This window comes from Variovorax sp. GW823-FHT04B03 (assembly GCF_058796495.1).
In genome coordinates this window covers 504186-599552 of the sequence record NZ_JBXAIT010000006.1, presented here as the reverse complement: position 1 = coordinate 599552, position 95367 = coordinate 504186, and the positions used below count along the sequence as shown (strand labels likewise).

Below are 95367 nucleotides of genomic sequence, written 5' to 3'. Positions count from 1 at the left end.
CATTCGAGCGGGGTGGCGCAGGCCTGGCAGAACTTGGGGTGGGGCATGGGAAGTCTCTGTTCTTTTTCTCGGGCGTGCGGCGCCCGGTGGGCGCCGCCGCGGTGTGAAGGGATCAGGCGGGGAAAACGCCCGTCGACAGGTAGCGGTCGCCGCGGTCGCAGACCACGAACACGATGGTGGCGTTCTCGACCTTCTTCGACACCTCGATGGCCGCCCACAGCGCGCCGGCCGCCGAGATGCCGCCGAAGATGCCCTCTTCGCGCGCCAGGCGCCGGCACATCTCCTCGGCGTCGTCCTGGCTCACGCTGATTTCCTCGTCGACGCGGCTCGGGTCGTAGATCTTCGGCAGGTACTCGACCGGCCACTTGCGGATGCCCGGAATGCGCGAGCCTTCGGCCGGCTGCGCGCCGACGATGCGCACCGCCGGGTTCTTTTCCTTCAGGTAGCGCGAGACGCCGGTGATGGTGCCCGTGGTGCCCATGGCGCTCACGAAGTGGGTGATCTTGCCGTGCGTGTCGGTCCAGATCTCGGGGCCCGTGGTCTCGTAGTGGATGCGCGGGTTGTCGGGGTTGGCGAACTGGTCGAGCACGCGGCCCTTGCCCTGGGCGACCATCTGCTCGGCCAGGTCGCGCGCGTATTCCATGCCGCCGCTCTTGGGCGTGAGCACCAGCTCGGCGCCGAAGGCCTTCATGGTCTGGGCGCGTTCCACCGAGAGGTCCTCCGGCATGATCAGCACCATGCGGTAGCCCTTGATGGCCGCGGCCATCGCCAGCGCGATGCCGGTGTTGCCCGAGGTGGCCTCGATCAGCGTGTCGCCGGGCTTGATTTCACCGCGCTCCTCGGCCCGCTTGATCATCGACAGCGCCGGTCGGTCCTTGACCGAACCCGCCGGGTTGTTGCCTTCGAGCTTGCCCAGGATCACGTTGCCGCGCTTGGCGTTTTCCGCGGCGTGGATGCGTTGCAGGGCAACCAGGGGGGTCTTGCCGATGGCGTCTTCGATCGTCGGATAATTCATGCCAGCCACTGTGCCATAATTTTGGGCTTCCTTCCGGATGTGCCCGGGTGGTGAAATTGGTAGACGCAGGGGACTCAAAATCCCCCACCGAAAGGTGTGCCGGTTCGATTCCGGCCCCGGGCACCACGAGACGACGCCGTCTCACCCCACATCAAGAAACCCGCTCGCTTCACTGGCGCAGCGGGTTTTTCTTTGCCTCGGGGCCTTCCAGACCGGGCATCGCCCCGCCCTAGCCAAGCACGTCGGCGAGCTTCACCTGCAGCGACAAGGCGGCCTGGTGCAGCAGCTCGAACTCGTCGTCCGGCAGCGGCACGGCCGTGAAGTTGAAGTGGCACAAGGTGCCGGCGACCGCGCCCGAGGGGTTCAACAGCGGAACGCCGTGGTAGCTGATGGTGTAGTCCCGCCCGGGATGCGTGGCAAAGCGCTCGTCGACGCTCGAGTCGTCGGTGCGGAACCATCCGTCACGCAGGACAAAGGGACAGATGCTCGCCTCGAAGGGCACGATGGCGATGTTCTCGGGGATCAGCTCGCCTTGCTTGTCGTGCAGGTAGAGGCTCGTGACCAGGTCGGCGCGAATCCTGTAGATCCCGGTGTACCGATGCGGCACGCGCGCGTTCAGGTAGGCGAGGACAGCCTGTGCGCCTTGATCGGCAAGCAACGCTTCAATCGTTTGGGGCATTCGTTTCGTCCGCTTCGCTTCGATCGGTTCGATCTGGAACCTGCCCTGCCATGGTACGCCCGGACCGATCTGTGAGAGCGGCCCCGGTCACCCGCTTCAGTCGAGCCGCCTGACAGGGCTGCGTCCTGGCGGTCCAATATGGCAGGACCACGCCCCCGACAATCCCTGCCCGTCCACGGCTTGAGTGAATCACCGTCGATCTTGCCTCTGTACAGCGCCTCTGAGCGCCACGGCGTGGAACATGACCATCGTGCCCGGCTCTTCCTTGCAGGCCTTGTCCAGATAGGCGTTGATCGTGTCAGCGGACAGCAGTCGGACCATGTCGTCCTTGTTGGTTGTTGTGTTCAAGCCTGTCAGAAAGCCCAGAACCCAGGAAGTCATCAGATGCGCCGCAATGGCATTTGGATCAGTTGGGGACGCTGCTCGAGCAGCGAGCCACAAACTGCAGCTGTCATCACGGACGCCGACACCTGCACCGTATGTGTCCGACGCATTGGCGGCAGGCGCCATCACGAAGGCAGCAACAAGGGCGAGGGCAGTCGCAGAAAGGCGGGCTTTGATGAAGATCATGGAGCGAATTAGGCCTCAAGAAAAACCGAACTACACCCTTGAGATCACCGGAACCAACACCGCGTCGCGTCTTCCCTTCGTTGTGTTTCGCTGGTGGCTAGCGCCACTCCCTCTCTCCTGTGCAAGCCCGCCTACACAGCCCTCAACGCCGCCACGGCGCGAATCTCCACCCGCAGCGCCGGCCGCGCCAGCGCCGCCACGCCAAGGATGGTCCATGCCGGAAAATCCTCGGTGATGTAGCGATCCTTCACCTCGCGAAAGCTCGCCAGTTCGCGCTCGACATCGACGTGGTAGCTCACGATCTCCACCAGGTCGGCAAAGCCGAGCCCCGCGCTCTCGAGCACCACGCCCAGCCGCCGGAAGGCCCAGTCGGCCTGTTCCGAAGCGCTCACGGGCACGCTGCCGTCGGCACGCAGGCCGACCTGCCCCGCCACGAACAGCAGGCCGCCGGCCTTGACGCCGGGCGCGTACTTGAAGGTGTCGAAGACGACGGTCGAGCCGAAGGTCGGATGGCCGTCGGGGATGCGGACGCTCTGTTTGCTCACGGGTTGCGTCCTGTCAAGCTTCTGCGGGCTGCAGGCCGGTATGCACCGTCGGATGCGCGAGCCGCACGCGCAGCTCGCGCTTGAGCCGCGTGTTGTCGAGGCGGCGCGATTCGCCCATGAAGCTCAGCAGTTGCAGCGGCAACTGCCGCTCGGCCTCGCCGCGCGCCACGCGCGGCGGGCGGGGCATGCCGTAGAGGTCGGCGGCCAGGTCGAAGTAGTCGCCCATGCGCAGCTCGGTGTCGTCGGACGCGTGCACCACGCGCTGGGGCTTGCCGCGGAACAGCGCCGCCACGCAGGCGCGCGCGAGGTCGTCGGCGTGGATGTGGCTGGTGTAGACGTCGTCCTCGCGGCGCAGCACGGGCGTGCCGCGCTCCAGGCGGCCGCGCGGCGTGCCGTTCTCGCGGTCGGGCGCGTAGATGCCCGGGATGCGCAGGATGCTGGTGCGCACGCCGGTGCTGCGGCCGAACCAGCGCACGGCGCGCTCGGCGTCGACGCGCCGGTGGGAGCGCGGGGTGTCGGGGCGCACGCCGCGCGTTTCGCTCACGCGCGCGCCGCCGCAGTCGCCGTACACGCCGCTGGTGGAGCCGTAGACCAGCGCCGAGGGCAGCGAGCGCAGCCGCAGCGCCTGCGCCAGCGACACGGTGCGCTGGTCGCGCCACCAGGCCGCGCCGCCTTCGCGCGCGGGCGGCGCCAGGTGCACCACGCGGGTGGCGATGCCTGCCAGGCGGCGCAGGGTGGCGCTGTCGTCCAGGTTGCCCACCAGCGGCCGGATGCCGGCCGCGCGCAGCGCCGCGACGCGGTCGGCCGAGGACGTGAGCGCCACCAGCTGCATGCGCCCGCGCAGGTTGCGCGCCACGCGCTGGCCGACGTCGCCGCAGCCGACGATCAGCAGGCGCTCGCGCCGGAACCGGGCCGGCAGTGCGCCGGAGGGACTATTGATTGAAGGCAAAATCCGGGTTTCCTGTCTCAATTCAGTTGTCCCGGCCGCACACAGCCGGGAAAGTTCACCCCCGAAGAATACCGATGACTGCTACAGCGCCGCACGAAGCGGGCTTTTCCATCACCGTCGAGCCCAGCGGGCGCCACTTCGTGGTCCAGGGCGACGAAACCATCCTCGCGGCCGGCATCCGCCAGGGCATCGGCCTCCCCTACGGCTGCAAGGACGGCGCCTGCGGTTCCTGCAAGTGCAAGAAGCTGTCGGGCGAGGTCACGCTCGGCCCGCACCAGAGCAAGGCGCTGAGCGCCGAGGAGCAGCTGGCCGGCTACGTGCTGACCTGCTGCGCCCACCCGACGAGCGACGTGGTGCTCGAGTCGCGCCAGGTCACCGAGGCCGGCGCGCTGCCGATCCGCAAGATGCCGGTGCGCGTGATGGCGCTCACGCGCCAGTCGCACGACGTGATGATGCTGCGCCTGCAGCTGCCGGCCGGCGAGCCGCTGCAGTTCTATGCGGGCCAGTACGTGGAGTTCATCCTGCGCGACGGTGCGCGCCGCAGCTACTCGATGGCCAACGCGCCGCACACGGTGGCCGTGCCGGGCACGGGCCTGGAGCTGCACCTGCGCCACCTGCCGGGCGGCAAGTTCACCGACCACGTCTTCGGCGCGATGAAGGAAAAAGAGATTCTGCGCATCGAAGGCCCGTTCGGCAGCTTCTTCCTGCGCGAAGACTCCGACAAGCCGATGATCCTGCTGGCCTCGGGCACGGGCTTCGCGCCCATCAAGGCGCTGCTCGAGCACATGAAGTTCAAGGGCATCGAGCGGCCCGCCGCGATCTACTGGGGCGGGCGCCGCCCCGAAGACCTCTACATGGACGCCTGGCTGCGCGAGCAGCTGGCCGCGATGCCGAACCTGCGCTACGTGCCTGTGGTGTCGAACGCCACGCCGGAAGACAACTGGACCGGCCGCACCGGCTTCGTCCACCAGGCGGTGCTGGAAGACTTCACGGACCTGTCGGGCCACCAGGTGTATGCCTGCGGCGCGCCGATCGTGGTCGACTCGGCCAAGCGCGACTACGTGGCGCTCGCGGGCCTGCCCGAAGAAGAATTCTTCGCCGACGCCTTCACCACCGAAGCCGACAAGGCCCTGCCCTGAGCCTTCGCGTTCCCCTTTTTCCTTTGCGCAGAACAACATGAAGACGAGACACTTCCTCCTGACCCTGATCGCCGGCGCCACGGTGCTTGCCGCCAGCCACGCGGTCGCACAACAACACCGCCCGATCCGCCTCGTCGTCCCCTACGCGGCCGGCGGCCCGATCGACAACACGGCGCGCATCCTGGCCGAGCAGGTGAAAGACACGCTGGGCGGCCCCGTCATCATCGACAACAAGCCCGGCGCGGGCGGCAACATCGGCGCCGACTTCGTCGCCAAGGCGCCGGCGGACGGCCTCACGATCGGCATCGCGGCCACGGCCACGAACGCGGTGAACCCGTGGCTGTACAGCAAGATGCCGTTCAACGCCGCGACCGACTTCGCGCCGATCACGCAGATGGTGCGCGTGCCCAACGTGCTGGTGATGAACGCCGAGACGGCCAACCGCCTGAACATCCGCACGCTGGCCGACCTGATCCGCTACGCCAAGGCCAACCCGGCCAAGCTCAACTACGCCAGCGGCGGCAACGGCAGCGCCGGCCACCTGGCGGGCGAGCTGTTCAAGAAGGAAGCGGGCATCTTCGCGGTACACATTCCGTACAACGGCGGGAACCCGGCGCAGCTCGCGCTGCTGTCGGGCCAGGTCGACTTCAACTTCGACAACCTCGCCACGGCCGCGCCGAACATCCGCTCGGGCAAGCTGAAGGCGATCGCGGTCACGACGCTCAAGCGCAGCAGCGCCCTGCCCGACGTGCCGCCCGTGGCCGACACGCTCAAGGGCTTCTCGATCGACACCTGGTGGGGCCTGGTCGCGCCGGCCGGCACGCCGCCCGAGGTGGTCGCGAAGCTGAATCAAGCCTTCGTCGCCGCGCTGAACGCGCCGGAAACGAAGACCCGCTTCGCCTCGATGCTGGCCGAGCCGGTCGGCAACTCGTCCGAGCAGTTCGGCAGCTTCATGAAGAGCGAACTCGCCAAGTACGAGAAGGTGGTCAAGGCCACCGGGGCGAAGGTGGACTGACGAGGTCGTCCAGGGGCGCTGCGGCCTGCGTGTCGGTGGCCGCAGCCACGGCCGCCGCCGCTTCGGCCGCCCCGCTCTGGTAGGTGCGCAGGCCTGCGAGGTCGAGCACTTCCACACCCCCGTGCTCGATACGCAACAGGCCGTCGCGCTGCAGCGCATGCAGCGCGCGGTTGGCACGCTGGCGCGACACCGCCGACAAGAGGCCGATCTCGTCCTGGCTCAGCCGCACGAAGCGGGTGGCACGCGGATAGAGGATGGGGTCGAACAGGCTGGCCAGGCAACGCGCCACGCGCGCGTCGGGGCCGAGCAACCGATCGAATTCCATGAGGCCGATGAACAGGCTCAGTCGCGCATTGATGTGTAACAACAGAAACCGATTGAAGTCGATGCTGGTGGACATCAGCCGCTCGAAGCTGTGCCGCGGCACGCAGGCCACGCGCGTGGGCCGCAGCGCCACGCCGTCGTAGCGCCAGCATCCGGGGGTGAGCAGCGAGCCTTCGCCACCCCAGCCGCCGGCGGTCACGCCGGTGAAGGTGGACACGCGGCCGTCGGGCAGCGACACCGACATCTTCATGAGGCCGTCGATCACGCCGATCCAGTGATCGGCCGGCTCGCCGCGCCGCACGACGAAGCCGCCGGCCGGCACCACGCGCTCGTGCGACTCCTGGACGACGCGGTCGAGTTCGTCGTCCGTGAGCGCGCGCGCCCACAGGCTCTCGCGAAGCATGTTCTCCAACGCGTTCGACATCGCGCCTCCTGCTGTCGTCCCTCGTGACATCGCATCGGCCGATCCGTCGCAGGCGCCGGTCGGCGGGGTCCGTAAGAAATGTCGTTGCAACGACATCTTCGGCGCGGCGATGGTGCCACAGTCATCCGCGTTCGCCAAACAACAAGGAGACAACGATGAAGCGTTCGAACAAGGACCCGCGCCCCGCGCGCGGGCCGGACGGCGGGGATGCGCACGGCCTGCGCCGACGCGACGTGCTCGGCTACGCCACGGCCGCGCCGCTGGCATCGGCGGCGGCCGGCATCGCGGGGCTCGGCGCCCTCACGGCGCCCGCCTCCGCGGTGGCCGCGCTGCTGCCCATGACCCCGCCCGACACCACCGACCTGATCGACATCGGCGACGCGGTCACGCTGACGTCGCTGCCGACCATGCCGCTGGTGAAGGTGACGAACACCGGCGACGGCCGCGTGCGCCTGGCGCTGCCGCGCCTCGAAGTGGGCCAGGGCATCGCCACGGCCAGCGCGATGATGCTGGCCGACAAGCTGCGCCTGCCGCTGAGCGCCATCGAGGTCACCTCGGCCGATGCGAGCCCCGAGCTGATCTGGAACCAGCTCACGGGCGGCTCGTCGAGCGTGCGCTCGATGCACGCCGGCATGCCAATGCTGGGCGGCCTCGGCGGCCTGCTCTCGGGTTCGACGCCCTCGGTGGTCGGCCAGCGCGTGACGCGGCTCGATGCGCTGGACATCGTCACCGGGCGCAAGAAGTTCACGCTCGATCAGGCGGTGCCCGGCGCCAAGCCGACGATGGTGCGACGCCCGCCGACCATCAACGGCAAGTTCGTCGGCATCAACAACCTGAACACGGTGATGGGCATGCCGGGCGTGATCGGCGTGGTGCCGATTCCCGCCACCAACGGCATCACGCCGACGCCGCCCGGCGTGGCGGTGATGGCCGAGACCTTCGGCCAGGCCTGGGCCGCGGTGAACGCGCTCGACGTGACCTGGGCCGCCGGCCCGCTCGACGGCGAGTCGAACGCCACCATCATGCGCAAGCTGAAGTCGTCGCTGCTGCCCTTTGCGCTGCCGCCGCTGGGCGCGCTGACGGTCGAGGCCGAGTTCGAGTTCGCGCCGGCCGCGCACTGCCCGATGGAAGTCGAATGTGCGATTGCCGACGTGCGAGCGGATCGCGCCGAGATCTGGGCCGGGCTGCAGAGCCCCATCGTCACCCAGCAGGCGGTGGCCGCCGAGCTGGGCCTGCCGCTGAACAAGGTCGTCGTGCATGCGGTGCCCTCGGGCGGCTCCTTCGGGCGGCGCCTGTTCTGGGACCCGGTGCTGCAGGCGATCCAGGTGTCGAAGGCGCTGGGGCGCCCCTGCCGCCTGATGTACCACCGCACCGACGACATGCGCCACACGCGCATCCGCCCGCCGATCTACCAGAAGGCGCGCGCCACGATGCTGCTGGGCCAGGTCATCGCCTTCGAGCAGCGCATCGCCAGCGTGCGCCTGGACACGCGCCACGGCTTCGGCAACATGCTCGAGGCCGCCGCCATCGCGCTGCCCAACGCCTTCCCGCAGACGGTGGGCAACTTCGCGATCGAGCAGGTGATGTTCAAGACCATGGTGACCTCGCCGTACAACTTCGGCGTCACGACCAAGCTGCTGACGCCGGTGCCGATGGACATGAACACCTGCTCCTACCGCTCGGTGCACATCCAGCCCGCGCGGCTGGTGGAAGAGATCCTGGTCGACGAGATGGCCCGTGCGGCGCGCAAGGACCCGATCGCCTTCCGGCTCGAGTACCTGCGCCTGCCGCGCGCCCGCGCGGTGCTGAAGGCCGTGGCGGAGGCCGCGCAGTGGGGCAAGGCGATGCCGGCGGGCTTTGCGCAGGGCGTGGCCGTGCACCAGGAGTCGAAGTCCTTCACGGCCTGCATCGTCGAGATCGACGCGCGCGTGCCGGCGCAGGCCCGCGTGGTGCGCGCGACCATCGCCATCGATGTCGGCACGCCGATCAACCCCTCGGGCATCGAGGCGCAACTGCAGGGCGGCCTGTGCGAGTCGATCGCACTCGTGCTGTCGGCGGGGCTGCACATCCAGAACGGCCTGCCGCTGGAAGGCAGCTACTCGCAGTACCACTTCTCGCGCATGAAGCACTACCCGAAGGACGTGAAGATCATCATCATGCCAGCCAATGGCGAGGCCATCGGCGGCCTGGGCGAGGTCGGCCTGTCGGCGAGCTCGGGCGCGATCGCCAACGCTTATGGGCGCGCCACCGGCATCAAGCCGCGCAGCTTCCCGCTGAACTTTCCGGTCGACTTCACGCCGATCCCGCCGGGCAAGCTGCCCACGCCCGTCAACGTTCCGATCCCCGCCTGAGGAGACCCACCATGCCTGTGCAATCTTTCAAGGTGAACGGCCAGAACGTCGACGTCGAGGCGCCCGACGACCTGGCGCTGCTGTGGGTGCTGCGTGACAAGCTCGGCATCACTGGCCCGAAGTACGGCTGCGGCATCAACGTCTGCAAGGCCTGCACCTGCCACGTCGACGGCAAGGCCGTGACGACCTGCTCGGTGCGCGTGTCCGACGTGCGCGGCCGCCAGGTGACAACCATCGAGGGCCTGGCCAACGGCAACACGCTGCACCCGGTGCAGCAGGCCTGGATGAACCTGGACGTGCCGCAGTGCGGCTTCTGCCAGCCGGGGCAGATCATGGCGGCGGTCGACCTGCTGCGGCGCACCCGCAATCCGACCGATGCCGACATCGATGCCATCGAGAACGTGTGCCGCTGCGGCACCTACGGCCGCATCCGCGAGGCGATCAAGGCCGCCGCCGCGATGATGGGATAGGGACAGACGGAAAAACGGCCAGCCACCGCGCTCTGCGGTGCTGGCCGGTTGGCGCTGGCGGTGCTTACTCGCCGAGGTAGGCGGCGCGCACGCGCGGGTCGCGCAGCAGTTCCTTGGCGTCGCCGTTCATCGTGATGAGGCCCGACTCCATGACGTAGCCACGGTCGGCCAGTTGCAGCGCACGGTTGGCGTTCTGCTCGACCAGCAGGATCGTGACGCCTTGCGCGGCTACGGTCTGCACCACCTCGAAGATCTTGTCGCACATGATCGGCGACAGGCCCATGGTGGGCTCGTCGAGCAGCAGCACCTTCGGACGCGCCATGAGCGCACGGCCCATGGCCAGCATCTGCTGTTCGCCGCCCGACATCGTGCCGGCCAGCTGGTCCTTGCGCTCGCGCAGGCGCGGGAAGGTCACGAACACGCGCTCCATGTCGCTGGCGATCTCGGCCTTGTCGTTGCGGATGTAGGCGCCGATCTGCAGGTTCTCGGTGATCGTCATGCGCGTGAACACGCCGCGGCCCTCGGGCACCATCACGAGGCCCTCGCCTACCAGGTCCCAGGCGCCGCGGCCCTTGATGCTGCGGCCCAGGAACTCGATGTCGCCCGCGCCGGCCGGCAGCGTGCCGGTGATGGCCTTCATGGTGGTGGTCTTGCCGGCGCCGTTGGAGCCGATGAGCGAGACCAGCTCGCCCTCGAACACGTCGAAGTCCACGCCCTTCACGGCCTGGATGCCGCCGTAGCCGACCTTCAGGCCGCGGACCTTGAGCAGGTTCTTGCCCGCTGCCTTGGTGGTGGCGGCCGGTGCCGTCGCGGTTGCCATCGTTGCTTCTGCGGTGCTCATCTCAGTGTCCTCCGGTGCCGAGGTAGGCCTCGATCACCTTTTCGTTCTTCTGTACCTCGACCGGGTTGCCCTCGGCAATCTGCTTGCCGTAGTCGAGCACGGTGACGCGGTCGCACAGGCCCATGATGAGCTTCACGTCGTGTTCGATGATCAGGATCGTGCGGTTGTCCTTGCGGATGCGGTCGATGAGCTCGCGCAGCAGGACCTTCTCGGTCGAGTTCATGCCGGCGGCCGGTTCGTCCAGCGCGATGAGCTGGGGATCGGTGGCCAGGGCGCGCGCGATCTCGAGGCGGCGCTGGTCGCCGTAGCTCAGCGTGCGCGCCTTGTAGTCGGCGAACTTGCCGATGCCCACGTAGTCGAGCAGTTCCTGCGCGCGCTTGGCGATGGCGGCCTCTTCGGCCTTGAAGCCCTTGGTGCGCAGCATGGCGCCGAACACACCCGAGTGCGTGCGGATGTGGCGCCCGACCATCACGTTCTCCAGTGCCGTCATTTCGGCGAAGAGGCGGATGTTCTGGAAGGTGCGCGCGATGCCGGCCTTGGCCACTTCGTGCACGGCCGTCGGCTGGTAGGGCTTGCCGGCCAGTTCGAAGGTGCCGCTGTCGGGCGTGTACAGCCCGGTGATCACGTTGAAGAAGGTCGTCTTGCCGGCGCCGTTGGGCCCGATCAGGCCGTAGACCTGGCCGCGCTTGATGGTGATGCCCACGTCCGAGAGGGCCTGCAGCCCGCCGAAGCGCTTGGAGATGCCGCGAACGTCGAGGATGGTGTCTGTCGTCATGTCTGTGTGTCCTTGGCTCACGGATTGATGGACATGGGACGCGATGCCGCACCCGGCACTTCGTCAGCGGGGCTGTCGATGCCCGGTGCATGGGTCTGCAGCGTTCCGGGCGCCACGGCCGCATGGGTCGGGTCGACGGGCGCGCCGTTCTTCTTCGTCAGCGTCTTGCCGTGTTCGGGCGACGGCCACAGGCCGCGCGGGCGCATCAGCATGATGACGATCATGGCCAGCGCGATGAACAGCTGGCGCAGGATGGACGCGTCGAGGCGGCCGTCGGTCATCGCCTGCAGCGGGCCGGCCACGTAGCGCAGCACTTCGGGCAGCGCGGCCAGCAGCACGGCACCCAGGATGACGCCGGGCAGGTGCCCGAGGCCGCCGAGCACGACCATGGCGACGATCATCACCGACTCCATCAGGCTGAAGGACTCGGGCGACACGAAGCCCTGGAAGGCCGCGAACATCGCGCCCGACACGCCGCCGAAGCTGGCGCCCATGCCGAAGGCCAGCAGCTTCATGTTGCGGGTGTTGATGCCCATCGCCTTGGCAGCGATTTCGTCTTCGCGGATGGCCATCCAGGCGCGGCCGATGCGCGAGATCTGCAGGCGGTGCGAGATGATGATGGTGGCCACCACCAGCGCCAGGAACAGGTAGTAGTACAGCGTGACCGAGGAGATCGTGAAGCCGTCGAACTTCCACGCCTTGCCCAGGTCGAGACCCCAGAACTTGATGGAGTCGATCGCCGTGATGCCCTTCGGCCCGTTGGTGATGTTGATCGGCTGGTCGAGGTTGTTCAGGAACACCCGGATGATTTCACCGAAGCCGAGCGTGACGATCGCCAGGTAGTCGCCGCGCAGCTTCAGCGTGGGCGCCCCCAGCATCGCGCCGAGCACCCCGGCCACCACCAGCGCGAGTGGAACCACGATCAAGAGCGAGGTGTGCAGCCCGTTCGGGAACATCGCCTTGAACCACGGAAAGGTGTCCGAGAGGTGCGACGAACCCATCAGCGCGTAGAGGTACGCGCCGACCGCAAAGAAGGCCACGTAGCCCAGGTCGAGCAGGCCGGCGTAGCCGACCACGATGTTCAGGCCGAGCGCGAGCATCACGTAGAGCAATGCGATGTCGGCGATGCGCACCCAGGCGTTGCCCTGGGTCTGCAACAGGATCGGCAGCGCCAGCACGGCGACCACGCCGAGGATGTAGAGCGCGAGGTTCTTGCTGTTCTTCATGGTGTGCTGCTCCTCAGGCCCGGTCCGCCACGCGCTCGCCGAGCAGACCCGAAGGCCGCAGCGTGAGCATCACGATCAGCACGATGAAAGCGAAGATGTCGCTGTAGTTGCTGCCCAGCACGCCACCCGTGAGGGTGCCGATGTAGCCGGAGCCGATGGCCTCGATAAGGCCGAGCAGAATGCCGCCGACCACCGCGCCGGCCAGGTTGCCGATGCCGCCGAACACGGCCGCGGTGAAGGCCTTCAGGCCGGGCAGGAAGCCCATCGCGTGTTGCGCGATGCCGTAGTTGGAGGCGTACATCACGCCGGCGATGGCCGCGAGCACGGCGCCAATGATGAAGGTGGCCGAGATGACCATGTCGGGCCGGATGCCCATGAGCGCCGCGACGCGCGGGTTCTCGGCGGTGGCGCGCATCGCGCGGCCGAGCTTGGTGTAGTTGACCAGCCACATCAGGATCACGAGCGAGAACGCCGTGACGCTGAGGATCATGACCTGCGTCGGCGAGATCACGGCGCCGCCCACGTGGATGGGGTCGGTCGGCAGCAGGTTGGGATACGCCTTGTTGGTGGGCTTCCAGATGATCATGGCCAGCGTCTGCAGCAGGATCGACACGCCGATGGCGGTGATGAGCGGTGCGAGCTTGGGGCTGTTGCGCAGCGGCCGGTAGGCCACTTTCTCGATCACGAAGTTGAGGCTTGCCGCGACGACGCAGGCAATGATCAGCGCAACGAAGAGGATCAGCCAGCCCGGTGTGTTGGGCATTCCGTCCTTCATGAGCCCGATGATGGTCCAGCTTGTGAGCGCCCCCACCATCAGCACTTCACCGTGCGCAAAATTGATCAGATTGATGATGCCGTACACCATGGTGTAGCCCAAGGCTATCAAGGCATACATGCTGCCGAGAACCAGACCGTTGATGATCTGCTGCAGCAATATTTCCATAACGCGATTCCCTATGTGTTGCACCTTGCGGGTGCCATTCACCTACCGAGGCACCGGTTTGGCGCCACTGGCTTGACAAGCAAAAAACCAGCCAACATGTGTCGCCGGCAGATTTGGTGGGCGGGATTGTAGACACGCCCCGGCGCTGTTTTGGGGCGGGATGACCGGGGTTTACCCGCTCACTTCATGCTGTATGCGCGTGAAGTCATGCAGATGCGCAAACCTGTATCAGCGATCTGAATTTGTGTTGAGGCGACGCAGTTCGCGCAGCTTTTCCGCGATGCGGATTTCGAGTCCACGCTCGACCGGTTCGTAGAACACCTGGCCTTCCAGGCCCTCGGGCAGGTAGCGCTCGCCGGCGGCGAAACCGCCCTCCTCGTCGTGCGCGTAGCGGTACCCTTTGCCGTAGTCGAGCTCCTTCATGAGCTTGGTCGGTGCATTGCGCAGGTGCATCGGGACCGGGCGCGTGCTGTCTTTCTTCACCAGCGCGCGCACCGCGTTGTAGGCCTTGTAGACCGCGTTCGACTTGGGCGCGATGGCCAGGTAGACCACGCATTCCGCCAGCGCCAGCTCGCCTTCGGGGGTACCCAGGCGCTCGTAGACCTCGGCCGCATCGAGCGCCAGGCGCAGCGCGCGCGGGTCGGCCAGGCCGATGTCTTCGCTGGCCATGCGCACCAGGCGGCGCGCCATGTAGCGCGGGTCGGCGCCACCGTCGAGCATGCGCACGAACCAGTAGAGTGCGGCGTCGGGGTCGCTGCCGCGCACCGATTTGTGCAGCGCGCTGATGGTGTCGTAGAACTGCTCGCCGCCCTTGTCGTAGCGGCGCATGCGCTCGCCGAGCACGCGCAGCAGCCACTCATCGGTGATGTTCGTGAGCTTCTCGGCGCCGGCCGCAACCGCCAGGGTCTCGAGCGTGTTGAGCAGGCGGCGTGCGTCGCCGTCCGCGTAGGCGACCAGGCGGTCGATGGCCGCCTCGTCGATGGCCGGAACCGCCTGGATCGATTGCGCCTTGGCAACGATCTGCTTCAGGTCGCCTTCGTTGAGCGACTGCAGCACGTACACCGCCGCCCGCGACAGCAAGGCCGAATTGACTTCGAACGACGGGTTCTCGGTGGTCGCGCCGATGAACGTGAACAGGCCCGACTCGACGTGCGGCAGGAACGCGTCCTGCTGGCTCTTGTTGAAGCGGTGCACCTCGTCGACGAAGACGATGGTGCGCTGCTGCGTGAGCCCGTCGCGCGCGGCCGTGGCCTGCTCGACCGCCTCGCGGATGTCCTTCACGCCGCCCAGCACCGCGCTGATGCTCAGGAACTGCGCGTCGAAGGCGTCGGCCATGAGCCGCGCGATGGTCGTCTTGCCGGTGCCCGGCGGGCCCCAGAGGATGCAGGAGTGCGGCTGACCCGACTCGAAGGCGATGCGCAGCGACATGCCCGGACCGAGCAGGTGCTGCTGGCCGATCACTTCGCCGAGCGTCTTGGGACGCAGGCGCTCGGCGAGGGGCTGGTGGGTGCGCGGGGCCAAACCGGGGACTGTCCTGCTGTGGGTGATTACTGCTTGAGCACGTCGGCGCCCGCGGGCGCCTTGAACTCGAAGGTGCTGGCGGGCAAGGCAGGGTTCACTTCCACCTTGCTGAACTTGAGCACCGAGCGCTGGCCGAAGCTGTCCAGGATCTCGAGGGCTGCGAGCGCGTCACCCTGGAAGCCGACCATCACGCTCTGCAGCTGGCCGTCCTTGTTCTTCGGCGTGGCCTTGACCCACTGCAGGCCGTCGCGCTCGGGCGCGGCTTCCAGCGCGAAGTCGGCCTGCAGGGCGCGCAGGTCGGCGGCGGAGGCAATCAGCGCGGCGGGCGTCGAACCCAGCGCCTGGGCCTGGGTGCGCTGCGTGACCTGGTTCAGGTCGGCGTCGTAGAGCCACAGCGTCTTGCCGTCAGCCACGATGCTCTGGGCAAAGGGCTTGCGATAGTCGAACTTGAATTTGCCGGGGCGATGGAATTCGAAGGTGCCGGTCGAGGTCTTCACGCGCCCCGGCTGGCCCTCGCGCGGCGGGGCCGTCACGGTCTGGGTGAACTCGGCGCGGCCGGACTTGACCGTCTTCACGAAGGCTTCGAGGCTTTCGAGCCCGTCGGCCCAGGCACTGCCGGCCACCGTGCAGATCAGGCCGGCCAACAGCCAGAGGCGGGTTTTCTTCATGGGAGGTTCCTCGGAAAAACGTTGCTGCGATGCCCATCGACACTACCCGCCGCAGGTGCCGGCTTCTGTAGGCTTTCATGAAGATTTGCAGCAGCGCCGGTGCGCGTTTGCAAATTGCCTCTCAGCACGTAACCAGTCCTGGCGCGGTGGTGATGGGGGTCGTCGTCGATGGTGCGCCGGCGGGTCACTCCGCCTGGCGCGCGGGCACGAGGATCTCGCGCTGGCCGCTGCCGCTCATGGCGCTCACGAGGCCGGCCTTTTCCATGTCCTCGACCAGGCGGGCGGCGCGGTTGTAGCCGATCTTCAGGTGGCGCTGCACCAGCGAGATGCTGGCCTTGCGGTTCTTGAGCACGACCTCGACCGCCTGGTCGTACATCGGGTCCTTTTCGCCGTCGCCACCGCCGAGCAGGTCGCCGTCACCGTCGCCATCGACCGTGCCGCCTTCGAGCACGCCTTCGATGTAGTCGGGCTCGCCCTGGCTCTTGAGGTAGGCCACCACGCGATGCACTTCCTCGTCGCTCACGAAGGCACCATGCACGCGGATCGGCAGACCGGTGCCGCTGGCCATGTAGAGCATGTCGCCCATGCCCAGCAGCGCCTCGGCGCCCATCTGGTCAAGGATGGTGCGGCTGTCGATCTTGGAGCCCACCGAGAACGCGATGCGCGTGGGGATGTTGGCCTTGATGAGGCCGGTGATCACGTCCACGCTGGGCCGCTGCGTGGCCAGGATCAGGTGGATGCCGGCGGCACGGGCCTTCTGCGCAAGGCGAGCAATGAGTTCTTCGATCTTCTTGCCAACGACCATCATCAGGTCGGCCAGCTCGTCGATGATGACCACGATGTGCGGCTCGCGCTTGAGCGGCTCGGGATCGTCGGGCGTGAGGCTGAAGGGGTTGTAGATGAACTCCTCGCGCGCCTTGGCTTCGTCGATCTTGGTGTTGTAACCGGCCAGGTTGCGCACGCCGAGCTTGCTCATGAGCTTGTAGCGGCGCTCCATCTCGGCCACGCACCAGTTCAGGCCGTGTGCGGCCTGGCGCATGTCGGTGACCACGGGCGCCAGCAGGTGCGGGATGCCTTCGTAGACCGACATTTCGAGCATCTTCGGGTCGATCATGAGCAGGCGGACGTCGCGTGCCTCGGCCTTGTAGAGCAGCGACAGAATCATCGCGTTGATACCGACCGACTTGCCCGAGCCGGTGGTACCGGCCACCAGCACGTGCGGCATCTTCGCGAGGTCGGCCACCACGGGGTTGCCGATGATGTCCTTGCCCAGGCCCATCGTGAGCATCGACTTGCCCTCGTTGTAGACCTGCGAGCCCAGGATTTCGCTGAGCTTGATCGACTGGCGCTTGGCGTTCGGCAGTTCGAGCGCCATGTAGTTCTTGCCGGGGATCGTTTCGACCACGCGGATCGACACCAGCGAGAGCGAACGCGCCAGGTCCTTGGCCAGGCCCAGGATCTGCGAGCCCTTGACGCCGGTGGCGGGCTCGATCTCGTAGCGCGTGATGACGGGGCCCGGCGAAGCGAGCACCACGCGCACCTCGACACCGAAGTCCTTGAGCTTCTTCTCGATCATGCGCGAGGTCATCTCGAGCGTGTCGGAGGACACCGTTTCCTGGCGCACCAGCGCGGCGTCGAGCAGGTCGACCTGCGGCAGCTTGCTGTCGGGCAGTTCCTTGAAGAGCGGCTTCTGGCGCTCCTTGACGACGCGGTCGCTGCGGGGGACCTCGGTCATCGCCGGTTCGATCTGCACCGGCGGCGATGCAGGTCGGCGCTTGGGCGCGACTTCTTCCTCTTCGTCGTCGAAGCTCGGCTCGAGAGGGCCGGCGTCGCCGAACGCGGCCTCCTTGCTGGGGCGCATTTTTTTGGCGCGCGGCGCGGGCGCCAGCTCTTCCTCGTCACCGGCGCGTTCGCGCGCGGCCTGCTTGCCCATGGCGATGTCGGCCGCCATTTCGCGCTTTTCACGGCGCGACTCGAACAGCGAGTACGCACGGGCACCGATGCGCTCCGCGATCAGGCTCCAGGAGAAACGGAACACCAGCGCCGAGCCGATCACGCCGCCGGCGATGGCGACCAGCGCCGAGCCCGTGAAGCCCAGCCAGCGCACGCTCGCCGGCCCCACGAGGTAGCCCAGGGCGCCACCGCCCGAACCCGGCAGGTGCGATTCGAGGCGGTACAGGCGCGACCATTCGAGCACTGCGCTCGCGCACAGCAGCAGGACCAGGCCGAACCAGAAAGCGAGGCGGCTGCGATTGAAGCGGCCGCGCGGGGGCTGTTCGACCGCCGGCGTCGGTTCGCCGCCGCGCAGCCAGCCGGCCAGCGACGAGAGCCACGCGCGCAAACCGGCCGCGAGGCACCACCAGACGGAATAGCCGGCAAGGAAGTAGCTGCCATCGGCCAGCCAGGCGCCGATGCGGCCGCCCCAGTTCTTGATCTCACCGCCCGTGCCCGAGGTCGACCAGGCGGCATCGGACGGGGTGAAGCTCAGCATCGCCAGCAGCCAGAACAGGAGGGCTGCGAACCCGGCGATCAAGGTGATTTCGTGGGCGAAGCGCAGGGCGCGCAGGCGCACGGGTTGCCCTTCGGCAGCGGAAGAAGAGGAGGACGATTGAAGCGTATGGAGCGAATAGGTCATGAAAAGCACGGCGCCCGGCCCGAAAAAACGCAGGCCGGCCGCCCCGAACACTACAACAAAAGGCCGTGGACGCCGAAAGCGCCCGGCCTATGGGCTCAGGTCAGCGTCAGGAGCCGGTCCTTGATGATCACCGAGCCGTCTTCCTGGGACTGGACGAAACCGCGCTCTTCCAGGTCCTTCATGACGCGGCTCACCATTTCGCGCGACGCGCCGACCATCTTGGCCAGGTCCTGGCGGGAGATCTTGTCGCGGACCTTGAGGTTCCCCATGCCGTCCTGGCTGGCGAACTCGAGCAGCGCACGGGCGACGCGGCCGTACACGTCCATCAGCGCCAGCGACTCGATCTTGCGGTCGGCATGGCGCAGGCGCTGCACCAGGCCGCGCATGATGTTGTAGGCCATCGAGGAGTTCTCGGGCAGGCAGCGCGCGAAGGCGTCGCGGCCCAGCATGAGCACGTCGCACTGGATTTCGGTGCGCACGGTGGCCGAGTGCGGCTCGTCGTCGATCAGGCTCATCTCGCCGAGGTAGTCGCCGGGGTGCAGCGTGGCCAGGATCACCTCGCGGCCACGGCTGTCGGCGCTCGTGACGCGGGCGCGGCCGGTCAGGATGATGTACAGCGCATCGGATTTCTTGCCCTGCTCCACGACGACCTCGGCGCGTTTGAAGCGCTTCTTGATGATCGCATCCGCAATGCTTGCGGACTGCGAGGCCGTCAACGACGCGAACAATGGAACGCGCCGAAGCAATTCAAGGTTGGACAGCATCGACATTAATCAATCCCTGAAACAGCGCGCGATGTGATCCTGATGCTGAGCCCATGGATTACTACAATCGCGCGCATTGAAAACACCGTGCACCCGGTGTTGAACCGGGCGGTGATACTCCCCACGTATCGCTACCACCCTGAAAATGTACACGCTGCCGCAGCGTCCATCCTAGGTTTTCTACTCATGTCCGCACCCCAACACGCCAAGGTTCTCATTCTGGGCTCCGGCCCGGCCGGCTACACCGCCGCCGTCTACGCCGCACGCGCCAACCTCCAGCCTTTGCTCATCACGGGCATCGCGCAAGGCGGTCAACTCATGACCACCACCGAGGTCGACAACTGGCCGGCCGACGTGCACGGCGTGCAAGGCCCCGAGCTGATGCAGCGCTTTCTCGAGCACGCCGAACGCTTCAAGACGCAGATCGTGTTCGACCACATCAACAAGGTCGACCTGAGCAAGCGCCCGTTCACGCTCAAGGGCGACAGCGGCACCTACACCTGCGACTCGCTGATCATCGCCACGGGCGCATCGGCCAAGTACCTGGGCCTGGATTCCGAAGAGAAGTTCATGGGCCGCGGCGTCTCCGCCTGCGCGACCTGCGACGGCTTCTTCTACCGTGAGCAAGAGGTCTGCGTGATCGGCGGCGGCAACACGGCCGTCGAAGAGGCGCTGTACCTCTCCAACATTGCAAACAAAGTCACACTCGTGCATCGCCGCGACAAGTTCCGCGCCGAGCCGATCCTGATCGACAAGGTCATGGAGAAGGTGGCCGAAGGCAAGATCGTGCTGAAGCTGCACAGCCAGCTCGACGAGGTGCTCGGTGACGGCACGGGCGTGACGGGCATCCGCATCAAGAACACGCAGACCGGCGCGACCGAAGAGATCACGCTCAAGGGCTGCTTCATCGCGATTGGCCACCACCCGAACACCGACATCTTCCAGGGCCAGCTGGAAATGAAGGACAACTACATCCTGACCCGCTCGGGCCTGAAGGGCTTCGCGACGATGACCAGCGTGCCCGGCGTGTTCGCGGCCGGCGACGTGCAGGACAACATCTACCGCCAGGCCATCACCAGCGCCGGCACGGGCTGCATGGCCGCCCTGGACGCGCAACGCTTCCTCGAAGAGCACTGAGGCCTATCCCCACGGGGAACGGGGCGCCGGCGACCGGCCAGCGCGACCGGATTTCCCGTATCTGCGACGGTCCCCGGCCTCGCTGAGCCCGAAAGGGCTATAATCCGAGGCTTTGCCGAAATAGGGCCTACCTCCCACCGGGAGTCGGTTGCGGCAAATCCGGGGTACCGCCACCCGTTTCTGGCGAGGTCAAGCTGTAAAACACCCTGCAATCGCCCTGATTGCGCCGGTGCCAGCTGTTCAAGAAAGAGTGTCCACATGGCACGCGTATGCGACGTAACGGGCAAAGGCCCGATGGTCGGAAACAACGTTTCCCACGCCAACAACAAAACCAAGCGCCGGTTCCTGCCGAACCTGCAATACCGCCGTTTCTGGGTCGAGACCGAAAACCGTTGGGTTCGCCTGCGCGTTTCGAGCGCTGCACTGCGCCTGATCGACAAGAACGGTATCGATGCCGTGCTCGCAGACCTGCGTGCCCGCGGCCAAGCTTAAGGAGCTGAATCATGGCAACGAGCAAAGGCGGACGCGAAAAGATCAAGCTGGAATCCACCGCGGGTACCGGCCACTTCTACACGACGAGCAAGAACAAGAAGACGATGCCTGAAAAGATGTCGATCATGAAGTTCGACCCCAAGGCACGCAAGCACGTCGAGTACAAGGAAATCAAGCTGAAGTAATTCAGCCTGCTCTTCCCAAAAAACCCGCTGCTCACCCAGCGGGTTTTTTATTGCCTGTCATTTTTGCGAAAGCAGAAAAAGGCGGACACAAAAAAGCCGACCCGCAGGTCGGCTTCTTCACTGAGCGAGGGCAACAGCGCGGGAGGCGCCGGCCCTTTGGCTCGTCAGGCGCGCGCAGCGCGCAGGCGGGTCGAGAACTCGCGCAGGCCGGCGATGCCACTGGCTTCCGCACGGTGACACCAGGCCGCCAGGTCGGCCGCCAGTTGCTCGCGCGATTGCGAGGTGTTCAGCCAGAGCTGGCGCAGCTCTTCGCGCATCGTGACCATCTTGTCGAGCACCGGGTGCGCGGCACGAGCCTGCACCAGATGGGTGCGCGCCGAGGCAGGCACCTTGTCGTCGTCGCGATGCAGCCAGCGCTTGGCCGCCTTGAGCACCGACAGGTCGGCGCCCTTGGCCTTCAGCACGTCGATTTCCTCGCTGGTCGCACGGCGCATTTCGCGGGCGTAGCCGGCCATCACTTCGTAGCGGTTGGCGATGACGGCCTCGAGCGTCTTCTCGTTGGCCACGGGTTGGATGTCGCCCATCTGCATCTTCGGCGGCACCTTCTTGACCTTGGCCCAGCCGAGCTTCTGGAACACCTGGATGTAGACCCAGCCGATGTCGAACTCGTACTTCTTGACCGAGAACTTGGCCGAGGTCGGGTAGGTGTGGTGGTTGTTGTGCAGCTCTTCGCCGCCGATGATCAGGCCCCAGGGCATGATGTTGCGGCTGGCGTCGGACGCCTCGAAGTTGCGGTAGCCCCAGTAGTGGCCGATGCCGTTGATGATGCCGGCGGCGGTGATCGGGATCCAGAGCATCTGGACCGCCCACACGGTCAGGCCGAGCGCGCCGAACAGCGCCAGGTTGATCACCAGCATCAGGCCCACGCCTTGCCAGCTGTAGCGCGTGTACAGGTTGCGCTCGATCCAGTCATCGGGCGTGCCGTGACCGTAGCGCTCCATCGTTTCCTTGTTCTTCGATTCCTTGCGGTACAGCTCAGCGCCGCGCCAGAAGACTTCGTCGATGCCCTTGACCTGCGGGCTGTGCGGGTCGTCGGCGGTTTCGCACTTCGCGTGGTGCTTGCGGTGAATGGCGACCCACTCCTTCGTCACCATGCCGGTGCCGAGCCAGAGCCAGAAACGGAAGAAGTGCGAGGGGATCGGACCGAGGTCCATCGCCTTGTGCGTCTGCGTGCGGTGCAGAAAGATCGTGACCGCTGCGATGGTGATGTGCGTGGTGACGAGCGTGTACAGCACGACTTGCCACCAGGCAATGTCCCACAGGCCGTGTCCGAGCCATTGGATGACCGCGTTCAGAACGGCGGAGTCAGGAAGCATCATTGAGTCAGGTACTCCATGGCCACACGAAGGTGCAGCCTTCAGGTAACCCGCGATTTTAGGATGTCAGGGCCAAAACGAGGCCTTTTGTCCTTCTGTCACACCGCAGATTTACCCTAGTTTGGAGCCCCGCGCCTATTTCCGGTTCCACACGGCGGCAAAAAAGCCGTCTGTGGCGTGGCGATGCGGCCACAGCCGCAGGTAGCGCCGGCCGTCTTTCCCGCCCGCGCACAGGGCCTCGGCGCCCTCCACCTTGAGCGCCTGGAGCAATTCCGCCGCATCCATGGGCACGAAATCGGGGTTCGCGGCGGCAAAAGCCTCGGCGATGGCCTCGTTTTCCTCCGGCAGCACGCTGCAGGTGGCGTACACCAGCCGGCCGCCCGACTTCACGAGCCGCGCCGCGCTTTGCAGGATGGCGGTCTGCTTGGCCGTCAGTTCGGCCACCGACTTGGCCGATTGCCGCCATTTGAGGTCCGGATTGCGGCGCAGCGTGCCGAGCCCCGAACAGGGCGCGTCGACCAGCACGCGGTCGATCTTGCCGGCCAGGCGCTTGATCCGGTCGTCACGCTCATGGGCGATCGCGGCCGGGTGCACGTTCGAGAGCTTGCTGCGCGCCAGCCGCGGCTTGAGCGCGTCCAGGCGGTGGGCCGAGGTGTCGAAGGCGTAGAGCCGGCCGGTGTTGCGCATGGTCGCGCCGATGGCCAGGGTCTTGCCGCCCGCGCCGGCGCAGAAATCGACCACCATCTCGCCGCGCTTGGCGTCCAGCAGCAGCGCGAGCAGCTGCGAGCCTTCGTCCTGCACCTCGATGGCGCCGCGCACGAACGCGTCGAGCTTGGTCAGCGCCGGCTTGCCGTCGATGCGCAAACCCCAGGGCGAGAAAGGCGTCACTTCCGATTTGATAGCAGCCTTCGCAAGCTCCGCCTTCACTTCCGCCCGCTTGTCGGTGAATGCATTGACGCGCAGGTCGAGCGGCGCCGGCTGCTGCAGGCTCTCGACCATCGGCCAGAAACCGTCGCCCAGCTGCGCCTTGAGCGGCGCGACCAGCCATTCGGGCAGGTTGTGGCGATGGCGTTCGAGCAGGTCGTCGGGCTTGACGGCGTCGCAGTTGTCGAGCCAGCGCTTTTCGGTGTCGTTGAGCGCGCTCTTCAGGAAGTCGCGCGGGCCGTGAAAGCCCAGGATCGCCATGCGGCGCTCCTTCGAACCGCTGCCCGAGGGCGACAGGTGATCGAACAGCAGCTTCTTGCGAAGCACGGTGTAGACGGTCTCGGCGAGCGTCGCGCGCTCGCGCGGGCCGAACTCGCGGTGGTCGCGGAAAAAGCGCGAAACGACCTGGTCGGCCGGGTGATCGAATTTCAGGACAAGGCCGACCAGATCGGCGGTGGCCTCCAACAGGGCTTTGGGATGCATAGCCCCGATTGTCTCAGCCGGCCGGCCTCGCGGCCGAAACGCCTCAGGCGCCGCGCACCCAGACGGTTCCGAAGGCCTGCCGCTCGATGTCTTCCAGCGTGGGCGAATGCCCCGCCCAGAGCACCAGCGCCGCCCCCGGCAGGGTCAGGGTCTGCTCGAGTTCGCGGCACAGGTGCCAGCGATCCTCGTCGTCGAGCCCCGGCACCTCGACGAACACGATGTACGCCCGCCGCCAGGCGAACTCGCGCAGGTTCTTGCGCACCACCCACAGCCGCGACACCGGCAGGCAGCGCGCGATGTCGGCGCGCAGTTCGCCCAGCTCGTGGTCGTTCAGGTCGTGGCGCGAAATCTGGCTGAAGAACGGCGTGTCGGTGATCTCTTCCCAGGCGCGCGCCTCGGCCTCCTCCGCCTCCTTGAGCCGCGCGCGCCACAGCTTGAGCCCCTGCTCGTCGTGCGGCCCGGCTTCGGAATCTTCGAGGGACGCGACGGCGTTCTTGGCCGCCCACCAGCGGCTGGCCACGCCCGACTGGTGCAGCCGCTCGAGCACCACCAGGCGCTCGGCGCGCTCGCGCACGGGCAGCATCTGGGCCAGCCCGCGCAGCGCGCCCGGGTGGTCCGGCGCGATCCGCAGCGCGCTTTCGTAGCGCGCACGCACCGGCGCCGCCGGGTCGAGCCGGCGCTCGGCGTCGGCCCATTCGACCATCTCGTCGGGCGTGTTGCGCTCACCGCGGGCCGCCAGCACCGCGATGCGCTCGCGGATGCGCGAGCGGTGCGCGTGGTGCTGCTTCCAGTCGGCCGCGTGGGCGCGGCGCCAGGCATTGTCGAAATGCGCGATCCACTTGTGCTTGTCAGCCAGCATGTCCAGCGCGGGCCGCTGCGACCAGGCCGGCAGCGCCGCCTTCTGGTTCAAGGCTTCCAGCCGGTCGCGCAGCACGGGATGGGTGTCGTCCAGGTCGCTCACGCGCCGCATCGCCTCGCGCAGCGCCTGGCGCGCGAACTCCTCGCTCGGCGGCGTGCGGGCGCGCTGCCGCAGGGCGGCGAACGGGCCGGGCGGCAGCGGCTCGCGCTCGGCGCGCGCCCAGTGCCAAGGCCAGAACTCGCTGGCATACCAGTTGCCCTTGATGGCCACTTCGGTGAGCGCGGCCGCGGCCACCGCGGTGCCGAGCAGCCGGCCCGAGATGCGGTCGGCCTCGTATTCGTCCTGGCGGGCCAGTGCGAAGGTCTTGGCGGCGAAGCGCGGAAAGTACCAGCGGAAGAAGGCCTGGGACACCAGCGCCATCACGCCCTCGTCGCGCTGCAGGCTGGCATCGAGCCGCAGCCACGACAGCCGCGTGCGGTAGATCCAGGCGCTCAACCGGCCGTGGTTGCCGCGCAGGTGCCCGTATTCGTGGGCCAGCACCGACAGCAAGCGCTGGCGGTCCAGCATCATCAGCAGCGGCAGGCCGATGCTCAGCGAGTTGAGCGCGCCGCCGAACAGGCCGAAGCGCGGCACCTGGCTGATGCTGGCGTTGAAGTTGTCGTCCAGGTAGACGCGGTGCACCGGCGGCCCCTTGATGCGCTCGCGGATGCGGTCCAGCGCCTCGAACAACCCGGGCGCGTCGGCGCGCGTGAGCGGCTCGCCGTCGGGCTCGTCGAAATGCACCCAGAGCGCACGCAGAGTCGCCCAGAACAGGCCCAGCGCGAACACGAGCAGCCAGCCGCGGGTGAAGTTGAAACGCCCCTCGGCCACCGAGACGACCACCCAGGCCACAATGCCCACCGCCAGCCCGAGGCAGGCCAGCACCCAGAGGTAGCCGAGCGCGGCGAACGCCGCGACGCCACGCCGGTAGCGCGCGCTGTCGTCCGCACTCGCGTGCTCGCTCAGGCGAACCAGGTGAACAAAATCCGCACGGTCCATCCGACTCCCGTCAAAGACTCATCCGACAGTTGTTACCGAAGAAAGAAGCCCCCGTTGAACGACGAAGACCTCCCTCCCCTGATCGAAACGCCCCCTGGCCGCTACCGCCACTACAAGGGCGGCGAGTACGACGTGATCGGCACCGTCCGCCACAGCGAGACGCTGGAGCCGATGACGCTGTACCGCGCCCTCTACGGTGCCCGCGGCCTGTGGGTCCGGCCGGCCGCGATGTTCGAGGAAACCATCGAGATCGACGGCCGCCCGCAGCCCCGCTTCACCCCGATCGACGCTCAGCCGCAGTGAACGTCCTTGACGCGGCCACGCGCGTCGACGCTGATGTTGAGCCGTCCGGGGTTGAGTTCCATGGTGACCGCCTGGTTGGGCTTGAGCACCCGCGCCGTGCCGGCGCCGGCGCGCGCACGTGCCGCGGCTTCGAGCTGGGGCGTCACCTGCTGGCCCACGGCAAAGCGGGCGCCTTCGGCGTTGCACTGGAAGACGGGTTCGGCCGGCGCGGCGGGTGCGGGCGCAGCGGCGCCCGGTGCGGGCGCGGGGGCCGGAGCGGCGCAGGCGGCCAGAAGGGCCGCGGTGGCCAACGTCAACAGCAGCGATTGGGTTTTCAAAGTTCTGTGCTCCCGAAAACCCAACAATATAAACAACTTTAAGCTTTGTGACTCAATGTATCCAACAGCCATCCAGCGATGGCGCGCGGGTACAGCAGGTGCTCCTGGGACAGCACCCGGGCGGCCAGCGTGGCGGCCGTGTCGTCCGGCAGCACCGGCACCACGGCCTGCGCCAGGATCGGCCCGTGGTCGAGCTCGGCCGTGACCTGGTGCACCGTCACCCCGGCCACCTTGCAGCCCGCCTCGATGGCGCGCTGGTGCGTGTGCAACCCCGGAAAAGCCGGCAGCAGCGAGGGGTGGATGTTCACCAGCCGCCCGGCGTAGCGGGCCACGAAGCCGGGCGTCAGGATGCGCATGAAGCCCGCCAGCACCACGAGCGCCGGCGCGTGGGCGTCGACCGCCTCGGCCAGCGCCGCGTCGAAGGCCTCCCGGCTGTCGAAGGCCTGATGCGGCACCACGGCGGTCGCGATGCCGTGCGATGCGGCCAGCGCCAGCCCGCCGGCCTCTGCCTTGTTGCTGATGACGGCGGCAATGCGCGCGCCGAAGCGCTCGGCCCAGCGGTCGCGCTCGGCGGCGCGCACGATGGCGGCCATGTTCGAGCCGCCGCCGGAGATCAGGATCACGATGTTCTTCATGGGAGGCCGGGATTATCCGTGCCCCGCCGACGCCTCCCGTCAACCCAGGCGCCGGCGGGCTTGTCGCGACGCGGACACCGGATCGCAGCACGACCGTGCTAAAACTCGCAGTTCCGGAGACACCCCGCGTCTGCGGTGGACCGATCAACACAGCGAGGCACGCATGGATTTGAGCTTCACACCCGAAGAACAGAAGTTCCGCGAAGAAGTTCGCGCATGGGTCAAGGACAACCTCCCCCAGGAGATTTCGCACAAGGTGCACAACGCGCTCGAACTGACGCGCGACGATCTGCAAGGCTGGGCCAAGATCCTCGGCAAGAAGGGCTGGCTGGGCTACGGCTGGCCCAAGGAATTCGGCGGCCCCGGCTGGACCGCCGTGCAGCGCCACCTGTTCGAGGAAGAAACCGCCCTGGCCGGCGCGCCGCGCATCATCCCCTTCGGCCCCGTCATGGTGGCCCCGGTGATCATGGCCTTCGGCAACGCCGAGCAGCAAAAGCGCTTCCTGCCCGGCATCGCCAGCGGCGAAGTCTGGTGGAGCCAGGGCTACAGCGAACCCGGCTCGGGCTCCGACCTGGCCTCGGTCAAGACCAAGGCCGAGCGCAAGGGCGACAAGTACATCGTCAACGGCCAGAAGACCTGGACCACGCTCGGCCAGCACGGCGACTGGATGTTCAACCTCGTGCGCACCAGCAACGAGGGCAAGCCGCAAACGGGCATCAGCTTCCTGCTGCTGGACATGAAGTCGCCCGGCGTCACCGTGCGCCCGATCAAGCTGATCGACGGCGGCGTCGAGGTGAACGAGGTGTTCTTCGACAACGTCGAAGTGCCCGCCGAGAACCTGATCGGCGAAGAGAACAAGGGCTGGACCTACGCCAAGCACCTGCTCTCGCACGAGCGCACCAACATCGCCGACGTGAACCGCGCCAAGCGCGAACTCGAGCGCCTGAAGCGCATCGCCAAGAGCGAAGGCGTGTACGACGACCTGCGCTTCCGCGACGAGATCGCCAAGCTCGAAGTCGACATCGTCGCCCTCGAGATGATGGTGCTGCGCGTGCTGTCGGCCGCCACCTCGGGCAAGAACTCGCTGGACGTGGCCGGCCTGCTCAAGATCCGCGGCAGCGAGATCCAGCAGCGCTACGCCGAGCTGATGATGCTGGCCGGCGGCCCCTACTCGCTGCCGCTGATCCGCGAAGCCATGGAAGCCGGCTGGCAAGGCAACTTCCCCGGCGGCAACCCGGCGCTGGCACCGCTGGCATCGACCTTCTTCAACATGCGCAAGACCACGATCTACGGCGGCTCGAACGAAGTCCAGCGCAACATCGTGGCGCAAACCGTCCTGGGCTGAGGAGACACCAACATGGATTTCAATTTTTCGGAAGACCAGGACCAGCTGCGCGACGCCGTTCGCAAGTGGGTCGACAAGGGCTATGACTTCGAACGCCGTCGCGGCATCGAGGCCAAGGGCGGCTTCTCGCGCGAGGCCTGGGACGAACTTGCCGAGCTCGGCCTGGGCGGCCTGTACATCAGCGAAGACGACGGCGGCCTGGGCATGGGCCCGGTGGCCGGCATGGTCGTGATGGAAGAACTGGGCCGCGGCATCGTGCTGGAGCCCTTCGCGCAGACGCTGATCGCCGGCGCCGTGCTCGGCGGCTACGCCGACGCGGCCACCAAGGAAAACTGGCTGCCGCGCATCGCCGGCGGCCAGGCCCTCGTGGTGCTGGCCTACCAGGAGCGCAAGGCGCGCTACCGCCTCGACGTGTGCGAGGCCACGGCCACCAAGTCGGGCAACGGCTACTCGCTGACCGGCGCCAAGAGCGTGGTGCCCGTGGGTGACGAGGCCGATGCCTTCATCGTGCCCGCCAAGGTCGACGGCAAGATCGCCCTCTTCCTGGTCGAGCGCAGCGCCAGCGGCGTCGAAGCCCGCGGCTACGGCACGCAGGACGGCGGCCGTGCGGCCGAAGTCGTGTTCGACAAGGCCGACGCCACGCTGGTCACGGCCGACGGCCTGGCCGCGCTCGAATACGCGGTGGATGTCGGCATTGCCGCCACCTGCGCCGAAGCGGTCGGCGTGCTCGACAAGACGCTCGACGTCACCATCGACTACATGAATCAGCGCAAGCAGTTCGGCGTGGTCATCTCCAGCTTCCAGGCGCTGCGCCACCGCGTCGCCGACATGAAGATGCAGCTGGAACTGGCACGCTCGATGAGCTACTACGCGACGCTCAAGCTCAACGCCCCGGCCGACGAGCGCCGCCAGGCGCTGGCCCGCGCCAAGTACCAGCTGGGCACGTCGATGCGCTACGTGGCCGCGAACTCGGTGCAGCTGCATGGCGGCATCGGCGTGACCGACGAATACATCGGCAGCCACTACTTCCGCAAGCTCACGCAGCTCGAGCTCACCTTCGGCGACACGCTGCACCACCTGGGTGAGGTTTCTGCCCGCATGCAGGACACGGCCGGCGTCTTCGCCTGACGACTGTTTGTCGATAGCATCCAACGCCCGCCCGCCTTGCGCCGGCGGGCGTTTTCACTTGCGGGGCCCCAGCCCCCTGCCAGGAGAGAGACAGACATGCCTTCCCGCCGCACCCTGCTTGCCTTGGCCCTTGCCGGAAGCACCGCCGTCACCTTGCTGACCGGCTGCGCCACCTCCGCGCCCTCTTCCACCGAGCGTCCGCCCATCGTCTTCATGCACGGCAACGGCGACTCGGCCGCGCTGTGGCAGACCACGATCTGGCGCTTCGAATCGAACGGCTGGCCGCGCGAGCGACTCTTCGCCATCGACCAGCCGAATCCCCTGGCCCGCGACGACGACGCCGTGGCCCAGCCGGGGCGCAGTTCCACCGCCGACTCGGCCGCGTTCCTGCGCGCCGAGGTCGAAAAAGTGCTGAAGGCCACGGGCGCGCCCAAGGTCGTGCTCATCGGCAATTCGCGCGGCGGCAACACCATCCGCAACTACGTGCAGAACGGCGGCGGCGCGGCCGTGGTGAGCCATGTGGTGCTGGGCGGCAACCCGGCGCACGGCATCTGGAAGGTGAAGGGCCTGCGCGAGAACAACGAGTTCTCGGGGCTCTCGGCCTTCATGCAGCAGCTCAATGCGCCCAAGGGACCCAACGGCGACGAGGTCACGCCCGGCGTGCAGTGGCTCACGCTGCGCTCGGACACCAACGACAAGTACGCCCAGCCCGACGGCCTGTGGATCGGCGCGCCGGGCCAGCCGACGAACATCGGCTTCGACGGGCCGGCCCTCAAGGGCGCCACCAACCTCGTGCTGCCGCGCGTGGACCACCGCGAGACCTCGTTTTCGCCCTCTGCCTTCGCGGCGACCTGGCGCTTCCTGACCGGCCAGGCGCCGGCCAGCACGGCGGTGGCGCCGGAATCGAAGGTCGTGCTCGACGGCCGCGCGACCGGCGCGGACAACCTGGCGCTGGCCGGCGCGCGCGTCACGGTCTTTGCGGTCGACCCGGCCTCGGGCACGCGGCGCGGCGAGGCGGCGCACCAGCAGACGGTCGGCGCCGACGGCCGCTGGGGTCCGTTCAGCGCGCAGCCCACGGCGCGCTACGAGTTCGTGCTCGACGTGCCCGGCCAGGGCACGACGCACATCTACCGCAGCCCGTTCGTGCGCAGCAGCGGCGTCGTCAACCTGCGGACCGAGCGCCTGGCGCCGGCCGAGAGCGGCGCGGGTGCGGTGGTCGTCTTCACGCGCCCGCGCGGCTACTTCGATGTGCAGCGCGACACGATGAACTTCGACGGCCAGAGCCCGCCGCCCGGCGTGCCGGCCCAGGGCGCGGGGCAGTCGAGCTCGCGGCTGCGCATCGCGGCCGGCGCGCCGCAGCGCACGGTCAGCGCCGAATTCAACGGCGAGCGCCTCACCGGCCAGAGCTGGCCCGCCGCGCAAGGGCACGCGACGGTGCTCGAGCTGACGTACTGAACGGCCATGAACGACACCGTCCCCTTTGTCCTGACGGCGCGTGACGCGCGCGGCGTGGTCACGCTCACGCTGAACCGCCCCGCCGCCTTCAATGCGCTGTCCGAGGGCATGCTGGGCGCGCTCGAGCAGGCGCTCGGCACCATCGCCGCCGATGACACGGTGCGCGCCGTCGTCATCGCCGCGGCGGGCAAGGCCTTCTGCGCGGGCCACGACCTGAAGGAGATGCGCGCCGAGCCGTCGCTCGGCTACTACCAGCAGCTGTTCGACCGGTGCGGCGCGATGATGCTGTCGATCCAGCGGCTGCCCGTACCGGTGATCGCGCGTGTCCACGGCATCGCGACCGCGGCGGGCTGCCAGCTGGTGGCGGTCTGCGATCTGGCGGTGGCCGCCAGCGACGCGCGCTTTGCGGTCAGCGGCGTCAACGTCGGCCTCTTTTGCGCCACGCCCGGCGTCACGCTGTCGCGCAACCTGGGACGCAAGGAAGCCTTCGAGATGCTGGTGACGGGCGAATTCATCGGCGCCGAGGAAGCGCGCGAAAAAGGCCTGGTCAACCGGGTCGCGCCGCCCGAAGCGCTCGATGCCGCCGTCGAGGCACTGGTCGCCAGCATCGTCGCCAAGCCCCGCACGGCGCTCGCGCTGGGCAAGGCGCTGTTCTATCGCCAGCTCGAGACCGGCATCGAGGCCGCGCTGGCCGACGCCAGCCGGACCATGGCCTGCAACATGATGGACGAGAGCGCGCTGGAAGGCGTGCAGGCCTTCATCGAGAAGCGGCCGCCGGCCTGGAAGGGCTGAAAGAAAAAAGGAGGCCGAGGCCTCCTTTTTTCTTGCGCGTCGGGTGTCAGATGTCGTGCAACCGGGACGACTGCGGCAGGTGCGCCATCAAAAACTCCATCTGGTCCGCCAGGATGCGGCGGTTGCGCAGGATGAAGTCTTCCCACAGGCTGGGCACATAGGGCGCGTACAGCAGCGGCATGTTCGCCTGCTCGGGCGTGCGGCTGCTCTTGCGGTGGTTGCAGGGCTTGCAGGCCGTGACCACGTTCATCCAGGTGTCGATGCCGCGCTGCGCGAACGGAATGATGTGCTCGCGCGTGAGTTCGTCTTCGTGGAAATGGCCGCCGCAATAGGCGCAGATGTTGCGGTCGCGCGAGAACAGCTTGCTGTTGGTCAGGCCCGGGCGCTGCGCGAAGGGATTGATGCGCGGCACGCCCTTGGTGCCGATGATGCTGTTGATCGCGATCTGCGACTGCTCGCCCGTGATCGCGTTGTGGCCGCCACGGAACACGGCCACCTGCGCGCCCACTTCCCAGCGGACTTCGTCCGCTGCGTAGTGGATCACCGCCTGTTCCAGCGATATCCATGACTGGGGCAGCCCTTGGGCCGACAGCTTCAAGACCTTCACACACGCCTCCTCGAAACGAGAAAAACACGCAGAGACCAGAGACTCGGAATGCGTTGGCGACTCACGCCAACCCACCCACTGCGTCACAATATACCGGCTTTGTGACAAATCGGCCTGATTTGCCCATACGACGGGCATCAGGCGCTATCAAAAAGATACTCTCCCATGCAGGTTTTCCGCGGCTTCCGACACCCGGGCGTAGCTCCGGCCTGCGCCCTCACGATCGGCAATTTCGACGGCGTCCACCGCGGCCACCAGGCCATGCTGGCGCTGTTGCAGACCGAGGCCCGCCATCGCGGGCTGCCCAGCTGCGTGCTGACCTTCGAGCCGCACCCGCGCGACTACTTCGCCGCCGTCACCAAGAAACCCGACCTGGCCCCGGCCCGCATCGGCACGCTGCGCGACAAGCTGACCGAACTGGCGGCCTGCGGCGTGGACCAGACCATCGTGCTGCCCTTCGATGGCCGGCTGGCGTCCCAGTCGCCCGAGGCCTTCATCCAGAACGTGCTGATCGACGGCCTGGGCGCGCGCTACGTGCTGGTGGGCGACGACTTCCGCTTCGGCGCCAAACGTGCCGGCGACTACGCCATGCTCGATGCGGCCGGTGAAACCCACGGTTTCGACGTCGCGCGCATGAACAGCTACGAGGTGCACGGCCTGCGGGTGTCCAGCTCGGCCGTGCGCGAGGCGCTGGCCGAAGGCCGCATGGCCGATGCCCACACGCTGCTGGGGCGCCCGTACACGATCTCGGGCCACGTGGTCCACGGCCGCAAGCTGGGCCGGGCGCTGGGCGCTTCGTCGCCGGGCAAGGACGACGGCTTTCGCACCCTCAACCTGCGCTTCAAGCACTGGAAACCGGCCGCCAGCGGCATCTTCGCGGTGCTGGTGCACGGCCTGGCCGACCAGCCGCTGCCGGGTGTCGCGAACCTCGGCGTGCGGCCCTCGCTGGACGCCAACGACGTCAACGCCGGGCGCGTGCTGCTGGAGACGCATTGCCTGGAGTGGCCCTCGCATCTGGGGGCCGAAGGGGCCTACGGTAAAATCGTGCGCGTGGAACTCCTGCACAAACTGCACGACGAATTGCGCTACACCAGCCTCGAAGCCCTCACTGCGGGCATCGCGAAGGATGGCCGCGACGCACGCGCGTTCTTCGCATCGACCCACGCCGAGACCCATCGCCAGACCACGCGCGATCGAATTTAGCCCTGCACGCCCCGTGCTGCCGCCCTTCGACAAGCTCAGGGCGAACGGCTATATCTTCCGCACCGACCGCTCAATGCAGTTCGGGCTGAGCCTGTCGAAGCCCCTCTGTTTCGCCGCACCCCACCATGTCTGACGCTGCTTCCCCCAAAGATTACCGTTCCACGCTGAACCTGCCCGACACCCCCTTCCCGATGCGCGGCGACCTGCCCAAGCGCGAACCGGGCTGGGTGAAGGAATGGAACGACGAAGGCCGCTACCACCGCCTGCGCGACGCCCGCCACGGCGCGCCCAAGTTCATCCTGCACGACGGCCCGCCGTACGCCAACGGCCAGATCCACATGGGCCACGCGGTGAACAAGATCCTCAAGGACATGATCACCAAGGCGCGCCAGCTCGAAGGCTTCGACGCGCTGTACGTGCCCGGCTGGGACTGCCACGGCCTGCCGATCGAAAACGCCATCGAAAAGCAGTTCGGCCGCAACCTGAGCCGCGACGAGATGCAGGCCAAGAGCCGCGCCTACGCCACCGAGCAGATCGCCCAGCAGATGGTCGACTTCCAGCGCCTGGGCGTGCTGGGCGAATGGGACCATCCCTACAAGACGATGGACTTCGCCAACGAAGCCGGCGAGCTGCGCGCGTTCAAGCGCGTGATCGAGCGCGGCTTCGTGTACCGGGGCCTCAAGCCCGTGTACTGGTGCTTCGACTGCGGTTCCTCGCTGGCCGAGTTCGAGATCGAGTACGCCGACAAGAAGAGCCAGACCATCGACGTGGCCTTCAAGGCGCACGAGCGCGAGAAGGTGCTCAAGGCCTTCGGCACCGACCACACGATCCTGGGCGACATCTTTGCCGTGATCTGGACCACCACCGCGTGGACCATCCCCGCCAACCAGGCGATCAACCTCAACCCCGAGCTCGAGTACTCGCTGGTCGATACCGAGCGCGGCCTGCTGATCCTGGCCAACTCGCTGGTCGAGATGTGCATGACGCGCTACGCGCTCGACGGCAAGGTGCTGGCCACGGTCAAGGGCGAGGCGCTCGGCGGGCTCGAGTTCGAGCACCCGCTGTACGACGTCGACGCGGGCTACCAGCGCCTGTCGCCCGTGTACCTGGCCGACTACGCCACCGCCACCGACGGCACCGGCCTCGTGCACTCGTCGCCTGCCTACGGCGTGGACGACTTCAACTCCTGCATCGCCCACGGCGTGGCGTACGACGACATCCTGAACCCGGTGCAGGGCAACGGCAGCTACGCGCCCGACTTCCCGCTCTTCGGCGGCCAGAACATCTGGAAGGCCGTGCCGGTCATCATCGCCGCGCTGCGCGACGCCAACCGGCTGCTGACCACCGAGACCATCACCCACAGCTACCCGCACTGCTGGCGCCACAAGACGCCGGTGATCTACCGCGCGGCGGCCCAGTGGTTCGTGCGCATGGACGAAGGCGAAGGCGTGTTCACCAAGGACAAGGCGCCCAAGACGCTGCGCCAGACCGCGCTCGACGCCATCGAACAGACCAGCTTCTACCCCGAGAACGGCAAGGCCCGCCTGCACGACATGATCGCCGGCCGGCCCGACTGGTGCATCAGCCGCCAGCGCAGCTGGGGCGTGCCGATCCCGTTCTTCCTGCACAAGGATTCGGGCGAGCTGCACCCGCGCACCATGGAAATCCTCGACCAGGCCGCCGACATCGTCGAGAAGGGCGGCATCGAGGCCTGGAGCCGCGTCACGGTCGAAGACATCCTGGGCGCCGCAGACGCACCGAGCTACACCAAGAGCACCGACATCCTCGAGGTGTGGTTCGACTCGGGCTCGACCTTCTCGCACGTGCTGCGCGGCACGCACCCCAACGTGCACCACGAGACCGGGCCCGAGGCCGACCTGTACCTCGAAGGCCACGACCAGCACCGCGGGTGGTTCCACTCGTCGCTGCTGATCGCCTGCATGCTGGAAGACCGCGCACCGTACAAGGGCCTGCTCACGCACGGCTTCACGGTGGATGCCAAGGGCATCAAGATGAGCAAGTCGCTCAAGAACGGCATCGACCCGCAGGAAATCAGCAACAAGCTGGGCTCGGAAATCATCCGCCTGTGGGTGGCCGCGAGCGACTACTCGGGCGACATCGCGGGCGACGACAAGATCCTCGCGCGCGTCGTCGACGCCTACCGCCGCATCCGCAACACGCTGCGCTTCCTGCTCGCGAACACCAGCGACTTCGACATCGCGAAAGACGCGGTGCCGCTCGACCAGCTGTTCGAGATCGACCGCTACGCGCTGTCGCGCGCGGCGCAGTTCCAGGCCGAGATCCTCGCGCACTACCAGGTGTACGAGTTCCATCCGGTGGTGGCCAAGCTGCAGATCTACTGCTCGGAAGACCTGGGCGGCTTCTACCTCGACATCCTGAAGGACCGCCTCTACACGACGGCCCCGGGCTCGCTCGCGCGCCGCAGCGCACAGACCGCGCTGTGGCACATCTCGCAAGCCATGCTGCGCTGGATGGCGCCGTTCCTGAGCTTCACGGCCGAAGAGGCCTGGAAGATCGTGGGCACCGGCAAGCCGGGCGAGTCGATCTTCACGCAGACCTACAGCCAGTTCGCCGCGCCCGACGAGGCACTGCTCGCCAAGTGGGGCCGCATCCGCGAGATCCGCGACGGCGTCAACAAGGACATCGAGGCGGTGCGCGCCGAAGGCAAGGTCGGCTCGTCGCTGCAGGCCAACCTGCAGCTGAACGCGCCGGCCGACGACCTCGCGCTGCTGGGCTCGCTGGGCGACGACCTGAAGTTCGTGTTCATCGCCTCGGCCGTGGCGCTGGCGGCGGGCGACACGCTGTCGACCGTGGTCACGCCCAGCACCGCACAGAAGTGCGAACGCTGCTGGCACTACCGCGAGGACGTGGGCCACGACCCGGCGCACCCGACCATCTGCGGCCGCTGCACGAGCAACCTGTTCGGCGCGGGCGAATCGCGCAGCGTGGCCTGATGGCGACCGCACGTTCCGCCTCGTCGGCCTCGCGTTCGCGCGGCGCCAGCATCTGGCCCTGGCTCGGGCTGGCGACGATCATCGTGATCATCGACCAGTTCACCAAGACGCTGATCCTGGGCTACTACAAGCTCGGTGACGCGACCTACGTGACGAGCTTCTTCAACGTCGTGCGCGCGCACAACACGGGCGCCGCCTTCTCGTTCCTCGCCGACCATTCGGGCTGGCAGCGCTGGTTCTTCACGGCCATCGGCGTGGCGGCGGCGATCTTCATCGTCTGGATGCTGCGGTCGCACGCGGGCCAGAAGCTCTTCTCGTTCGCGATGGCCTGCATTCTGGGCGGCGCCATCGGCAACGTGGTCGACCGCATGATGCACGGCTACGTGGTCGACTTCCTGAGCTTCCACTGGGGCAACTGGTACTTCCCGGCGTTCAACGCGGCGGACAGCGCCATCACGCTCGGGGCGATCTGCCTGATCGTCGACGAGATCCGGCGGGTGCGCCGGGGCAAGTAAGCCAGTTCTCGACCAAAGGGGCCCACGGGCCCCTTTTTCTTTGGGCCGCGTGCTGCGCCAGCGGCCCCGGGGTTCTCCCCACTTCCCTGTCCTGTCATCGCGAAGTCATACTGCGCCGGTCCAATGTAATCGATTACATGAACCCCACCACGGACCCCGCACGATGAGCATCCAAGCAGTAGCCGCCCAGGCCGGGGTCTCCGTGGCCACGGTCTCGCGCGCCTTCAATTTCCCCGACAAGGTGACGCCGGCCACGCGCGAGCTGGTGGAGCGGGTGGCGCGCGAGCTCAACTACCTGCCCAACGCCAGCGCCCGCACCTTGCGCACCCAGCGCAGCCGCACGCTCGGCGTGGTGCTGCCCACGCTGCTGAACCCGACCTTTGCCGAATGCCTGCAGGGCATCGCGCGCGCGGCCGTCGCGGGCGGCTACGCGATCCTGCCGGTCACCACGGGCTACCGGCTCGACGAGGAAGAGCGTGCCGTCCAGCTGCTGCTGGCGGGCAACGTCGACGGGCTGATCCTCGTGGTGTCGAACCCGTCCACCTCGGCCGCGCTGCAGCGCCTGCAGGCCGCCGGCGTGCCCTACGTGCTGGCCTACAACCGGCACGCCGACCATCCCTGCGTGTCGGTCGACAGCGAAGGCGCGGTGGCCGATGCGGTCACGCGGCTCGTGCTGCTGGGCCACCGGCGCATCGCGATGGTCAGCGGCACGCTGGCCGCGTCGGACCGCGCGCAGCAGCGCTACCGCGGCTACCAGCGCGGCATGGCCGAGGCCGGCCTCGCGGCGCCGCCGCTCGTCGAAGTGCCCTTCGTCGAGACCGCCGTCGATGCGCTGTGCGCCGAGTTGCGCCCGCACCGCCGCCCCACAGCGCTGGTCTGCTCGAACGACCTGCTCGCCATCCGCAGCATCCGCGCCGCGCATTTGAGCGGCCTGGTGGTGCCCGACGACCTCAGCGTGGTCGGCTTCGACGGCATCGCGCTCGGCGAAGACCTCACGCCCGCGCTCACCACCGTCGCGCAGCCCAACAGCGACATCGGCCGCCACAGCGTCGAGCTGCTGGCGCAGGCGATCGCCGGCGGCCGCGCGCTGCAGGCCGACGCGAGCCTGCTGCTGCCCCATGCCTTCCGAGACGGCGAGTCGTGCGCGAATGCGCGCGAAGACAACGACGCCGCACTGTCCTGACCTCACCACCCCTCCCAGGAGTTCTTCCATGTCCCTTCGCTTTCACCGCCTCGCCCGCCTCGGCGTGCTGGCCGCCGCCCTCGTCGCCGCTGGCGGCGCCATGGCCCAGACCGCCATCTGCTACAACTGCCCGACCGAATGGGCCGACTGGGGCACCCAGCTCAAGGCCATCAAGGCCAAGACCGGCATCACCGTGCCGGCCGACAACAAGAACTCGGGCCAGTCGCTCGCGCAGCTGGTCGCCGAAAAGGCCAGCCCCGTGGCCGACGTCACCTACCTCGGCGTGACCTTCGCGGTGCAGGCCGCGAAAGACGGCGTGGTCGAGCCCTACAAGCCGGCCGCCTGGAAAGACATTCCCGACGGCCTGAAGGACCCGGCCGGCAACTGGTTCACCATCCACTCGGGCACGCTCGGCTTCATGGTCAACGTCGACGCGCTCAAGGGCAAGCCGGTGCCCAAGTCGTGGGCCGACCTGCTCAAGCCCGAATACAAGGGCCTCATCGGTTATCTCGACCCCGCCTCGGCCTTCGTGGGCTACGTGGGCGCCGTGGCCGTGAACCAGGCACGCGGCGGCACGCTCGACAACTTCAAGCCGGCCATCGACTACTTCAAGGCGCTGCAGAAGAACGAGCCCATCGTGCCCAAGCAGACCTCGTACGCGCGCGTGCTGTCGGGCGAGATCGCGATCCTGCTCGACTACGACTTCAACGCCTACCGCGCCAAGTACAAGGACAAGGCCAACGTCGCCTTCGTCATCCCCAGCGAAGGCACGCTGGCCGTGCCCTACGTGATGAGCCTGGTCGCCAAGGCGCCGCACGCGGCCGATGCGAAGAAGGTGCTCGACTTCACGCTGTCCGACGAAGGCCAGGCGATCTGGGCCAAGGCCTACCTGCGCCCGGTGCGCGCCAGCGCCATGCCCAAGGAGATCGAGGCGCAGTTCCTGCCCGCCAGCGACTACGCGCGTGCAAAAACCGTCGACTACGCCCGCATGGCCGACGCGCAGCGCGCCTTCTCCGACCAGTACCTGAAGGAAGTGCGCTGATCCGGCGCCGCGCGCGATGACACGCAGCAGCACCACCTCCTCCAACGCCTGGAACCCGCGCTGGCGATTGCTGGCCTGCGTCGCGCCGGCGGCCGTCTTCTTCGCGGCCTTCTGGCTGCTGCCGGTGGTGCGCCTGCTCGCGCTGCCGGCCGACAAGGGCGCCGCCACCTACTTCGCGGTGCTGACCGATGCACGCTACCTGCAAAGCATGGCCAACACCGTCGCGCTGTCGGTGGCGGTGACGCTGGCCACGCTGGTGCTGGGCGCGGCGGTGGGCATCTACCTCGCGCGCCATGCCTTCCCGGGCAAGCGCATGCTGCTGTCGCTGCTCACGCTGCCGCTGTCGTTCCCGGGCGTGATCATCGGCTTCTTCGTGATCCTGCTGGGCGGGCGCCAGGGCGTGGTGGCCGACCTGAGCGACGCGCTGGTCGGCGAGCGCATCACCTTCGCCTACGGCCTGCTCGGCCTCTTCCTGGCGTACCTGTATTTCTCGCTGCCGCGCGCCATCGCCACCTATGCCGCGGCGGCCGAGTCGATGAACACGCAACTCGAGGAAGCCGCGCGCTCGCTCGGCGCCTCGAAGCTGCGCGTGGCGCGCGACGTGTGGATGCCCGAGCTCGCGCCCACCACGCTGGCCTGCGGCGCCATCCTGTTCGCCACCTCGATGGGCGCCTTCGGCACGGCCTTCACGCTGGCCAGCAAGTTCGAGGTGATCCCCATCACCATCTACAACGAGTTCACCAACTACGCCAACTTCGCGCTCGCCGCGTCGCTGTCGATCTCGCTGGGTGTCGTGACCTGGCTGGTGCTCTTCGTGGCGCGCCGCTTCGGCGCCAACCCGGTCGCCCGATGATGATGAAGACCCCTTCGCAACCCCGCGCCCCGTTCCTGCTCGCCATCACGGTGATCGTGAGCCTCTTCATGATCGCGCCGATGCTGCTGTCGGTGATGGCCGGCCTCGTCAACAACTACAGCGCGGGCCTCAAGAGCGGCCTCACGCTGCGCTGGCTGGGCGAGGTGTGGGAGAACTACGGCGGCACCGTCGGCTGGTCGCTCGCGCTGGCCGTGGCCTGCGTCGTGTGCACCGTGCTGATCGGCGTGCCCTGCGCCTACACGCTGGCGCGCAGCCGCTCGCGCGCGGCGCGCATCTTCGAGGAGCTGCTGACCTTGCCGGTCGCGGTGCCGGGCCTGGCGACGGCGCTCGCGCTCATCCTCGCCTACGGCCAGCTCACGGCCTTCCGCCAGAGCTTCGCCTTCATCCTCGTGGGCCACATCGTCTTCACGCTGCCCTTCATGGTGCGCACCGTGAGCTCGGCCTTCCAGCGCGACGACCTGCTCGCGCTCGAAGAGGCCGCGCGCTCGCTGGGCGCGAACTTCCGCCAGCGCTTCATGGGCATCCTGGTGCCGGCCGTGTTCCCCGCCATCGTGGCCGGCAGCCTGATGGTGTTCACGCTGTCGGTGGGCGAATTCAACCTCACCTGGATGCTGCACACGCCGCTCACGCGCACGCTGCCCGTGGGCCTGGCCGACAGCTACGCCTCGATGCGCATCGAGATCGGATCGGCCTACACGCTGGTCTTTTTCGCCGTCATTCTTCCGGTGCTGTGGGGCCTGCAGTACCTTGCCAACCTGATGCAGAAACGCCATGGAACTTGAACGCATCCCCGTCGACATTTCGAACTGCGCAAAGACGTATGCCGATGGCACGCGCGGCTTGCAGCCCACCAACCTCAAGGTCGAGGCCGGCGAAGTGCTCGCGCTGCTCGGCCCCTCGGGTTGCGGCAAGACCACGCTGCTGCGTCTCATCGCCGGGCTGGAAGCACCCGACGACGGCAGCCGCATCGTCTTCGGCGACCAGGACGTCACGCAGCGCCCGGTCGAGCACCGCGGCGTGGGCATGGTGTTCCAGAGCTACGCCCTCTTTCCGCAGATGACGGTGGCGGCCAACATCGGCTACGGCCTGCGCATCCGCGGCGTGTCGCCCGAGGAAGAGAAACGCGCCGTGGGCGAACTGGTCGACCTCGTGCGCCTGGGCGGCCTGGAGAACAAACGCCCCGCCGAACTCTCGGGCGGCCAGCGCCAGCGCGTGGCCCTGGCGCGCGCCGTGGCCGTGCGCCCGCGCGTGCTGCTGCTCGACGAGCCGCTGGCCGCGCTCGACGCCAAGCTCAAGGAATCGCTGCGCGACGAACTGGCCGAGCTGCTGCGCCGCCTGCACATCACGGCCATCCACGTCACGCACGACCAGCAGGAGGCGCTGGCCATCGCCGACCGGCTCGCGGTGATGCGCGCCGGGCGCATCGTGCAGGTGGGGCGCGGCGAAGACCTGTACCGCGCGCCCGCGCACCCCTTCGTGGCCGAGTTCCTGGGCCGGGTCAACCGGCTGGAGCGCGCGGCCGACGCCATCGCACAGGGCGTTGTCCGACTCGGAGGGTCGTCGCTGCCCTGCCCCGCACCCTGGCAGCAGCATGCGACGCTGCTGGTGCGGCCCGAAGACATCGAGGTCGGCGCGCCCCCGCCCGGCGAGGCGCCCGGCTGGGGCCGCGCCACGGTCGAACGCCGCACCTTCCTCGGCGACCGCGTGCAGCTGCACCTGCGCCTGCAGGACCAGCCCGTGCTGGTGGCCGACGTGGGCCGCGACAACCCCTTCGGACCGGGCGACGCGGTGGGCCTGCGCATCCCGGCCGACCGCCTGATGACCTCGCAGGAAACCCGCGCATGACCACGACGACAACGACCCCCAACACCTTCCTGGTCCAGCTGACCGACCTGCACATCCGCGAGCCCGGCCGGCTGGCCTATGGCCGCATCGACACCGCGCCCTACCTCGCGCGCGCCGTGCAGTCGGTGCTCGCGCTGCGCCAGCCGCCCGACGCGGTCGTGATCACCGGCGACCTGACCGACTTCGGCCGCGCCGCCGAGTACGAGCACCTGGCCGCCCTGCTCGCGCCGCTGACGATGCCCGTCTACCTGCTGCCCGGCAACCACGACGACCGCGACCAGCTGCGCCGCAGCTTCCCCGGCCACGCCTACCTGGGCACGGGCGCCGACACGCACGGCTTCGTCCAGTACTCGGTGCGCGTCGGCGACCTGCGGCTGCTCACGCTCGACACCTGCGTGCCCGGCGCCAGCCACGGCACGCTGTGCGACAAACGCCTGGCCTGGCTCGAAGCCCAGCTCGACGCCTGCCGCCACGAGCCCGTGGTGGTCGCCATGCACCACCCGCCCTTCGCGACGCTGATCGGCCACATGGACGAGATCGGCCTGCTCGAAGGCGCCGACGCGCTCGAGGCCCTGCTGCGCCGCTACACGAACGTCGAGCGCGTGATCTGCGGCCACCTGCACCGCGCCATCGACGTGCGCTTCGGCGGCACCATCGCCTCGACCTCGCCGGCGCAGGCGCACCAGGTCTGCCTCGACCTCGCGCCCGACGCTGCCTCGGCCTGGACGCTGGAGCCGCCTTCGTTCCGGGTGCACGCCTGGTCCGCGGCCGGGCGCCGGCTCGTCACCCACCTGGCGGCCTCCGGCAGCTTCGAAGGGCCTTATCCTTTCCACGAGAACGGAGCCCTGATCGACTGAAGCGTCTACTTGTGGAAAATGGGGCTGAAACGAATCAAAACGAAAACAAGAGAAAGGTCAGACCCCGCCCTCCATGAAGCACCTTCTGAATCTGCTTGCGGCCGTCGCCCTGCTGGTGTGGGGCACGCACCTCGTGCGCACCGGCGTGCTGCGCGTCTTCGGCGCCAACCTGCGCAAGATCCTCGTGCAGAGCATGCGCAACCGCTTCACGGCCGCGCTCTCGGGCATCGGCGTCACGGCGCTCGTGCAGTCGAGCACGGCCACCTCGCTCATGACCTCCTCCTTCGTGGGGCAGGGCCTGGTCACGCTGCCGGCCGCGCTGGCGGTGATGCGGGGCGCCGACGTGGGCACGGCGCTGATCTCGGTGCTCTTCTCGGCCGACCTCTCGTGGCTCTCGCCGATGTTCATCTTCGTGGGGGTGGTGCTGTTCATCACGCGCTCGGCCACCGTGGCGGGGCGCGTGGGGCGGGTGCTGATCGGGCTGGGGCTGATGCTGCTGGCGCTGCAGCTGGTGGTCGCGGCCACCGAGCCGCTGTTCTCGTCGCCGGCCGTGCGGGCGCTGCTGGCGTCCATCACCAGCGATGTGCTGCTGGAGATCACGCTCGGTGCCGCGCTGGCCATCGTGGCGTACTCGAGCCTGGCGGTGGTGCTGCTGGTGGCGGCCATGGCGAGCTCGAACGTGGTGCCGCTCGACGTGGCGTTGGGCCTGGTGCTCGGCGCCAACCTGGGCAGCGGCCTGCTGGCGGTGCTGACCACCGCGCGCTCGGCGGTGTCGGTGCGGCAGGTGACGGTGGGCAACCTGCTGTTCAAGGCGCTGGGCGTGGCGCTGGTCACGCCGTTCGTGGGGCTGTGGGTGCGCTACGTGCAGCCGCAGCTGCCGAACCAGACGCACGGCGTGGTGCTGTTCCACCTGGCCTTCAACATCGTGATCAGCATCGGCTTCATCGGTCTCACGCAGTGGGTCGCCAAGCTGGTGACGCGCATGCTGCCCGTGCCGCCGCAGCCCGTGGGCACGAGCCGGCCGCACCACCTCGATCCTTCGGCGCTGTCGACGCCTTCGCTGGCCATTTCGAACGCGGCGCGCGAGGCGCTGCACCAGGCGGACATCGTGGAGACGATGCTCATCGGCACGCTCGACGTGATCCGCAACAACGACCTGCGGCTGGCGCAGGAGCTGCGGCAACTCGATGACACGGTGGACGAGCTGTACTCGGCGATCAAGTACTACATGACGCGCATCTCGCGCGAGGCGCTGGGCGAGGAGGAAAGCCGGCGCTGGACGGACATCATCAGCTTCACGATCAACATGGAGCAGATCGGGGACATCATCGAGCGGGTGATCATTGATATCGAGGACAAGAAGATCAAGCCGCAGCGCAACTTTTCAGCTGCGGGGATGGCGGAGATCGTCGAGTTGCATCAGCGGCTGGTTGCCAATCTGCGGTTGAGCATGAGCGTGTTCCTGAACGGCAATGTTCGTGACGCGCAGAAGCTGCTTGAAGAGAAGGCGCGGTTCCGCGATCTGGAGCGGGCCTATGCAACAACCCATCTGGATCGGTTGTCGGATCGGACTACTTTGAGCATCGAGACGAGTTCGCTGCACATTGATCTGATCAGTGATTTGAAGCGGATCAATTCGCATATCTGTTCGATTGCTTATCCGATTCTTGAATCTGCCGGGGCCTTGGCGCCGAGCCGGCTTCGTGAATCTCGGCTCGGGAAAATCGAAGGCTGATCGTTTTGTTTCCCGAGGCCGGGTCTCGCCCCGGCGGGCGACTCACTTTCTTTTGCTTCGCCAAAAGAAAGTAAGCAAAGAAAAGGCGACCCTGCTGTCTGCGTCCCTCCGCTTCGCTGCGGGCAACCTGCGGTGCTCACGTTTCGCGGGGTCTCGCCCAAACTCGCTTCGCTCAAACAAGGGCGAGCCCTGATCCGCGAAACGCTGCGCTCCTCGGCGCATACAGAAGGGGTGGGGAACCTCACAGGCCTTTGCTTCGCTCGGCCTGGGGACGGTGGGGTGGTTTTGGCTATGGCCTCGTACCAGAAATCTCCTAAAAGGCCGGCAATGCTCGGGGCTTCGAAGGAGTTCGACATGACCATTGTTCTGCCGCAAAGCGCGGTCGCCGCGTCGCTCGGGGTGCAGCAACTCGCCACCGCGTTCAGCCCGGCGTTTTCGCATCTGCGCATTCTTCGCAACCTCATCATTCCGATGCCCTCCGGTTGCGCGGTGTCCACGGCGCGCATCGATGCGGTGATCGTGTGCGAGACGGGCGTCTACCTGTTCGAGATCAAGGCCTGGCGCAACGCGTTCGTCTATCGCAAGAAATCCGACGAGGCGCCGCCGCGCTGGTTTCTTCGACTGCATGGCTGCACGCGAGCGCGTGAGGTGAAAGACCCGGCCTGGCAGGGCGGGCGCAAGACGACGCAGCTGCGCAGCCTGCTGCCGGACGACCTGCGGCTGCAGTACTTCGTGCTGCTGCCCTGCGAAGGCGTGGAGCTGGAGGGCGTGATGCCTGCGGCCGTGATCACGCAGCAGGACCTGCCGTACATCGCGCGCCTGGTGCGCAACAACGGGCGCACGGCGCGCACGTACCCGCTGCTGGACGCGCAGGCGGTCGATCGCACGGTGCAGCGGCTGCTGGAGATCCAGGGCGACCTGTCGCTGGAGACGCATGCGCAGAACTGCCGCGAACGCATCGAACGGCCTGCGGTGGCGTGGCCGGCGGTGAACGCGATGGGGTTGCAGTAACGACTGCTCACCAACCAGCCCTGCGCGCGGGAGGGCGTCCCACATTCCTCCGACATTGGTGAAGACCATGCGGTGATGATGATTCCTCCCAAGTCCCTCGCGGCCCTTGCCGCGCTGTGCCTCGCGATGGTGGCCTGCCCGGCACAGGCCGCCGACCCGTTCACCGTGCAAGACATCCACCTCGAAGGCCTGCAGCGCGTCGAAGCGGGCACGGTGTTCGCAACCTTGGGCCTGAAGGCCGGCGACACGTACAGCGACGACCGCGGCAGCGCGGCCATCCGTGCGCTGTTCGACCTCGGACTGTTCAAGGACGTACGCATCGACGTGAACGGCCGGGTGCTCGTGGTCATCGTCGAAGAGCGCCCCACCGTGGCCGATGTCGACTTCGCGGGCACCAAGGAGTTCGACAAGGCGGCACTGCAGAAGGCGCTGCGCGACATCGGGCTGGCCGAAGGCCGGCCGTTCGACAAGGCGCTGGCCGACCGCGCGGAGCAGGAGCTCAAGCGGCAGTACATCGGCCGCAGCCTCTACAACGCGCAGGTGGTCACCACCGTCACGCCGCTGGAGCGCAACCGCGTCAACCTGACGTTCAGCGTGACCGAGGGCGAGCCGGCGCGCATCACGCGGGTGCGCGTGGTCGGGCAGCAGGCTTTCGACGAACGCACGCTGCTCGACCTGTTCGACCAGGACAGCGGCGGCTGGCTGGCCTGGTACACGAAGTCGAACCAGTACGCGCGCAGCAAGTTCGACGCCGACCTGGAAACGCTGCGCTCGTTCTACCTGACGCGCGGCTACCTCGAGTTCCGCATCGAGTCGACGCAGGTCGCGATCTCGCCCGACCGGCAGACGCTGGAGCTCACGGTGAACATCAGCGAGGGCGAGAAGTTCGCGGTGGCCGGCGTGAAGCTGGCGGGCAACTACCTGGGGCGCGAGGACGAGTTCAAGTCGCTCGTCACCGTGCGCTCCGGTGCGCCCTACAACGGCGAGGACGTGGCGGCCACCACCAAGGCCTTCGCTGACCACTTCGGCACCTTCGGCTACGCCTTCGCGCGCGTGAAAGCCGAGCCCGAGATCGACCGGGCCCAACGCCGCGTCGTGATGGTGCTGAACGCCGAGCCCGGGCGGCGCGCCTATGTGCGGCGGCTGAACATCGGCGGCAACGCGCGCACGCGCGACGAGGTGATCCGGCGCGAGTTCCGCCAGTACGAAGGCGCCTGGTACGACGGCACGAAGATCAGGCTCTCGCGCGACCGCGTCGACCGGCTGGGCTTCTTCACCGACGTGAACGTCGAGACCGCCGAAGTGCCGGGCAGCAACGACCAGGTCGACCTGAACGTCACCGTGGCCGAGAAGCCCACGGGCTCGCTGCAGCTGGGCGCGGGCTACTCGTCGACCGACAAGATCTCGCTGAGCTTCGGCATCACGCAGGAGAACGTGTTCGGCTCGGGCAACTACCTCGGGCTGCAGGTCAACACCAGCTCGTACAACCGCTCGGTGTCGCTCACGGCGACCGACCCGTACTTCACGAAGGACGGCATCTCGCGCACCTTCAACCTCTTTCACACCACCACGCGGCCCTACTACGAGGCCGACGGCAACTACAAGCTCGCGAGCGACGGCGGCTCGGTGCGCTTCGGGCTGCCGGTGAACGAGCTGGACACGGTGTACCTGGGCATCGGCGTGGAGCGTTACTCGTTCACGCCGGGCACCAACGGTTCGTACACGCTGGTCAACGGCTCGTACGTCTACACGGCCACGCCGCAGGCCTACCTCGACTACTTCCAGTGCACGGGCACCGCGCCGAGCGTGGTGTGCGCGGGCAGGAACGTGGTGGGCATCCCGGCGACCGTGGGCTGGTCGCGCGACGACCGCGACAGCGCCCTGGTGCCCACGCGCGGGCGCCTGCAGAGCGCCAACCTCGAGCTGGGCGTGGGCAGCGAGTTGCGCTACCTGAAGACCAACTACCAGTACCAGCAGTACGTGCCGCTGTCCAAGCAGTACACGCTGGCCTTCAACGGCCAGCTCGGCTATGCGAAGGCGCTGGGCGGCAGCAGCTTCCCGATCTTCAAGAACTTCTATGCGGGCGGGTTGGGCTCGATCCGCGGCTTCGAGCAGAACTCGCTGGGCCCGACCGACGCGGTCACCGGCGGTTCGCTGGGCGGCACGCGCAAGGCGATCTTCAACATGGAGCTGACCACGCCCTTCCCCGGCGCAGGCAACGACAAGTCGCTGCGCCTGTACACCTTCTTCGACGCGGGCAATGTGTTCGCCGAACGCACGGCCAGCATGACCGACGCGCAGTGGAAGGCGCAGAACCGCCTGCGCGCCTCGGCCGGCCTGGGCATCAGCTGGATCTCGCCGCTGGGCCCGCTGCGCCTGGCGTATGCGGTGCCGATCGTCTACCAGAAGGAAGACACGGCCAACGGCATCGCGGCCGACCGCACGCAGCGCTTCCAGTTCCAGATCGGCACGTCCTTCTGAACCGGCCCGCACGCGCCATGAGCCGCATCCTGCTGGTGGAAGACGGACGCGACATTGCGTCGCTGCTGCTGGGCCCGCTGCAACGCGCGGGCCACGAGGTGGAGCAGTTGGGCGACGGCGCCGCCGCGCTCGAGCGCATCCTGCACGCACCGCCGGCGCTCACGCTGCTCGACGTGGTGCTGCCGCGCATCGACGGGTTGCAGGTGATCGCGCAGGTGCGCGCGCGCAGCGACCACCCGATCATCGTGCTGACGGCGCGCGCGCACGAGGCCGACCGGCTGCGCGGCTTCGACCTGGGCGCCGACGACTATGTCTGCAAGCCCTTCTCGCCGCGCGAGGTGGTGGCGCGCGTGCACACGGTGCTGCGCCGGCGCGCGCCGCCCGACCTGAGCGTGGGCATGGCCTCGCCGGCCGTGGCCTTCGACAGCGCGCTGGGCCATGCCTGGCTGGAGGGGCGGGCCCTGGCGCTCACGCGCCGCGAGCTGCTGTTGCTGCGTGCGCTGTCGCGCGAACCGGGCCGGGTGTTCACGCGCGCCAGGCTGCTCGAAGCGGCCTTCCCCGAGGCGCTCGACGTGAACGAGCGCGCGGTCGACGGGCACATCAAGAACCTGCGGCGCAAGCTCGCGGCCGTGTCGCCCTCGCACGGCTGGATCCGCTCGGTCTACGGCGTGGGGTTCAGCTTCGCGCAGCGACCGGGCTGAGGGCGGGCCCGGCCTTGCACGCGCCGTGGCCGCGCGGCCCGCGGCCTTCGCTGCCCCTTTGCATGATCGGCGCCAGCGTCGACAGGCTGGCGTGGCGCACGGCCGCCTGCCGTGCCTCCGCGCAGGCGCCGCGTGCCGCGACGCCGATGCCCAGCGCCAGGCTGCACAAGGCCAGGCCGCCCGCGCAGGCGTGGGCCAGCGCGCGCACCGCGGCGCGCGGCGTCATCCGCCAATCGGCAGGCGCAGCGGACGCGGCGGGCGGGATCGGCATGCGCAACACCGCTCAGCCTTCCGTGCGCGGCGGCACCAGCGCGCGGATGCGGGCAAGGCCCTCGGGCGTGCGCGGCCGCATCGGCCGCACGCCGCCCGCCGGCATGGGGCCGCTGCCGGGCGGCGGCGGGCGTTCGGTCAGCGGGCGTGCGGCGGGGTCGACCACCAGCGTGAGCAGCGCGACATAGCGCCGGCCCTCCTCGCGCACTGCGCCCAGCACCGTGTCGCCGGCCCGCAGCGCGATGCCGTCGGCGCTGTTGAGCGTGTCGCGCAGCCGCGCGCGCTGGTAGCTGGGGACCTGCGTGTAGAGGAACTCGCTGAGCGCATCGGGCAAGAAGAACTGCGTCGTGAGCACGGCGCGCTCGCGGTGGTGCACCTTGACGTGGATGTGGGTGGTGCGCCCCGCGTACCAGCCCGGGTACAGCGTGGCGAACACGGCCTGGCCGTCGCGGTCGGTGCGCTGGCTGCCGCGCAGGAAAGCCTGGCCTTCGAAGCCGCGCGTGCGGTCGTCACCCTGCCCGCCGAAGCCCGAGTAGTTGCCCTGCGCGTCGCAGTGCCACAGGTCGGTGCGCAGGCCGCGCAGCGGACGCCCGGCGGCATCGAGCACGCGCAGGCGCACGTCGAGCGGCACGCCCTCGCGGCCGTCGGTCAGGTCGGTGCGGAAGTTCGCGAGGTCCAGGTAGTACGGGCCCTCGGTGGTCTGGGCGGTCAGCGGGAGCTTCTGCGCTGCTGCAGCGGCCCCGGGGGCGGACGCGGCCAGGCCCGCCGCACCGATCGCAGCCAGCAGGCCCCGGCGCCCGATCGCTTCACCGGCCATGGGCAGCCTCCTTTCTGGCAGGTGCGCGCACGCCGGAGGCCCGCGCCTCGGCCCAGACCACGAGCAGCGTCCACACATGCGCGACGCCCCAGAACAGCGCCGCCAGCAGGAACAGCAGCAGGTCGATGTCGGTGTCGCCCGGGGGCGTGGACGGCGGCGCGGCGTGCCCCGGCGGGGCCCAGGCGAGCGCGGCGGCGGCCAGTGCGCGGAAGGCGGAAGTGGAAGAGGCGCGATGCGTGTCCGGTGTCATGCCGGGCATCGTGCGATCCGAATCGGGAGAAATGTGGGAGAGGCACGCAAGGACGCGTCTCCCAGATTCCTCCCCAATCGGGCGCCATGATCGGCGGCTTGCCCATGCCATCCCCGCCCCCGAAACGCATGTCGCAGAATGCGGCCATGCCTCCGCTGCCGAGCCCATGCCGCGCCTGACCCTCTCCCGCAAGATCTTCCTGGCCCTGGCCGCCCTGCTGATCGTGCTGCTGCTGAGCTTCGTGGGCTTTTCGATCGTCGCGCTGCAACGGGGCCTGGGCGCCTATGTGGCCGAGATCGAGATCCGCCGCATGGACTGGCTCTCGCAGCTCCTGCTGAAGCACTACACCGCCAACGGCGACTGGAAGAAACTGCGCGACAACGACGACGCCTGGCACCGCCTGCAGCTGGGCCAGTCGGCCATGGTGATCGACGGCGCCGCCACGCCCGACGACCGGCGGCTGCCGCCCTGGTACGAGCGCCGTGCGCCCGGCACACAGGGCGACGGTGCGCCGCAGGCGGAGCCGTCCAGCGGGCTCTCACCCACCGCCTCGCCCCCGCCGCCGCAGCTCGACCTGCTGCCCCGCCGCTTCCTGATGCCGCCCCCGGGCTTCTTTCCCGGCCTGGCCGGCCCGCCCGACTCGATCTTCCGCCGCCTCGCCGTGCTCGACGCCCACGGCGCGCTCGTGGTCGGCGCGACCATCGACCCGGAGAACGCCGCGCGCCGGCCGATCCGCCACGGGCGCACCGTCGTCGGCTACCTCGCGCTCGCGCCGATGCAGGGCCTGGAGAGCGAGGCCGACCGCGCCTTCCTCGCCCGGCAGTCCGGCGTGATCGCGCTCACCGGGCTGTGCGGCCTGGCCTTTGCGCTCGTGCTGTCGTGGCTGCTGGCGCGCCGCTGGTTCCAGCCGATCGACGCGCTCACGCAGGCCGCGCAGGACGTGGCGCGCGGGCGGCTCTCGACGCGCGTCGCAGTCCACGGCTCGGACGAGCTCGCGCTGCTGGGCAAGACCTTCAACGACATGGCGCAGCGCCTGGACACGGCCGAGGCCTCGCGCCGCGCCTGGCTGGCCGATGCGGCGCACGAGCTGCGCACGCCGCTGGCCGCCATGCGCGCGGAGATCGAGGCGCTGCAGGACGGCGTGCGCAGCTTCGACGAACGCACCGCGCTGCGCATGCACCGGCAGGTGATCCGCCTCGGCCAGCTGGTCGACGACCTGCGCAGCAGCATGCGCGAGCCCCAGAGCGACCTGCTGAAGGCACCGGTGTACCCGCTGTCGCTGCTGAAGGAGGCGCTCGACCACACGCGCGACCGCTTCGCGCAGCGCGGCATCGTGCTCGACCGCGACGCCCTCGACCGCATCGCCGCTTCGGCCCAGCCGGTGATCGACGGCGACGCGCACCGGCTGCACCAGGTCTTCATGAACCTGCTGGAGAACACGCTGGCCTATACCGACGCCGGCGGCCTGCTGCGCATCGGCGTGACCGTCGAAGGCGCATGGACCGGCAATTGCCTCACGCTGGTGTTCGACGACAGCGCACCGGGCGTGCCCGAGGAAGAGATTCCGCGCCTCTTCGACCGCCTGTTCCGCGGCGAGACCTCGCGCAGCCGCGCGCTGGGCGGCTCCGGCCTGGGCCTGTCGATCTGCCGCGCGACCCTCGAGGCGCACGGCGGCAGCATCGAGGCGGCGCCCTCGCCGCTGGGCGGGCTGCGCATGACCATCACCCTTCCGCTGGCGGCTTCCGCATGACACGCATCGTGATCGTCGAGGACGAACTCGACATCGCCTCCGTGGTGCAGGACTACCTGCGCCACGCCGGCTACGACACCGAACATTTCGCCGACGGGCAGAGCGCGCTCGAGCGCATCGTCGCCGCGCCGCCCGACCTGACGCTGCTCGACATCATGCTGCCGCGCCTCGATGGCATCGAGGTGCTGCGCCGCGCGCGGGAGCACACCGCCCATCCGATCATCATGCTCACCGCGCGCATCGAGGAGGTCGACCGCCTGCTCGGTCTGGAGCTGGGCGCCGACGACTACGTGTGCAAGCCCTTCTCACCGCGCGAGCTGGTGGCACGCGTGCGCGCCGTGCTGCGCCGCACCGCGCCGGCCGTGGCGGCGCAGGCCACGCCGGGCGACGCACCGGGCCTCGTGCTCGACGACGTGCACTGGCGCGCCTCGCTCGACGGCACGCCGCTGAACCTCACGCGCCGCGAGTTCGGGCTGCTGCAGGTGCTGTCGCGGCACCCGGGCCGCATCTTCTCGCGCGCCCGACTGCTGGAGCTGGCCTACGACGACACGGTGGACGTGACCGAACGCGCCATCGACAGCCACGTGAAGAACCTGCGCCGCAAGCTCGGCGCGGTGACGCCCGCGCACGACTGGATTCGGTCGGTGTATGGCGTGGGCTTCGCGTGGGAAGCGCCGCCGCCGGCCTGAGCGGCCAGGCTAGTTTTGTCGAGGGGCTGCCGCGCGAATTTGCGTCGCCGTCTTCGCCCAGGTCTTCTCCAGCATCCGCGAAAGATAGGACGCCGACTCCCAGCCGACCTGCAGCGCGATGGACAGCACCGAGTCCCGCGTGGTCTGCAACAGGTACACGGCCCGTTCGATGCGCTGGCGCTGCAGGAACTCCAGCGGCGAGATGCCGTGCTTCGCGCGGAAGACCCGCTCCACCTGCCGGCGCGACAGCCGGTGCTGTTGCGCGAAGGCGTCGAGCGACAGGGGTTGCGCCAGATCGCGCAGCATCGTTTCGGCCAGCAGCTCGGCGACCCACAACGCCGGCGAGGCGTCGCCCTCCGACAACGGGTTGGCGCTCAGGCGCGCGGCCTCCATCACGAGCGCGCCGCACAGCACGTAGTTCTCGCTGTCGCCCGCGCGGGTCGATTCGAACATCCGCTGCGACAGGGCGCCCAGCGCGGTGCTGCCCGCGCGCATGCCTTGCGGGGGCCGCACGACGCCCTGCGCCTGCAAGGCCGTGGCCCACAGCGCCGGATCGACGTAGACCGCGACATGGCTCTGGCCGGCGGTGAGCGTGGTCGTCGAATGCGCGCTGCCCGCCGCGAACCAGACGAAGTGGCCGGGCCCGAGGCGCTGCGCCTCACCCTGCGCATCGCCCACGCTGAAGCGGCCTGCGATGGGCACGAACAGCATGTCGCAATCGTGCACGTGCGCGTCGGTGGCGTAGCGGTCGCGGGTGTTGGCGACCATCGTCGCCTGGTGAGACAGCCGTTCGACGAACAGCGATTGGCGGGGCGGCGGGTGGCTGGAAGTCAGTGGCATGGCCGTTCCTTGTCGCATTCGAAGCCGCGCATGTCGCAATCGGGCGCACGCGTTGGCGCGCGCTCCACAGAATCGGAAGGACCACTCCTGCAAGAAGACCCCATGACTACTCAACCTCTGCGCCGCGCGCTCCTGGGCCTGGCCGCCGCCGGTGCCCTGTACGGGCCGACCGCCTCGTGGCCGGCCTCCGATCCGGCCTACCCGGTGAAGCCGATCACCATCATCGTACCCTTCCCCGCCGGCGGCGGAACGGACGTGATCTTCCGTTCGGTGCAGCTGCGGCTGCAGGCCGCGCTCGGTGTGTCGGTCATCATCGACAACCGCTCGGGCGCGGGCGGCACCGTGGGCACCGGCTTCGGCGCGAAGGCGAGCCCCGACGGCTACACGCTGGTGGCCAGTACCACGACCACCATCGCCTCGGCCGATGCGGTGTACCCCAAGCTCCCGTACGACCCCCTCAAGGACCTGGTGCCGATCGGCACCATCGGCACCACGCCTTTCGTGCTGGTGGTCACGCCCGCGCTGGCGGCGCGCACGGTGAGGGACTTCGTCGGCTACGCCAAGGCCAACCCGCAGGCGCTCAACTACGGCAGCATCGGCAACGGCAGCCTGAGCCACCTGGCGGGCGAACTGTTCAAGCAGCGCACCGGCATCGAGATGACGCACGTGCCCTACCGCGGCGCCGCGCCCGCGCAGGCCGACCTGATGGCAGGCCAGATCCAGGCGCTGTTCGACAACCCGCCCGCGCTGCTCGCGCAGGTGCGCGGCGGCCGCATGCGGGCGCTGGCCATCAGTGAACCGTCAGCGGGTTTCGCCGACCTGCCGACTTTCGAGGCAGCCGGCATCAAGGACTTCAAGCCGCAGCTCTGGTATGGCCTGATGGCACCGGCCGCCACGCCGCAGCCGGTGGTGCAGCGCCTGCGCGCCGCGCTCGACACCGCGATGAAAGACCCGGCACTGCGCGCCGACATGCTGGCCAAGGGCGTGACGCCGTGGAACGTGCGGCCCGAGGTGTTCGAGGAGCACATCCGCGGCGACATCAAGCTCTGGGGCGGCATTGCGCGCTCGGTCAACGCGAGGGCTGATTGACGATGACTGCGATTTTTTCTGCGCCCGGTTGCCGGAACATCCGCGTGTTCGTCGGCCCCGATCCATCCGTCGGCGGCAACCCCGCGCCCGTTTGGCTCGATGCCGACGCGCTCTCCACCGCACAGATGCAGGAGCACACCCGGCTCAGCGGCCATGAGTCCGTCTTCGTGCTGAAGCCGAGCACACCGGCGCACCGGCTGCGCATGCGCTACTTCGTGCCGAAGCACGAGATGGAAATGTGCGGCCACGCCACGGTCGGCGCGCTGTGGCTGCTGCACCGGCGCGGCGAATGGGACGGTGCGCCCGTCGCGATCGAAACGCTCAGCGGCACCGTCACGGGCCGGCGCGTCGATGGCACGGTGCAGATCAGCCAGCCGCGCGCCACGGTGGAAGAGGTGACGCAACAGCGGCTGGTCGAAGACATCGCGCAGTGCCTGGGCATCGAGGTCGGGCAGATCGTGGGGCCGGTGCTCAACGCCGCCACCAGCCGGGTCAAGACGCTGGTTCGCCTGGCCGACACCGCGCAGCTGCACGCCTTGCGCGTCGACTTCGCACGCGTCGAATCGCTGTGCGAACGCCTCGGGTCCACCGGGCTGTATCCCTATGCGATGTCGCAGAACGAGGCCGAAGCGGTCAGCGCACGGCAATTTCCGAAATCTTCCGGCTACCCGGAAGACGCCGCCACGGGCATCGCCGCCGCGGCGCTGGCCTGGGGCCTGCGCCGCCTTGGGCTGGTCGGCCACGAGGCGCTGTCGGTGACCGTGCGGCAGGGAGAAGCAATGGGTTCGCCCTCCGCGATCCACGTGGGATTGCCATGGGATGCGAACACGCAGGAAGGCTGCTGGGTCGGCGGCGAGGCCTGCGATGCGCAACCCGAAGACTTTCTGCTCGACCAGCTGTGCCCACCTGAAGTGGCGCAGGCCAAGCCATCGGGTACTTACGCCACATTCGCGAGGGCCGGCAGTCTGCTGCACACGAGCGGCGTGGTGGCGCGCGAGAACGGCCAGGTGATCACAGGCCGGCTCGAAGGCCCCGACGATGTGCCGCGCGGCCAGCGGGCCGCAGTGGCGGCTGTCAGCGCCCTGCTGCGCGCGGCACAGGACGAGCTCGGCAGCCTCTCGCGCGTCGTGCGCGTCGTGGCACTGAACGGCTACCTCCAGGCTTGCGGCGACTTCAAGGACCACGCCCAGGTGATGGACGCGGTCTCGGCGGCCCTTCAACGGATCTTCCCCGATGCCCCACTGCCGGTTCGCACCACCGTGGGCGTCGCGTCGCTGCCTCGCGGCGGCGTGGTCGAGGTGTCGATGGTGCTCGAGACGCGCGACTAGGTCCGCTCCTTCCCGGCTTTTTCCACGGGAGGCAGCGCAGCGTGCCCGCTCGTCACCACCGCCGAGGTAGCGGGCCGCTTCAGCCCCAGCGCGCCTTCGAGCATCCGCAGGATGGTCTCGCGGGCCAGATCGAAATCCGCCGGCTCCAGCGCCTGCTTGCCGAGCAGCATCCGCATCTGCCAGGCGAAGTCGGCGTAGGTCTGCGTCATGGCCCACAGCGTGAACAGCAGGTGCGGCACCGGCAGCGGCGCCACGTCGCCGTTCGCCATCCAGCGGTTCAGCACGGCCGCTTCGGCGCGGAAGGCGGGCACCAGCTTGGCCTCGATGTCGTCGGCGCATTGCGGCGCCTGCGAAATGATTTCCTGCGCGAACAGCCGCGAGCCCGAAGGGTGGTCGTACGAGAACTGCAGCTTCTGCGTGACGTAGCGCTCCAGCGCGGCATGCGGGTCGAGGTCGGCGTCGGCCAGGCTGTTGAGGTTCGACAGCCACGAGTCGAGCACGTCGTTGAACACGCGGCTGTACAGCGCCTTCTTCGAGGGGAAGTAGTACAGCAGGCTCTGCTTGGAGATGCCCGCGTCGGCCGCGATGTCGTCGACCGACACGCCGCCGTAGCCGTGCAGCGCGAATCGCTCCTGCGCCACCGCGAGGATGGCGCTCTCGAGGTTCTGGCGGCGGGCCTGGCGCTTCACGGCGGGAGGACGCGCCGCAGTTCGCAGGGGTGGCGCAGCACTCATGGGTTCTTCATCCGCGCCAGGAAGCGCACCAGTCGCTCGTCGCCGCAATGCGCGACGTTGAAGCGATACCAGGCAAAAGGCTGCGGCATGTCGCCGAAATCGGTCGCGGCCGCGAGCGGCAAGCCCTGCTTGCGCGCCTCCTGCAGCACCGCATCGCTCGATGGACGAGGCTCGCTGCCGGGCGGCCAGCCTGCGCAGAGAAAGGGACCGCCATCGGGCACGCACAGCGCCTGCAGGCCCGCGCCGGTCAGCAGCGACAGCGTGCGCTCGCCGGCGATCTTCAGCGCGGTATTGAGCTTCTGCAGGAAGCGCGGATAGCCGGCATCGGCCAGCACCTCGCAGGCCACGCGCTCCTCGAACTCGCTCGGGCCGAGCGTGGTGTGCAGGCAGCGCAAGGCCGCATCCTCGACCCAATGCTGCGGCAGCAGCACATGTGCAAGCCGCAGCTTGGCCGAGAGCGTGGTCGACACGCCACCGACCTGCGCCACGCGCTGCAGCCCGTCCATCGCGGCAAGGCTGGGCGCCTGCAGCGGCGACAGCCCGCGCCAGGTGTCGAGCTCGATCACGCGCAGGTCGTGCCGCTCGGCCGCCTGCAGCGCCTGGTGCGCGCCCTGCGGGCTCATGCAGATGCCCAGCGGATTGGAAACTGCCGTCGACAGGAACAGCAGGCGCTGGCGGCTTGCCGCAGGCAACATCGCGGCATGGCCGTCGAGCGCGGCGATGTCGAGGCAGCCGCCGCGCCGTGGCACTTCGAGCATGCGACGGCCCAGCGTGCGGATCAGGCTGCGCAGCTGGCGCGGCGCGGGCGACTCGACCAGCACCGCGTCACCGGGTTCGGTCCAGGCCTGCAGCAGGCACATCGTGGCGCCGAGGCTGCCGGCGGCCGTCATGACTTGTTGCGGGCCCAACGCGGGCAGCTCGGCGCGATGGCGCGCGGCGATCAGTTCGCGCAGGCGCGGCAGGCCGAAACCATGTCGCGTGCCGCTGTCCCATTCGGGGGCCGAGCGCGCCACGCGGCGCATGGCTTCGCGCACCAGGTCGTCGCCCCGGTATTCGGCGGGTGGCGGGCGGTCGTCGGCCGTGGCGGTGTCGGTCATGCGCGGCACCGCATCGGCGTCGTCGGGTGCCACGCGCGAAGGCCGATGCAGCACGTAGTAGCCGCTGCCTGGCCGCGAGGCCAGCACCGAGCGCGCGCGCAAGGCGCTGTACGACTCGGTGACGGTGAAGGTGCTGATGCCCAGCTTGCCGGCCAGCGCGCGCACCGAAGGCATCTTGGTGCCGGGTGCGAGGCGCCCGTCGATGACGCGCAACTCGACGCCCACCACGAGGCGCTGCGCCAGCCCGAGGCCGGGCGCGGCTTCGTCCATGTCGCCCATCAGGCCCTGCATCCAACCGGCACCGGCCTGCGCCGGCTGGCGCAGCGCCGACGCGTTGCTTGAACTCTGCATCACCGGGTCTCCTTGAGAAACGCATGCGGCCTGTCTGGACAGGGTTTGCCCTGGGCAACTGTGCTGGGGAGTGCACCAAACAGCATGGTCGACAGCGGCAAACACTTTCTCGTGCGCCGCGCCAACTGTGTATGGGCGGCACCCCTCGTTTGCTGAATCATCGCGACATTCGACCACTTGGTCAAACTTCATGAGAGCTCGATCTCTCATGTCGCACACGGTTACCCCACCACGACCTGGAGCTTGAAAGCCCATGAGCAGCACGATGAATCCCGTCGCGCCCAGCGCGCACATTGCCTCCGATGTGTGCGCCGGCCGTCTCGACCCCGCGCAGTACGCCAAGAACTTCTGCGACGCCCACCCGCCGCTGAACGTGGTGCAGGCCAACATCGAGGCCGAGCGCTGCTACTACTGCTTCGACGCGCCCTGCCAGACGGCCTGCCCCACGGGCATCGACATCCCGACCTTCATCCGCCGCATCGCTGACGGCAACCTGCGCGGCGCGGCGCGCACCATCCTCGAAGAGAACCCGCTGGGCGGCATGTGCGCCCGCGTCTGCCCGACCGAGGTGCTGTGCGAGCAGGCCTGCGTGCGCAACAGCAACGAGAGCAAGCCGGTGGAGATCGGCCTGCTGCAGCGCCACGCGACCGATGCCTTCTTCGACGCGCCCGGCGCGCCGCTGTTCGTGCGCGCGGCCGACACGGGCAAGCGCATTGCCGTCGTCGGCGCGGGCCCGGCCGGCCTGGCCTGCGCGCACCGCCTGGCGGTGCTGGGCCACCAGGTGACGCTGTTCGATGCGCGCCCCAAGCTCGGCGGCCTGAACGAGTACGGCCTGGCCAGCTACAAGACGGTGAACGACTTCGCGCAACGCGAGATCGAGTGGCTGCTGTCGGTCGGCGGCATCGAGGTGCGCAACAACCAGGCGCTGGGCCGCGAGCTGCACCTGGATGCGCTCGCCGCCGACTACGACGCGGTGTTCCTGGGCCTGGGCCTGGCCGGCGTGAACACGCTGGGCCTGGGCGAGCAGACCGGCGTGCGCGATGCGGTGGACTTCATCGCCGAGCTGCGCCAGGCGGCCTCGCCGGCCGATGTGGCCATCGGCCGCCACGTGGTAGTGATCGGCGGCGGCATGACCGCGGTGGATGCGGCCGTGCAGTCGCGCAAGCTCGGCGCGGAAGACGTGAGCATCGTCTACCGGCGCGGCGCGGAAGCCATGGGCGCTTCGGTCGACGAACAGAGCTGGGCCAAGGAGAACGGCGTGCGCATCATCCACTGGGCCGCGCCCAAGGCCCTGCGCGCCAAGGGCGGCGTGCTGCGCGGCATCGACTTCGCGCGCACCGCGCTGGTCGACGGCAAGCTGGTCGAGACCGGCGAAGCGCTCGCGCTGCAGGCCGACATGGTGCTGTGCGCCATCGGCCAGAGCTTTGTCGCAACCGCGCTGGAAGACAGCGGCGTGCGCTTGCAAGGCGGGCGCATCGACACCGACGCCGAGTGCCGCAGCTCGCTCCCGAAGGTCTGGGCCGGCGGCGACGCGCGCTTCGGCGGGCGCGACCTCACGGTCGAGGCGGTGGAAGACGGCAAGCAGGCCGCGCTGTCCATCGACCGCCACCTGCGCGCCGCCTGACGCGACAGCGCCCTCCCTTCCCTTCACTCCATTCATCCGTGCGCGCCGCGGCGCGACAGGAGCAATTCACATGGCAGACCTCAGCATCGACTTCGTGGGCATCCGCAGCCCCAACCCTTTCTGGCTGGCCTCGGCGCCACCGACCGACAAGGAGATCAACGTGGTCCGCGCCTTCGAGGCCGGCTGGGGCGGCGTGGTCTGGAAGACCGTGGGCGAAGACCCGAACGTCGTCAACGTGCACGGCCCGCGCTACGCCGTGTCGTACGCGGCCGACCGCCGCGTGACGGGCTTCAACAACATCGAGCTGATCTCCGACCGGCCGCTGCGCACCAACCTCGAAGAGATGGCGCGCGTGAAGCGCAACTGGCCCGACCGCGCACTGGTGGCGTCGATCATGGTGCCGTGCACCGAAGAGGCCTGGAAGAACATCCTGCCGAGGGTCGAAGACACGGGCTGCGACGGCATCGAGCTGAACTTCGGCTGCCCGCACGGCATGAGCGAACGCGGCATGGGCGCGGCCGTGGGCCAGGTGCCCGAGTACATCCAGATGGTGGCCGAGTGGTGCAAGCACTACTCCAAGCTGCCGGTGATCGTGAAGCTCACGCCCAACGTGGCCGATATCCGGCCCGCCGCGCGCGCCGCGAAGAAAGGCGGCGCCGACGCGGTGAGCCTCATCAACACCATCAACTCGATCATGGGTGTCGACCTGGACGCGATGGCGATGTTTCCGCACACCGACGGCAAGGGCTCGCACGGCGGCTACTGCGGCCCCGGCGCCAAGCCCATCGCGCTGCACATGGTGGCCGAGATCGCGCGCGACCCGCAGACCGCCGGCCTGCCCATCTCGGGCATCGGCGGTGTCTCGACCTGGCGCGACGCGGCCGAGTTCATCGCGCTGGGCAGCGGCTCGGTGCAGGTGTGCACTGCTGCCATGGTCTACGGCTTCAAGATCGTGCAGGACCTGTGCGACGGCCTTTCGAACTTCATGGACCAGAAGGGCTACGCCAACCTGGAGCAGCTGCGCGGCCGTGCGGTCGGCAGCATCACCGACTGGCAGCAGCTCAACCTGAACCACGTCGACAAGGCCGTGATCCACCAGGACCTGTGCATCCAGTGCGGCCGCTGTCACGTGGTGTGCGAAGACACCTCGCACCAGGCCATCAGCGCCACGAAAGACGGCATGCGCTTCTTCGAAGTGAAGGAAGAAGAGTGCGTCGGCTGCAACCTGTGCGTGTCGATCTGCCCGGTGCCCGGCGCGCTGTCGATGCGCACGCTGAAGGCCGGTGAGACGGACGCGCGCACTGGCCACCCGGTGGTCGGCCACTACGCCAACTGGACCACGCACCCCAACAACCCGATGCGCACCGGCAGTCCCGCCTGAACGGGATATCGAACAAGCGAGTGAGTGAGTGAGCAAGTGAATGACCAAGCCCGGCGCAGACCGGGCGGCGGCGGGAGGGGAACGACCACACGGCCAGACGCACGACACACGTGCAGGAGAAAACCCACATGACGACCCCACAGCACGGCGGCGCACCCGCCGCAAACCTCTGGAACGAGGACCTGGCGCCCACCACGCTGGCGCAGCGAACGTGGCGCTGGTACCACTTCGCCGCGCTCTGGGTGGGCATGGTGATGTGCATCCCCGCCTACATGCTGGCGGCCAGCCTGATCGAAGGCGGCATGTCGTGGGGGCAGGCGGTGCTGACCGTGTTCCTCGGCAACGCCATCGTGCTGGTGCCGATGCTGCTCATCGGCCACGCCGGCGCGAAGTACGGCATTCCCTACGCGGTGATGGCGCGCGCCTCGTTCGGCACGCGCGGGGCGCGGCTGCCTGCGCTGCTGCGCGCCATCGTGGCCTGCGGCTGGTACGGCATCCAGACCTGGTTCGGCGGCCAGATGATCTACACGCTGGTCGGCGTGCTCATGGGCCAGCCGCTGGGCGGCGACAAGCTGCCGATGCTCGGCATCAATGGCGCGCAGCTGGTGTGCTTCCTGATCTTCTGGGCCATACAGCTGTACTTCGTGGTGCACGGCATCGAATCGATCCGCCGGCTCGAGACCTACACCGCGCCGCTGAAGATCATCGTGTGCATCGCCCTGCTCTACTGGGCCGTGCAGCGCGCGGGCGGCCTGGGCCCGATCTTCGACCAGCCCTCGCAGTTCGAAGCGGGCGGAAAGAAGGCCGGCATGTTCTGGGCCGTGTTCTGGCCATCGCTCACGGCCATGGTGGGCTTCTGGGCCACGCTGGCATTGAACATTCCCGACTTCACGCGCTTCTCGCGTTCGCAGCGCGACCAGGTGGTGGGCCAGGTCATCGGCCTGCCCGCGCCCATGGGCCTGCTCGCGATGATGGCCGTGATGGTCACCTCGGCCACCGTGGTCATCTACGGCAAGGCGCTGTGGGACCCGGTGGACCTGGCCAGCCGCATGACCGGCGCCGCGGTGCTGCTCGCGCTCATCATCCTGCTGATCGACACCGTGAGCGTGAACCTGGCGGCCAACCTCGTGGGCCCGGCCTACGACTTCTCTGCCCTCAACCCGAAGAAGATCTCGTACCGCACGGGCGGCTACATCACGGCCGGCATCGCCATCGTGATGATGCCGTGGAAGGTGCTGGAGACCACGCAGGGCTACATCTTCACCTGGCTCATCGGCTACTCGGCGCTGCTGGGGCCGGTGGCCGGCATCCTGATTGCCGACTACTACCTCATCCGCCGCAAGGAGCTGGACGTCGAGGCGCTCTACCGCGAGACCGGCGCCTACAGCTACGGCAACGGCTGGAACATGGCGGCCATCGTCGCCTTCGTCGTCGGCGTGCTGCCGAACATCCCCGGCTTCCTCAACGCCGCCTTTCCGTCGGCCGTGCCGTCGATGCCCGAGTTCTTCAAGACGATCTACACCTACGCCTGGTTTGTCGGCGTGGTGCTGTCGGCCGTGGTCTACATGGGGCTGATGAAGGCGCGCGCACCGCAGCTTCAGGGCCTGGTCCCACCCCTCAAGAACCCCAGCTGAAGCAAGAAAGAAAAGGAACCCACGCCATGACCGTTCTCATTCGCGGTGGCACGGTGGTCAACGCCGATGCCGAGCACCGTGCCGACGTGCTCTGCCAGGGGGACAAGATCCTCCAGGTCGGCACCGACCTGCAGGTGCCGGCGGGCGCCGAGGTGATCGATGCCGGCGGCGCCTACGTGATGCCCGGCGGCATCGACCCGCACACCCACATGCAGCTGCCCTTCATGGGCACCGTGGCGGCCGACGACTTCTTCAGCGGCACGGCGGCCGGCCTGGCCGGTGGCACCACCAGCATCATCGACTTCGTGATTCCCGACCCGCAGCAGTCGCTGATGGACGCCTTTCGCATGTGGCGCGGCTGGGCCGAAAAATCCGCCGGCGACTACAGCTTTCATGTGGCCGTGACCTGGTGGAACGACAGCGTGCACAAGGACATGGGCACGCTGGTGCACGAGCACGGCGTGAACAGCTTCAAGCACTTCATGGCCTACAAGAACGCGATCATGGCCGACGACGAGATCCTGGTGAAGAGCTTCCAGCGTTCGCTGGAACTCGGCGCCATGCCCACGGTGCATGCGGAAAACGGCGAGCTGGTCGCGATGCTTCAACAGCAGTTGCTGGCGCAGGGCATTCGCGGGCCTGAAGGCCATCCGCTGTCGCGCCCGCCGATGGTCGAGGCCGAGGCGGCCAACCGCGCCATCGCCATCGCCGACGTGCTGGGCGTGCCGATCTACGTGGTGCACGTGTCGTGCGGCGAAGCGCTCGACGCCATCACCCGCGCCCGCGCCCGCGGCCAGCGCGTGTACGGCGAAGTGCTGGCCGGCCACCTCGTGGTCGACGAGAGCGCCTACCGCGACCCCGACTTTGCGCGCGCCGCCGCCCACGTGATGAGCCCGCCCTTCCGCTCGCGCGAGAACCAGGCCATGCTGTGGCGCGGTCTGCAGGGCGGCAACCTGCACACCACGGCCACCGACCACTGCACCTTCTGCGCCGAGCAGAAAGCGGCCGGCCGCAACGACTTCACGAAGATCCCCAACGGCTGCGGCGGCGTCGAAGAGCGCATGGCCGTGCTGTGGGATGCCGGCGTCAACGCGGGCCGCCTCACACCGTCGGAGTTCGTGCGCGTCACCTCGACCAACGCGGCGCAGCTGTTCAACCTGTACCCGCGCAAGGGTGTGATCCAGGCCGGCGCCGACGCCGACATCGTGGTGTGGGACCCGAAGGCCACCAAGACGCTGTCGGTGAAGACGCAGCACTCGAAGAGCGACTTCAACATCTTCGAAGGCCGGCAAGTGACGGGCGTTCCCAGGCACACGGTCAGTGCCGGCCGCTGGGTCTGGCGCGACGGCGACCTGCGCGCCGAGCCGGGCACCGGCCGCTATCTGAAGCGCCCAGCCTTCGCGCCGATGTTCACCGCGCTCGAACGCTTCAAGCAGCAGCACGCGCCCACGGCCGTGGCGCGCTGAACCCCCAAGGAGTCATACATGAATGCAGCAGTGGACACGCAGGTGCTGACGATCAACGGCGAGCGCCTGTGGAACTCGCTGATGGAACTGGCCCGCATCGGCGCCACCCCCAAGGGCGGCGTCAAGCGGCTGGCGCTGACCGACCTCGACAAACAGGGCCGCGACCTCGTGGTGTCGTGGGGCAAGGCGGCCGGCCTGAGCATCACGGTCGACAAGATCGGCAACGTCTTCATGCGCCGCGAAGGCACCAACCCCGCGCTGCCGCCCATCGTCTCGGGCAGCCACATCGACACCCAGCCCACCGGCGGCAAGTTCGATGGCAACTACGGCGTGCTGTCGGCACTGGAAGTGGTGCGCACGCTGAACGACCAGGGCATTCGCACCGAGGCGCCCATCGAAGTCGCGTTCTGGACGAATGAGGAAGGCTCGCGCTTCGTGCCGGTGATGATGGGCTCGGGCGTGTTCTGCGGCGCCTTCAGCCTGGAGCACGCCTACGCCGCGAAGGACACCGAGGGCAAGACGGTGCGCGAAGAGCTGGAGCGCATCGGCTACATCGGCGACCAGACGCCGGGCGACCACCCCATCGGCGCCTACTTCGAGGCGCACATCGAGCAGGGGCCGGTGCTGGAAGATGCGGACAAGGTCATCGGCGTGGTGCCGGCGGTGCTCGGCCTCTCGTGGTACGACTGCGTCGTCACCGGCATGGAGGCGCATGCGGGCCCCACGCCAATGCACCTGCGCCGCGATGCGCTGCAGGTGGCGACACGGATCATGCAGGAGGTGGTGGCCATCGGGCTGCGCTACCCGCCCTACGGGCGTGGCACGGTCGGCATGGTGCAGGTGCATCCGAACAGCCGCAACGTGATTCCGGGCGAGGTGAAGTTCTCGATCGACCTGCGCAACGTGAGCGGCGAACTGCTCGACCGCATGCACGGCGAGATCCTCGCCTTCGTCGAACGCACGGGGCGCGAGACCGGGTTGGGCGTGACGATCGAGCGCGTGTCGTACTTTCCGCCCTGCCCGTTTCACCCCGATTGCGTGGATGCGGTGCGCCGCGCGACCGAACGGCTCGGCTACTCGACCATGGACGTGGTCTCGGGCGCGGGCCACGACGCGATCTATGCGGCGCGGCTGGCACCGGCCGGCATGATCTTCGTGCCCTGCAAGGACGGCATCAGCCACAACGAGATCGAGGACGCGCAGCCCGACCATCTGACGGCCGGCTGCAACGTGCTGCTGCACGCGATGCTCGAACGAGCGAAGCGCGTGGACTGACGCCCATACGCTCGCGGCGGCGCTGCCGTTACTGGTACGCCGCCAGCTCCTGCTTGGCGATCGCGTTGCGATGCACCTCGTCGGGGCCGTCGGCCACGCGCAGGTGGCGCTCGTAGGCGTAGAAGTGCGTGAGCAGCGTGTCCTGGCTCAGGCCCATCGCGCCGAAGGCCTGCATGGCCCAGTCGATCACCTTCACGCAGTTGTTGGGCGTGAGCACCTTGATCATGGCGATCTCCTTGGCCGCCACCTTGTTGCCCACGGTGTCCATGCGGTAGGCCGCATTCAGCACCATCCAGCGCGATTGCTCGATGAGCATGCGCGACTCGGCAATGCGCTCGCGCCACACGCCCTGCTCCGACAGTGGCTTGTGGAAGGCCACGCGCGACACGAGGCGCTGGCACATCATCTCCAGCGCGGCCTCGGCCATGCCGATGGCGCGCATGCAGTGGTGGATGCGGCCGGGGCCGAGACGGCCCTGCGCGATCTCGAAGCCGCGGCCCTCGCCCAGCAAGATGTTCTCGACCGGCACGCGCACGTTGTCGAACACGATCTCGGGATGGCCGAAGGGCGGGTCGTACATGCCCAGCAGCTGCATGTCGCGCACGATGGTGATGCCGGGCGTGTTCTTGGGCACGAGCACCATCGACTGCTGCTTGTGGCGGTCGGCGTTGTCGGGGTCGGTCTTGCCCATCAGCACGAAGATTTCGCAGCGCTCGTTCATGGCGCCGGTGATGTACCACTTGCGCCCGTTGATGACGTACTCGTCGCCCTCGCGGCGGATGCTGCAGCGGATGTTGGTGGCATCGCTGGAGGCCACCTCGGGCTCGGTCATGGCGAACGACGAACGGATCTCGCCGGCCAGCAGCGGCGTGAGCCAGCGTTCCTGCTGCGCCTTCGTGCCGTAGCGCGCCAGCACTTCCATGTTGCCGGTGTCGGGTGCGGAGCAGTTGAAGATTTCCGCGCACCAGTAGCGCCGGCCCATGATCTCGCACAGCGGCGCGTACTCGACGTTCGTCAGGCCCGGGCCGTGCTCCGACTCCGGCAGGAACAGGTTCCACAGGCCGCGCTCGCGCGCCTTGGCCTTGAGGCCGGCCATCATCGGCAGCTCGGCGTAGGGCCGGCCGGCGCGGGCGTTGGCGGCCAGCTCTTCCTCGCGGCGCTTCTCGTTCGGGTAGACGTGCTCGTCCATGAACTTGAGCAGCTCGGCGCGCAGCGCGAGCACCCGGGGCGTGAATTCGAATTGCATGTCGTCTCGTCCTTCTTCCAATGTGCGGTCGAAGATACGTCGCGATGCGGATCGGGACGGTCGTTCGCGCGACAGCACGAACACCGCCCTGTGTGGGTCAGCGCGGCGTCGGCAGCGCGGTCGCGAGCGCGGCCAGCGCCGCCACCACCTTCTGCACCGACTGGGCGGCACGCGCGTCCTTCAGCGTGCCGTCGGCCTCGAAGGCCTCGTTCGCGCGCCCGAGCGCGAACTGCTGCGGCGCCACCAGCATGGCGAAGGCCATCTGCAGGTACTGGCGCAGGAAGTTCATCGAGCGCAGCGCGCCCAGCGGCCCGGGCGAGGCCGACAGCAGCGCGGCCGGCTTGTTGGCCGTGGCGGCCAGCCCGCCCGCGTGGCCCTCGCCCGGCGGAATGCGCGACAGCCAGCTGAAGGCGTTGATGACCAGCGGCGTGGGAAAGCCGTTGTACTCGGGCGTGACGATCAGCACGCCGTCGCTCGCCGCGATGGCGCTGCGCAGTTCGTGCGCGCCGGCCGGCACGCCCGAGGCGGCCTCGAGGTCGCCGTCGTACACGGGCAGCGCCAGCGCGCGCAGGTCCATCTCCGTCACCTGCAGGCCCGCCGCGCGCGCGGTGGCCGCGGCCACGGCCGCCAGCCGGCGGTTGAGCGAGCCGTCGCGGGCGCTGCCGGGAATGATCAGGATGCGGGGACTGTCCATGCGGGGCTCCTTGCCGTGCGTTGAAAGAAGAAGGAACGCCGCGCCGCACGTTTCGCGTGCGGCGCGGCGTTCGTCAGTGTCGCATCGAGGCGATCAGCTGCGCTGCGAATCCAGCTGCTCGCTGTTGGTCACGACCTCCTGCGCCTTCATGTAGCTCTCGATGAGCAGCTGGTAGGGCGGGAACACGGCGCTGTAGGCCTCGGCCCATTGCGCGGCGTCGTCGCGGTGCCAGGTCTTCTGCACTTCGGAGCACACGCCCGCGGTGTCGATCGGCACCACGCCGGCCTGCACCACGCGCGCCAGCGTGATCTCCTGCGCCATCTTCGAGTAGGTGCCCGAGGCGTCGATCACCGCGAACACGCGGTAGCCCTCGTGCACCGCCGCGATGCTCGGGAAGGCCATGCACACGCTGGTGATGGTGCCCGCGATGATCAGCGTGCCGCGCCCGGTGGCCTTCACGGCGGCCACGAACTCGGGGTTGTCCCAGGCGTTGATCTCGCCCTTGCGCGCCACGTACTGCGCATGCGGCGCGTACTTGTGCACTTCGGGAATCAGCGGCCCGTTGGGACCCTGCGGCACCGAAGCGGTGGTGATGACCGGGATCTTCGCCAGCGTCGCGACCTTGGCCAGCGTGGTGACGTTGGAACGCAGCTCGGTCATCGGCATGTCCTTCACGGTCTGGAACAGCCCGCTCTGGTGGTCGATGAGCAGCATCACGGCGTCGTCGGGGTCGATGACGGGCTTGGCGCCGTTGAAGTTGGCGACGGTGTTCGGTGTGGTCATGGGGTGCTCACTTTCCCTGGGTCAGCTGGGTGTAGCTGGTGATGAGGTTGCGGTAGTCGGGGATGTGGTTGGAGAACAGCGTCCCCAGCCCTTCGATGTCGTTGCGCCAGTCGCGGTGCAGCTCGCAGGCCACGCCGAACCACGACATCAGCTGCGCGCCGGCGGCCGACATGCGGTCCCACGCGGCCTGGCGCGTCACGTCGTTGAAGGTGCCCGACGCATCGGTGACGACGAACACGTCGAAGCCCTCGGCCAGCGCCGACAGCGCCGGGAAAGCCACGCAGACCTCGGTGACCACGCCGGCGATCAGCAGTTGCTTCTTGCCCGTGGCCTTCACGGCCTTGACGAAGTCCTCGTTGTCCCAGGCGTTGATCTGGCCGGGGCGGGGAATGTAGGGCGCGTCGGGAAACTGGGCCTTCAGCTCGGGCACCAGCGGGCCGTTGGGGCCGTTCTCGAAGCTGGTGGTCAGCACCGTGGGCAGCTTGAAGTAGCTGGCGATGTCGGCCAGGGCCAGCACGTTGTTCTTGAACTTGTCGGGGTCGATGTCGCGCACCAGCGAGAGCAGGCCGGTCTGGTGGTCGACCAGCAGCACGGCGACATCGTTCTTGTCGAGACGGGTGTAAGGCTTGGACATGAGAGGCTTCCTTTGCGAGGTTGAATGCCGGGGAAAAATGGCCCCCGATGCATGTCCGTCAGCGTAAAAGCGCGCCCGAAAGTCCGGTAGTCGGCGAAATTTGCCTGCAGCGTTCCACCCGATGGACGATGGCAACACCCGTGCGCGCAGGTCGGATGAATTCGCGCCCGCCGGAGCCGATCCGTGGCGGCGGGTAAAATACCCCTACATGTCCCGCTGGTTTGCCGCTACCGTCCTCGCTTTCATGCTGTCCTGCTACGGCTTCGCCGTGCTCGCGCACGGGCTGGTCGGCGGCCACCATGTGACGTCGTCGTCCGGCGAACGCCAGACCGTCGCGACGCTCGCCGCCTCGCTGGCCGATGGCGGTGACAAGGACATCGGCAAGACGTCGTCCGAAGACCCGTCCGCCATGGACGAAGCCGGCTCCGAGCACGCCGAACTGGTCGATGCGCGTCCCCACGCACGCAACCTGCTGGTGCTGTCCGCGCAACCGCCGCGGCTGGGCTCCACCTCGGTGCTCTCGCCGCTGCTCGACCGGCCCAAGCGGCCACCCCGGCCCCACGCCCTCCTCGCCGCCTGAGGCCGCGCGGCGGCGAGCGAACGCCTGAGGACTGAAACAGTCCGGGCGTTTGCGCTCATCCGATCCGGCCCGTCGCCCTTTTCGCGCGACGCCCCTGCCCCTTCTTTTTCAGCCGTCTGACGGCCCCGCCGCACGTGTCATGCGACCCGTCCGGCCTTCTCTCTTTTTCAGGATTTTTCGATGAACTCCAGCCAATCGGCCTACCCCTCCAGCTTCGGCGCACCGTTGGCCTCGGTCCAGGAACGCAACCGCGTTCTGCGCAACACCTACTGGCTGCTCGCGCTGTCGATGGTGCCCACCGTGCTGGGCGCCTGGCTCGGCGTGGCCACCGGCCTCACGCGCGCCATGTCGCCGGGCATCGGCATCATGGTGTTCCTCGGCGGCGCCTTCGGCTTCATGTACGCCATCGAGAAGACCAAGAACTCCGCCGCCGGCGTGCCCGTGCTGCTGGCCTTCACCTTCTTCATGGGTCTGATGCTGTCGCGCCTGGTCGGCAGCGTGCTCGGCCTGTCCAACGGCGCCAGCCTGGTCATGACCGCCTTCGCCGGCACCGGCGGCATCTTCCTGGGCATGGCCATGCTCTCGACGGTCATCAAGCGCGACATCTCGGCCATGGGCAAGTGGCTCTTCGTGGGCGCCATCGGCCTGCTCGTGGTGGGCATCGCCAACGTCTTCATCCAGTCGAGCGCGCTGATGATGACGCTGTCGGTCGCCGCCATCGGCATCTTCTCGGCCTTCATCCTGCACGACCTGAAGCGCGTGAAGGACGGCCTCGAGACCAACTACATCTCGGCCACGCTGGGCGTGTACCTGAGCCTCTACAACGTGTTCCAGTCGCTGCTGGCCCTGCTGGGCATCGCCGGCGGCCGCGACGAGTAAGCGCACACAGAACGACAAGCAAGGAAGGAAACACCATGCGCCTCACCACCAAGGGCCGCTTCGCGGTCACCGCGATGATCGACATCGCCCTGCACGGCCGCTCGGGCCCCGTCACGCTGGCCTCGATCAGCCTGCGCCAGCAGGTCTCGCTGTCGTACCTGGAACTGCTGTTCGCCAAGCTGCGCCGCAACGGGCTGGTCGAATCCACCCGCGGCCCCGGCGGCGGCTACTCGCTCAGCCGCAAGGCCGCGGAGATCACGGTGGCCGACATCGTGCTCACCATCGAAGACCTGGGTGCCAGCAAGATCCGCCCGCGCGCCGCCGGCTCGGCCGACGAACCCGGCCGCTGCGAGATCGACGACCTGTGGGCCTCCGTGAACCTGCGCGCCGTCGAGTTCCTGCGCTCGATCTCGCTGCAGAGCCTGGTCGACGAACAGAAGGCCAAGGGCGTGCAGCCCGCCACCAGCGCGGCCGCCCGCCGCACCACGGCCGTCGTCGGCTCACCGGTGCGCAAGCCCTTCGTGGTCGACGCGCCGAACTCGGTGTTCGCGCTGGGTCGGCGCCACAGCACGAGCAGCTGACGGCGATCGGCGCGGCCGCTGCGCCGCGCCTTGAAAGACCGGGCCGCGCGACCTAGACTGAGCAGTGAGGGCACCCGCGGTGCCGGGGGCCAAGGAGCCTGCCATGTACAAGCGTGTTCTCGTCGCAACCGACGGCTCTTCGCTGTCGGACAAGGCGGTGGCCGCGGCCATCGATCTCGCGTTGCTGACCGGCGCCGAGCTGGTGAGCGTCAACGTCGCGCACATCCAGCCCTATGGCTACTTCGAAGGCTCGATGCTGCTGAACCAGACGGATTTCGAGGCCAACCAGAAACACGTCGAGCAGGCGGCCCAGCGCGTGGCCGATGCGGTGCGCGACACCGCCCTGGCCAAGGGCGTGCGCCGCGCCGACGCGGTGGTCATGAAGTCGAACCAGGTGGCCGAAGCCATCATCCACGCTGCCAAGAACCAGGACTGCGACCTGATCGTGATGGCCTCGCACGGGCGCCGCAGCCTCGCACGGCTGCTGCTCGGCAGCGAGACGCTGCACGTGCTGACGCATTCGCACATTCCGGTGCTGGTGCTGCGCTGAACCGAACGAATGAGGCACCGCGCACGCGGTGCGCGGGGTTATCTCGTCGCGGCGGACTCGACGGTCTCGACCACCGTGCGGCCGGCCGGCGGGCACGACGGCCCGGCATCGCGGCCGAAGCAGCGCGCGGCCTGCGTGCGCGCCTGGGCTTCCTGCGCGTGGCGCGCTTGCGCGGCATCGACCTGGTAGTCGAGCAGCCACTTCATGAGCAACAGCATCGCGATCACCAGCCCGAGCGCCACACCCAGCAGGGTCGTGCGCCAGTTGCGCGGTCGCGCCGCAGACGGCGCGCGGGCCGGTGCGCTGCTCTCCATCGCGGTGAAGCCCGCAAGGCTGCGGGACGCACCACCGTCATGGATGCGGCGGCGGGGTGGTTCGGGGGTCGCGGAACGCGCGGACACCGAGGTCTGCGCGCGCTTCACGCGCGGCGCATGGGCAGTGTCCGAAGGCAGGTGGCGGGCAGGCATGACGGGGGCGATTATGAACGCCTTGCGCCCCCGGTCCGTGCGTCAGGCACCGACGCCGAACGCCGCGTGGTACCGCACCTCGCCAACCGGCCACGCGCCGTGGAACGACACGGCCTGAAAGTATTCCGGCGGAACGCCCGGCAACACCAGCCCGGGCCGCACGACGAAGCCAAAGCGGCCATAGAAGGCCGGGTCGCCCAGCAGCACGCAGCCCTGCGCACCAGCGTCGCGCAGGCCCGCCAGCGCCGCGTCCATCAGCAGCCGGCCGATGCCCTGCCCCTGGCGCGCGGGCGCCACCGAGATCGGGCCCAGGCCATGCCAGCCAGTCGTACCGTCCGAGATCGCCACGGGCGACAGCGCCACATGGCCAACGATCTCGCCGCCGTCTTCGGCCACGAGCGACAGCGTGAGCTGCCCGGCCGCGCGCAAGGCGTCGACGATGAGGTGTTCGGTGCCGTCGGCATGCGGTGCCTCGGCAAACGCCGCCACCGTCAGTTGCCGGATGGCGGTCTCGTCGCCCGGTTGCTCGGGGCGAACCACCGGCCCCGACTCCGCCCGTCGCGCAGCCTCCACCTTCTTCTGCGTGTCGGCATCCACCAGCGCCCGCATGGCGCGAAACAGCGGCCGGCTGCCGGTGTGCTTCTGGCCGTAGCCGAGGTTGAATTCGTAGTCGAAGTCCGGCGGGTTCGCGCCCTGGTTGTGCTGCAGCAGCGTCTCGAGCTTGTCCAGCGCCTTGACCGCCTGCGCTTCGGGCGTCTCGGCCTTTTCGTACTCGTCCCACAGCGCCAGGATGCCGGCGCGCAGCGGCGCGTCGAGCGTGCGCGTGAGCACCTGCAGGTCTTCGCGCTCCTGCGCGCTCTTGTCGGGATGCGCGCCTTGCACGATGGCGGGAATGTCACCGTGGATCGCCTCGCCCAGGTCGTGCACCACGCACATCTTCAGCACCTTGAGCAGGTCCAGGTCGGCCAGCTCGTCCTCGAAGGCCATGGCCATCAGGCACAGGCGCCAGCTGTGCTCGGCCGTGCTCTCGGTGCGGCCCGAGGCGGTGTGCGCGCTGCGCAGCACGCTCTTGAGGCGCTCGGCCTCGCGAAGGAAGTCCAGCCTTCCCCTGATCTGATCGATGTCCATCTCGCAGTCTCGTTGGTCCTGAATGAGTTCAGGCCGAGCCTAAGCGATCCGGACAGAGGCCGTCGTTACAGCGCCGGCCCCAGCCCGATCGGCGCGGGCACCGCGTTGACGATGCGCGTGAAGAGCGACGCATACACCTCGTCGGGCGCGGGGTGGTTGGAGAACAGGTCGCGGTTCTCGCCGAAGGCCGCATCGAGCTCGCGCCAGTCGTCGGCGCTGAGCACGCGCTCGGCCAGCGGCAGGATCTCGCGCTCCTCGTGCGCCATGTGGTCCAGGTAGAAGCTCACGTACTCGTTCATCGCCTGTTCGAAGGCCAGGCGGCGCGGCTCGCCGAGCATCTCGAAGGCGAGCAGCGCGTGCTCGACGTGGCGGATCTTGCGCTCGCCCCAGGCATGGTCGTTGTCGAGCTTGTCCATCAGGTCGCGCGAGATCGGCGTGCACGCGCGCAGCCGGGGAAAGAGCAGCTCGGTCTCCTTCGGGTGGTGGCGCTTCTCGGGAAACTCGTCCACGTAGAACAGCATGGCGCGCAGCGTCGCGAAGTCGGGCATCGTGCCCTTGCGGCGGTGCTGCTCGAGCAGCATCACGATGGAACGCAGCATGGCCGCCAGCGCGGCGTGCTCCTGGCGAATGATCCGGACGGCGGCGTGTGTCATGGCGGGGTCTCCTTCTTTCGAAGGCCCCAAGGGTCGCAAGCCCGAGGCGGCCCAGGCTTGTTCCAGATCAAGGCCCGCGCATGCAGCCAGGCACAGACTGGCACGGCATCTCCTCTTTCTCATCAACCCACCCTGGAGGTTCCACACCATGTACCAACGCATCCTGGTTCCCGTCGACGGCAGTTCCACCTCCGCCGAAGGCTTGGCCGAAGCCATCCGCCTGGCAAAGCTCACCGGTGGCCGCCTGCGCATCGTTCACATCCTCGACGAGCTCTCGTTCGCGCTCGGCATGGACGTCTACGTCGGCCATTCGGGCGACTGGCTCGGGGCGCTGCGCGCCAACGCCGTGACGCTGCTCGAGAAGGCCCGCGCCCAGGCGCAGGAAGCAGGCGTCGAGGCCGAGGTCGTGCTGCGCGACGGCTTCAAGGCCGGCGCGGTCCACGACCAGGTGGTGACCGAAGCCGTCGATTCGAAGGCCGACCTGATCGTGCTCGGCACGCACGGCCGGCGCGGCCTGAGCCGCTGGGCCATGGGCAGCAGCGCGGAGCACATCCTGCGGGTGGCGCCCGTGCCGGTGCTGCTGATCCGCGCGCCCGAAGCCGCGGCCAAGGTGGAGTCCGAGCGCTTCAGCCTGCCGGACGGGCTGGTCGCGAACCAGTAGGCCGGCCACCCGCCGCCGGTTTGACGGGGCCCGGCACCGCGCCCAGAATGGCCTGCTCCGCTCGCGGCTTCTTTCGCGCAAGAACCGCCCGCCCGTTCCCCGTTTCAAGGAGCAGCGCCATGAGCTCACCCCAGCACATCCGGCAGTCCATGGACACCCTCGCGAGCCACTTCGCGGCGCATCCGCAGGACGCCCTGACCCAGGACAAGCCGGCCACGGCCACGCTGGTGTCGGGCCTGCACTTTCGCGTGACCGGGCCCACGGGGGAATCCATCGCGACCGACATGCCGAAGGCCATCGGAGGCAAGGCTGAAGCGCCATCCCCCGGCTGGTTCATGCGTGCCGCCCTGGCCAGTTGCGAAACGACCGTGATCGCCATGCGGGCGGCGCAGCTCGGCATCGCGTTGACGACCCTCGAAGTGGTCGTCGGCAGCCAGTCGGACAGCCGCGGCCTGCTCGGCGAGCCGGCCTCCGTGCCCGCCGGCCCCAGCCGCATGCACGTCGCGGTGCGGATCGCCGCGCAGGGCGTGCCCGAGCAGGCGCTGCGCGACCTCGTGCACTGGGCCGAGGCCCACTCCCCGGTGGGCAGTGCGCTGCGCCGGGCCGTGCCGCTCGAGGTGGCGGTGCAGGTCGGGCCGGCCTGACGGCACCCGCGAAGGCCGTCCTCAGGCGTAGGAACGCAGCCGCACCGCAAAGGCCGCCAGCGGCGCGATGCCGCTGGCTTCGGCGCGCTCGCACCAGTCCTGCAGCCGCTTCACGAGCTGTTCGCCGGTGGCGCCCGATCGGCTCCACAGCGCGGTCAGCTCGCGCCGCATGGCGTACATCGTTTCCAGCGCCTGCGAAGCCACCAGCGCCTGCGTGAGCTGCGCATGGCGCGTGGCGTCGAGCGCTTTTTCTTCCTTGCCGAGCCAGGGCCGCGCGGCGCGCAGCGCACGGGCCTTGTTCGGCGCGAGCGCATGCACCCGGGCCAGCTCCTCGGTGCAGGCCTGCTTCAGCGAGCGCGAGTAGCTCGACAGCACGTCGTAGTGGTGCCGGATCACCGCCTGCACCGTGAGCAGGTCGACGGTGGCACGCGGCGTGGTGAGGCGCGGCTTCGGCGCCAGGTGCTTCACCTTCGCCAGCCCCAGCGCCTGCAGCGCGCGGATGTAGACCCAGCCGATGTCGAACTCGAACCACTTGTTCGACAGCTTGGCCGAGGTCGGGAACGCGTGGTGGTTGTTGTGCAGCTCCTCGCCGCCGATCAAAAGGCCGATGGGAAAGATGTTCGTGCTCGCGTCCGACGCGGGCCAGTTGCGGTAGCCCCAGAAGTGGCCGATGCCGTTGACCACGCCGGCGGCCCAGAACGGAATCCACGCGATCTGCACGAGCAGCACCAGCGCGCCCGGCAGCACGCCGAACAGCGCCATGTCGATCAGGCCCATGCAGGTGATGCCCAGCGTCTGGTAGCGCGTGTACAGCCGGCGCTCGAGCCAGTCGTCGGGCGTGCCGTGGCCGTAGCGGCTCAGCGTCTCGGGGTTGCGTGCCTCGGCCACGTACAGCAGCACGCCGCCCCACAGCACGCGCTTCAGGCCCACCACCTGCGGGCTGTGCGGGTCGTCGGGCGTGTCGCACTTGGCGTGGTGCTTGCGGTGCACCGCGGCCCATTGCTTGGTGACCATGCCCGTGGTCATCCAGAGCCAGAAGCGGAAGAAGTGGCTGGCGATGGGATGCAGGTCGAGCGCGCGGTGCGCCTGGTGGCGGTGCAGGAAGATGGTGACCGAGGCGATGGTGACGTGCGTCAGCGCCAGCGCGGCCAGCAGCACGCCCCACCACGGGAGATCGAGCGCGCCCGAGAAAAGAAAAGATGCCATTCGTTCGTACCTTCTGGACCCTGTGGACAACGGGCGCGATTCTCGGAAGCGCCCCGCCCGCGGGCCTTGCGCCAGATCAACGGCGGGCGCTGCGGCTGCCAGAGCGGCGCCTTGCGTGCTACGCTTCCCGGCTCCCTGCACCCTTCCCCGTGGCGCCGGCGTTTTTTCTCCCACCCCCGCATGACTTCTGCCCCCCACATCGCGGTGCTCGACGACGAGGTCGACATCACGCTGCTGCTGGCCAACTACCTCCAGGGCCACGGCTACCGCGTCACCCAGATCCACGACGGCGCGGCGCTGCGCTCGCTCATGGCCGCCGACCCGGCCGACCTCGTGCTGCTGGACCTCGGCCTGCCCGGCGAAGACGGCTTTTCCATCGCCCGCCACATGCGCGAGAACTGGCGCTGCGGCCTCGTGATCGTCACCGGCCGCGGCGACCCGGTGGACAAGGTGGTGGGCCTCGAAGTAGGCGCCGACGACTACGTGACCAAGCCCTTCGACCTGCGCGAGCTGGCGGCGCGCGTCAAGGCCGTGCTGCGGCGCCTGACGCCCGACGCGTCGGCGGCGGCCGCCGCGCCCACCCCGCCCGAGCGCCTGCGCTTCGCCGGCTGGCACCTGGACACCGCCGCGCGCAGCCTCAGCAACGCGCAGGGCGAGGCCGTGGCGCTGACCACCGGCGAGTTCGACCTGCTGTGCGCCTTCGCGCGGCACCCGGGCCGCGTGCTCTCGCGCGACTTCCTGCTCGAGCAGACGCGCGGTCGCGAAGCGGCCCCCTTCGACCGCACGATCGACGTGCAGGTCGGCCGGCTGCGCAAGAAGATCGAGGCCAACGCCGACGATCCGCAGCTCATCAAGTCGGTGCGCGGCGCGGGCTACATCCTGGTGCCGCCGGTCACCCATGGCTGACGGCAACGCACCCTCGATTCCCGGCCTGCCCTCGGGCGTCGAGGAAGGCAGCGTGTTCCGCTCGCTGTTCGCCGCCTACCCCGATTCGCTGCTGGTGGTCGACCAGTCGGGCCGCATCGTGCTGGCCAACCCCTCGGCCGCCGCCATGCTCGGCTACGCGGCCGACGAGCTCGTGGGCCTGAGCGTGGAAGCGCTGGTGCCCGACAGCATCCGCCCGCGCCACGCGGCGTTCCGCGAAGCCTACGGCCGCGCACCGCGCCCGCGCCCGATGGGCACCGACATGGAGCTGGTCGCCAAGCGCAAGGACGGCAGCGAGGTGATGGTCGAGATCGCGCTGAGCCCGCTGCAGAACCAGGGCCTGCCCTTCGTGGTGGCGGCGATCCGCGACATCGGCGCCTACCCGCGCGTGAAGCAGGCGCTGCAGCGCGCGCGCTACAGCGAACACCTGGCGCAGCTGGGCCGGCTGGCCGTCGACACGCGCGACCTGCAGGTGGTGCTGGCGCAGGTGCCCGACATCGTTGCGACCGCCTTGCAGGTCGAGGTGGCGATGGTGTGGCTGCTCGACGGCAGCCAGCGCGAGTTCCGCCTGGCCAGCGGCGTGGGCCTGGTCGCCGACGAGAGCGTGGGCCTGCGCATCGCCAACCGGCCCGACACGCAGCCCGGCTACGTGCTCTCGCAAGGCTGTCCGGTCGTGGTCACGGACTACCGCGAAGAGCGCCGCTTCACCGTGCCGCCCGCCTACCTCGAGGCCGGGCTGGTCAGCGCGCTGGCCGTGCCGCTGTCCGACCGGGGCCGCGTGACCGGCATGCTGTCGGTGCGCGCCACCGCCGCGCGGCGCTTCGGCGACGAGGAAATCCGCTTTCTCGAATCGGTGGCCAGCCTGCTGGCCACCAGCCTGCAGCGCGTGCAGACCGAGGAGGCGCTGAACCACGCGCAGCGCCTGGAGAGCGTGGGCCAGCTCACCGGCGGCATCGCGCACGACTTCAACAACCTGCTGACCATCATCCAGGGCAACCTGCAGGTGCTCGAGGAGCTGCCGCAGCTGGCTGCCGACGGCTACGCGCAGCAACTCGTGGCCGCCGCCGCGCGCGCCAGCCGGCGCGGCGCCGAACTCACGGGCAAGCTGCTGGCCTTCTCGCGGCGCCAGATGCTGCAGCCCGACGCGGTCGACGTGCGGCAGATGCTGCACTCGCTCACCGACATGCTGCGCCGCACGCTCGACCAGCGCATCCAGATCGAGATCGACGCCGACGACCCCTGCCCCGCCGTGCGCGCCGACCCGGGCCAGCTCGAATCGGCGCTGCTGAACATCGCCATCAACGCACGCGACGCCATGCCCGAGGGCGGCCGGCTGCACTTTCGCGCCGAGGCCTGCGACACCCTGCCCGCCACCGTGCGCCAGGAACTGAGCGACGCCGACGCCGGCCGCCGCTTCGTGGCGCTCTCCATCGCCGACAGCGGCACCGGCATGACCGATGCGGTCATGGAACACCTCTTCGAGCCCTTCTTCACCACCAAGGAGGCCGGGCGCGGCACCGGCCTGGGCCTGAGCACGGTGTACGGCTTCGTGAAGCAATCGCGCGGCGCCATCGCCATCGACAGCAAGCTCAACGCCGGCACCACCGTGACGCTCTACCTGCCGCAGGTCGAGGCCGAGGTGGCGAGCGCTGCAACACCTGCCGATGAAGACCCGATAGAAGTTGAAGCCGAAGCCACGCTGGCCCCGGGCCTGCGCGTGATGCTGGTCGAAGACGACGCCGAGGTGCGCCAGGTGGTCCACACCTTCCTGACCACGCTGGGCTGCGAGGTCGCGACCGCCGCCAACGCCGAACAGGCACTGCCTGCCATGGCCGCCGAGGCCACGCCCTTCGACCTGCTGCTGAGCGACATCGCGCTCGGCCCCGGCATGCGCGGCACGCGGCTGGCCGCCGAGGCGGTGCAACGCCAGCCCCGGCTGGCGGTGCTGCTGATGTCGGGCTTCTCGGCCGAGCTGCTCGACGCCGACCGCGAAGCGCCTCCGGGCTGGGAGCTGCTGCGCAAGCCCTATTCGCGCAGCGAACTCGCGCGGGCGATGGCGCGGGCGCTGCTCAACGTCGCTTCTTACTGAAGCATCGCGGGCGCCGGCGCCAGGCAGCGCTGCACGAAAGCCGAGAGCGCGCCCACGTCGGGAATCTGCACCTCGCGCCGCCCCTTGGTGGCAAAGCCGATGACCTTGTCGCGCGCCAGCCGCGAGAGCGCACGGCTCACGCTTTCGAGCGTCATGCCCAGGTAGTTGCCGATCTCGGCGCGCGTCATGCGCAGCGTGATCTCGTCGGTGCGCATGCCGCGGTCGGCCAGCGACTCGGCCCAGTAGCGCAGGAAGTCGGCCACGCGCGCGTCGGCCGGCAAAGTGCACACCGACATCAGCGAATCGCGGTCGTGCGCGATCTCGCGGCTCATCGCGGCGTGCAGCATCTGCAGCAGCGCGGGGTGCGTGGCGCAGGCGGCCAGCAGCGATTCGTAGGGCACGACCCAGACCTCGCCGGTGTCCATCGCCACCGCGTCGCACACGTAGCGCTGACCCGCGATGCCGTCGAAGCCGAGCCAGTCGCCGCGAAACTTCAGGCCCACCACCTGCTCGCGGCCGTCGGCCGAGAGGTTGACGATCTTGAAGAAGCCCGAGTTCAGGATGTAGAGGTTGCCGAAGCGTTCGCCGGCCTGGTAGATCACGTCGCCCGTGTGCACCATGCGGCGCTGCGGTTGCAGCTGCTCGGCCAGCAGGCGCAGGCGCTCGGCCGTGCGGCGGCCCGCGTCTTCCTTGTGCACCGCAGCCGGCAGCGGCCGAAGGGGGAGGATGGGGTTGGGGCGGGCACTCGTGAGCATGGGGATTCCTCGGCGTTCTGTCTGTCTTGTGTGGCGTTGCCTGCGATCAGGCGATGTCTCGATGCTAGGAAGCGCGAGGCCCCGCAGTGACAACGGCCCGCATCGGTGCGTAACGTCGGGTGAATGCTCTGTGTCCGGCGTGTAACAGCGGGGCGCTCCTTGATGTGCGTCAAGGCCGGCGCGGCATCGGTGGCTAGCCTCCGCGAGACACATGTCGAACCTTGCCATGCACCCTTCCACCGCCGCGCTGTCGCCCCAGAGAGAGGCCAGCCTGCTGGGCCGCGCCCGGCTGCTCCAGCGCGCCGCGCTCGACGGCACCGCGCCGCCGCGGCTGCTGCGCGGCAAGAACCTCGGCCTGCTCAGCGAGACCGGCGACAGCGCCGCGCTCGCCCTGCTGCGCCAGGCCGCCGAGGAACTGGGCGCGCAGGTCGCGACCATGCGCTCCAGCCTGTCGACCGACACGCCGGTGCAAGAGCTGCAGCACACGGCGCGCATGCTCGGGCGGCTCTACGACGCCGTGGCCTGCGAGGGCATCGATGCGGCGCTGGTGCGCCAGATCGGCCAGCACGCGGGCATTCCGGTGCACGACGGCGCAGCGGCCGACAGCCACCCCACGGCCGCGCTCGCAGGCCTGCTCGGCGAGCGCACGGCGGCGGCGGACAACCGGAGGTTCGTGCTGCAGGCGTTGCTGATCGAGAGCATCGCCTGACGAGATAGCGCGTCAGCCGCACCAGTCGGCGATGCGGTGGCTCAGGTCCATCCACAGCGCCTGCAGCGCCACCGCTGCCAGCAACACCCCCGCCAGCCGCGCGCCCCAGGCCTGGCGCGTGCCGCTGTCGCCCCACCCGCGCAAGCGCTGCCACAACCACGGCGCGGCGAGCAGCGAGACGCTGCTGCCCAGCGCGAACAGCGCCATCGTCGATGCACCCTGCAGCGGCCCGTTGCCCAGCGCGGCCAGCATGAGCGCCGAATAAAGCAAGCCGCAGGGCATGGCGACCCACAGCGTGCCGGTGGCGAGCACGCCCAGCAGCGAGCCGCCGGCCATGGGCCGCAGACGCGCTTCGAGGGCGCGCCCGGCGCGCTGCGCCCACAACGGCTGGCGGCCCGCGACGGCGAGCACCACGCCCCAGGCAAGCACGAACACATGCAGCATCACCCACAGCGGCCGCCAGGCCACGACCTGCGCGCTCGCTGCGCCCAGGCCGTGCAGGCTCGCGGCGGCGATGGCGCCGGCGGCGGCGTAGCTCGCCATGCGGCCGAGATGGAAGGCGACCGGTGCCATGGGATGCACGGCCTGCGAGGGACCGCCCGCCGGCACGATGCGGATCACCGCAGTCGACACCGCGCCGCACATGGCCACGCAATGCGGCCCGCCCGCGAGCCCCATCAGCAATGCGGCGCCGGCGAGTGCGGGTGAGTCCATACCGTCCTAAACCACGCGCGAAAAGCGCGTGCGCGTCGCTGCGCAATAACGGTCGAACACCATCGCCACCGCGCGCACGAGGAACCAGCCGGCCTCGGTGACCTCGATGGCGCGTGGCGACAGGCGCACCAGCCCCTGCTCGGCCATCGGCACCAGCGCGGCACGCTCGGGGGCGAAGTAATCCGCGAAGGCGATGCCGTGCGCGGCCTCGACGGCGTCGAAGTCCACGCGCCCCCGGCACATCAGCGCCATGATGACCTCGCGGCGCAGCAGGTCGTCGTCCGACAGTGCGAGCCCCTTGACCACGGGCAGGCGGCCCTGGTCGAGCAGCGCGTAATAGTCTTCCAGCGTCTTCGCGTTCTGGCTGTAGGTCGCGCCCACGCGGCCGATGGCCGACACGCCGAGCGCGACGAGGTCGCCGTCGGGTTGCGTGCTGTAGCCCTGGAAGTCGCGGTGCAGCCGGCCTTCGCGCTTGGCCACGGCCAGTGGGTCGTCGGGCAGCGCGAAGTGGTCCATGCCGATGTAGACGTAGCCGGCCTCGCTGAGCGCCGCAATCGCGCGCCCGAGCATGCGCACGCGCGTGGGCGCATCGGGCAGTTCGTCGGCCGCGATGCGCCGCTGTGGCTTGAAGCGCTCCGGCAGGTGGGCGTAGGCATACAGCGCGATGCGGTCGGGCCGCAGTTCGCGGATCTGCGCGAGCGTGCGTTCGAACGAAGCGTCGTTCTGGCGTGGCAGGCCGTAGATCAGATCGACGTTGATCGATTTGAAACCCAACGCGCGCGCCGCGTCCATCAGCGCGAAGACCTGCGCCGCCGGCTGAATGCGGTGCACGGCCTGCTGCACGGCGGGATCGAAGTCCTGCACGCCGAAGCTCAGGCGGTTGAAGCCGAGCGCGGCCAGCGCCGCGAGGCGCTTCGCGTCCACGGTGCGCGGATCGATCTCGATCGACTGCTCGCCGCCCGGCACGAAGGCGAACGCGCGGCGCAGCAGGGTCACCAGTTCGCCCAGTTCCTCATCGTCGAGAAAGGTCGGCGTGCCGCCGCCCAGGTGCAGCTGGCCGACCGGCGCACCGGGCCCGAGCTGCGCGACCTGCAGCGCCACTTCGCGCGCGAGGTAGTCGAGGTATTGCCGTCCGCGCTCGCGGTGCTTGGTCACGACCTTGTTGCAGGCGCAGTAGTAGCACAGCGATTCGCAGAACGGGATGTGCACGTACAGCGACAGCGGCTCGCCGACCGTGTCCGCGTCGCGCCGCAAGTGCAGCGCCTGCGCATAGTCGCCGGCACAGAAAGTCTCGACGAAGCGATCGGCCGTCGGGTACGAGGTGTAGCGCGGGCCGGGCACGTCGAAGCGGCGCAGCAGCTCGACGGGCAACACGGACGGGGTCTCGGCAACGCAGGCCAGGGGCAAGCTCATGACGCAGTCTCTTTCTCGGACGGCAGCGCCAGCAGCGTGGTGCACGCGCTCGAGGCCGCCGCCATCAGCCAGAACACGAAGAAGGACACGGTGTAGATGCCCTGGCGCGACATGCGCAGCGCATCCGCGCCGCAGTACGAATGGATCGGATCGATCATCGCGAACACCAGCACCTCCATGCCGCAGGCCACGAGGAACGACGGCCACAGGATGCCGGCGATGCGGCGCATGGCACTCACTGCGCGCCCCTCCGGGGCACCGGCACATCGTCCTCGGGCGTCGCCGCGTGGTTGCGCCCGGCCTGCGCCGGCATGCGCTTCTTGTCGGCCAGCGTGCGGTTGATCTCGATGCCTTCGCGGTAGTAGTCCTCCGACACCAGCACTTCGGGCGTGCGCAGCGCCAGCCACACGGTCGCGATGCTCGCGAGCACCACGGCGGCGGGCCCCGCGATCACCAGCCAGACCAGCGGGTAGCGCCACCAGGGGCCGGAGGTCGCGGGCGCGTTCATCGGCAGGGCATCGTTCATGGGAAGACCTTTCAGCGCGGCACCAGGAAGACCGCTTTTTCGGAAACCTGCGCCGCGCCATCCGCTTGCCGGATGTCGAAGTGCACCGTGTGCGAACCGGCCGGCGCGGCGCCATAAGGCACCTGCAGCCGCACCGCGACCCAGCGCGCCTGCGCGGGCTCGACCTCGACGGCGTCGTCGGGCGACGCCACGCTCAACCCGTCGATGCCGCGCGCGGCGATGCGGTAGTGCTGCGTGCGTTCGGTCGCATTCATGATCTGCAGCCGGTAGACGTTCTCCAGCCGCCCGCCCTCGACGATGCGCGCCAGCGAGGCGCGGTCGCGCACCACGTCGACCTTCAGCGGCGTGCGCGCGACCAGGCTGGCGAGCAGGCCCACCACCAGCAGCGCGAGCAACGCGGTGTAGACCAGCACGCGCGGGCGCAGCACGCGGCGCCACAGCTGGCGGCGCGACCAGCCGGCCTCCATGCCGTTCTGCGTGTCGTAGCGGATGAGGCGCGGCGCGTAGCCCATCTTGTCCATCACGCTGTCGCAGGCGTCCACGCACAGGCCGCAGCCGATGCACTCGTACTGCAGGCCCTGGCGGATGTCGATGCCGGTGGGGCACACCTGCACGCACAGGCTGCAGTCGATGCAGTCGCCCAAGGCGGCGCTGCGCGGGTCGACGTTCTTGCGGCGCGGTGCGCGCGGCTCGCCGCGCCGCGGGTCGTAGCTGACGATGAGCGTGTCGCGGTCGAACATCGCGCTCTGGAAGCGCGCGTAGGGGCACATGTACTTGCACACCTGCTCGCGCATGAAGCCGGCGTTGCCGTACGTGGCAAAGCCGTAGAAGAACACCCAGAACACCTCCCACGAGCCCATCTGCGTCTGCAGGAAGGCCATGCCCAGCTCGCGGATGGGCGTGAAGTAGCCCACGAAGGTGAAGCCGGTCCACAGCGCGATGCCGATCCAGACGAGGTGCTTGAAGGCCTTCTTCACCAGCTTCTCGAGCGAGAACGCGCCGGCGTCGAGCCGGATGCGCGCGCTGCGGTTGCCTTCGATGCGCTGCTCCACCCACAGGAACATCTCGGTGTAGACGGTCTGCGGGCAGGCGTAGCCGCACCACAGGCGCCCGGCCACGGCGGTGAAGAGGAACAGCGAGAGCGCGCTGATCACCAGCAGCCCCGACAGGTAGATCAGGTCCTGCGGGTACAGCACCAGCCCGAAGATGTAGAAGCGCCGCGCGGCCAGGTCGAACAGCACCATCTGCCGCTCGCCCCATTCCACCCAGGGCATGCCGTAGAACACCAGCTGCGTGAGAAAGACCATGGCCCAGCGCCAGCGCGCGAACAGGCCCTGCACGCTGCGCGGGTAGATCTTCTTCGTCGCCTCGTACAGGCCGACCTCCGGCGCGGCGGCGGGCGGCGCACTGACGATCGGGATGACCGTCTTTCGCGTCATGGCGTCCCGGTCGCAGGGTTGGACATGCCCCACACGTAGGAGGCCAGCAGCTTGATCTGCGCCTCGGTCAGGCGGCCTTCCTGCGCGGGCATGGCGCTGTGCTTGCCCTCGTTGATGATCTGCACGATGGCGGCCTCGCCGTAGCCGTGCAGCCAGATGCGGTCGTTCAGGCGCGGGGCGCCCAGCGCCGGGTTGCCCACGCCGCCGATGCCGTGGCAGGCCGCGCAGGCGGCGAACTTGGGCTTGCCCAGGCCCGCGCGCAGCGAGTCGTGCGGCTCGCCCGACAGGCTCAGCACGTAGTTGGCAACGTTCTTCACGTCGTCGGGCGTGCCGACCATCGCGGCGGCCGGCGGCATGGTGCCGATGCGGCCCTTGGTGATCGATTCGACGATCTTGTCGGGCGTGCCGCCGTGCAGCCAGTCGGCATCGGTGAGGTTGGGAAAGCCCTTGCTGCCGCGCGCGTCGGAGCCGTGGCACTGGGCGCAGTTGTTCATGAACAGGCGCTCGCCGATGGCGCGGGCCTGCGGGTCGCGCGCGACCTCCTCCAGGGGCATGGGCGCGTAGCGCGCGTACACCGGCGCCAGCGCCTGCGTGGCCTTGGCCACGTCCTGCTGGTACTCGGCGCGCGAGCTCCAGTCGTTCGTGCCGCGGAAGCTGCCCAGGCCCGGGAACACGGCCAGGTAGCCGAGCGAGAAGACGATGGTCAACACGAACAGGCCCACCCACCACAGCGGCAGCGGGTTGTTGGCTTCGCGCAGGTCTTCGTCCCACACGTGGCCGGTGGTGTTGTCGGCGTCGGAAGGCACGCGCTTGCGCGCCGTGAGCCACAGGAGCAGCACGCAGCCCAGGATGCTCAGCAGCGAGGCCACGGCCACGTAGCTGGACCAGAAGTTGTTGATGAAGTCGCTCATCGTGGGGCTCCGCGTCAGTCTTGCTCGAAGGGCAGGCGCGCCGCTTCGGCGAAGCGCTGCGTGTTGCGGCGCGAGCAGGCCCAGGCCACGATGCCGATGAAGACGACGAAGCAGGCGATGGTGGCGGCGATGCGCAGGGTGGTGATGTCGGTCATGGGGCGTTGCCTGTTCTTTCTTCTTACTTGAGCGCCAGGCCCAGCGACTGCAGGTAGGCCACGGTGGCGTCCATGTCGGTCTTGCCGGCAACCTCGTCGGCGGCCTTGGCAATCTCTTCGTCGGTGTAGGGCACGCCCACCGTGCGCAGCGCGCGCATGCGGGTGGCGATGCTGCCGGCGTCGACCAGCCCCTTCTCCAGCCACGGGTAGGCCGGCATGTTCGACTCGGGCACGAGGTCGCGCGGGTTGTTCAGGTGGATGCGGTGCCACTCGTCGCTGTACTTGCCACCCACGCGGTGCAGGTCGGGGCCGGTGCGCTTGCTGCCCCACTGGAAGGGGTGGTCGTACACGAACTCGCCGGCCACCGAGTAGTGGCCGTAGCGCAGCGTCTCCGAGCGGAAGGGGCGGATCATCTGCGAGTGGCAGTTGTAGCAACCCTCGCGCAGGTACACGTCGCGGCCGGCCAGCTGCAGCGGCGTGAGCGGCTTCACGCCCTCCACGGCCTCGGTGGTCGACTTCTGGAAGAACAGCGGCACGATCTCCACGAGGCCGCCGATGGCCACCACCAGCAGGATCAGAACGATCATCAGCAGGTTGTTGGTCTCGACCTTCTCGTGCGTGAAGCCGGTGGCGGCGGGTGCGGAGTTCTGGTTGTCAGGTGCGTTCATCGTGCGTCCTCGGGGGCTTCAAGCGTGGGCGGCGGCAACGGCCGGGATCTCGGCGCGCACCGAGCGTCCGGTGATCACGGTCATCCAGACGTTCCAGGCCATGACCAGCATGCCGCCCAGGTAGAGCACGCCGCCGATCACGCGCACCAGGTAGTAGGGGAAGGTGGCCTTCACGCTTTCGACGAAGGTGTAGGTCAGCGTGCCGTCGTCATTGATCTCGCGCCACATGAGGCCCTGCATCACGCCGGCGATCCACATCGCGGCGATGTACAGCACGATGCCGATGGTGGCCATCCAGAAGTGCACGTCGATGGCGCGCACGCTGTACATGGCGAGGCGGCCGTACATGCGCGGGATCAGGTAGTACAGCGACCCCATGGTGATGAAGCCCACCCAGCCCAGCGCGCCGGAGTGCACGTGGCCCACGGTCCAGTCGGTGTAGTGGCTCAGGGCGTTGACGGTCTTGATGGACATCATCGGGCCCTCGAAGGTCGACATGCCGTAGAACGACAGCGCAACGATCAGGAAGCGCAGGATCGGGTCGGTGCGCAGCTTGTGCCAGGCGCCCGAGAGCGTCATCACGCCGTTGATCATGCCGCCCCAGCTGGGCGCGAGAAGGATGAGCGAGAACACCATGCCCAGCGACTGCGTCCAGTCGGGCAGCGCGGTGTAGTGCAGATGGTGCGGGCCGGCCCACATGTAGGTGAAGATCAGCGCCCAGAAGTGCACGATCGACAGCCGGTACGAGTACACCGGGCGCCCCGCCTGCTTGGGGATGTAGTAGTACATCATTCCCAGGAAGCCGGCCGTGAGGAAGAAGCCCACGGCGTTGTGGCCGTACCACCACTGCACCATCGCGTCCTGCACGCCGGCGTAGGCCGAGTAGCTCTTCATCCAGCCGGCCGGAACGGCCGCGCTGTTGACGATGTGCAGCAGCGCCACCGCGATGATGAAGGCGCCGTAGAACCAGTTGGCCACGTAGATGTGGCGCACCTTGCGCAGGCCGATGGTGCCGAAGAACACGATGGCGTAGGCCACCCAGACCACCGCGATCAGGATGTCGATGGGCCATTCGAGCTCGGCGTATTCCTTGCCGCTGGTGTAGCCCAGCGGCAGGCTGATGGCGGCGGCGACGATCACCAGCTGCCAGCCCCAGAACACGAACGAGGCCAGCGCCGGTGCGAACAGCCGCACCTGGCAGGTGCGCTGCACGACGTGAAAGCTCGTGGCCATGAGCGCGCAGCCGCCGAAGGCGAAGATCACCGCGTTGGTGTGCAGCGGGCGCAGGCGGCCGTAGCTGAGCCAGGGAATGCCGAGGTTGAGTTCGGGCCAGGTCAGCTGCGAGGCGATGATCACGCCGACCAGCATGCCGACCACCCCCCAGACCACCGACATGAGTGCGAACTGCCGCACGACGGTGTCGTCGTAGATGGCCGCGGGAGGGTGCGTGGTCTGCTGCATCGTGGTGCCCGTAGATGTGGTTTGCGGGCAGTGTCTGCCCGCGTCGCCCGGGCAGGCTTGATGCAGATCAAGCCATCAATCGCTGTGTCAGTCGTTGTTCAGGATGCGGTCGCCTTCGACCTCGATGTCCTCGAACTGGCCGCGCTCGATGGCCCACCAGAGCCCCCCGAGGATCGCCAGAACGAGCACCACCGACAGCGGCACGAGCAGGAACAGGACGTCCATCAGGCCACCGCCGCCTTGCCTGGCGCAGCGAGCCGCGCCGCGTTGAGCACCACCAGCAGCGAGCTCGCCGCCATGCCCAGCCCCGCGAGCCAGGGCGGCAGCCAGCCGGCCACGGCCAGCGGCACGCACACGGCGTTGTAGGCCGCGGCCCAGAACAGGTTCTGGCGCACCACGCGCAGCGTGCGGCGCGCCTGCGCCACGGCCGCGGGAATGGCCTGCAGCGCATCGCCAAGCACCACGAAGTCGGCCCGTGCACGCGACAGCGGCACGGCCTGGCCGAAGGCGAACGAGGCGTTGGCGCGCGCCAGGCTCGGGCCGTCGTTCAGCCCGTCGCCGACCATCGCCACCTCGCGCCCGGCCGCCTGCAATTGCCACAGCACCTCGAGCTTGTCTTCCGGTGCGCAGTCGCCCTGCACCGCCGCGATGCCGGCCTGCGCGCCGATGGCACGCGCCGCGTTCTCGCGGTCGCCCGAGAGCAGCCGCACCGACAGCCCCTGCGCCTGCAGCGCCGTCACGGCCTGCGTGGCGTCGGGGCGCAGCTCCTCGGCGAGCACGAAGCTGGCGAGCCAGCCCTCGTCGTCGCTCAGGTGGATCTGCGCCGCATCGACCTGCAGCGGCGGCACCTCGCAGAAGGCCGCGGAGCCCAGCCGCACGGGGCGCGCACCGTGGTCGTCCACCGCATCGCGCCGGTGCAGCGAGGCCGCCACGCCCTGCCCCACCGTCTCGCGCAGCTGCGTCGCCGACCAGGCCGGCGGCGCACGGAACTGCGCCTGCCAGGCGTTCACGAGCGCGCGCGCCGCCGGGTGCAGCGACAGCGCCGCGAGCGCCGCGCCGATCTCCAGCGCATCGCCGGGGCGCAGGCCCTGGCGGCAGTACACGCGCTCCAGGCGCGGCGTGTCGCCCGTGAGCGTGCCGGTCTTGTCGAACACCACGGTGTCGACGCCGGCCAGCGCTTCGAGCGCCTGCAGGTTCGAGGTGAGCACGCCGCCGCGCGCCAGCGCACCCGCGCTCGCGAGCATCGCGGCCGGCGTGGCCAGCGACAACGCGCACGGGCAGGTGACGATCAGCACCGCCACCGCGACCATCAGCGCCTTGCCGGGATCGACCGTCCACCACAGCGCGCCCGCGCCGAACGCGCAGGCCAGCACGGCGATGAGAAAGGGCCGCGCCACGCGATCGGCGAGCCGGGCCAGGCGCGGCTTGTCGAGCGCGGCGTTTTCCATGAGGCGCACGATCTGCGCGAAGCGCGTGCCCTCGCCCACCGACGCGATGCGCACCTGCACCACGGCCGAGAGGTTGTGGCTGCCCGCGAGCACGCGGTCGCCGCAGGGGCGCGGCACGGGGCGCGACTCGCCGGTGAGCAGCGCCTCGTCGGCGGTGGTGTCGCCGTCGATCACCGTGCCGTCGGCCGGAAAGGCCTCGCCGGGGCGCACGCGCACCACGTCGCCCGCGCCGAGCCGGCGCACCGCCACGCGCGTCCATGCGCCGTCGGGCGCGAGGCGCTCCACGCTGTCGGGCAGCCGGTGCATCAGCGCCTCGAGCGCGCCGGCCGTGCGGTCGCGCAGCCGCGCCTCGAGCCAGCGGCCGGTGAGCAGGAAGAAGACGAACATCGTCAGCGAGTCGAAGTAGACCTCGTGCCCCAGCGGCCCCGTGGGGTCGAAGGTGGCGGCCGTGCTCACCACGAAGGTGATGACCACGCCGAAGGTCACGGGCAGGTCCATGCCGACACGGCCGATGCGCAGGTCGCGCCAGGCGCTGCGAAAGAAGGGCCCGCACGAGAACAGCACCACGGGCAGGCTGAGCACCCACGAGGCCCAGCGCAGCAGCTGCGCCGCATCGGCCGTCATGTCGCCGGGGCGCGCGACGTAGGCCGGGTAGGCGTACATCATCACCTGCATCATGCAAAAGCCCGCGACCAGCCAGCGCCACAGCGCCATGCGCAGTTCGCGCGTGCGCGTCTCGCGCGCGCTGCGGCTGCCGGCCGGCAGCAAGGGGTAGCCCGCGCGCGCGCTGGCTTCGAACCAGCGCGAAGGCCGCGTGGCCGTGGCCGACCACACGACGCGCGCGCGCCGGCTCGCGGCATTCACCTGCACCTCGGCCACGCCGGGCACCTGCGCCAGCGCGGCCTCGACGGTGAAGGCGCAGCCCGCGCAGTGCATGCCCTCGACCGCCACCTGCGATTCCCAGCGGCCCGTACCGGCCTCCAGCGGGCGGCCGAACGCGGCCCACTCGGCGGGGTCGTCGAGCAGCTGCCAGGCGTCGGCGCGGGCATCGGCCCCCGCAGACGATGGAACGGACGGAAACGGCGCGAGCGCGGCGGAAGCTTGCATCGGGGCAGGCTAAATGCCGGGCCGATGCAAGCGTTTGATCTGCATCAAGGTTCGTTGCGGCGGCCGGGGCCGCGCACAACCATCACCGTCAGGCAGGTGTCTTCGCGGACTCCAGCTCCACCGGCGGTGTGCCGGCCTTGAACATGCTCGCCAGCTGCTTGCGCAGTTCGGGCGTGTCGGTGTGGCCGTGCACGGCCACGGCATGCTGGACGGCAGCATCGAGCAGCTCGCCTTCGGAATCGGCGCAGAGCGCGACACTGCAGTTCATCGTGCTCGGATACTCGCGGCAGTCGATGTATTGGCGGGACATGGCGCCTCCTTTGTCCTTACGGACGTGCTTCGAAGATCAGGTTGAAAGGCGTCTCGCTGGCGCGGCGGAAATGCGAGAAGCCGCCCTGCGAAACGACATCGCGCAGGCGCGCTTCGCCGGCCTGCGCGCCCAGGCACAGGCCCACTTCCTGCGAACGCGAGGCCGGCGTGCAGATGAAGCTGGAGGCCGAATAGAACACGCGCCCCACCGGGTTGATGTTGTCTTCCAGCCGGTCGTTGGCAAAGGGTTCGACGATCATCCACGTGCCCTGCGGCTTGAGGGTGCGCCGCACGTGCGCCGCCGCGCCGACGGGGTCGCCCATGTCGTGCAGGCAGTCGAAGACCGCGACCAGGTCGTAGTCTTCACCGGGGAAATCCTTGGCGCTCGCGACCTCGAAGCGCAGGCGCTTCTCATCGTCGACGCCGGCCTTGCGCGCGGTTTCGCGTGCGCGCTCGATCGAAGGCGCGTGGTAGTCGAAGCCGACGAAGCTGGATTGGGGATAGGCCTGCGCCATCAGCAGCGTTGAGGCGCCGTGCCCGCAGCCCACGTCCGCCACGCGCGCGCCGCTTTTCAGCAAGGGCTCGATGCCTTCGAGCGCCGGAATCCACTGGCTCACCAGGTTGGCCGCGTAGCCGGGCCGGAAGAAGCGCTCGGTGCCATGGAACAGGGCCACGTCGTGCTCGTGCCAGCCGATGCCCAGGCCCGTGCGCATGGCCTGGACCATCTTGGGAATGATCTTGAACTGCGCCACGGCGATCTGGAACGCGCCGGGCACGAAGGCCGGGCTGCCTTCCTCGGCCAGCGCGAAGGCCTGTTCCTCGGTCAGCGAGAACAGCTCGCCTTTCGGGTCGTACTCGACGTAGCCGCTGGCGGCCTGGGCCGAGAGCCATTCGCGCAGGTAGCGCGGGTCGGTCTCGGTGCGGCGGGCGAGCTGCTCCGCGGTGGCGGGGCCTTCGGCCAGCGCCTTGTACAGGCCGAGCTGGTCGCCGACGACGATGGTCGCCGCATGCATCACGGCCCCGATGTCGTGGACGAAGTTACCCATGAACGCGTTAAGCCGTGTTTCGTCGATGGCCATGTGTATCCCCTTCGTCGACAAGCGACTGGCGCGCCCGCTGCCTGCCTATACTGAATTCGAGGCAAAGGGCCTGCGAGCATCCTGTCTCTCGATGCGTGCGGGCGCCATACGCAGCAATGCGTATGCACCGTGAAAGGGCATGCCATGACGCACCTGTCGCGCAACGATTGGGCGAGCGCACTTCGCCTGCTGGACAAACTGGAGTCCGGCCATGTGCCCGTGCGGCATCGCAGCGCCGACGCGCATCCCACGCGCACCACCCGCCGCATCGCCAAGGCGCCGGGCCGGCGCGAATTGCGCCGCGCCGCCCAGCAGGCCGACTACTGCCGGCGCGTGGGGCTGGAGCATGCGATGGCGGTGGCCTTCCTGTACCGGCTGGCCTGCCGCGCTCCCGCGCCGTTGCCGGATGCACAGCCCGCCGGCCTCACGCCGCGCGAGGGCGATGTCATGCACTGGCTCTCGCAGGGCAAGACCGATGCCGAGATCGCCGCCCTGCTGACGATCAGCCCCCGCACCGTGCACAAGCACCTGGAGCATGTCTACGTGAAGCTGGGCGTGGAGACGCGCACGGCCGCCGTGATGCGCGCGCTCGCCATGGGCCGATCTGTCTGAAGAAGAGAGATCGGCTCCGTCTCCCTATTCGATGCGGAAGACGAACTCCTGCGTCGCCAGCACCTCGGCATCGCCCGTGGTCTGGCATTCGTAGCGCATCACCGCGGCGCGCACGGCCGAGTGGTACACGCGCGGCCCCGACAGGAAGCGCACCTCCTGCACATGGCCGCCCTTGATGCGCACCTCGGCCTTGACCACACCGCCGATGCCTTCGTCCATCGCCTTGCGCGGCATCTCGGGCTTGACCTGCCGCGGGCAGGCCACCGCGATGTCGGTGGTGGTCGCCTTCGGCGGGGCCGGCGGCGCGGGGGGCGCCGGCGGTGCGGCCGGCGGCGGCGCCACGGGCTCGGTGTTCTGCACGGCGGTGATCGCGGGCGCCGACGTGGCCGGCGGTGTCACGGCCGGCGGCGGCACGTAGGCCGGGCGCGGCGGCGGCGGGGCCTTGGGCGTTTCCTGGCGCACGATCTTCTTCGGCGGCGGGGGCGGCGGGGGTGGAGGCGGCGGCGGCTTGATCTCGCTGATGATGGTCGCGTCCATCGGCTTCTTGATCAGCTCGACCGTCTGGCGCGCCAGCCCCGACACGAGCGCATAGCCCACGCCGACGTGGAACAGCACCATCACGGCGATGCCCACGGGGCCGAAGCGTGATTTCGGGTTGAAGTCCTTGCGGGAGCGCTTCATGGGATGAACTGCTCCGCGCCCACGATGCCCAGCTTGCTCACGCCCGTGCGCTGCGCCGAGGCCATCACGCCGGCCACCACTTCATACTTCGCGCGCCGGTCGGGCCGCAGGTGCACCTCGGGCTGCACGGCCTGCGCGGCGACCTGCTCGAAGCGCCGTTCCATCTCGCTGCGGTCGGCCAGCGGTTCGCCGTTCCACTGCACGACGCTGAGCGCGTCGATGTCGATGCGCAGCACCTCGGGCTTGAGGTCGCTGGGCGGCGGGTTGCCCGTGGGCATGTTCAGGTTCACCGAATGCAGCTGGATCGGGATGGTGATGATCAGCATGATCAGCAGCACCAGCATCACGTCGATGAGCGGCGTGGTGTTGATGTCCATCATCGGCTCGTCGGAAGGCGTGCTGCTGCGCCGCCCCTGCTTCTGTTTTCTTGGCATGGCTTGCTTGTCTCGCTGTCTGCTCGTCTCAGTTGCGCGCGGGCGGCTCGGTGATGAAGCCCACCTTGGCGATCCCGGCCGCCTGGCAGGCGTAGATGATCCGGCCCACCGGCTCGTAGTCGGAATGCCAGTCGCCGCGGATGTGCACCTCGGGCTGCGGGTTCAGGGCCGCCACCTTGGTGAGCCGCGCCACCAGCGCGGGCGTGTCACGCACCGGCGTGTCGTACCAGTAGGTGCGGCCGGCGGCGTCCACCGAGATCACGACGGTCTCGGGCTTGCTCTCGCGCACCTCGTTGCGCTCCTTCGGCACCGCGACGGGCACCGAGTAATTGACCACCGGGATGGTGATGAGGAAGATGATCAGCAGCACCAGCATCACGTCGACCAGCGGCGTGGTGTTGATGGCCGCGATGGCCTGTTCCTCGTCTCCCCCGGAGGCCGGGATGTTCATCGCCATGGCGCGATCCGCTTGCGTGCGTGCGCGCGCGTCAGGCCGCGGCGCTGCCGGCCAGGATCACGGAGTGCAGCTCGCCGCTGAACTCGCGCACGTCGTCCATCACGGTGATGTTGCGACGCAGGAGCCAGTTGTAGCCCAGCACGGCAGGCACGGCCACGGCCAGGCCGATGGCGGTCATGATGAGCGCCTCGCCCACCGGGCCGGCCACCTTGTCGATCGACGCCTGCCCCGCCACGCCGATGGCGGTGAGCGCGTGGTAGATGCCCCAGACGGTGCCGAACAGGCCGACGAAGGGCGCGGTGGAGCCCACGGTGGCCAGCAGCGACATGCCGTTGCCCAGGCGCCGCTGCACGCGCTCGGTGGCGCGGTGGATGCACAGGTCCACGAAGTCGGCGAAATCGACCTTGCCGCGCAGGCCGTCGTGCTTCTGCGTGGCCTGCATGCCGGCGTCGGCGATGAAGCGGAACGGGCTGCCTTCGGCCAGCCGCGCGGTGCCGGCCTGCACGGTGCCCGCGTTCCAGAACTCGTTGTCGACCGCGCGCGCCTGGCGGCCCATGCGCATCTGCTCGAGCAGCTTGGTGACGATCACGTACCAGCTGCCCATCGACATGATCGCCAGGATGGCGAGCACGGCCTTGGCGACGGCATCGCTCTGCGACCAGAGCGCGCCCACGCCGTAGGGGTTGTCGACCTTGGCGGTGGCGGCCGGCGCAGCAACCGGGGCGGCGGGCTTTTCAGGCACCGCCACGGGCGCCGGCGTGGCGGCAGCAGCACTGGCCGCGGCCTGCGGTGCGGCCGGCGTCTGGGCGCCTGCGAGTTGCGGCGCGCTGCCCAGGCCGAGGGCCAGAACAAAGGGCGCGGCCACGGCCGTCAGCCGTGCAAGGAATGTCTTCGTCATCGTTGTCTTCTCCAGAAAAATAGATTGGCTTCAGGCACCGGCCTGCCAGCCGTGCGCCTTGTCCCAGACCGCCTGCACGCCGCTGCCCGCGCCGTCCACCACGTGGTAGCGGTCGTAGGGCGCGGCCGTCATGCAGGCGTGGTGCGGCAGCACGCGCACGCGGGCACCCAGGGGCAGCGCGCGGAACATGGCCTGTGCGTCGTCGTCGCCTTCGCACGCGATCAGCCCGTGCTCCTGGTGCAGTTCGGCCACGCACAGGCCGGGCAGCGGCACCGTGCCGTCGGCCCGGCACACCAGCCCGAAGCCCAGGCCGGCGCGGAACTCGGCCGCCGACTGGTCCTTCGACAGCGCGAGCGCGCCGGCATCGATCAGCACGCGGCGCGAGCGCGGGTTGTGGCCGATCACGGTGGCCAGCACCGACAGCGCGATCTCGTCCACGCCGCAGATGCCGCGCGCCGCCTGGTCCAGGTCGAAGAAGGTGTAGACGCCGGGGCGCATCTCGGTGACGCCCTCGAGCGTCTGCGCGCACACGGCCGTGGGCGTGGAGCCCACGCTCACCACCTCGACCGGGATGCCGACCGCGCGCAGCCGCTCGGCCGCATGCACGGCGCCGGCGCGCTCGGCCTCGGCGATGGCGCGGATCGCCGTGCCACCCTGCACGTGGTAGCTGTGGCCCGCATGCGTGAGCACGCCGGCCAGCGCCAGCGATTCGCTGCGCTGCACCTCGCGCGCGAGCGACAGCAGGCCGTCGTCGCGCGGACCGACGCCGCCGCGGCCGCCGCCCGTGTCGATCTCCAGCAGCACGCGAAAGCTGGCGCCCAGCGTTCGCGCGCGCGCACCGGCGGCCTGCACCGCCTCGACCGAATCGGCCAGCAGCGTCACGCGCGCGCCGTGCGTGCGCTGGATGTCGTGCAGCGCCTCGATC

The 95367-nt window shown here is 68.9% G+C and carries 97 protein-coding genes, 1 tRNA gene and 1 pseudogene (1 of these 99 cut by a window edge); 45 read left to right on the top strand and 54 right to left on the bottom strand.

What is annotated here, in order from left to right:
* Positions 1-112: 112 nt before the first annotated feature.
* Positions 113-1015, bottom strand: a complete 903-nt coding sequence (gene cysM, locus AC1RAD_RS26805) for a cysteine synthase CysM (protein ID WP_095746540.1) — start codon at positions 1013-1015, stop codon at positions 113-115.
* A gap of 41 nt (positions 1016-1056) precedes the next feature.
* Between cysM and AC1RAD_RS26800 the strand changes: the two genes are divergently transcribed.
* Positions 1057-1141: transfer RNA gene (locus AC1RAD_RS26800), tRNA-Leu, on the top strand.
* Positions 1142-1244: 103 nt separating this feature from the next.
* On the opposite strand, the gene AC1RAD_RS26795 is transcribed toward AC1RAD_RS26800, so the two are convergent.
* The 4 genes from AC1RAD_RS26795 to AC1RAD_RS26780 all read right to left on the bottom strand — a co-directional run bounded on the left by AC1RAD_RS26795 (position 1245) and on the right by AC1RAD_RS26780 (position 3758).
* Positions 1245-1694 (bottom strand): hypothetical protein, encoded by a 450-nt coding sequence (locus tag AC1RAD_RS26795; RefSeq protein WP_492738084.1) that lies wholly within the window; start codon positions 1692-1694, stop codon positions 1245-1247.
* A gap of 189 nt (positions 1695-1883) precedes the next feature.
* The gene (locus AC1RAD_RS26790; protein ID WP_095746542.1) at positions 1884-2264 is read right to left on the bottom strand and encodes a hypothetical protein; all 381 of its coding nucleotides are present in this window, start codon (positions 2262-2264) and stop codon (positions 1884-1886) included.
* 131 nt (positions 2265-2395) lie between these two features.
* Entirely contained in the window at positions 2396-2809 is a 414-nt protein-coding gene (locus tag AC1RAD_RS26785; RefSeq protein ID WP_492738082.1) for a RidA family protein, read from the bottom strand.
* A gap of 13 nt (positions 2810-2822) precedes the next feature.
* On the bottom strand, positions 2823-3758 hold the full coding sequence (locus AC1RAD_RS26780; RefSeq protein ID WP_492738080.1) for an SDR family oxidoreductase: 936 nt from the start codon (positions 3756-3758) through the stop codon (positions 2823-2825).
* A 74-nt stretch (positions 3759-3832) separates the two neighbouring features.
* On the opposite strand from AC1RAD_RS26780, the gene AC1RAD_RS26775 reads away from it, so the two are divergent.
* Both AC1RAD_RS26775 and AC1RAD_RS26770 read left to right on the top strand, forming a co-directional pair.
* A complete protein-coding gene (locus AC1RAD_RS26775) occupies positions 3833-4897 on the top strand; it encodes a CDP-6-deoxy-delta-3,4-glucoseen reductase (RefSeq protein ID WP_062482994.1) in 1065 nt (354 codons plus the stop codon).
* A 37-nt stretch (positions 4898-4934) separates the two neighbouring features.
* Positions 4935-5912 (top strand): Bug family tripartite tricarboxylate transporter substrate binding protein, encoded by a 978-nt coding sequence (locus AC1RAD_RS26770; protein ID WP_492738078.1) that lies wholly within the window; start codon positions 4935-4937, stop codon positions 5910-5912.
* Here AC1RAD_RS26770 and AC1RAD_RS26765 read toward each other — a convergent pair.
* Complete coding sequence (locus AC1RAD_RS26765; RefSeq protein ID WP_095746547.1) at positions 5884-6660, bottom strand: Crp/Fnr family transcriptional regulator; 777 nt, start codon at positions 6658-6660, stop codon at positions 5884-5886. The genes AC1RAD_RS26770 and AC1RAD_RS26765 overlap by 29 nt on opposite strands.
* 155 nt (positions 6661-6815) lie before the next feature.
* On the opposite strand from AC1RAD_RS26765, the gene AC1RAD_RS26760 reads away from it, so the two are divergent.
* Entirely contained in the window at positions 6816-9011 is a 2196-nt protein-coding gene (locus AC1RAD_RS26760) for a xanthine dehydrogenase family protein molybdopterin-binding subunit (protein ID WP_492738076.1), read from the top strand.
* Between the two features lie 11 nt (positions 9012-9022).
* Positions 9023-9481, top strand: coding sequence for a (2Fe-2S)-binding protein (locus tag AC1RAD_RS26755; RefSeq protein ID WP_492738075.1), 459 nt, complete (start codon positions 9023-9025; stop codon positions 9479-9481).
* A 64-nt stretch (positions 9482-9545) separates the two neighbouring features.
* Here AC1RAD_RS26755 and AC1RAD_RS26750 read toward each other — a convergent pair whose 3' ends face one another.
* From AC1RAD_RS26750 to AC1RAD_RS26715, 8 genes are all read right to left on the bottom strand, one after another.
* Positions 9546-10322: an ABC transporter ATP-binding protein gene (locus AC1RAD_RS26750; RefSeq protein WP_492738073.1), complete on the bottom strand. Its 777-nt coding sequence runs from the start codon at positions 10320-10322 to the stop codon at positions 9546-9548.
* Between the two features lies 1 nt (position 10323).
* Positions 10324-11097, bottom strand: a complete 774-nt coding sequence (locus AC1RAD_RS26745; protein WP_056572293.1) for an ABC transporter ATP-binding protein — start codon at positions 11095-11097, stop codon at positions 10324-10326.
* Between the two features lie 17 nt (positions 11098-11114).
* Entirely contained in the window at positions 11115-12323 is a 1209-nt protein-coding gene (locus AC1RAD_RS26740) for a branched-chain amino acid ABC transporter permease (protein ID WP_062481017.1), read from the bottom strand.
* Positions 12324-12336: 13 nt separating this feature from the next.
* Positions 12337-13266, bottom strand: coding sequence for a branched-chain amino acid ABC transporter permease (locus tag AC1RAD_RS26735; RefSeq protein ID WP_062481019.1), 930 nt, complete (start codon positions 13264-13266; stop codon positions 12337-12339).
* 228 nt (positions 13267-13494) lie between these two features.
* Positions 13495-14787, bottom strand: coding sequence for a replication-associated recombination protein A (locus AC1RAD_RS26730; protein WP_062481021.1), 1293 nt, complete (start codon positions 14785-14787; stop codon positions 13495-13497).
* Between the two features lie 26 nt (positions 14788-14813).
* A complete protein-coding gene (gene lolA, locus AC1RAD_RS26725; RefSeq protein ID WP_159275543.1) occupies positions 14814-15455 on the bottom strand; it encodes an outer membrane lipoprotein periplasmic chaperone LolA in 642 nt (213 codons plus the stop codon).
* A gap of 184 nt (positions 15456-15639) precedes the next feature.
* Positions 15640-18090: a DNA translocase FtsK gene (locus tag AC1RAD_RS26720; RefSeq protein ID WP_062481035.1), complete on the bottom strand. Its 2451-nt coding sequence runs from the start codon at positions 18088-18090 to the stop codon at positions 15640-15642.
* Positions 18091-18185: 95 nt separating this feature from the next.
* Positions 18186-18860 carry a Crp/Fnr family transcriptional regulator gene (locus AC1RAD_RS26715; protein WP_062481025.1) on the bottom strand — a complete coding sequence of 225 codons (675 nt, stop codon included), beginning with the start codon at positions 18858-18860 and terminating at the stop codon, positions 18186-18188.
* A 180-nt stretch (positions 18861-19040) separates the two neighbouring features.
* On the opposite strand from AC1RAD_RS26715, the gene trxB reads away from it, so the two are divergent.
* From trxB to rpmG, 3 genes are all read left to right on the top strand, one after another.
* Positions 19041-19991, top strand: coding sequence for a thioredoxin-disulfide reductase (gene trxB / locus AC1RAD_RS26710; RefSeq protein ID WP_492738071.1), 951 nt, complete (start codon positions 19041-19043; stop codon positions 19989-19991).
* A 258-nt stretch (positions 19992-20249) separates the two neighbouring features.
* A complete protein-coding gene (gene rpmB, locus AC1RAD_RS26705) occupies positions 20250-20483 on the top strand; it encodes a 50S ribosomal protein L28 (protein WP_007830293.1) in 234 nt (77 codons plus the stop codon).
* Between the two features lie 11 nt (positions 20484-20494).
* Complete coding sequence (rpmG, locus tag AC1RAD_RS26700; RefSeq protein ID WP_007830291.1) at positions 20495-20668, top strand: 50S ribosomal protein L33; 174 nt, start codon at positions 20495-20497, stop codon at positions 20666-20668.
* A gap of 164 nt (positions 20669-20832) precedes the next feature.
* Here the strand turns inward: rpmG and AC1RAD_RS26695 are convergent, their stop codons facing one another.
* The 3 genes from AC1RAD_RS26695 to AC1RAD_RS26685 all read right to left on the bottom strand — a co-directional run bounded on the left by AC1RAD_RS26695 (position 20833) and on the right by AC1RAD_RS26685 (position 25348).
* A complete protein-coding gene (locus AC1RAD_RS26695; protein ID WP_070062144.1) occupies positions 20833-22047 on the bottom strand; it encodes a DesA family fatty acid desaturase in 1215 nt (404 codons plus the stop codon).
* A 132-nt stretch (positions 22048-22179) separates the two neighbouring features.
* Positions 22180-23451: an RsmB/NOP family class I SAM-dependent RNA methyltransferase gene (locus AC1RAD_RS26690; RefSeq protein ID WP_492738069.1), complete on the bottom strand. Its 1272-nt coding sequence runs from the start codon at positions 23449-23451 to the stop codon at positions 22180-22182.
* 43 nt (positions 23452-23494) lie between these two features.
* Positions 23495-25348, bottom strand: a complete 1854-nt coding sequence (locus AC1RAD_RS26685; protein WP_492738068.1) for a M48 family metalloprotease — start codon at positions 25346-25348, stop codon at positions 23495-23497.
* Between the two features lie 54 nt (positions 25349-25402).
* Here AC1RAD_RS26685 and AC1RAD_RS26680 point away from each other — a divergent pair, with 54 nt between their 5' ends.
* Entirely contained in the window at positions 25403-25651 is a 249-nt protein-coding gene (locus tag AC1RAD_RS26680) for a DUF1653 domain-containing protein (RefSeq protein ID WP_492738066.1), read from the top strand.
* Here the strand turns inward: AC1RAD_RS26680 and AC1RAD_RS26675 are convergent.
* Positions 25639-25968, bottom strand: coding sequence for an I78 family peptidase inhibitor (locus tag AC1RAD_RS26675; RefSeq protein WP_070062140.1), 330 nt, complete (start codon positions 25966-25968; stop codon positions 25639-25641). The genes AC1RAD_RS26680 and AC1RAD_RS26675 overlap by 13 nt on opposite strands.
* A gap of 38 nt (positions 25969-26006) precedes the next feature.
* Entirely contained in the window at positions 26007-26603 is a 597-nt protein-coding gene (purN, locus tag AC1RAD_RS26670; RefSeq protein WP_070062139.1) for a phosphoribosylglycinamide formyltransferase, read from the bottom strand.
* A 163-nt stretch (positions 26604-26766) separates the two neighbouring features.
* Here purN and AC1RAD_RS26665 point away from each other — a divergent pair, with 163 nt between their 5' ends.
* The 4 genes from AC1RAD_RS26665 to AC1RAD_RS26650 all read left to right on the top strand — a co-directional run bounded on the left by AC1RAD_RS26665 (position 26767) and on the right by AC1RAD_RS26650 (position 31323).
* Positions 26767-27948 carry an acyl-CoA dehydrogenase family protein gene (locus AC1RAD_RS26665; protein WP_062482930.1) on the top strand — a complete coding sequence of 394 codons (1182 nt, stop codon included), beginning with the start codon at positions 26767-26769 and terminating at the stop codon, positions 27946-27948.
* Between the two features lie 12 nt (positions 27949-27960).
* Positions 27961-29076: an acyl-CoA dehydrogenase family protein gene (locus AC1RAD_RS26660; protein ID WP_095746552.1), complete on the top strand. Its 1116-nt coding sequence runs from the start codon at positions 27961-27963 to the stop codon at positions 29074-29076.
* A 96-nt stretch (positions 29077-29172) separates the two neighbouring features.
* A complete protein-coding gene (locus tag AC1RAD_RS26655) occupies positions 29173-30531 on the top strand; it encodes an alpha/beta fold hydrolase (RefSeq protein WP_492738064.1) in 1359 nt (452 codons plus the stop codon).
* A gap of 6 nt (positions 30532-30537) precedes the next feature.
* Positions 30538-31323: an enoyl-CoA hydratase gene (locus tag AC1RAD_RS26650; RefSeq protein ID WP_487849072.1), complete on the top strand. Its 786-nt coding sequence runs from the start codon at positions 30538-30540 to the stop codon at positions 31321-31323.
* A gap of 46 nt (positions 31324-31369) precedes the next feature.
* Here the strand turns inward: AC1RAD_RS26650 and AC1RAD_RS26645 are convergent, their stop codons facing one another.
* A complete protein-coding gene (locus AC1RAD_RS26645) occupies positions 31370-31930 on the bottom strand; it encodes an HNH endonuclease (protein ID WP_062480919.1) in 561 nt (186 codons plus the stop codon).
* A 165-nt stretch (positions 31931-32095) separates the two neighbouring features.
* Between AC1RAD_RS26645 and AC1RAD_RS26640 the strand changes: the two genes are divergently transcribed.
* The 13 genes from AC1RAD_RS26640 (at position 32096) to AC1RAD_RS26580 (ending at position 48352) form a co-directional block, all read left to right on the top strand.
* On the top strand, positions 32096-33133 hold the full coding sequence (locus tag AC1RAD_RS26640) for a bifunctional riboflavin kinase/FAD synthetase (protein WP_307694915.1): 1038 nt from the start codon (positions 32096-32098) through the stop codon (positions 33131-33133).
* 125 nt (positions 33134-33258) lie between these two features.
* Positions 33259-36108, top strand: coding sequence for an isoleucine--tRNA ligase (ileS, locus tag AC1RAD_RS26635; RefSeq protein WP_492738062.1), 2850 nt, complete (start codon positions 33259-33261; stop codon positions 36106-36108).
* Positions 36108-36623, top strand: a complete 516-nt coding sequence (gene lspA / locus AC1RAD_RS26630; protein ID WP_062480914.1) for a signal peptidase II — start codon at positions 36108-36110, stop codon at positions 36621-36623. Before ileS ends, lspA begins: the two co-directional genes overlap by 1 nt.
* Before the next feature lie 163 nt (positions 36624-36786).
* Positions 36787-37806 (top strand): LacI family DNA-binding transcriptional regulator, encoded by a 1020-nt coding sequence (locus tag AC1RAD_RS26625; RefSeq protein WP_492738060.1) that lies wholly within the window; start codon positions 36787-36789, stop codon positions 37804-37806.
* A 28-nt stretch (positions 37807-37834) separates the two neighbouring features.
* The gene (locus AC1RAD_RS26620; protein ID WP_095746558.1) at positions 37835-38848 is read left to right on the top strand and encodes an ABC transporter substrate-binding protein; all 1014 of its coding nucleotides are present in this window, start codon (positions 37835-37837) and stop codon (positions 38846-38848) included.
* Between the two features lie 16 nt (positions 38849-38864).
* Positions 38865-39701: an ABC transporter permease gene (locus AC1RAD_RS26615; RefSeq protein ID WP_492738058.1), complete on the top strand. Its 837-nt coding sequence runs from the start codon at positions 38865-38867 to the stop codon at positions 39699-39701.
* 2 nt (positions 39702-39703) lie between these two features.
* The gene (locus AC1RAD_RS26610; RefSeq protein ID WP_062480906.1) at positions 39704-40504 is read left to right on the top strand and encodes an ABC transporter permease; all 801 of its coding nucleotides are present in this window, start codon (positions 39704-39706) and stop codon (positions 40502-40504) included.
* Complete coding sequence (locus AC1RAD_RS26605) at positions 40494-41567, top strand: ABC transporter ATP-binding protein (protein WP_070062132.1); 1074 nt, start codon at positions 40494-40496, stop codon at positions 41565-41567. Before AC1RAD_RS26610 ends, AC1RAD_RS26605 begins: the two co-directional genes overlap by 11 nt.
* A complete protein-coding gene (locus AC1RAD_RS26600) occupies positions 41564-42424 on the top strand; it encodes a phosphodiesterase (protein ID WP_492738056.1) in 861 nt (286 codons plus the stop codon). The genes AC1RAD_RS26605 and AC1RAD_RS26600 overlap by 4 nt, the downstream gene beginning before the upstream one ends.
* A 73-nt stretch (positions 42425-42497) precedes the next feature.
* Positions 42498-44159 carry a Na/Pi cotransporter family protein gene (locus AC1RAD_RS26595; protein ID WP_492738054.1) on the top strand — a complete coding sequence of 554 codons (1662 nt, stop codon included), beginning with the start codon at positions 42498-42500 and terminating at the stop codon, positions 44157-44159.
* Between the two features lie 354 nt (positions 44160-44513).
* On the top strand, positions 44514-45170 hold the full coding sequence (locus tag AC1RAD_RS26590) for a nuclease-related domain-containing protein (RefSeq protein ID WP_492738053.1): 657 nt from the start codon (positions 44514-44516) through the stop codon (positions 45168-45170).
* A gap of 78 nt (positions 45171-45248) precedes the next feature.
* Complete coding sequence (bamA, locus tag AC1RAD_RS26585; protein WP_492738103.1) at positions 45249-47651, top strand: outer membrane protein assembly factor BamA; 2403 nt, start codon at positions 45249-45251, stop codon at positions 47649-47651.
* Between the two features lie 17 nt (positions 47652-47668).
* Positions 47669-48352: a response regulator gene (locus tag AC1RAD_RS26580; RefSeq protein ID WP_492738051.1), complete on the top strand. Its 684-nt coding sequence runs from the start codon at positions 47669-47671 to the stop codon at positions 48350-48352.
* On the opposite strand, the gene AC1RAD_RS26575 is transcribed toward AC1RAD_RS26580, so the two are convergent.
* Genes AC1RAD_RS26575 through AC1RAD_RS26565 form a run of 3 tightly spaced genes read right to left on the bottom strand, consistent with a single transcriptional unit; the run spans position 48327 to position 49689 of the window.
* Positions 48327-48623 (bottom strand): hypothetical protein, encoded by a 297-nt coding sequence (locus AC1RAD_RS26575; protein WP_492738049.1) that lies wholly within the window; start codon positions 48621-48623, stop codon positions 48327-48329. The two genes, AC1RAD_RS26580 and AC1RAD_RS26575, sit on opposite strands and share 26 nt — an antisense overlap.
* A 12-nt stretch (positions 48624-48635) precedes the next feature.
* Positions 48636-49439 (bottom strand): dioxygenase family protein, encoded by an 804-nt coding sequence (locus AC1RAD_RS26570; protein ID WP_492738048.1) that lies wholly within the window; start codon positions 49437-49439, stop codon positions 48636-48638.
* Complete coding sequence (locus AC1RAD_RS26565) at positions 49429-49689, bottom strand: hypothetical protein (protein ID WP_492738046.1); 261 nt, start codon at positions 49687-49689, stop codon at positions 49429-49431. The genes AC1RAD_RS26570 and AC1RAD_RS26565 overlap by 11 nt, the downstream gene beginning before the upstream one ends.
* Positions 49690-49855: 166 nt before the next feature.
* Between AC1RAD_RS26565 and AC1RAD_RS26560 the strand changes: the two genes are divergently transcribed.
* Together AC1RAD_RS26560 and AC1RAD_RS26555 are read left to right on the top strand one after the other, a co-directional pair.
* Positions 49856-51439 carry an ATP-binding protein gene (locus tag AC1RAD_RS26560; protein WP_492738044.1) on the top strand — a complete coding sequence of 528 codons (1584 nt, stop codon included), beginning with the start codon at positions 49856-49858 and terminating at the stop codon, positions 51437-51439.
* Positions 51436-52128 (top strand): response regulator, encoded by a 693-nt coding sequence (locus AC1RAD_RS26555; RefSeq protein ID WP_492738043.1) that lies wholly within the window; start codon positions 51436-51438, stop codon positions 52126-52128. Before AC1RAD_RS26560 ends, AC1RAD_RS26555 begins: the two co-directional genes overlap by 4 nt.
* Before the next feature lie 9 nt (positions 52129-52137).
* Here the strand turns inward: AC1RAD_RS26555 and AC1RAD_RS26550 are convergent, their stop codons facing one another.
* Positions 52138-52968 (bottom strand): helix-turn-helix domain-containing protein, encoded by an 831-nt coding sequence (locus AC1RAD_RS26550; RefSeq protein WP_492738042.1) that lies wholly within the window; start codon positions 52966-52968, stop codon positions 52138-52140.
* A gap of 102 nt (positions 52969-53070) precedes the next feature.
* Here AC1RAD_RS26550 and AC1RAD_RS26545 point away from each other — a divergent pair, with 102 nt between their 5' ends.
* Together AC1RAD_RS26545 and AC1RAD_RS26540 are read left to right on the top strand one after the other, a co-directional pair.
* Complete coding sequence (locus AC1RAD_RS26545; protein ID WP_492738041.1) at positions 53071-54057, top strand: Bug family tripartite tricarboxylate transporter substrate binding protein; 987 nt, start codon at positions 53071-53073, stop codon at positions 54055-54057.
* Positions 54058-54059: 2 nt separating this feature from the next.
* Positions 54060-55385, top strand: coding sequence for a PhzF family phenazine biosynthesis isomerase (locus tag AC1RAD_RS26540; RefSeq protein ID WP_492738040.1), 1326 nt, complete (start codon positions 54060-54062; stop codon positions 55383-55385).
* Here the strand turns inward: AC1RAD_RS26540 and AC1RAD_RS26535 are convergent.
* Complete coding sequence (locus tag AC1RAD_RS26535) at positions 55382-56119, bottom strand: TetR family transcriptional regulator C-terminal domain-containing protein (protein ID WP_492738038.1); 738 nt, start codon at positions 56117-56119, stop codon at positions 55382-55384. The genes AC1RAD_RS26540 and AC1RAD_RS26535 overlap by 4 nt on opposite strands.
* Positions 56116-57567: an aminotransferase-like domain-containing protein gene (locus tag AC1RAD_RS26530; RefSeq protein WP_492738037.1), complete on the bottom strand. Its 1452-nt coding sequence runs from the start codon at positions 57565-57567 to the stop codon at positions 56116-56118. Before AC1RAD_RS26530 ends, AC1RAD_RS26535 begins: the two co-directional genes overlap by 4 nt.
* A gap of 253 nt (positions 57568-57820) precedes the next feature.
* Here AC1RAD_RS26530 and AC1RAD_RS26525 point away from each other — a divergent pair, with 253 nt between their 5' ends.
* The 5 genes from AC1RAD_RS26525 to AC1RAD_RS26505 all read left to right on the top strand — a co-directional run bounded on the left by AC1RAD_RS26525 (position 57821) and on the right by AC1RAD_RS26505 (position 64947).
* Positions 57821-59191, top strand: coding sequence for an NAD(P)-dependent oxidoreductase (locus tag AC1RAD_RS26525; protein WP_492738035.1), 1371 nt, complete (start codon positions 57821-57823; stop codon positions 59189-59191).
* Positions 59192-59261: 70 nt separating this feature from the next.
* Positions 59262-60572, top strand: coding sequence for an NAD-dependent dihydropyrimidine dehydrogenase subunit PreA (gene preA, locus AC1RAD_RS26520; protein ID WP_492738034.1), 1311 nt, complete (start codon positions 59262-59264; stop codon positions 60570-60572).
* 128 nt (positions 60573-60700) lie between these two features.
* The gene (locus AC1RAD_RS26515; protein ID WP_492738033.1) at positions 60701-62206 is read left to right on the top strand and encodes an NCS1 family nucleobase:cation symporter-1; all 1506 of its coding nucleotides are present in this window, start codon (positions 60701-60703) and stop codon (positions 62204-62206) included.
* A 26-nt stretch (positions 62207-62232) separates the two neighbouring features.
* Entirely contained in the window at positions 62233-63672 is a 1440-nt protein-coding gene (hydA, locus tag AC1RAD_RS26510) for a dihydropyrimidinase (protein WP_492738032.1), read from the top strand.
* An 18-nt stretch (positions 63673-63690) separates the two neighbouring features.
* Positions 63691-64947, top strand: a complete 1257-nt coding sequence (locus AC1RAD_RS26505; RefSeq protein WP_492738031.1) for a Zn-dependent hydrolase — start codon at positions 63691-63693, stop codon at positions 64945-64947.
* Positions 64948-64975: 28 nt separating this feature from the next.
* On the opposite strand, the gene AC1RAD_RS26500 is transcribed toward AC1RAD_RS26505, so the two are convergent.
* The 4 genes from AC1RAD_RS26500 to ycaC form a co-directional block, all read right to left on the bottom strand.
* Positions 64976-66193, bottom strand: a complete 1218-nt coding sequence (locus AC1RAD_RS26500) for an acyl-CoA dehydrogenase family protein (RefSeq protein ID WP_062479951.1) — start codon at positions 66191-66193, stop codon at positions 64976-64978.
* A 97-nt stretch (positions 66194-66290) separates the two neighbouring features.
* On the bottom strand, positions 66291-66887 hold the full coding sequence (locus AC1RAD_RS26495) for an NADPH-dependent FMN reductase (protein ID WP_095746578.1): 597 nt from the start codon (positions 66885-66887) through the stop codon (positions 66291-66293).
* 93 nt (positions 66888-66980) lie between these two features.
* Complete coding sequence (locus tag AC1RAD_RS26490) at positions 66981-67670, bottom strand: isochorismatase family protein (protein WP_369645980.1); 690 nt, start codon at positions 67668-67670, stop codon at positions 66981-66983.
* A gap of 7 nt (positions 67671-67677) precedes the next feature.
* Entirely contained in the window at positions 67678-68304 is a 627-nt protein-coding gene (gene ycaC / locus AC1RAD_RS26485) for an isochorismate family cysteine hydrolase YcaC (RefSeq protein ID WP_062479957.1), read from the bottom strand.
* Positions 68305-68548: 244 nt separating this feature from the next.
* Here ycaC and AC1RAD_RS26480 point away from each other — a divergent pair, with 244 nt between their 5' ends.
* The 4 genes from AC1RAD_RS26480 to AC1RAD_RS26465 all read left to right on the top strand — a co-directional run bounded on the left by AC1RAD_RS26480 (position 68549) and on the right by AC1RAD_RS26465 (position 70894).
* Positions 68549-68884 (top strand): hypothetical protein, encoded by a 336-nt coding sequence (locus AC1RAD_RS26480; protein WP_062479977.1) that lies wholly within the window; start codon positions 68549-68551, stop codon positions 68882-68884.
* 180 nt (positions 68885-69064) lie between these two features.
* A complete protein-coding gene (locus tag AC1RAD_RS26475; protein ID WP_062479959.1) occupies positions 69065-69763 on the top strand; it encodes a Bax inhibitor-1/YccA family protein in 699 nt (232 codons plus the stop codon).
* 35 nt (positions 69764-69798) lie between these two features.
* Positions 69799-70344, top strand: a complete 546-nt coding sequence (locus AC1RAD_RS26470) for an Rrf2 family transcriptional regulator (RefSeq protein ID WP_062479961.1) — start codon at positions 69799-69801, stop codon at positions 70342-70344.
* A gap of 103 nt (positions 70345-70447) precedes the next feature.
* A complete protein-coding gene (locus tag AC1RAD_RS26465) occupies positions 70448-70894 on the top strand; it encodes a universal stress protein (RefSeq protein WP_062479963.1) in 447 nt (148 codons plus the stop codon).
* A gap of 38 nt (positions 70895-70932) precedes the next feature.
* Here AC1RAD_RS26465 and AC1RAD_RS26460 read toward each other — a convergent pair whose 3' ends face one another.
* From AC1RAD_RS26460 to AC1RAD_RS26445, 4 genes and pseudogenes are all read right to left on the bottom strand, one after another.
* Positions 70933-71361, bottom strand: coding sequence for a hypothetical protein (locus AC1RAD_RS26460; protein WP_062479965.1), 429 nt, complete (start codon positions 71359-71361; stop codon positions 70933-70935).
* Between the two features lie 42 nt (positions 71362-71403).
* The gene (locus tag AC1RAD_RS26455; protein WP_492738102.1) at positions 71404-71901 is read right to left on the bottom strand and encodes a GNAT family N-acetyltransferase; all 498 of its coding nucleotides are present in this window, start codon (positions 71899-71901) and stop codon (positions 71404-71406) included.
* Positions 71902-71925: 24 nt separating this feature from the next.
* Positions 71926-72489 (bottom strand): annotated as a pseudogene (locus tag AC1RAD_RS26450) (HD domain-containing protein); the annotation flags it as partial.
* 65 nt (positions 72490-72554) lie between these two features.
* Positions 72555-73142 (bottom strand): hemerythrin domain-containing protein, encoded by a 588-nt coding sequence (locus AC1RAD_RS26445; RefSeq protein ID WP_492738029.1) that lies wholly within the window; start codon positions 73140-73142, stop codon positions 72555-72557.
* A gap of 148 nt (positions 73143-73290) precedes the next feature.
* Between AC1RAD_RS26445 and AC1RAD_RS26440 the strand changes: the two genes are divergently transcribed.
* Together AC1RAD_RS26440 and AC1RAD_RS26435 are read left to right on the top strand one after the other, a co-directional pair.
* Entirely contained in the window at positions 73291-73803 is a 513-nt protein-coding gene (locus AC1RAD_RS26440; RefSeq protein ID WP_095746583.1) for a universal stress protein, read from the top strand.
* Positions 73804-73922: 119 nt separating this feature from the next.
* Positions 73923-74447, top strand: a complete 525-nt coding sequence (locus tag AC1RAD_RS26435; RefSeq protein WP_492738027.1) for an OsmC family protein — start codon at positions 73923-73925, stop codon at positions 74445-74447.
* 21 nt (positions 74448-74468) lie between these two features.
* Here AC1RAD_RS26435 and AC1RAD_RS26430 read toward each other — a convergent pair whose 3' ends face one another.
* Entirely contained in the window at positions 74469-75653 is a 1185-nt protein-coding gene (locus tag AC1RAD_RS26430; protein WP_492738026.1) for a DesA family fatty acid desaturase, read from the bottom strand.
* Positions 75654-75833: 180 nt separating this feature from the next.
* Between AC1RAD_RS26430 and AC1RAD_RS26425 the strand changes: the two genes are divergently transcribed.
* Positions 75834-76559, top strand: coding sequence for a winged helix-turn-helix domain-containing protein (locus AC1RAD_RS26425; protein WP_492738025.1), 726 nt, complete (start codon positions 75834-75836; stop codon positions 76557-76559).
* Entirely contained in the window at positions 76552-78666 is a 2115-nt protein-coding gene (locus AC1RAD_RS26420; protein WP_492738024.1) for a PAS domain S-box protein, read from the top strand. Before AC1RAD_RS26425 ends, AC1RAD_RS26420 begins: the two co-directional genes overlap by 8 nt.
* On the opposite strand, the gene AC1RAD_RS26415 is transcribed toward AC1RAD_RS26420, so the two are convergent.
* On the bottom strand, positions 78660-79421 hold the full coding sequence (locus AC1RAD_RS26415; RefSeq protein ID WP_369629916.1) for a Crp/Fnr family transcriptional regulator: 762 nt from the start codon (positions 79419-79421) through the stop codon (positions 78660-78662). The genes AC1RAD_RS26420 and AC1RAD_RS26415 overlap by 7 nt on opposite strands.
* A 226-nt stretch (positions 79422-79647) precedes the next feature.
* Here AC1RAD_RS26415 and AC1RAD_RS26410 point away from each other — a divergent pair, with 226 nt between their 5' ends.
* Positions 79648-80130 carry a Rossmann-fold NAD(P)-binding domain-containing protein gene (locus tag AC1RAD_RS26410; protein WP_235926376.1) on the top strand — a complete coding sequence of 161 codons (483 nt, stop codon included), beginning with the start codon at positions 79648-79650 and terminating at the stop codon, positions 80128-80130.
* 12 nt (positions 80131-80142) lie between these two features.
* Here the strand turns inward: AC1RAD_RS26410 and AC1RAD_RS26405 are convergent, their stop codons facing one another.
* The 13 genes from AC1RAD_RS26405 to AC1RAD_RS26345 all read right to left on the bottom strand — a co-directional run bounded on the left by AC1RAD_RS26405 (position 80143) and on the right by AC1RAD_RS26345 (position 91360).
* Positions 80143-80844 carry a sulfite exporter TauE/SafE family protein gene (locus tag AC1RAD_RS26405; RefSeq protein ID WP_492738023.1) on the bottom strand — a complete coding sequence of 234 codons (702 nt, stop codon included), beginning with the start codon at positions 80842-80844 and terminating at the stop codon, positions 80143-80145.
* Between the two features lie 6 nt (positions 80845-80850).
* Positions 80851-82257, bottom strand: coding sequence for an oxygen-independent coproporphyrinogen III oxidase (hemN, locus tag AC1RAD_RS26400; protein ID WP_492738022.1), 1407 nt, complete (start codon positions 82255-82257; stop codon positions 80851-80853).
* The gene (locus tag AC1RAD_RS26395; RefSeq protein ID WP_223301390.1) at positions 82254-82487 is read right to left on the bottom strand and encodes a hypothetical protein; all 234 of its coding nucleotides are present in this window, start codon (positions 82485-82487) and stop codon (positions 82254-82256) included. Before AC1RAD_RS26395 ends, hemN begins: the two co-directional genes overlap by 4 nt.
* Before the next feature lie 5 nt (positions 82488-82492).
* Positions 82493-82783, bottom strand: a complete 291-nt coding sequence (locus AC1RAD_RS26390; RefSeq protein WP_070062094.1) for a FixH family protein — start codon at positions 82781-82783, stop codon at positions 82493-82495.
* 11 nt (positions 82784-82794) lie between these two features.
* Positions 82795-84222, bottom strand: coding sequence for a cytochrome c oxidase accessory protein CcoG (gene ccoG / locus AC1RAD_RS26385; RefSeq protein ID WP_492738021.1), 1428 nt, complete (start codon positions 84220-84222; stop codon positions 82795-82797).
* On the bottom strand, positions 84219-85133 hold the full coding sequence (ccoP, locus tag AC1RAD_RS26380; RefSeq protein WP_159273071.1) for a cytochrome-c oxidase, cbb3-type subunit III: 915 nt from the start codon (positions 85131-85133) through the stop codon (positions 84219-84221). The genes ccoG and ccoP overlap by 4 nt, the downstream gene beginning before the upstream one ends.
* Positions 85134-85147: 14 nt before the next feature.
* Positions 85148-85288, bottom strand: a complete 141-nt coding sequence (locus AC1RAD_RS26375) for a cbb3-type cytochrome oxidase subunit 3 (RefSeq protein WP_062481697.1) — start codon at positions 85286-85288, stop codon at positions 85148-85150.
* Positions 85289-85311: 23 nt separating this feature from the next.
* The gene (gene ccoO, locus AC1RAD_RS26370) at positions 85312-85956 is read right to left on the bottom strand and encodes a cytochrome-c oxidase, cbb3-type subunit II (RefSeq protein ID WP_062481700.1); all 645 of its coding nucleotides are present in this window, start codon (positions 85954-85956) and stop codon (positions 85312-85314) included.
* 18 nt (positions 85957-85974) lie between these two features.
* Positions 85975-87417 carry a cytochrome-c oxidase, cbb3-type subunit I gene (ccoN, locus tag AC1RAD_RS26365; protein WP_492738019.1) on the bottom strand — a complete coding sequence of 481 codons (1443 nt, stop codon included), beginning with the start codon at positions 87415-87417 and terminating at the stop codon, positions 85975-85977.
* An 87-nt stretch (positions 87418-87504) separates the two neighbouring features.
* Positions 87505-87642 (bottom strand): cbb3-type cytochrome oxidase assembly protein CcoS, encoded by a 138-nt coding sequence (gene ccoS, locus AC1RAD_RS26360; protein WP_062481719.1) that lies wholly within the window; start codon positions 87640-87642, stop codon positions 87505-87507.
* Positions 87642-89972 carry a heavy metal translocating P-type ATPase gene (locus AC1RAD_RS26355; RefSeq protein WP_492738017.1) on the bottom strand — a complete coding sequence of 777 codons (2331 nt, stop codon included), beginning with the start codon at positions 89970-89972 and terminating at the stop codon, positions 87642-87644. The genes ccoS and AC1RAD_RS26355 overlap by 1 nt, the downstream gene beginning before the upstream one ends.
* 88 nt (positions 89973-90060) lie before the next feature.
* Positions 90061-90282, bottom strand: coding sequence for a DUF1059 domain-containing protein (locus tag AC1RAD_RS26350; RefSeq protein ID WP_492731191.1), 222 nt, complete (start codon positions 90280-90282; stop codon positions 90061-90063).
* Between the two features lie 16 nt (positions 90283-90298).
* Positions 90299-91360 (bottom strand): class I SAM-dependent methyltransferase, encoded by a 1062-nt coding sequence (locus tag AC1RAD_RS26345; RefSeq protein ID WP_062482952.1) that lies wholly within the window; start codon positions 91358-91360, stop codon positions 90299-90301.
* A 144-nt stretch (positions 91361-91504) separates the two neighbouring features.
* Here AC1RAD_RS26345 and AC1RAD_RS26340 point away from each other — a divergent pair, with 144 nt between their 5' ends.
* Positions 91505-91972 carry a helix-turn-helix transcriptional regulator gene (locus AC1RAD_RS26340; RefSeq protein WP_159273067.1) on the top strand — a complete coding sequence of 156 codons (468 nt, stop codon included), beginning with the start codon at positions 91505-91507 and terminating at the stop codon, positions 91970-91972.
* Between the two features lie 24 nt (positions 91973-91996).
* On the opposite strand, the gene AC1RAD_RS26335 is transcribed toward AC1RAD_RS26340, so the two are convergent.
* The 5 genes in view from AC1RAD_RS26335 to AC1RAD_RS26315 are tightly spaced (at most 31 nt apart) and all read right to left on the bottom strand, a layout consistent with a single transcriptional unit that may run on beyond the window.
* Positions 91997-92653 (bottom strand): energy transducer TonB, encoded by a 657-nt coding sequence (locus tag AC1RAD_RS26335; RefSeq protein WP_354342429.1) that lies wholly within the window; start codon positions 92651-92653, stop codon positions 91997-91999.
* Complete coding sequence (locus tag AC1RAD_RS26330) at positions 92650-93087, bottom strand: ExbD/TolR family protein (RefSeq protein WP_307587139.1); 438 nt, start codon at positions 93085-93087, stop codon at positions 92650-92652. Before AC1RAD_RS26330 ends, AC1RAD_RS26335 begins: the two co-directional genes overlap by 4 nt.
* A 28-nt stretch (positions 93088-93115) precedes the next feature.
* On the bottom strand, positions 93116-93544 hold the full coding sequence (locus AC1RAD_RS26325; protein WP_095948763.1) for an ExbD/TolR family protein: 429 nt from the start codon (positions 93542-93544) through the stop codon (positions 93116-93118).
* A 31-nt stretch (positions 93545-93575) separates the two neighbouring features.
* Positions 93576-94442: a MotA/TolQ/ExbB proton channel family protein gene (locus AC1RAD_RS26320; protein WP_095746596.1), complete on the bottom strand. Its 867-nt coding sequence runs from the start codon at positions 94440-94442 to the stop codon at positions 93576-93578.
* Positions 94443-94472: 30 nt separating this feature from the next.
* On the bottom strand, positions 94473-95367 hold the 3' portion of the coding sequence (locus tag AC1RAD_RS26315; RefSeq protein ID WP_492738016.1) for an alanine racemase. 269 nt of this gene lie beyond the right edge of the window; the window shows 895 of its 1164 coding nt (coding positions 270-1164); its start codon lies off the right edge, out of view; the stop codon is at positions 94473-94475.

What these genes read in the sequence shown, in the direction of transcription:
- cysM (WP_095746540.1), bottom strand. Translation starts at nt 1,015, where the DNA reads ATGAATTATCCGACGATCGAAGACGCCATCGGCAAGACCCCCCTGGTT.
- AC1RAD_RS26795 (WP_492738084.1), bottom strand. Translation starts at nt 1,694, where the DNA reads ATGCCCCAAACGATTGAAGCGTTGCTTGCCGATCAAGGCGCACAGGCT.
- AC1RAD_RS26790 (WP_095746542.1), bottom strand. Translation starts at nt 2,264, where the DNA reads ATGATCTTCATCAAAGCCCGCCTTTCTGCGACTGCCCTCGCCCTTGTT.
- AC1RAD_RS26775 (WP_062482994.1), top strand. Translation starts at nt 3,833, where the DNA reads ATGACTGCTACAGCGCCGCACGAAGCGGGCTTTTCCATCACCGTCGAG.
- AC1RAD_RS26770 (WP_492738078.1), top strand. Translation starts at nt 4,935, where the DNA reads ATGAAGACGAGACACTTCCTCCTGACCCTGATCGCCGGCGCCACGGTG.
- AC1RAD_RS26765 (WP_095746547.1), bottom strand. Translation starts at nt 6,660, where the DNA reads ATGTCGAACGCGTTGGAGAACATGCTTCGCGAGAGCCTGTGGGCGCGC.
- AC1RAD_RS26760 (WP_492738076.1), top strand. Translation starts at nt 6,816, where the DNA reads ATGAAGCGTTCGAACAAGGACCCGCGCCCCGCGCGCGGGCCGGACGGC.
- AC1RAD_RS26755 (WP_492738075.1), top strand. Translation starts at nt 9,023, where the DNA reads ATGCCTGTGCAATCTTTCAAGGTGAACGGCCAGAACGTCGACGTCGAG.
- AC1RAD_RS26750 (WP_492738073.1), bottom strand. Translation starts at nt 10,322, where the DNA reads ATGAGCACCGCAGAAGCAACGATGGCAACCGCGACGGCACCGGCCGCC.
- AC1RAD_RS26745 (WP_056572293.1), bottom strand. Translation starts at nt 11,097, where the DNA reads ATGACGACAGACACCATCCTCGACGTTCGCGGCATCTCCAAGCGCTTC.
- AC1RAD_RS26740 (WP_062481017.1), bottom strand. Translation starts at nt 12,323, where the DNA reads ATGAAGAACAGCAAGAACCTCGCGCTCTACATCCTCGGCGTGGTCGCC.
- AC1RAD_RS26735 (WP_062481019.1), bottom strand. Translation starts at nt 13,266, where the DNA reads ATGGAAATATTGCTGCAGCAGATCATCAACGGTCTGGTTCTCGGCAGC.
- lolA (WP_159275543.1), bottom strand. Translation starts at nt 15,455, where the DNA reads ATGAAGAAAACCCGCCTCTGGCTGTTGGCCGGCCTGATCTGCACGGTG.
- AC1RAD_RS26720 (WP_062481035.1), bottom strand. Translation starts at nt 18,090, where the DNA reads ATGACCTATTCGCTCCATACGCTTCAATCGTCCTCCTCTTCTTCCGCT.
- AC1RAD_RS26715 (WP_062481025.1), bottom strand. Translation starts at nt 18,860, where the DNA reads ATGTCGATGCTGTCCAACCTTGAATTGCTTCGGCGCGTTCCATTGTTC.
- trxB (WP_492738071.1), top strand. Translation starts at nt 19,041, where the DNA reads ATGTCCGCACCCCAACACGCCAAGGTTCTCATTCTGGGCTCCGGCCCG.
- rpmB (WP_007830293.1), top strand. Translation starts at nt 20,250, where the DNA reads ATGGCACGCGTATGCGACGTAACGGGCAAAGGCCCGATGGTCGGAAAC.
- rpmG (WP_007830291.1), top strand. Translation starts at nt 20,495, where the DNA reads ATGGCAACGAGCAAAGGCGGACGCGAAAAGATCAAGCTGGAATCCACC.
- AC1RAD_RS26695 (WP_070062144.1), bottom strand. Translation starts at nt 22,047, where the DNA reads ATGATGCTTCCTGACTCCGCCGTTCTGAACGCGGTCATCCAATGGCTC.
- AC1RAD_RS26690 (WP_492738069.1), bottom strand. Translation starts at nt 23,451, where the DNA reads ATGCATCCCAAAGCCCTGTTGGAGGCCACCGCCGATCTGGTCGGCCTT.
- AC1RAD_RS26685 (WP_492738068.1), bottom strand. Translation starts at nt 25,348, where the DNA reads ATGGACCGTGCGGATTTTGTTCACCTGGTTCGCCTGAGCGAGCACGCG.
- purN (WP_070062139.1), bottom strand. Translation starts at nt 26,603, where the DNA reads ATGAAGAACATCGTGATCCTGATCTCCGGCGGCGGCTCGAACATGGCC.
- AC1RAD_RS26665 (WP_062482930.1), top strand. Translation starts at nt 26,767, where the DNA reads ATGGATTTGAGCTTCACACCCGAAGAACAGAAGTTCCGCGAAGAAGTT.
- AC1RAD_RS26660 (WP_095746552.1), top strand. Translation starts at nt 27,961, where the DNA reads ATGGATTTCAATTTTTCGGAAGACCAGGACCAGCTGCGCGACGCCGTT.
- AC1RAD_RS26655 (WP_492738064.1), top strand. Translation starts at nt 29,173, where the DNA reads ATGCCTTCCCGCCGCACCCTGCTTGCCTTGGCCCTTGCCGGAAGCACC.
- AC1RAD_RS26650 (WP_487849072.1), top strand. Translation starts at nt 30,538, where the DNA reads ATGAACGACACCGTCCCCTTTGTCCTGACGGCGCGTGACGCGCGCGGC.
- AC1RAD_RS26640 (WP_307694915.1), top strand. Translation starts at nt 32,096, where the DNA reads ATGCAGGTTTTCCGCGGCTTCCGACACCCGGGCGTAGCTCCGGCCTGC.
- ileS (WP_492738062.1), top strand. Translation starts at nt 33,259, where the DNA reads ATGTCTGACGCTGCTTCCCCCAAAGATTACCGTTCCACGCTGAACCTG.
- lspA (WP_062480914.1), top strand. Translation starts at nt 36,108, where the DNA reads ATGGCGACCGCACGTTCCGCCTCGTCGGCCTCGCGTTCGCGCGGCGCC.
- AC1RAD_RS26625 (WP_492738060.1), top strand. Translation starts at nt 36,787, where the DNA reads ATGAGCATCCAAGCAGTAGCCGCCCAGGCCGGGGTCTCCGTGGCCACG.
- AC1RAD_RS26620 (WP_095746558.1), top strand. Translation starts at nt 37,835, where the DNA reads ATGTCCCTTCGCTTTCACCGCCTCGCCCGCCTCGGCGTGCTGGCCGCC.
- AC1RAD_RS26615 (WP_492738058.1), top strand. Translation starts at nt 38,865, where the DNA reads ATGACACGCAGCAGCACCACCTCCTCCAACGCCTGGAACCCGCGCTGG.
- AC1RAD_RS26610 (WP_062480906.1), top strand. Translation starts at nt 39,704, where the DNA reads ATGAAGACCCCTTCGCAACCCCGCGCCCCGTTCCTGCTCGCCATCACG.
- AC1RAD_RS26605 (WP_070062132.1), top strand. Translation starts at nt 40,494, where the DNA reads ATGGAACTTGAACGCATCCCCGTCGACATTTCGAACTGCGCAAAGACG.
- AC1RAD_RS26600 (WP_492738056.1), top strand. Translation starts at nt 41,564, where the DNA reads ATGACCACGACGACAACGACCCCCAACACCTTCCTGGTCCAGCTGACC.
- AC1RAD_RS26595 (WP_492738054.1), top strand. Translation starts at nt 42,498, where the DNA reads ATGAAGCACCTTCTGAATCTGCTTGCGGCCGTCGCCCTGCTGGTGTGG.
- AC1RAD_RS26590 (WP_492738053.1), top strand. Translation starts at nt 44,514, where the DNA reads ATGACCATTGTTCTGCCGCAAAGCGCGGTCGCCGCGTCGCTCGGGGTG.
- bamA (WP_492738103.1), top strand. Translation starts at nt 45,249, where the DNA reads ATGATTCCTCCCAAGTCCCTCGCGGCCCTTGCCGCGCTGTGCCTCGCG.
- AC1RAD_RS26580 (WP_492738051.1), top strand. Translation starts at nt 47,669, where the DNA reads ATGAGCCGCATCCTGCTGGTGGAAGACGGACGCGACATTGCGTCGCTG.
- AC1RAD_RS26575 (WP_492738049.1), bottom strand. Translation starts at nt 48,623, where the DNA reads ATGCCGATCCCGCCCGCCGCGTCCGCTGCGCCTGCCGATTGGCGGATG.
- AC1RAD_RS26570 (WP_492738048.1), bottom strand. Translation starts at nt 49,439, where the DNA reads ATGGCCGGTGAAGCGATCGGGCGCCGGGGCCTGCTGGCTGCGATCGGT.
- AC1RAD_RS26565 (WP_492738046.1), bottom strand. Translation starts at nt 49,689, where the DNA reads ATGACACCGGACACGCATCGCGCCTCTTCCACTTCCGCCTTCCGCGCA.
- AC1RAD_RS26560 (WP_492738044.1), top strand. Translation starts at nt 49,856, where the DNA reads ATGCCGCGCCTGACCCTCTCCCGCAAGATCTTCCTGGCCCTGGCCGCC.
- AC1RAD_RS26555 (WP_492738043.1), top strand. Translation starts at nt 51,436, where the DNA reads ATGACACGCATCGTGATCGTCGAGGACGAACTCGACATCGCCTCCGTG.
- AC1RAD_RS26550 (WP_492738042.1), bottom strand. Translation starts at nt 52,968, where the DNA reads ATGCCACTGACTTCCAGCCACCCGCCGCCCCGCCAATCGCTGTTCGTC.
- AC1RAD_RS26545 (WP_492738041.1), top strand. Translation starts at nt 53,071, where the DNA reads ATGACTACTCAACCTCTGCGCCGCGCGCTCCTGGGCCTGGCCGCCGCC.
- AC1RAD_RS26540 (WP_492738040.1), top strand. Translation starts at nt 54,060, where the DNA reads ATGACTGCGATTTTTTCTGCGCCCGGTTGCCGGAACATCCGCGTGTTC.
- AC1RAD_RS26535 (WP_492738038.1), bottom strand. Translation starts at nt 56,119, where the DNA reads ATGAGTGCTGCGCCACCCCTGCGAACTGCGGCGCGTCCTCCCGCCGTG.
- AC1RAD_RS26530 (WP_492738037.1), bottom strand. Translation starts at nt 57,567, where the DNA reads ATGCAGAGTTCAAGCAACGCGTCGGCGCTGCGCCAGCCGGCGCAGGCC.
- AC1RAD_RS26525 (WP_492738035.1), top strand. Translation starts at nt 57,821, where the DNA reads ATGAGCAGCACGATGAATCCCGTCGCGCCCAGCGCGCACATTGCCTCC.
- preA (WP_492738034.1), top strand. Translation starts at nt 59,262, where the DNA reads ATGGCAGACCTCAGCATCGACTTCGTGGGCATCCGCAGCCCCAACCCT.
- AC1RAD_RS26515 (WP_492738033.1), top strand. Translation starts at nt 60,701, where the DNA reads ATGACGACCCCACAGCACGGCGGCGCACCCGCCGCAAACCTCTGGAAC.
- hydA (WP_492738032.1), top strand. Translation starts at nt 62,233, where the DNA reads ATGACCGTTCTCATTCGCGGTGGCACGGTGGTCAACGCCGATGCCGAG.
- AC1RAD_RS26505 (WP_492738031.1), top strand. Translation starts at nt 63,691, where the DNA reads ATGAATGCAGCAGTGGACACGCAGGTGCTGACGATCAACGGCGAGCGC.
- AC1RAD_RS26500 (WP_062479951.1), bottom strand. Translation starts at nt 66,193, where the DNA reads ATGCAATTCGAATTCACGCCCCGGGTGCTCGCGCTGCGCGCCGAGCTG.
- AC1RAD_RS26495 (WP_095746578.1), bottom strand. Translation starts at nt 66,887, where the DNA reads ATGGACAGTCCCCGCATCCTGATCATTCCCGGCAGCGCCCGCGACGGC.
- AC1RAD_RS26490 (WP_369645980.1), bottom strand. Translation starts at nt 67,670, where the DNA reads ATGACCACACCGAACACCGTCGCCAACTTCAACGGCGCCAAGCCCGTC.
- ycaC (WP_062479957.1), bottom strand. Translation starts at nt 68,304, where the DNA reads ATGTCCAAGCCTTACACCCGTCTCGACAAGAACGATGTCGCCGTGCTG.
- AC1RAD_RS26480 (WP_062479977.1), top strand. Translation starts at nt 68,549, where the DNA reads ATGCTGTCCTGCTACGGCTTCGCCGTGCTCGCGCACGGGCTGGTCGGC.
- AC1RAD_RS26475 (WP_062479959.1), top strand. Translation starts at nt 69,065, where the DNA reads ATGAACTCCAGCCAATCGGCCTACCCCTCCAGCTTCGGCGCACCGTTG.
- AC1RAD_RS26470 (WP_062479961.1), top strand. Translation starts at nt 69,799, where the DNA reads ATGCGCCTCACCACCAAGGGCCGCTTCGCGGTCACCGCGATGATCGAC.
- AC1RAD_RS26465 (WP_062479963.1), top strand. Translation starts at nt 70,448, where the DNA reads ATGTACAAGCGTGTTCTCGTCGCAACCGACGGCTCTTCGCTGTCGGAC.
- AC1RAD_RS26460 (WP_062479965.1), bottom strand. Translation starts at nt 71,361, where the DNA reads ATGCCTGCCCGCCACCTGCCTTCGGACACTGCCCATGCGCCGCGCGTG.
- AC1RAD_RS26445 (WP_492738029.1), bottom strand. Translation starts at nt 73,142, where the DNA reads ATGACACACGCCGCCGTCCGGATCATTCGCCAGGAGCACGCCGCGCTG.
- AC1RAD_RS26440 (WP_095746583.1), top strand. Translation starts at nt 73,291, where the DNA reads ATGTACCAACGCATCCTGGTTCCCGTCGACGGCAGTTCCACCTCCGCC.
- AC1RAD_RS26435 (WP_492738027.1), top strand. Translation starts at nt 73,923, where the DNA reads ATGAGCTCACCCCAGCACATCCGGCAGTCCATGGACACCCTCGCGAGC.
- AC1RAD_RS26430 (WP_492738026.1), bottom strand. Translation starts at nt 75,653, where the DNA reads ATGGCATCTTTTCTTTTCTCGGGCGCGCTCGATCTCCCGTGGTGGGGC.
- AC1RAD_RS26425 (WP_492738025.1), top strand. Translation starts at nt 75,834, where the DNA reads ATGACTTCTGCCCCCCACATCGCGGTGCTCGACGACGAGGTCGACATC.
- AC1RAD_RS26420 (WP_492738024.1), top strand. Translation starts at nt 76,552, where the DNA reads ATGGCTGACGGCAACGCACCCTCGATTCCCGGCCTGCCCTCGGGCGTC.
- AC1RAD_RS26415 (WP_369629916.1), bottom strand. Translation starts at nt 79,421, where the DNA reads ATGCTCACGAGTGCCCGCCCCAACCCCATCCTCCCCCTTCGGCCGCTG.
- AC1RAD_RS26410 (WP_235926376.1), top strand. Translation starts at nt 79,648, where the DNA reads ATGCACCCTTCCACCGCCGCGCTGTCGCCCCAGAGAGAGGCCAGCCTG.
- AC1RAD_RS26405 (WP_492738023.1), bottom strand. Translation starts at nt 80,844, where the DNA reads ATGGACTCACCCGCACTCGCCGGCGCCGCATTGCTGATGGGGCTCGCG.
- hemN (WP_492738022.1), bottom strand. Translation starts at nt 82,257, where the DNA reads ATGAGCTTGCCCCTGGCCTGCGTTGCCGAGACCCCGTCCGTGTTGCCC.
- AC1RAD_RS26395 (WP_223301390.1), bottom strand. Translation starts at nt 82,487, where the DNA reads ATGCGCCGCATCGCCGGCATCCTGTGGCCGTCGTTCCTCGTGGCCTGC.
- AC1RAD_RS26390 (WP_070062094.1), bottom strand. Translation starts at nt 82,783, where the DNA reads ATGAACGATGCCCTGCCGATGAACGCGCCCGCGACCTCCGGCCCCTGG.
- ccoG (WP_492738021.1), bottom strand. Translation starts at nt 84,222, where the DNA reads ATGACGCGAAAGACGGTCATCCCGATCGTCAGTGCGCCGCCCGCCGCC.
- ccoP (WP_159273071.1), bottom strand. Translation starts at nt 85,133, where the DNA reads ATGAGCGACTTCATCAACAACTTCTGGTCCAGCTACGTGGCCGTGGCC.
- AC1RAD_RS26375 (WP_062481697.1), bottom strand. Translation starts at nt 85,288, where the DNA reads ATGACCGACATCACCACCCTGCGCATCGCCGCCACCATCGCCTGCTTC.
- ccoO (WP_062481700.1), bottom strand. Translation starts at nt 85,956, where the DNA reads ATGAACGCACCTGACAACCAGAACTCCGCACCCGCCGCCACCGGCTTC.
- ccoN (WP_492738019.1), bottom strand. Translation starts at nt 87,417, where the DNA reads ATGCAGCAGACCACGCACCCTCCCGCGGCCATCTACGACGACACCGTC.
- ccoS (WP_062481719.1), bottom strand. Translation starts at nt 87,642, where the DNA reads ATGGACGTCCTGTTCCTGCTCGTGCCGCTGTCGGTGGTGCTCGTTCTG.
- AC1RAD_RS26355 (WP_492738017.1), bottom strand. Translation starts at nt 89,972, where the DNA reads ATGCAAGCTTCCGCCGCGCTCGCGCCGTTTCCGTCCGTTCCATCGTCT.
- AC1RAD_RS26350 (WP_492731191.1), bottom strand. Translation starts at nt 90,282, where the DNA reads ATGTCCCGCCAATACATCGACTGCCGCGAGTATCCGAGCACGATGAAC.
- AC1RAD_RS26345 (WP_062482952.1), bottom strand. Translation starts at nt 91,360, where the DNA reads ATGGCCATCGACGAAACACGGCTTAACGCGTTCATGGGTAACTTCGTC.
- AC1RAD_RS26340 (WP_159273067.1), top strand. Translation starts at nt 91,505, where the DNA reads ATGACGCACCTGTCGCGCAACGATTGGGCGAGCGCACTTCGCCTGCTG.
- AC1RAD_RS26335 (WP_354342429.1), bottom strand. Translation starts at nt 92,653, where the DNA reads ATGAAGCGCTCCCGCAAGGACTTCAACCCGAAATCACGCTTCGGCCCC.
- AC1RAD_RS26330 (WP_307587139.1), bottom strand. Translation starts at nt 93,087, where the DNA reads ATGCCAAGAAAACAGAAGCAGGGGCGGCGCAGCAGCACGCCTTCCGAC.
- AC1RAD_RS26325 (WP_095948763.1), bottom strand. Translation starts at nt 93,544, where the DNA reads ATGGCGATGAACATCCCGGCCTCCGGGGGAGACGAGGAACAGGCCATC.
- AC1RAD_RS26320 (WP_095746596.1), bottom strand. Translation starts at nt 94,442, where the DNA reads ATGACGAAGACATTCCTTGCACGGCTGACGGCCGTGGCCGCGCCCTTT.